Here is a 115343-nt window from a genome sequence, read left to right as displayed (position 1 = left end):
GCTGGGCCTGGTCGCAGTCAGTGATGCGGTAGACGTTTTTGACCCCGTCGGTGAACATGAGCACCACGTCGCCGTTTTCATCAATATGTCCCTTGCGGATGTAATCGGTGGACAGCCAGGGTTCCAGGGCCTCGAGAAACTGGGTTAAAGAGCAGGTGTTCATGGAAAAAATATCTCCTTGGGTTTGTTTAAATATGATGGCACCGCAAAAAGTCCAATATCTGCGTTACACGTAATTTTTCAGAATTTCACGTACAATTAAGTACGCTGCATTCTTCAAAATTGCGCAAGCCTTGATCTTGAACTTTTACGAATCCATCTGAAAATCGACTTTTTACGAATCCATCAAATATTGTCAGACAGAATTTTTTCGGCTGCAGGGATGTCTTCAGTGACGAAAAAAAGTTCATCAAGCCGTAAAATTTCAAACATCTGCCGCACCTGGGGGCTGAGGCCGCAGAAAATGCAGGTGCGGCCGTTTCTTGCCGCATGTCGTTGAATTTGAATAAACAGATGCATGCCCGCGCTGTCAATAAATTTTAAGCCGGCCAGATTGAATATGGCGTTTCGATCTCCTATGGTTTCGATGACCGATTCCATATCCATGCCAGCGGCACTGGGGGCGTCGAGCTGGCCGTAGAGATGAAAGACCGTAGCTCTGCCCCGGATTACGGCAAGATAATAAAACGAGGAGCCCCGGGAGTTGCGGGACAAAATTTCAATGGCCGCATCCTGGTCCGGCAGGATGCTTTTTTCGAAAAAATCCAGGGTGCGGCTGACTTTGAAAAACCGGTAAACCGGAGGACGGACGCCCACAAGGAAAATCTGCCGGTTTCCGGCCGCAGCCGTGCGCCACAAGGCAAGCAGCAGGCCGAGTCCGGAGGAGTCCATGAAATAAACATCGGAAAGATCAAGGACAATCTTGGGCGCCTGGCGGATCATGCTTTTGAGCTCATCCTTGATCTCCCCGATAACAGATGCGTCCAGGGGATCGGGCAGGACAATGATTTTTAAAATGGTTCCCTGAGGGGAGCGGGACATGCTGGCTTTTACCGAGGCCGTTGGCGGGCGGGCATGAAACAGCTTGTGGACCAGGTGCTGGTACTGCTGGTAGACGACAATGGGCAGCACTTTGAATCCAAATACCACGGGTGTATGAAGAAACTGGCGCCAGATACTGTAAAAAAACAGGGAGAAATTTCCGCCCCTGCCCTGCAGGTGTCTGGCAATGCCTGATGTGATCTGCCGCGAACCGGTAAACGCAAGAGTGACGGGAATGTTTAGCCGATGCCGATGCCGGGCCAGCCAGGACCCAACCCGCGGGTCCTGCAGGTCAATAAGAAGAAAGTCTGCGTAAGAGCTGTTGATTTCATCCTGCAACCCGGTGTCAGAGCTGTTCTCCGGCTTTGGGTTATGGCGGCGGCCAAACGCCACCCAGCCCGCCAGCCGGATATCCGGATAGGCCGGTCGGAGCAGATCGGCTGCAGTATTTACCTCCCGGGAGCTGTGGCCTACCAGAAACAGGCTTTTTTGTTTTTTTTCAGCAAGCCTGAGAAACTTGTCAAACCATTGATCCCCGGAAAAGGGCGGCTTGAGACGAGTGCCCATACTGCGGGCTGCCCAGGCAGTGGCCCGGCCCATGGGCATCATCAGATCCGAATGGCGCATGGCGTTGATCCAGTCCCGGCTATGCCCGGTGCGGGCATTTGGTTTCGCATTCATTCTGATGATGGTATCGGCATCCACAGCCACGGCAAGGCGGGGCCGGCCGTCTCTTGCATAGGCGTCCGCCATGGAAAAGATCCGGTCCACGGCTTCATCCAGTCCCAGGTTGTCAATGGGAACGCCCAGAAGAACTGTGGTTTCAAAAAGTGCAGGTTTCATGTTCACCATGCCAGAAAGACAATCACACCCCCTACAATCCAGCAATAGGGAGCAAAAAAAGACAGTTTTCCTTTTTTTACCAGGTATACCAGCAGCGACAGGGCGGCATATCCCATGATCCCGGCAGCAGCCGTTCCTGCCAGGATTACCGGCAAATGGGCGGTTCCGGTGATGGGTGCGTCTATTGCGTTGAGCAGTGCGGCCCCGGCAATGGCCGGAATGGAGAGCAGAAACGAAAACCGGGCTGCAGTGGTCCGGTCAATGCCCAGATAAAGGGCCGCGGCAATGGTGGCCCCGGAGCGTGAAATGCCCGGAATAATGGCCATGCCCTGGGCAACGCCAATCAGAAGGGCATCCCCGGTGCCGGGAACGGAATTTCGCAGGTCCGGCTGCTGTTTACATCGGGTAAACCACATCCAAAAGCCCATGACAATCAGCATGAATCCCACAAGCAGCACTGATGAAAAAAGCGTATCCGCAATACCGTGGAATCCTATGCCAATGATTGCCGTTGGGATCGATCCGGCAAAGATCAGGCCTGCCATGCACACTTCAGAAGGCGTTGGCTGCCGGCTGCGCCATTGGCTGTAAAAGAGCCATTTTCCGGTTTGCAACGCAATGGCGGCAATGTCTTTGCGAAAATAGATGCACACGGCCGCCAGGGTGCCCATGTGCACAGCCACATCAAAGGCCAGTTCCGGGTCTTTAAGGCCCAGCAGATTTTGAAACAATACAAGGTGGCCGGAACTGCTTACCGGCAGAAATTCGGTCACTCCCTGGATGATTCCCAAAGCAATGGCCTGGAGAAACGTCATGTCAATCCTTTGCAAACAGCAGGATTTGGATGCGGGCCGAATTGATGCCGGCCGCTTCATCCCGGTGGTAAGAGATGTGATCCACAAACTGGGAAATCAGGTAGCAGCCCATGCCGTTTTCACGGGACCCGTCAAGCACCGGGGGTGCTATGGATGTGGGATCGAAGGGTTTTCCGGGATCACGGAACTCCATTTCAATGCGGTCTGTATAAACCGTTGCAATAATATGGATTTTGTGGCCGGCAACCTGGTCCAGGCCATGTTTGATGATATTGGCCACCAGCTCTGTTGCTGCCACTTCCAACTGGGAAATGCGAAGTTCATCCAGGCTGCCGGCCCCGTATTCCCGACAGAAACCCCGGATAAAGAATCGCACTTTTTTGAGGTTTTCCAGGTCGCTGTCAATGCTCAAAGACCTGGAAGACAAGACCCGGTCCGACCGGTTCCGGGGTTGGATTTTTGCGCACACGCAGGTAAAATCATCTGAAAACACTTCTGTTCCCGTAAAATCCACCACGTCGTTATAAATGGCAGCAATCATGGCATTTCCATCCATTTCTGCGTTTTTCTCCACCAGGGCCGCAAGCCGGTCCTCTCCGTATAAATTTCCATCCGGATCGGCCGCTTCGGTCACCCCGTCGGAATAGAACACAAACATGTCGCCCGGGGCAAAGGAAACGGTCATCTGCTGAAACGGTGCGGTTTCCGGAAAACCCAGGGGCATGTTCACCCCGCTGAGCAAATGGATGCGGCTTTCGGCTCTTTGCCAGTGAATGGTCCGGACATGGCCGCAATCCACGAAAACAAACCGGTGCCGCACAAAATCAAACCGTCCGTAGCAAAAGGTGACAAAGGTTTCCAGTTCATTCATCTGTTCGATCATATGGCGGTGAACCCCGGCCACAATCTGTTCCGGATTGGGTTGGCCGTTTTGTTCCGGCAGGGAACGGGTTTCGTTGATCACCCGCAAAAAAGCGCTTTTCAAGGCAGCGGCCATGAATGCGGCCATGATCCCCTTGCCCATGATATCGGCCACCACCACATCAAGGCTGTCCGGGCTCAGCTGGATGAAATCGTAGAAATCCCCGTCAATCTGCTGGGAAGGAATGGTCATGCGGGCAATCTGCATGCCGGACAGATCCTCGGGGGGCCGGCCCAAAAGCAGGGAGTGCTGGATCTGAGTGGCCACGAAAAGCTGGTGCTGCCGGGCCTGCTCCAGCTTTTTTTCCGCTGTTTTCAGACGCCTGGTCTGGCGACAGGTTTCCACGGACTTGTCCACCAGGGCGGCCACCTGTCCGGGATTAAAGGGCTTGGTCACATAATCAAGCGCTCCCTGTTTCATGGCCTCCACAGCATTGGCAATGTTTTCGCTGGCCGTGAGCATCAGCGGGGCCATGTCCGGATAGTGCTGCCGGATGTAGCGGAGGCAGTACAGCCCGTCGCCCTCGGGCATTTTCAAATCCAGCACCGCTGAGGCAATGTTGTCGGAGAGTTGTTCCACCGCCTCTTTGCCGGTTTTGGCACAGACCACATGATAGCCGCTTTTTTCCAGTTTTTTGCGCAGCAGCAGGCGCGTGGCAGGGTCGTCATCTGCCACCAGCACCCACGGCGCCCCGGTGCCGGTATGTTGTGATTTTTCAAAATCGGTCATGGCGGCAATCTGGCACTAGGCGGAAAAAGAGTCAATGGGTTTGTGTGCCGGCGGGTGTTCCATGACCTGGTCAACCAGCCAGTCAAAGATGGCTGTGTCTTCAAGATCGGCCTTGCCGCCTTTTGCCAGCATGTCTTCAATGGCCTTTTTTGACGTTCGGCCGGTGCCGGCCACGGCTGTGTGAAACAGATTCAGCCGGTTTTCTGAGGGGAAAAACAGAATCAGGGGATTGCCGAAAACCTGGGCGTTGTTTCTGTCCACGCCCCGTTGTCCCCAGATCCAGGTTTCCGGCAGTTTTGCAGAAGCAGGGGCCGGGCGCAGATCCAGCAGTTCCGCAAAAAGTTCCAGGGATTCCACAACGTCGCCGGATGCCGCTTCCTCCAGGCCCGCTGCCCCCTGACGGCCAAGGGCGGAAATATCTTTGCGGCTGTAATCCAGGTCAAGCTTATGGACGCACTGGCCGTGAACCATCATGACGGTATCGGTTTTTCTGGATACCACCACGTCCTTGTCATTTAATATGCGCATGGCGTTTCGAATGGAAAGCATTTCTTTTAAGACAGGGTTTTTGCGCATCACCACGTCGGCCGGATTTGTTCGGTACAGCGGCAGCTCTGCGTCAAGCACGATAATTTCCGGCAACTGCGCATTAAAATCCCGGCTCAGCATTTCCGTGCCCCGCTCAATCCGTTTCTGATACCCGGCTTTGTCCAGCAGTTGGCGCATTGCGGTCTTGTCTATGTGCGTGCCGCTTTCCGTGGGTGTCAGCGAGGCCAGCACCTGCCGGGTCAGCCGGTCGATTTCAATTTTCTGCTTTAAGTTCTGCTTAAATGACATGGCTGTTTTCCCGCTAATCCTGCATCCGCGACGGGTCACCCCCGGGCAGTCCAAGTTCCCGGGCCCGCAGCACCCTTCGCAGAAGTTTGCCGCTGATGGTTTTGGGCAGTTTGTCAAGAAAGACCAGTTCCCGCACCAGCAATTCAGATGAAAGGTTGCCCTTTAAAAATGCCCGGATTTCATAGTTGAGCCGATTGGACGGCGTATTGCCCTGTTTTAAGGTAACATAAGCCTTTAGATGCGAGATGCCACGGCCCGGCTCCCGGCCCTTGGAGATGACTGCGGCTTCGGCCACGGCTGGATGCATGCACAGCACCTGCTCGATTTCAAACGGGCCGATGACCTTGTCGTCTCCTGCTTTGATCAGGTCATCGTTTCTGCCCTGATGATAAAAATAACCCTCTTCGTCTTCCACGGCAATGTCTCCGGTGACAAACCAGCCGTTTTTAAAATATCCGGCAAACCGGTCCGGCTCCTTCCAGATCTGCGACATCTGGCCCGGCCACCCGGGCCGCAGGGCCAGTTCCCCCAGGGAAAGCGCCGGCAGGGGTTCGCCGTTGTCATCTAAGATTGCCGCTTCAATGCCCGGCAGGGGCTGGCCCATGGATCCGGGCTTGATATCTGTGCCCGGCAGGTTGGCAATGCAGATCATCCCGGTTTCTGTCATCCACCAGGTGTCATGGGGCGTGGCCCCGATATGCTGCCGGGTCCAGTACAGCATTGCCGGCGGCAGGGGGGCGCCCACGGTGCAGATGTGGGTTAGGGCAGACAGGTCGTATCGGGTGGGCAGATCATCGCCGGCTTCCATGAGATCCCGCAGCACCCGCGGGGTGGTGTACCAGGTGCTGACCCCCAGATTTTCCAGGGCCCGATACCAGTTGGCCGCGGTAAACGGCTGGCGGATGACCACGCTGGTGACCCCGCAGAGCCAGGGGGCAAAGGCGCCGTAAACCGTACCCGTGACCCAGGCCGGGTCTGCATCGGTCCATAATACCGTGTCGTCCTTGAGATTCAGAACCCACCTGGCCGTCGTCTGCATCCCGGTCATGTCCGAGTGCGTGTGCACAATGCCTTTTGGCGGCCGGGTGGAACCCGAGGTGTAGATCAGGTACAAAGGCGTGTCAGGCGGCAGCAGGGCTGTGGGAAATTCAGCTGACATGGTTTTTGCCATGTTTTCGATGATGGTTTCCTGTTCAAACAGCTCGGGCGCCGGGCCGCATACCAGCAGGATATGGGCGAGCCGGGAACTCAGGTCCACCGGGATCTGTTCGGCCAGATCCGGATGGGTGAGCACGCCCCGGGGCGAAATATTGTCTAAGCGCACTTCCAGTTCGTAGAAGCCGGAAGTGGAAAACACCGGGCAGAACATCACGCCCATGCGGGCAGCCCCGGCCATGGCAAAATAGGCTTCCGGGCAGGGAGGCAGAAACAAAAGCAGGCGGTCGCCTTCGGCAAATCCGAACCGGGTCAGCAGGTTGGCCCATCTGGCTGACATATCGCGCATCTGCCGGTAGGAAAGGCTTTCCCGCCGGCTGTTTGCCTCAAATATCAGGGCCGGCTGATCGGCCCTTTGGGGATCATCAGCCCAAAAATCCAGGGAATCGGCAATAATGTTGACCATGCTGCCGCTTTGCCGGCGCAGTTGTTTTTCCGCCTCTTTCCAGGAAAAGGTTTGCCGGGCCCGGCTGTAGTCCCGAAGGTTTGCAGCCTCCGGGGCGACCGCAGGAATGCGGGCTTTGATCATTCCATGACTCCAAAGGGTTGATGGATTTCCAAAATCCGGCCGACCCGGTCAAGGGCTTCCGGGGAGGCCGAATCCGGGATCTGCGGGATTTGATCCGTATCTGCCGTTAATTCCGATATCACATTGCCCACGCACCTGACAAGGGCCGGAGGCTCGTATCCGCCTTCCAGGGCAAAAAGCAGCGGGGTTTTGCCCCGGGCGGTTTCTGCGGCATCGAGGATCAGCCGGGTCAGGCGGGCATAGATGTTTTCGGAAAAAAAGCATCTTCCCACAGGATCATCGCAATGGGCGTCAAATCCGGCTGCCACCATGATCAGTTCCGGTGCAAAACCCCGGATAACCGGCACCAGGGTTCGGGAATACAAATACACCATGTCCTGGTCCGTAAATTCCCGGGACAATTCTATGTTCATGGTGTATCCCCGTCCCGGTCCGGCCCCGGTCTCCTGTATGGCGCCGGTATAGGGATAAAGCATCCGGTCATGGGTGGAGAAATAATAAATCCGGTCGTTTTCGTAGAAAATGTCGTTGATGCCGTTTCCGTGGTGCACGTCCCAGTCCACCACCAGAATCCGGCGGGCATTGTGGCGGGCCCGGGCATATTCGGCTGCCACGGCAATGTTGTTGAAAACGCAGAAGCCCCCGGAGCGGTCCGGCAGGGCGTGGTGGCCCGGCGGCCGGATAAGGGCGAAAAAGGCCTGGCACTGTTTTTCCATGAGCAGGTCAACGCCCTGGAGGCAGGCGCCTGCCGCCAGCCAGGCGGCCATGTGGGACATGGCGCTCACCGGGGTGTCCGGGGCCAGGTTGGTCATCGGCAGTTCTGCGGTTTTCAGAATCCGGCGGACATGGGCCGGCGTATGCACCCGCTCCACGTCCTCCAGGGCTGCGGGCTGCGGCTGGAATTCCATGACCCGGCCCGAAAAATCCCGGTCCAGCATCCGGTAGAGTTCACGGATCCGTCTGGGGTGTTCGGGGTGGAAATGACCGGTTTTGTGCTCCACAAACCGATCATCCCTTGTCACCCCGACGGTTAACCCCATTTTCGGCTTTCTTCGGTTTTTTTCAGCACGTGATCACTTGAGGTTTTCAATGTTCACCCGGTTTTCCACGAGCTTGTCAATGACGCTTTCATCGGCAATCGTGGAAGTGTCGCCCAGTTCGTCGAGCTTTCCTGCAGATATCTTTTTGAGGATGCGCCGCATGATCTTGCCGGAGCGGGTCTTGGGCAGCCCGTCTGTGAACTGGACAATGTCAAGGGTGGCAATGGGGCCGATCTCGTTTCTCACCTGGCCCACAAGTTCCTTTTTAAGCGCGTCAGAGGCCGTGGCATTGGCCTTGAGGATGACAAAGGCGTAGATGCCCTGTCCCTTGATGGGATGGGGAAAGCCCACCACCGCGGCCTCGGCCACGCTGGGATGAAGCACCAGTGCGGATTCGAGCTCTGCGGTGCCCAGGCGATGGCCCGAGACATTGATCACATCGTCAATGCGGCCGATAATCCAGTAGTAACCGTCTGCATCCTTTTTGGCGGCATCGCCGGTGAAATACATTCCCGGCACCTGGCTGAAATAGGTTTCCCGGAACCGCTCGTGATCGCCGTATACGGTTCTGGCCATTGCCGGCCACGGTTTGCGGATACAAAGCAGGCCTTCTTCATCCGGGAATTTCACCGGCTCGCCGGTGTCATCGAGGATCACCGGGTCCACGCCAAAGAAGGGAAACGAGCAGGAGCCCGGCTTGACCGGGGCCACCCCGGGAAGGGGGGTGAGCATGTGGCCGCCGGTTTCGGTCTGCCACCAGGTGTCAATAATCGGACACCGGCTTTTGCCCACGTTTTTGTAATACCAGCGCCATGCCTCCGGGTTTATGGGTTCGCCCACCGTGCCCAGAAGGCTCAGTGATGACAGGTCATGTTTTTCCACATGCGACTCGCCTTCCCGGGCCAGGGCGCGGATGGCCGTGGGGGCCGTGTAGAACTTGTTGATCCGGTATTTCTCCACAATGGCCCAGAACCGGTCAAAGTCCGGATAGTTGGGCACGCCTTCAAACATCACTCCGGTCAGTCCGCAGCACAGGGGGCCGTAGACAATGTAGCTGTGGCCGGTAATCCAGCCGATATCCGCCGTGCACCAAAACACCTCGTCGTCTTTTAGATCAAAGACCAGGCGGGTGGTTATGGCCGTGTAGAGCAGATAGCCGGCATGGGTGTGGACCACGCCCTTGGGCTTGCCGGTGCTGCCGCTGGTATACAGGATAAACAGCGGGTCTTCGGCGTCCATGGGCTCCGGGGCCACAAATGTGTCGGCTGCGGTTTTTTCCTCTTCCTCGTGCCACCACACCTCTTTGCCCGGTTTTAAGGGAATGCCCGAATCAGTGCGGTTGACCACGATGACCGTTTCCACGTCCGGACATTTTTCCATGGCCTTGTCCACGTTGTCTTTCAGGGATACGGGCTTTCCGCCCCGGTATCCGCCGTCAGCGGTGATCACAACTTTTGCGCCGCAGTCCTTTATCCGGTTGGCAATGGCGTCTGCGGAAAAACCGCCGAATACCACGCTGTGAATGGCCCCGATGCGCGCACATGCCAGCAGGGAAACCGGCAGTTCCACGATCATGGGCATATAAATAATCACCCGGTCGCCCTTTTTGACGCCGTTGTTTTTCAACACTGCGGCAAACCGGTTGACCCGGGTGTAAAGATCTTTGTAGGTGACCGCTTTTGTTTCCTCGGGATTATCGCCCTCCCAGTAATAGGCGATCTTATCGGCAATGGTGTCCAGATGGCGGTCCAGGCAGTTGTAGGACGCATTGAGCACACCGCCGGAAAACCAGCTGATTCTGGCTTCGGTAAAATCATAATCCAGTACCTGATCCCATTTTTTTTCCCAGGACAGGTATTTTTCCGCCTGCTGCGCCCAGAAACCCTCGGGATCCTCAACAGACTGCTTGTAGAGCTTCTGGTATTCGTCCATGCCCTTGATATAGGCGGTTTTTTGAAATTCTGCCAGGTGTTCACCGTAAACTTCCGTGCTTTCCGTCATAAAACCTCCTTGGGGTTTTGGATGGTTATTTGGTTTCTGCTTTCTGCTGCTCGTCGGGTTCGTCGAATCGACAGCTCAGAACAAGGATATCCTCCTCCCGGTTTTTGTGGATTTTATATGGCAGTTTTCCAAAAAGTTTTATCATTGCGCTGTTGGATGGTTCTGTATAGGCCACCAGCCCTTCGATATGATTGTCCCGTGCGGCTTCTGCGAGTTTGTGCAGCAGAATGCCGGCAATGCCAGTGCCCTGCCATTTCTTGCTCACGGAAAACGCCACCTCGGCCATGTTGTGACTGGGCTCAAGCATGTAGGCCCCGATGCCGATAACCGAGCCAAACCCGAACTCGCCGGTCAAAGCCACGATGGTGAGGTTGCGCACGTAATCGGTTTCAATGATGGATTTGACGTCATCGCGCAGAAACTGGGTCTTTTCATAAAAAAACCGGGCGATCACATCGCTTTTGTCCAGGTTGTAGAAATGTTCCTGGATCCTGCGGTCATCCACCGGCTTGGCCGGCCGGAAGGTCACGGCCTGTCCCCGGATTTTCCGGATTTCCTCGAGCCCCGCGGGGTAGACGCTTCTAAGCGACTCCGAGAGTTTGCGGTATTTGGTCATCAGCCCCAGATCCTTGGCTTTTTCAAAAAGCTCGTTTCTGAAATCCGGGTGTGCCAGGCTGATCATGGCCGTGGCCCGCTCCTGAAGGTTTTTGCCAAACAGGTTTACTGCACCGTATTCGCTGACCACATAGGAGACATCCGTGCGGGGCACCACCACTCCCCCGGACTTTATTTCCGGTAAGATGCGGCTGGTCTTGCCGTCCATGGAAGTGGAGGGAATCAGTAGTATGGATTTGCCTTCCGGGCAGGCCGCCGCCCCCCGGGTGAAATCCAGTATGCTGGAAACCCCGGCAAAATAGTTATGCGGAAGCGCATCCACTGCCGCCTGGCCGGTTAAATCCATTTCCATGACCATGTTGATCGACACCATCTTGTTGTGCTGGCCGATGATGGTGGGGTTGTTGACGTAATCAGACGGATAGAACTCAATGGAGGGATTGTCATGGACAAATTCATAGAGGTTTTGAGAGCCCACCGCGTTTGTGGCCACGATCTTGCCGTCGTTTAATCCCTTGTACTTGTTTGTAATCACTCCCATGGAAACCAGATCCATGATCCCGTCGATCACAAACTGGGTGTGCACGCCCAGATCATTTTTGCTTGAAAGCGCCAGCAGAATCGCTTTGGGCGTGGCCCCCAGGCCGAGCTGGAAGGTGGAGCCGTCCTCAATGAGGTTGGCCACCAGGCGCGCTATGCGATGGGCGGATTCAAACTCCGGAAGCTGGCCGATGGTCAGCAGATCCTCGTCTTGCTCCACCACCACGTCCACGTCATTTGCATGGATAAAGCTGTGGCCCAGCACCCGGGGCATGTTTTCGTTGACCTGGACGATGACCATGTCTGCGGCGCGCAGCGCCTCAAGGCCCACGTCCACGGAAATGCCCAGGCTCATCCAGCCGAAGTCGTCGGGCGGCGATGTCTGGACCAGGGCCGCATTGATGGGCAGATGGCGTTTTTTAAACAGGTTGGGCACCGCCGAAAGGTTCATGGGGGTGATATAGGGCCGGTTGGCCTCCATGTGCCGGGCCCCGGCAGAACCCTGGTAAATGCTGCGGATGCTGAACTGCTCAAAGGTGCCCTGGTTGGCCAGCCGGGTCAGGGGCGAGCTTTGCAGACTCATGAGCCGGACCACTTCAAGATCTGTTAAATGAGGGGCCTCGTTGACCAGGGTGTCGACCAGATGCTGGGGCTCGCCGCAGGAGGATCCCACAAACACGCGCTGGCCCGATTTGAGAAGCTGCATGGCCTGTTTTGCACTTCGGCGTTTTTTGATGTATTCATCCGGCCAGTATTTGACAGCCATGGTCACTCCTTTTTCCAGACTTTGAAAGGGGTTTTGGGAAAAAACAAGCCCCTGATTTGCCGGTGCATAAAATTGAACAAAACCGAATAATTGTAAACACTGTACCATATACAAAACATTGGTGCCAATACAAAATTGATGGCGCGGCAAAAGTCCAATATTTGCGTTACGCGCAATTTCTCAGAATTTCACGTACAGCTAACTATGCTGCATTCTTCGAAATTGCGCAAGTCTTGATCTTGAACTTTTTACGGCACCATCTGAGATCAGACTTTTTACGACTGCATCAAAATTGGAAACCTTGATTTTTCTGAGTGTCGGGGCCGGGATTTTGCGAAACCGGCTATTCCGGCGTTTCGGCTTGACACCGAAGGGGCAGGCGGTATAATTTGAACAAAATTAAAATCTTTAATTGATTGTCCTTTTTCTTTCTTTTTTGGCGAATTCGGAAACGCTCATGCACCAGAACCCGGTTTTTCGGCCGCGAATTGTTGTTTTTCTGTGTCTTTTGCTAATGGGCTCTGGATGGCTTGCGGCCCGGCCGGACGCACGGAATGAAGCCGATCGGCAGGTTTTTGTGATTCCGATTTCCGGCACCGTGGATCCGGGCATGGCGGCTTTCGTGGAACGGGCCCGCCAGGAAGTCTCCCAAAATCCGGGGGCCCCGGCTGTTTTTGAAATCAACACCTTTGGCGGCCGGGTGGATTCCGCCCTGGAAATTGTTGACACGCTTCTCAAAATCCCCGGGGATCAGACCATTGCCTATGTCTCGCCCAAGGCCATATCCGCCGGCGCCCTGATTGCCCTTGCCTGCGGAAACCTTGCCATGGCCCCGGGAAGCACCATCGGGGATGTGGCCCCGATCATGCAGTCCAGCGAAGGGCCCAGGGAACTGGGCGAAAAATTTCAATCCCCCATCCGGGCCAAGTTTCGGGCCCTGGCTGAAAGAAACGGCTATCCCGCGGCATTGGTCGAGGCCATGGTGACCAAGGAAAAGCATGTCCTGGAAGTCACCATGACCGACGGCACAACTGTTTACATGGATGCTCAGCAGTTTGAGGACCTGAGCGAAAACGAAAAAAAGGCCGTGACATCGAAAAAAACCATAGTGGAGGCCGGTGAACTGCTGACCCTCCACGATGCCGAGGCACTTTCCTACGGCCTGTCCATGATGACTGTGGACTCCATCGATGCCCTGCTCAGCAATCTGGATATGGCGGCATACGAACGCATCCGCATCGAGGAGACCTGGTCCGAGGCCCTGGTGCGTTTCATCGACGGCATTGCCCCGATTCTGATGATGATCGGGCTGGCCGGGCTTTATATTGAAATCAAGTCTCCGGGCTTTGGCGTGCCCGGAGCTGTGGGAGTTTTCTGTCTGGCGCTGGTGTTTTTGAGCCAGTACCTGGTGGGCCTGGCCCATTACACGGAATTTTTCCTTTTGCTGGCCGGCCTGATTCTGATGGGCGTTGAGATGTTTGTGCTGCCCGGATTCGGCATTGCCGGATTTGCCGGCATTGTTTTTATCGTCATCGGCATGGTGCTGGCCATGCAGGATTTTGTGTTGCCCGACCCTTCCCTTCCCTGGCAGAAGGATCTTCTCATTGAAAACGGGGTGCGGGTGCTGGGCGCCTATCTTGTGGCCATGGTCGCCGGGCTGATGTTTATTCGCTATGTCATGCCAAAAATCCCCTCCAGCCGGGAAGGGCCTTACCTGGCCGCATCGCTGAAAGATGCCCATGCAGACGCCAAAGACACACAGGTGGTGCATCCGGGCGATACCGGCGTGGCCCTGACCTATCTGCGGCCTTCGGGCAAGGCGGAAATCAATGATGAAAGGGTGGACGTGATCACGGAAAATCAGTTTCTGGAAAAGGGGACCTTGGTAAAAGTCATTGATATCCGGGGCAACCGGATTATCGTGGACAGAAAGGATCCGGCATGATCCAGCCCTACATTGTTCCGGTGATCTTTCAGGCGGCCGGCATTGCCGTCCTCCTGGCCGAAGTCATGCTGCCTTCAGGAGGCCTGCTGACCATCGTGGCCCTGGGCTGCTTCGGCTATTCCCTCTATCTTGTGTTTACCGCCGTGTCCGCTTTTGCGGGCATGGTGTTTGTGCTGGCCGATATTATTTTGATTCCCGTGGTGCTCATTGCCGGGCTCAAGCTGCTGGCCCGCTCTCCCCTGGCTTTGAAGACAAGTCTTTCGAGCAAAAGCGGATTTTCTTCTTATGATCAGGAAAAAGATGAGGATTATGTGGGCCGGCATGGCAAGGCGGCAACCGATCTGCGTCCTGCGGGAACGGCTGTCATTGACGGAAAACGCGTGGATGTGGTCACGAGGGGCGACTATATTGAAAAGGGATCGGCTGTGACGGTTACTGCCGTTGAAGGCAGCCGCATCGTGGTACGAAAAGATCAATAGTTGATGGTGGTGTAAAAAGTTCAATATCTGCGTTATGCGCGATTCCTCAGAATTTCACGTACGGATAAGTACACTGCATTCTTCGGAATCGCGCAAGCCTTGATCTTAAACTTTTTACGGCACCATCTGAAATCAGACTTCCAAGGAAGTCCAAGGGCGGGGTCAGTTTCTGAAGCGACATTGAGCGTTTACGGAAAAATTCAGCAAATGCCGAAGCTAAAAAATTTCAAACTGTTTGAGGCCGACAGGCCGAGTTTGTAAATTTTAAGCGAAGGCATTGGCTGAATCCGTAAACGGTCAGGAGCGAAAAAACTGACCCCGGCCGCAGGGCTTCCTTCCTGCAACAACAGCGGACGCGGTAAAAAGCTTTTTACGGTGCCATCAATAGTTCAGGGTCCGGGGCTTTGTGCCTGCCGGCCCTGAACAACAGCAACCTTTTGAAGGAGGATTTATGCCGGTCGAATTTATCATTCTCGTTATTCTTGTCATTGCCTTAATTGTTTTGCTCTACTTTATCGGATCGGCCATTTCCCTGTGGGTCCAGGCCTTGGTTTCCGGTGCGAGCATCGGGCTTTTCAACATCATTTTCATGCGGCTGCGCAAGATTTCCCCAAAGCTTATCGTCAATGGCAAAATTATGGCGGTCAAGGCCGGGCTGGAAGTCTCCACCAATGATCTGGAATCGCATTTTCTGGCCGGCGGTGATGTCATGCGCGTAATCCAGGCCCTGATCGCCGCTGACAAGGCCAACATTGACCTGAAATTCAACCGGGCGGCCGCCATTGATCTCGCGGGTCGAAATGTGCTGGAAGCCGTTCAGATGAGTGTTAATCCCAAGGTGATTGAAACGCCCATGGTGGCGGCCATGGCCAAGGACGGTATCCAGTTAAAGGCCATCTCCCGGGTGACGGTGCGGGCCAACATTGACCGGCTGGTGGGCGGTGCCGGCGAGGAAACCATCCTGGCCCGGGTGGGCGAAGGCATTGTCACCACCATCGGATCCTCGGACAGTCATAAAAACGTGCTGGAAAATCCGGACTCCATTTCCAAGCGGGTTCTGGAAAAGGGCCTGGACGCGGGCACGGCCTATGAGATTCTCTCCATTGATATTGCGGACGTGGATGTGGGCAAAAACATCGGTGCAGAGCTGGAAACCGACCGGGCCGAAGCCGATAAGAAGATCGCCCAGGCCAAGGCCGAAGAGCGCCGGGCCATGGCCTATGCCGCCGAGCAGGAAATGAAGGCCAAAGTTCAGGAGATGCGCGCCAAGGTTGTGGAAAACGAGGCCCAGGTGCCCATTGCCATGGCAGAGGCCCTGCGCGCCGGCAACATCGGAATAATGGACTATTACCGGTTTAAAAACATCCAGGCCGACACCCAGATGCGCGACAGCATCGGCGGAAAAGAAGACGACGGCAGCGGCCAGGAAACAGAAACCGAGGAATAAAAAAGGCCGATACCCATGGAACCCCTGATCTTTTTTCTGGTGGTGGCTTTCATTATCATTACCAATATTGTCAAGGCCAAAAAAAAGTTTGATAAAGGCGCTTCTGGCCCGCCGGAACAATCCCTTGCTGAAGAAGAGCCGAAATCTGCGGCTGAGGACAAGGCCCCGGCCGGGTGGAAGCGAAATATCCGGGATTTGCTGGCCGAACTCCGGCAGGAGGTTGTTGAGCAGCCGCAAAGGCAGACCCCGGAGCCGGCCCGGCAGCCGGGCCGGGGCACCGCCTGGGAGGATCTGGTCCGTACCGCGCCCGGGGCGGACAAACCGGATTTAAAGAAACCATCCGGGGCCGGAGCCGGGAAACAGCCCGCTGGTCCCCGGCCGGAACGGGGACAAACCCTGATTGAGTCGCGCAGCCGGCAGGGCTGGACTCCGGAGGCGCGCATCGGAGAGACAACAAGAAGGCCGCCGGCACCGGCACTCGAGCAAATGGGAAAAAAGGAGTTAAAAACCCTTCGGTCGCATCAGTTTTCAAGGCATGAGCTTCGCCGGGCCGTTATCTGGTATGAAGTGCTGGGCCCGCCCATGTCCCTGCGGGATCCGGAACGGGAAATGTGGCTGTAGCTCCGGGTTTTTGAGTTTCTTTCTTGAAAGGTGCTGCAAAATCGGCTATCTAATATATTTTGAGACTTTTAAGATTCGTTTGTGCGCCATTGGGCGCAAAAATATGAAAATCCAAAAAGTTGCAGAGATTCAGCCATGACAGAAAATCAAGTGACCATTAATGGAAACCGGTTTTCCTTTGAAACCGGGGAAACGATTTTGGATGTGGCCAGGAAAAACAGCATTGATATCCCCACACTGTGCCATCTTAAGGGCGCCACGCCTACCGGGGCGTGCCGGATCTGCGTGGTGGAAGTGGAAAACGCCCGCAATCTGCTGCCGGCATGCAGCACCCCGGCACAGGCCGGCATGGTGATCCACTCCGAGTCGCCCGATGTGGTGAAATCGCGCAAGAAAACCATCGAGCTGCTGCTGGCCTCCGGCAACCACAACTGCGCCGTGCGCAATGTGGACGCATCCGGCAGTTTCGCCGACTTTCAGCTCCAGGTGCAGGACTATGATCACAGCAACCGGCTTTGCCCTGTCTGGGGTGACTGTCAGCTTCAGGACCTTGCCTACAGGTACCAGGTTTCCGGGGATGCTTTTTCCGCCACGCAAACCCCGTATCCCATGGAAACCGTCAACCCGTTTATCGTGCGCGACTTTTCCCGCTGCATCCTGTGCGGCCGCTGCGTGCAGGCCTGCAACGAAGTCCAGGTCAACCGCGCCATCAGCTTTGGATACCGCGGCAAGGACGGCAAAATCGTGGCCGCCGGCGATCGGCCCCTGAAGGACTCGGACTGCGTTTTTTGCGGGGAATGCGTCCAGGCATGCCCGGTCGGCGCTTTGGTGGAAAAGGAGGCCAGGTACCGGTGGCGGCCCTGGGAGGCGGAAAAAGTGCGCACCACCTGCAGCTACTGCGGTGTGGGCTGCCAGATGGATTTGCATGTCAAGGACAATACCGTGCTCAAGGTCACCGGTGCAGCGGACGTAGCGCCCAATTACGGCAGCCTGTGCGTCAAGGGCCGGTTTGGATACAAGTTCATTGATTCTCCGGAGCGGATCACAAGCCCCCTGATCAAGGAAAACGGTGAGTTCCGTAAAGCCACCTGGGACGAGGCCCTGGACCTGGTGGCCCGGCGGTTCACCGAAACCCGGGACGCCCACGGGCCCGACAGCATCGGGGTGCTGACTTCGGCGCGGATCACAAACGAGGACAATTACATTGCCCAGAAATTTACCCGGGCCGTGCTGAAAACCAATAATATTGACCATTGCGCCCGTCTCTGACATAGCTCCACAGTGGCCGGTCTGGCCGCAGCATTCGGAAGCGGGGCAATGACAAACACCATCGCAGACGTCGAGCAAGCCGATGTCATTTTGATCACAGGTTCCAACACAACGGAAAACCATCCGGTGATATCCGCCTTTGTCAAGCGGGCCGCAGCCTTTAAGGGTGCGAAACTGCTTCTTGTGGATCCCCGCCGGATAAAGATTGCCGAGTTTGCCGACAAGTGGCTCCGGCCCAACCTGGGCACGGACGTGGCCTGGATCAACGGCCTGATCCACGTGATTATCAAGGAAGATCTCTATGACAGGGAATTTGTGGAAAACCGTACCCAGGGTTTTGAGGCCCTCAAAGAGGCGGTTGCCAAATTCACCCCTGAATATGTCTCTGAGATAACGGGCATTCCGCCCGGACAGATCATCGATGCCGCCCGCCTGTATGCCGGCGCGGAAAATGCGGCTATCCTTTACTGCATGGGCATTACCCAGCACATCTCGGGCACCGACAATGTCAAATCCCTGGCCAACCTGGCCATGATCACCGGGAATCTGGGCCGGCCCGGCACCGGGGTCAATCCCCTGCGGGGCCAGAACAATGTCCAGGGTGCCTGTGACATGGGCGGGCTGCCCAACGTGTTTTCCGCCTACCAGCCTGTGACAGTGGCCGACAATGTCTCAAAAATGGAAAAAGCCTGGGGGGTTTCCGGGATGTCAGACAAGGCCGGCCTGCCGGTGACGGAAATGATACCCAAAGCCCATTCCGGAGAGTTAAAGACCCTTTATATCATCGGCGAAAATCCGCTGGTATCGGATCCGGATCTCAACCACGCCGAGGCAAGTCTGGATCATCTGGATTTAATGGTAGTGCAGGACATCTTCATGACCGAAACCGCGCAGAAAGCCCACGTGGTGCTGCCGGCCACATGCTTTGCGGAAAAAGACGGCACGTTTTCCAACACCGAACGCCGGGTTCAGCGGGTGCGCAAGGCGGTCGACCCCCCGGAGGGGGCCCGGGAAGACTGGTGGATTATCACGGCTATATCCAAGCGTATGGGCTATGCCATGGATTATGAAAACGCCGGGGAAATTTTTGATGAAATCGCATCGGTGACCCCTTCCTATGCCGGTCTCAGTTATGCCCGCATCGAACATGAAGGGATTCACTGGCCGTGTCCCAGCCCTGATCATCCGGGAACGCCGATTCTCCACACCCAGTCCTTTCCCATCGGCAAGGGGGTTTTGCATGCCATTGACTATATCCCGCCGGCTGAGCAGGTGGACGAGGAATATCCCTTGTACCTGACCACCGGCCGGGTCCTGTACCAGTATCATACCGGCAGCATGACCCGGAAAACCGAGGGCTTAAACGAGCGGGCACCGGAGAGCTTTGTGGAAATATCGCCTGCGGATGCCGAGAAATACGGCCTGGAAGACGGGGACAAGATTCGCATTGCCTCCAGGCGCGGCGAGATCGTGGCAAAAATGACTGTATCGCCAAAGGCGGTGGATGGAACCGTGTTTATACCGTTCCATTATGCAGAGGCGGCAGCCAACCGGCTGACCAATTCCGCCCTGGATCCGGTATCTAAAATCCCGGAATACAAAGTCTGTGCGGTCAGGCTCTCCCGGGCGGCATGAAGTCACTAAGTTACCAGTTGCTCAGGATTTCCTGGCCCTGCCGCCGGGCCAGTTCATCCTGAAGCTCCTGGAACTGGGTGCCGATGGCCCGAAGGGTGTAGTTCATCACGGAATAGCCGATTTCCGGGTATTTTTCAAACATTTGCTCCAGATCCTGTTTTTTGAGCCGGATGAGCCGGCAGTGACGGGATGCGCAGTATCCGGACAGACGGTACTCAAAGGGCGGGACAAAGCAGTGCCATCCATAGGTCTGGGCCGAGGAAATAAAGGTCAAAGGCTCGCATACATCCTTTTGTCTGGACTGTTCTGACTCGCAGATCAGCTGAATTTCGCCGTCCAGCACGATCCAGAGGTTTTCGGCTGTTTCTCCGTGCTTGAAGATGGGATCGGATTTTCTGTATTCCACCACTTCGGCTGTATTTTGTATGGCTTCCAGCTGCTGGTCTGTTAAGCCTGTAAACATTTCCACCTGGTCCATGAAATCAAGACTGGTCATTATTTATCTCCCTTGGTCTGGGGTTTTTCGCTAAACAAGGCTGCCTGCGCAAGTCCTATGAATTGCTCAGGGGTGCGGCATCGGCTGTTGCCTGCAGGTGTTCAAACCGGGTGCCCACAACCTGGATCATGGCCCTTAGAACCCGGTATCCGGTTTCAGGATTGTCCTTTAAAAAGGCCAGCAATTGTTCACCGCTGATTTTTATCACTTCACAGGATTGAGATGAGCAGTAGGCAGACAGTTTGTATTTATAAGGCGGCAGCAGGCTGGACCACCCGATGATGCCGGTAGACGAAAGCGTGGAAATGGTCTGGATTTCTGTTGTTTCCCGGGCCGGCATTTCAAAGCGAAGATCCACCTGCCCGCCGGCAATGGCCCATAAGTGAGCGGCGGCTTCGCCTTCCGTAAACAGGCGCGAGCCTTTTTCAAATCTGGCAATGCTGCTGAAACCGGCAATTTTTTCCAGCTCTGCATCCTCTATGGCGGAAAACGCCTCGGTCTGCCGCAAAACGTTTTGAATCTGGTCTGCCATTTATTATGCCTCCTTGCTGGTCTGCGTGCTGTTGTCCGGCTCCGGGACTTCCACCGTATGTTCGGTTAACACCTCGTTGTTTAAAACATGGCGCTCAAATACCTGCCGGATCTTTTCGGCATTCATTTTCTGGTATACCACCGGGTTCTGTCCGGCCACCGCCACCGTAATGTTGGGTTCGGTCTCGCAGATCCCCAGGCAGTCAGAGGCCAGCACATGAATATCATGGCGCCCGCTTTTGCCGAGTTCTTCGATTACGGCGTTCATCACCTCTCTGGCGCCGGCGGAAATGCCGCAGTCTCCCATGTGAACCGTGACCCGGACATTGGGCTGTTGATGGCGCAGCGCGGTTTCATGCAGGGTCTTTTCCTTGATCCGTTGTAAATCCTCGATGGTAATCTTGCCCATTGGCTGTTTCTCCCGGTAATGTATGATGGTGCCGTAAAAAGTTCAATATCTGCGTTACGCGCAATTTCTCAGAATTTCACATACGGATAACTATGCTGCATTCTTCGAAATTACGCAAGCCTTGATCTTGAACTTTTTACGGCACCATCTGAAATCAGAGTTTTTACGGTGCCATCAATGTATGGTCTTTAAAACAAGGCACAGGCTTTTTGTGAAATTATTTTTTTCTTAATTCAATTAAAATAGATTAAAATCCCCGGGATGTCAAACAGATCAACGGTGTTGGTTATGCGTAAAAAAACGCCTCAACGCCCATCCAGGCAAGAAATCCGGCATACAGGACCAGCAGAAGGATGCATTCAAATTGGGTAAGGCGCAGCTGGGTGCGCAGCATGACAAACAGGGCAATGGTGGCCACGGCCAGAAGCCCCATGGCCGGGGCGGCCACGGAAAAGTCAATGATGCAGGTGCCGGCAATGAGCACACCGACGGGAATGGCGATTAGCAAGTCAAAGGTGTTGCTGCCCAAAACATTGGCCATGCTCACGACACCGTCTTTCCGGCGGGCTGCCTGGATGCTGACAAAGGCATCCGGAAGGCTTGTGGCAGCGGCAATTACGCTCAGCCCCCAGAAAAAATGCGGAGTGTTGAAAACATCTCCAAGGATGATCACCGATCGCACCAGTCCTTCCACGCCGATTCCGATAAAAGCCAGGCCCAGTACCAGGCGCAGCCAAAGTCTGCCCGCCCCGCCCTGGATCTTTTGGGCATGAAGGCCGTTTTCCCGCTGCTGTATCCGATATTCCATCGTGTCCTGGTGCTGGAGGAAAATGTAGAGCCCGTAAAATCCCACGGGCAGAAGGGCAAGGGGGCGGGTGATGCTTCCTTCCCACTGGCTGCCGGCCACCGGATAATAGATCAGGGCCAGGGCAAAGCTTAGCATGAGCACGGCCACACTGATCATGTAAAACAACGCTTCTTTGTAAATCATTTCCCGGTCTGCTTCCAGTCCCCTGCCCACAAGCCCGGAAATTCCGGGTATGACCAGGATGTTAAACACCGCCGATCCCACCACCGCAGCCACGCCAAGTTCAAACTTGCCGTGAACCAAAGTGGCAATCACAGTGCTGGAAAGCTCGGGGAAACTGGAGCCCACGGCCATGATAATCGATCCCTGGACCACGGCCGGCAGGTGGTAATGGGCGGCCAGACGGCCGGCGGCGTTTTCCAGCAGAAAACTGCCATGCCATACAGCCGCAGTTGCAGCAAGGATGACAAAAATGCAGACAATAACGATCATCAGAAGTGTTTTCCGTTCCCGGCAATATGTTTTTTATGCCGCCGGAACGCCTTTTCGAAATTGGTTCGGAACATCAGCTGTGCCATGCAGGCCCGGATTTCCTCCATTTTTAAGAACTATCCGGAAGGCGGCTTTCCGTTTCTATGCTCTGGTCATCTTCTGCGGCAATCAGGCCGTGGGACCGGGCCCTTTCATACCATTGCTTTCTGGCCCACTTGCGCATGTTGGGAATGGTGTCGGTTTCATCAATGATTTCCGTGCCCAGAAGGGTCTCCAGGATGTCTTCCATGGACACCAGCCCGGCAATACCGCCGTATTCATCCACGACCAGGGCAATATGCTCCCGCCGATCCAGAAGCTGTTCAAACAGGCGAAACAGGTTGACCGTTTCAGGTACGGCCAGCATGTCCCGCCCCAGCCCGGAAACCGTCCGGGTGGCATCCCCGGTGGCCAGGGCCAGCAGCAGATCGTCTTTTAAAATGTATCGGGCAATGGACTTGTTGTCCGGTTCATACAGGGGAATCCGGGAAACATGAATGCTGGGATAAACCTTGTAGACCTCGTCTATGCGCATGCTTTCGGGCAGGGAAAACATGACCTTGCGCGGGGTCATGATATCAGCGGCCCGGATGGAGCTCAGGCGCATCAGGTTTTTGAGAATCCGGGATTCCTTTTCCAGAAACAGGCCTTCTTCAAATCCCAGATCCGCCAGGGCCCGGATTTCATCCCGGGTCACCGGCGTGATTTTTTTCCCCCTGGAAAACAGGTAGGTAATCACCTGAGACATCTGCACCAGGGGGTATAGAACAATGATAAGGCTGCGGAGCAAAAGCACTGTGGGCCGGGTCAGGCTCCTCCAGAAAAGCGCGCCGATGGTCTTGGGAATGATTTCGGACAAAACCAGGATCAGAAATGTGAGCACCGCGGATGTAATCCCCACGTATTGGCTGCCGAACACCGCAACCGCCTGGGCGCCCACACCGGCGGCGCCTACTGTATGGGCGATGGTGTTTAAGCTCAAAATGGCGGCCAGGGGGCGGTCAATATCGGTTTTCAGTGTGCGCAGCAGTTTGCCGGTTTTGGGATGAACCTCCTCAAAGGCTGCGGTAAAGCTCGGGGTGATCGACAGCAGGACAGACTCCATGATGGAGCACAGAAATGAGACCCCCAGGGCGATAAACAGGTAAATGAACAGAAGCGTCATTGATTTTCAGTTTTTTCAAGGATAAACAAATGGACAAATCTGGGATCCAGGTCCGCTGGGGAAACATGGCCGTATTCTTCGGCAATCCGGGAAAACAGGTTTTCCAGGGCGGCCTCCATGCGATCAGATATGTCATGGTCGGAAATCCCGCTTTGGGCTGAAAGCCATTGGAGAAAATCGGATTTGGCCGAATGCCGAATCCGGGGTGTTTTTGTGCCTTGTTCCCACAATTGGCTGAAAAAGGGCAGAAACGCATTTGCCGGAATCGGCAGCGGTATCCTGGGCTGGCCCAGGCGGTCTTTTGCCCACAGGGTCAGCAGCAGGTTCTCATGCGTGATAAAATACCGCTTTGGCAGGTAATGGGTATTGATTTCCATGCACGAAAGCAGGTGGTCAAAGGCCGTGATTTCGTTTAAGGCGGCTTCGGCCGTCTCAATGTCTTGCATGGTTTCAAACTCCCGGTACATCCGGCCGGTTTGGTAATTGTCAAAAAACTTGGGCCGGGTCAGCAGAAGTCCGCCCACAAAACCCACGAGCCGCTCTCCCCAGAAACTCAGGGCCAGCCGACGATGTGCATACCAGGCATCGGCCTTCCATTTCCGGGCCCGGTTTCGCAGATCTACAGCCAGGGCGTAACCGGTTCGAAAGATGTCTGCCAGACTGTAGTTGCTTAAGACCTCTGCACTTTGTCCGGGTGCCGGCGGTTTTTGCGTCCCGGCCAGCCGGTGCAGGCCCAGGCCCAGGTATGCGGAAACCTTTTCCACCACGTGCCCAAGCTCTTCTCGTTGACGCACGGGCTGCTGGTCTGCTGCAATTACCTGATTGCACAGAGCGGCAAATTCCACCTGAAGCTCATAGACAAGCTGGCCTGATTTGATTTGCCAGAGCGCTGTTCCGAAAATCCCGCTGTCTGAGAGCATGGAACTGTGCTGAACAGGCACCGGCAGGTTAAAGTCCCCATCAGATGCCGTATCCGGTGTCCGTGCCGGGCGCTTGCGAACCGATTCCGGCCGCATGGGGGCATATACACCAACGGCTTCCTCAAACGGCAGAAATCCTTTTTCAGCCAGACGAACATTGCGAAACCGCAGGGCTTCTTCCTGGCTTTCTGCCTCCATGACGTTGACGCTGCGAAGCAGGGTGGCCTGGTAGGTCTGCAGGTCCTCGTCTGCAAGGTGGCGAAGAAGCTGGTGAATGAGCTGCTGGCGCTCTTCCCGGTCGTCTTCGTCTTCAATGGCGTTTAAAAATCCTTCCTGGATGCTGATGTAAAAAACCCCGTCATGCGTGAAAAAACCGTCCGGAAAATCGCCCGGGTCTTCGTTTTCCTCCGGGATTCGGATCTCAAGGGCCTCATGGAGATAGTATTCCAACAGGTCATATTTCTCTGACGCGGCCCACTGGTGAAACCGCGGGAGATCGGCCCGGGACAGCAGGCTCATCCAGTGGCCCAGGGCCTGGGGGTTGATCCGGTCCCGGTTCCAGATTTCCAGGTCCAGCAGGTATTCCCATTGCCGGTTGGAAGCCAGGGACAGCAGTTCCATGGCGTCTTCCGCCCCGATTTCATGGACCAGAAAATACATATCCTCTTCTGCCATGGAGTGAACCAGGGCAGTGGCCTGGGGGTGATCCAGGATTTCATCTAAGGCCTTTTCCGGTGGCTGCTTTAAAATGCGCTGTTTGTCTGCAGCCAGACGGGCCATGCGCTGCTGGTGGGCCGAGCGGATCTGTGTATCTTCGGGTTCTGAACTTGTCATTTTCAAAAATCAATTCTGTTTGCGGATAAATAAACTCAGGAGGCCTTACTTACCCGGGCACTGGACCCGAACCGCAGGATCAATATCTGCGTTTGAATAGGCCTGGTCAAAATAATCCGAAAATTCCCGGGCCAGTGCTTCGGCCCGCTGCTCAAAGGCGTTTTTGTCAGACCAGGTGTTTTCCGGATGCAGGATCTCCGCATTCACACCCGGGCAGGAGTCGGGCACGCTCAGGTGGAAGCGTTTGTTTTCCGTGTAAGACACATTGTCCAGTTGGCCTTCCATGGCCGCATCCAGCATGGCGCGCGTCTGGGTGATGTCAATGCGCGAACCGGTCCCATAGGGCCCGCCGCTCCAGCCGGTATTGACCAGAAACACCCGGGTCTTGTGCTGCTTCATTTTCCGGCCGAGCAGGTTGGCGTAATATGAAGGCTTGTTGGCCATAAACGGCTGGCCGAAAAACCTGGAAAACGTGGTTTGGGGTTCCTTGATGCCGGTTTCCGTTCCGGCCAGCTTGCTGGTGTATCCCATGAGAAACCAGAGCATGGTCTGCTCGGCATTGAGCCTGGAAATGGGGGGCAGCACCCCGTTGGCATCAGCGGTTAAAAAAATGATGGTGGACGGATGCCGGCCCGTGCCCTTGATCTTGACGTTGCTCAGATACCGCAGCGGATAGGACACCCGGCTGTTTTGGGTCAGGCGGGCGTCAAACTGGTCCACGGTCCCGTTGGGATAGGTCATGCAGTTTTCAATGATCACCCCGTTTTCCTCTATTTCCCGGTGGGAAAACACGGCTTTGTAGATTTCAGGTTCTTTTTCCGGCTCCAGGTCAATAAGCTTTGCATAACAGCCGTGCTCAAAATTGGCGATCCCGTTTTCATCCCATCCGTGCTCGTCATCGCCGATCAAAGACCGGTTTTTGTCCGCCGACAGGGTGGTTTTGCCGGTCCCGGAAAGGCCCAGAAACAAAGAGACGTTGCCCTGGTGGTCCTCATTGGCTGAGCAGTGCAGGGGCAGAATGTTTTCATGGGGCAGGTAATAGTTCATGGCTGTAAACATGAGCTTTTTGGCGCTGCCGCAGTAGGCTGATCCGTATACCAGTCCAAGCCGGTTTTTGAAATCCATGGCAATGATCATGTCCGATGTGGTGCCGTCTTCGCGTTTTCTGAGCCGGCCTTCATACCTGGAGGTGTCGATTTTGTCATAAGGGGCCACCAGCAGGGTAAAGGGCTTGTCTGCAAACAGGCTTTTATCGATTTTTGAAGGCACGGGCCGGAACATGTTCATGGTAAACAGACTGGTTAAGGCAAAATCCGTAACCGTCTGCACCGGCATGGCATACTGGGGATCCGCCCCGATGACCCGGTCGGTGACATAAACCCGGGGTTTTTTCCACAGCACGGTGAGCGCATCAATCCAGAGGCGGTGAAAGGTTTCCGGATCAATGGACAAATTGTTGGGAGAGGTCCAGTCAATATGCTCTTCCAGCTCCGGATAGCGCACGATCACTGTGTCTTTCGGAGAACGGCCCGTTGATTCCGGCGGGGTCCATGTGGACAGCGCTCCGCAGGGCAACACCAGCCCTTCCCGCTGGTCCACGGCATAACGGGTAATCTGGGCCCGTTTTAAATTGCGCAAAACCTCGGGATGGGTGGCGATCATCTGGTTTAAGGTTTCAATGGCCATGGAGTTACCTGCCCTGTTTAAGTGATTGTGGACTCATCCGCAGGCCCGCAGGTAAACTTTTCCGGCACCGGCATCTGCAGATCGATCCATTTGAGTATCTTGTCCATTTCCGCGCAAATTTCGGCAAGAGCCCGGCCCCTGTGGCTGACCCGGTTTTTCTCCGCAGCCGGAAGCCGGGCAAAGGATTTGTCCAAAGGCGGGTAATAAAATACCGGATCATAGCCAAATCCGTTTTGCCCGGCCGGCTCCCGGAGGATCTGCCCCTCGCAACGGCCTTCGTAGGTAAGGGCTGCACCCGTGGGCACGGCAATGGAGATCACGCAAACAAACGCCGCGCTCCGGTCCTGCTGGTTTTCCATCATTTCCAGCAATTTCCGGCATTTTTCCGCGTCCGTGGCATCAGCGCCGGCAAACCGGGCCGAGTGCACTCCCGGCTGCCCGCCCAGGGCATTGACGCACAGGCCTGAATCATCTGCCAGGGTTGGCAGTCCCAGCACCCGGGAGGCAAAGGAGGCCTTTTTATAGGCGTTGTCGTCAAAGGTTTCGCCATCTTCATCGATTTCCGGAATCGGGCCGAAATCGTCGAGATTTTTTACGGTCACCGGATATCCGGCCAGCAGTTCTCGTATTTCACGGGTTTTTCCCGAATTCCGGGTGGCTATCACCAGGGTGGTTCGTTCGTCCATATGCGCCTCAGATTTTGTAATAAAAAACTGTAAAACAGGATGATCCAGTCAGATTTCCAAATGTTCCGGCGGCTGGAAGTGTCAGGAAATAAACCTTTTTTATACTGGATCTGTTTTTGATTGTAAACCCCTTTGATAAAGCGACCGCCACCGGCCTTCACAAGTCAACGAAAAATGTTTTACACCGGGTTTTTCCATGTTATAGAACTTTCTACAATTTAACCCGGAACGTGAAAAAATCAAACCCAGTATAGTAAAGGAATACGGCTTATGCACAAGCTGCTGCAGGACAATGCCGGAGAAACGCTGATGCTTCTGGGCAACGAGGCCATCGCCCGGGGTGCAGTGGAAGCGGGGCTGGCCTTTGCCGCCACATACCCGGGAACGCCCTCCTCGGAAATTTCGGCCAATTTTTTCCAGATGGCAAAGCAAAGCGACCTGTATTTCGAATACAGCACCAATGAGAAAGTGGCCCTGGAAGTCACCGCAGCGGCTGCCAATTCAGGGGTCCGGAGCATGTGCATCATGAAGCATGTGGGCATGAACGTGGCAGCAGATGCCATGATGACCCTGGCCTACGTGGGGGTAAAGGCGGGCCTGGTGATTCTTTGCGCAGATGACCCCTACATGTTTTCCTCCCAGAACGAGCAGGACAACCGGTATTACGGCAAGCTCTCGGGTCTTCCCATCCTGGAGCCCTCCAGCGTGGATGAGGTCCGGCAGATCATGCCATATGCATTTGAATTGTCCGAAACCCTACAGGAGCCGGTGATCGTGCGCACCACCACCCGGATCAACCACTCCACCGGACCGGTGTTGCTCGGTGAGATCATCCCGCCCAAAACAAAGGGAAACTTTGTCAAGGATCCGTTTCATTTGGTGACCGTGCCGGCCGTGTCGCGCAACCTGCACGTGCGGCTGCTAAAGCGCCTGGATCAGGCAGAGGTCTTGTCCTGTGAGTCCAAATACAATTTTATCCATGGAAAGGGCCCCTGGGGAATTGTGGTCAACGGGGTGAGTTACAATTACGTGGCCGATGCGGTCAGGGACCTGGGCATTGAAGACCAAACCCGGATTTTCCGCGTGGGCTTTTCCCATCCCATGCCCGGTGAAAAGCTAAAGGCGTTTCTCCAGGGGTGTGAAAAAGTCCTTGTGGTGGAAGAAGGCGAGCCCTACATGGAAGAGACCATCCGCGCCCTGGCCCAGGAAGCGGGCCTGATCCTGCCCATCGGCGGTAAGGCCCCGCAACTGTTTTCCCGGCTTTTTGAATATGATCCGGCCATGGTGCGCGAAAAAATTGCCGCCTGGTTTGATGTGGCCCTGGAGCCGGCCGTGCCCCTGGATCTCTCCGACGTGCCGGAAATCCCTCAGCGGCCGCCCAACCTGTGTGCGGGCTGCTCGCACCGGGCCACCTTTTATGCGGTCAACAAGGCCACCGAAGGCATGGCCACGGTCAAGCCCAATGATATCGGCTGCTACACCCTGGGGTTTATGCCCCCGCTGTCAGCCGGCGATTTTCTCATTTGCATGGGCTCGTCTGTGGGCACGGGATGCGGGTTTTCCCAGGTTCTCGATGATAAGGTCATCTCCTATATCGGTGATTCCACGTTTTTCCACTCCGGTATTCCGGGTCTGATCAACGCGGTTTTCAACAACCATGATATGACCCTGGTAATTTTGGATAATCACACCACGGCCATGACCGGCCATCAGCCCCATCCGGGCGTGGACATGAGCAACCTGGGCCAGGAGGGTTACGGCCGGGTCTCCATTGAGTCACTGGTCAAGGGAATCGGCGTGCCCCATGTCAGCGTGATCCGTCCCTATAATGTCAAAAAAAGCGTGGCCGCCCTTAAAGAAGCCATTGCATTTGAGGGGGTCTCGGTTGTCATTGCCCAACAGGACTGCGTTTTGCAGGCCCGGAGCCTGAAGAAGGAAACCGGACGCCCCTTTCGGGTGGATCCGCAGAAATGCGCCAATCACCGCAATTGTATAAATGACCTGGCCTGCCCGGCCTTTTATATGGAAAACGACCGGGTCTGCATTGATGCGTCCATATGCACGGGTTGTTCGGTCTGCGCCCAGGTATGCCCGGAAAATGCCATTGTGCCCGTCAAGGAGAAAAAATAATGGATGTAACCCGACTGATCATCGTGGCCGTGGGCGGTCAGGGCAATTTGCTGGCTTCCCGCGTGCTTGGGGAAGCCGCCCGGCGCTCGCAGGTGCCCGTGCGCATGAGTGAAATCCACGGTATGGCCCAGCGCGGCGGGGTGGTGGAATCCGCCCTGGTTTTCGGAGATGCGCAAAGCCCTATTATTTCCGACGGTGAGGCCGATATCCTGGTGGGCTTTGAGCCGGCTGAATCCCTGCGCGCGCTGAAAAAATGCAACGCCGACACCACGGTGATCATCAACACAGCCGCCCTGCAGCCCTTTACCGCAGCCATTGGAAAAGGCGTTTATCCGGATCTCGATGATATCCAGCGCCTGATCGCTTCCAAGTGCGCCCGGCTGATTTCCCTGGATGCCGCCGCCCTGGCCCGGAAGGCCGGAAACGTGCTTTCGGTGAACATGGTGCTGCTCGGGGCGCTTAGCGCAACAAACCTGATTCCGCTAAACGAGCAGAGCCTCAAAGATGCCATCGGGGCGGTGACCCGGCAGGCGTTTGCAGAAACCAACCTGAAAGCCTTTGAATTGGGGCGCAAGGCAGCCACAGCCTGAAACCGGCCGGTTGTCTGATCCGTTTTTATACCGCCGGCAGGTCCGGGGCACAGAAGCGGGCGGCAATGTTTTGCTGCTCGTCTAATATTTCCCGGAGAATTTTCATGTCGGTCATGGGGTTCATGATCACCGCCCGCAGGACCACCAGGTTCTCACCGCATGCCGGATCTCCCTGTAGGGTGGTGCGCGAGACAAAACTGTATCCTGCCTCCCGCTGCAGCCGCTGCAGGTCCCGGTTGACCCGGTTGATCTCACTGTTGAGGCTGCACCTGCGGTCCTGGTTTTCGCGCTTGAGGGCTTGCTGGATTTTTTGCGGGCAGTACCGGTAGGTGAGAATGTTTAATACCGGGCGGGTGACCAGTTCAAAATCCGGCCGGCTTTTAATTTCGTCTGCAAATGCTGCAGCGGTTTGGATTCCGTGGTCAATGAGCAGGGCATAACCCTGGGATCCCATGATTTTTAAGGCTGAATCCAGAATCAGGCTGTTGGCCTCCCTGGAGCCGGAAAGCGACTTGATGCCCAGATCCACCGATCCCCGGCGGTTGACGTAATTGGCATGGTACTCAATAACATCGAGCAGTTCCGGATCTCTGAAATAAACCATCCCGCAGCTCATGGGCATGTAAAACTGCTTGTGCCCGTCAATGGTCACGGAATCGCTTTTTTCAATGCCGGCCAGCAGGTGCTTGTATTTTTCCGACAGCAGGGTGGGCCCACCCCAGGCGGCATCCACGTGAAAATGAATATTGTGGCGCCGGCACACGTCTGCCATGGGACCCAGGGGATCCACGGTGCCGGTCTCGGTTGCCCCGGCAATGCCCACGGCTGCAAGAATGCAGGTTTTGGGCGACTCGGAGCGGATGCGTGAAATGGTCTGCTCCAGGGCGTTGATGTCGATCCGGTGGTTTTTGTCCGTGTCCACGGGAATGACGTTGTTGTTGCCAATGCCCAGGATGCCGGCGGATTTTCTCAGGGAATAGTGCACCAGACGGGATGCCAGGATCACGCACCGGTCCACCCCGTAGGCCTGGTAGGCCGCAGCGATCCCTTGGTTTTCTATGCCGGAAAATTCGTTTTTGGCGGCAAACTTTGCGTTTCTGGCCACCCACAGGGCCGTGAGATTGGCCGTGGTGCCCCCTTCGGTAAACACCCCCAGGGTGGTTTCCGTGTTCTGCACGTGGGCCAGGTAGAAGTCTTCCTCAAAATCATAGATTAACCGGTGGATTTTTGCGATGACCTGTTTCTCAATCACCGAAACCACCTTGGAGGTCTCGAGCTTGACCACGTTCTGGTTTAATGCCGCCACAATGGTTTTTAAATGGACCATGAAAAACGGAATTGCCGAGGTCATGTGGCCCACGAAATAAGGCGATGCCACGTTGACCGCATGGGGTGCGGTCTCATTGATCAGGCAGGCAATGACATCGGCGAGTTTTTTTTCCGGTTCCTCGCTGATATCGGTGCGCATGTAGTTCTGTGAAAGCTCCCGCAGGCTTCTGGCCTCTGTGATGCCCACGTGGCGCTTTAAAAAATCGTGGAGCCCGAAAAGAATCCGCTCCATGTACTTGATCAAAGTGGCCCGGGAATCATCGTCTTCCGGGCGGATAAAGACCCTGGCCAGACGCTGCCAGTCAGCGACCAGGTCCTTTTTCGGAGGTGGTGGTGGGGCGTTTGCAGCCATTGAAGTTACAATGCTTTTGGTTTATGCTGTCATCCGACAGCCTGTTGTCCTGTTTGGAAAAATCTGGCAAAAATATCCCTTTAAAAAAGTTTTTTACCATAACCGCAACCAGACAACAGGTCAACCCCAATTCCGGCGTTTGCCGGAAAAATCCAAGTTCCGGCAAATGCACCGTGCGGTCTGTAAATGAAAAACATGCTTGATTTGCAGAAAACATGCGATTTTCAACAAGCCCTGATCAACTGGTATCAGGCAAATGGCAGGGATCTTCCCTGGCGCCGCACCAGTGATGCCTACCGCATCTGGGTCTCAGAGGTGATGCTGCAGCAGACCCGTGTGGACACGGCCATTAGCTATTATCACCGCTTTCTTGAAAATTTTCCGGCAATTGAAAACCTGGCTGCAGCCCCGCTCCAGCAGGTACTCAAGCGTTGGGAAGGCCTGGGATATTATGCCCGGGCCCGGAACCTGCACCGGGCGGCCGGGATTGTGGCTGCAGAGTATAACGGGAAGGTGCCTGATTCCCTTGAGGCCTTTACAGCCCTGCCCGGGGTAGGGCCATATATTGGTGCAGCCGTGTTGAGCATTGCCTTTGGCCGGCCCCTTGCGGTGGCGGACGGCAATGTCAAGCGGGTGCTTGCCAGGGTTTTTGCCGACTCCTCCCCGGTCAATGTCCCGTCCGCCCATAAAACCTATCAGTCCATGGCTTCAGATCTGCTGGATTGCCGGCGGCCCGGCACCTTTAACCAGGCGCTCATGGAGCTTGGCGCCCTGGTTTGCCGGCCCGGGAAGGCCCTTTGCCGAAATTGTCCGGTTTTATCCCATTGCCGGGCATATCGCCGCAAAGAAACGGATCTGTTTCCTGTGCGGCGCCAAACACGGCCTGTTCCTTTGCACCGGCTGGTTGCGGCCGTGATTCAAAAGGGACCGAAGGTTTTGATCGTATGCCGGCCGGAAAACGGTCTGCTCGGCGGTCTCTGGGAATTTCCCGGCGGGCGGCTCAGCGACGGGGAGTCGGCCATTGATGCCTGCCACCGCATTGTGGGCCAGACCGTGAATCTGCGGGTGCAAAACGTCTATGAATGGACGCAGGTCCGCCATGCCTACACCCATTTCCGGGTTGAAGCCCGGGTGGTGATCTGCGATTATGCCGCAGGGCGCATCCGGCCAAACGGACCGGCTGATTTTCAGTGGGCAGGGGTGCGCGCTTTGCAGAAACACCCGTTTACCGGCATGACGCGCAGGTTTCTGCCGGCCCTCATGGAAAAACGCCAGGCAGTTGAACCGGTTACAGGGGCCCTGAATTGAAGATCCGGCAAATTTCCCTTGAGCAATGTTTTGAGCAGATCCAGGCCGGCGACGTCCTGGTATGTGTCAACCGCCGTCTGGCCAGAAGCCTTTCCGGGCAATACGCCAGCTACCGCCAGGCCCGGGGGGACCGGGCATGGGAAAGTCCCGATATTCTGCCGTACGGGGCCTGGCTGGCCCGTTTGTATGCGGATCTGGCAGAAGATTTGTGGCACAAGCAGTCCGGTGATCTGCCGGGGCTTTTGTTGGATGAATTCCAGGAGCAGTTGATCTGGGAAAAAATCATCTCTGAGTCCGGGGCCGGCGCCGGGCTTCTCGATACCCGCGCAACCGCCCGGCGCGTGCAGGAGGCCTGGGCCCTGTGCCGTCAGTGGAAGGTTGCCACGGGCGAGGGACAACACTGGCAGGCCCCGGATCCGGCGGTTTTTGCCACATGGGCCCGGAGCTTTGAACACTTGTGCAAAGACGCCGGGTTCATGGATCGCGCCGGGTTGGCGGATTGTCTGGCAAAAGCGGCTGATGAGGGGAAGTTGACCAATGTTTCCGGCCTGATTCTGGCCGGGTTTGACGAGATCGCCCCTGCGGACCGGGACCTGTTTGAGGCCCTCTTTCGCCGCGGTATTCGGGTGGCGGCACTGGCTGCGGCCCAAAAACGCCCAGATGCCTGCCATGTGGGATTTGAAGACGATGTCGCCGAAATGCGGGCTGCGGCCATATGGGCCAGAAACCGGGTGGAGAGTGATCCGGACGCGCGCATCGGGGTGGTGTGCATGAATCTGGCTGAAGAAAGAAGCCGGGTGCTGCGCGTTTTTGAACAGGTGTTTTACCCGTCTGTGCCCGGTTTTGCCGATCCTGTCGAGCATCCGGTGTTCAACATTTCAGCGCCTCCCATGCTCGTGCAATACCCGGCGGCTGCAGCCGCGTGCGCAATCCTGGAGCTGGCACGGGAGCAGAAGGCTGATGTGGCCGCCTGGAGCAGGCTCCTGCAAAGTCCCTTTCTGGCAGGGAGCCAGAACGAATATCATTTCAGGGCCGTTGTGGATGCCGCCCTTCGGGAACAGGGTGATTTTGTGGTATCCGTCCCTCGTGTGGCATCCCTGGCCCGCTCGCTGGCGGGCTCCGAAGCCCTCCCTGTATTGAGTGATTTGCTGCAGGGTTTGCAGCAGCAGGCCCGGGATCTTGCAGAAAACAATGTCCCGGAGCAGTGGGCAAAAATCTTTGTTCAAATTTTGGATGCTGCGGGCTGGCCCGGCCAGCGAAGCCTGACAAGTGCGGAGTATCAGTCCGTGGCCGCATTCAGGCAGGCTTTGGAGCGGTTTGCAAAGCTGTATCCGGCAGCCAGGAGTCTAAGCTTTGCCCGGGCCCGGCAGATTTTTGTTTCCATGCTGCATCAGATTCCGTTTGCGCCCGAACAGCCCGAGGTGCCCGTACAGATCCTGGGACTGCTCGAGGCTGCGGGTCAGGAGTTTGCGTATTTGTGGATCATGGGCATGGATCATGAGGCCTGGCCGCCTTTGGCCCGGCCCAATGCCTTTATTCCCTCAGCAGTGTCCCGCGCCCTGGGTCTTCCCCATTGCAGCCCGGAGCGGGAACTGGTTCGGGCCCGGCAGATAACCGCCCGGCTGCTGGGCGGGGCAGACCGGGTGGTTTGCTCCTGGGCACAGAGCGACGGGGACAGCCCGCGCCTGCCAAGTCCCTTGATCGCCCATCTGCCCGAAGCCGGCCAACAGGAGTTTGAATCCGAGAACAAATTCGGTACATGGATCAGCCTGGCGGGCCCGGCTGAAATGGAAAAATTTTGGGATATCTCCGGCGCCCCGGTTCCCGCGGGTGCCGAGGTCTCCGGGGGTACCGGGATTTTCAGATCCCAGGCCGCCTGCCCGTTTCAGGCCTACGGCCGGTACCGCCTCGGCGCGCGGGGCCTGGAAATGCCGGCACCGGGCTTAAACGCCCGGGACCGCGGCAATCTGATCCATTCTGCCCTGGAGGGGCTGTGGCGCCGGATTGCAGATTCTCAGACCCTGGCGGATATGGATGAAGCCCGGTTTGCCGTCTACATCCAAGAGGCAGTAACCGGGGCCGTTGACAAAATGGCCGCGCACATGCCGGAAACCTTTACCCCCGGGTTTTGCCGGGTGGAGACCGACCGGCTGGCCGGCCTGCTGGCCGAGTGGATCAACCAGGAAAAAAACCGGACCCGGTTTTTTGTCCACGCCCTGGAAAACCGGATTCATGTGTCTGTCGGGGATATGTCCATCCGAACGTTTGCCGACCGCATTGACCGCCTGGAAGACGGCCGGCAAATCATCATTGATTACAAAACCGGCTCGCCCTCGGCCAATGACTGGTTTACAGACCGCATTGCCGAGCCCCAGCTGCCCCTCTACAGCCTGGCCATCGGCAGTGAAAAACTGGCCGGGGTGCTTTTTGCCCGGGTAAAAAAGGCAAAATGCGCCTATTTGGGCATTGTCGCCTCAGAGGGCCTTGTGGACGGCATCGGCTGTGTGGCAGACGACAACAAACTGGCGCCGGATGCCGGCAGCATGGCCGAAGTGCTAAGTGGCTGGGAGCAGGGACTTTTGGAACTGGCCAAAGAAATTGCCTCCGGCCATGCGCCTGTATCCCCGCAATCGGTGAACAAAACCTGCCGGTATTGCGATTTGCAGGGTCTTTGCCGGATACTGGAGGCTGGCCGGGAAAATCAGGCTGGCCCGGAAGGTGTGCAATGAACGATATTGCCGATAAACACCAGCGCCAGCGCGCCCTGGATCCGGAAACCGCCTTTATTGTCCAGGCCCCGGCAGGATCGGGCAAAACCGGGCTGCTCATCCAGCGGTACCTGAAACTGCTCTGCAGGGTCAATCACCCCGAGGAAATCCTGGCCATCACCTTTACCCGCAAGGCGGCAGCCGAGATGCGCAACCGGGTGCTCGGCGCCATAGACGGGGCGCAATCCGGGACCCGGCCCGAAAAGGAGCACGAGGCCGTCACATGGGAACTTGCCCGGGATGTCTGCCAGCGGGACGCGGATTTGAACTGGAAGATCCGGGAAGATCCTTCCAGGATGCGGATTATGACCATCGATGCCTTGTGCGCGGGCCTGACCCGCCAGATGCCGGTGCTTTCCGGATTCGGTGCGCCGGGCCGTATTGCAGATGACCCGACGGATCTCTATGTCCGGGCTGCCAGAAACACGGTGGCCGAACTGGAAGCAGCCGGGCCCGAAGCTGCAGCCATGGAGACCCTGGTGCGCCACCTGGACAACCGGCTGGATTTGGTGGAAAATCTCGTTGCCCTGATGCTGCCCCGCCGGGAGCAGTGGATGCGCCATGTGGCCGATATCCGGGATGCAGACGGCCTGCGCAAGATGCTGGAGGCGGCCATGGCAGATGTGATCAAAAACACCCTGGAGCAGATCCGGAGCCGGTTTCCGGTTTTCTGTATCATGGACCTGGCGGATTTGTGCGGGTTTGCCGCGCAAAACCTCGAACACGTGGACCCGGAGTCCCCTGTTTGTGTGGTTCGGGAGCTTTCCGGCCTGCCGGGTACGGACGGCGGCGATCTGCCTCTTTGGGAGGGCATTGCGCATCTGCTTTTGACCAAAGACGGCCAGTGGCGCAAGACCGTAAACAAGAGCACCGGGTTTCCGGCCCCGTCTTCGGTGCGCGATTCCGGGCAAAAGGCCTTTTTTGAAGGCAAGAAACGCCAGTTTAAAAACCTTGTGGCCGCCCTGGACACAGACCCTGAGCTGGCCGGGACCCTAGACGGCGTGCGCCGGCTGCCGGCGGCCGGCTACACTGACGGCCAGTGGCGGCTTCTCCAGGCGCTGTTTGTGATTTTAAAGCGGGCGGCCGGGCATCTGGCGGCCATTTTCGAACAAACCGGGCAGGTGGATTTCTCCGAAATCGCCATCCGGGCCAAGGCCGCCCTGGGCGATGCCCAGGAACCAACCGATCTTGCCCTGTCTCTGGATTACCGGATATCCCACATTCTCATGGACGAGTTCCAGGACACCTCCATTAGCCAGTTTGCCCTCATGCAACAGCTCACCGCCGGGTGGGTCCCGGGCGACGGCAGAAGCTTTTTTGCCGTGGGCGATCCCATGCAGTCCATCTACGGATTCCGGGAGGCAGAGGTGGGGCTGTTTTTAACCGCCTGGGAGCAGGGACTGGATGCCCACCTGCCCTTAGAGCCCCTGCTGCTGGAGACCAATTTTCGTTCCAGGCCCGGCATTGTCCGGTGGGTCAATGCCGCCTTTTCACAGGTCTTGCCGGAAATCGCTGATGCCGACTCCGGGGCCGTGCCCTACATGCCCGCTACTGCAGCGGCATCCGGGGGGCGGGAAGAGGCTGTGTTTGTCCATGCGGGTCTTTATGCAAAAGAAAATAAGGACGACGTGAATGTCCGGGAAGCAAGGGATGTGGTTTGCTGCGTGCAACAGGCCCTGGAGCAGGACAGCCGGGGAACGGTTGCCGTGCTGGTGCGCAGCCGCCCGCATCTGCAGGCCATTGTCCCGGAGCTGCGGGCTGCGGGATTGCGTTTTTCCGCAGTGGAAATCGATGCCCTGGGCAACCGGCCGGTGATCCGGGATCTGGTGTCTCTGACCCGGGCAATAAACCATCCGGCAGACCGCATTGCCTGGCTGTCTGTGCTGCGGGCGCCCTGGTGCGGGTTGACCCTGTTGGATCTGCACGCGATTGCCGGCGATGATTTCAAAACCCCGGTCCCGGAACTCATCCATGATCCGGACCGGGTGGCTGCTTTAAGCAATGACGGCCGCATCCGGCTCGAGCGCATCCGGCCGGTGCTGGCCGCGGCAGTGGAGCGCAGGGCAAGACAAAGCCTGCGGCAGCGGGTGGAAGGTGCATGGACGGCAATGGGCGGTCGGGCTGTCGCAGATCCGGCTGATTTGCCGGATGTGGACGTGTATCTCGATTACGTGGAGGCCCGGGCCGGTGCAGAGCCCCTCGCGGATATGGACGCTTTTGAACAGGGGGTCATGAAGCTGTTTGCCCAGCCTGACCCGGGCGCGGACACCCGGCTGCAGGTCATGACCATTCACAAGGCCAAGGGCCTGGAGTTTGATACGGTGGTTCTGCCCGGGCTGCACAAGGCCCCGCGCAGCCAGGATCCGGCCCTTTTGCTCTGGAAGGAGCGCGCAGGCGTGTCTTTTGAAAAGTCGCTTTTGATGGCTCCGATTTCCGGGGCTGGAGAGAACACGGATCCCACCTACCAGTATATCCAGGGCCTTGAACAGCAAAGAACAAACCATGAATCCGGCCGGCTTTTGTATGTGGCCGCCACCCGGGCCAAAAAGCGGCTTCACATTTTTGCCGCAGCGTTTCTCGACCGGCAGGGAAATCTCATGAGACCCGCTTCCCGCTCCCTGCTGGCAGTGCTCTGGCCGGCTGTTTCTGAAAAATTTGAACAGGCCGCAGCCCGAAAAAAATCCCCTTCAGCAGATGTGCCGGTAAAAGACCGGGAAACTTCCCATCCCTGCATTTACCGGCTGGCCGCCAACTGGCGCCCCCCTGCCCCGCCTGCGGACATATCCGTGAAAGTCCGGGGGGTTTTCCCGGATTTGCAGATACCGGATGTTTCAGGGGACGAATCGTTTTTGCCCCGATTTGACTGGGCCGGGATGACCGTGCGCCATGTGGGGTCTGTGGTGCACAGATGGCTGAAAAAAATTTGCGAGCAGGATCCGGAAAACTGGAGCGCTGCGAAAATTGCGGCACTCCGGCCGGCTTTGCAAAAACAGCTGGAATTTGAAGGAGTGGGGCAGGCAGAGATCAGCAAAGCCGTGACCCATGCGGAAACCGCACTGTGCAATGCCATTTCCCACGAAATCGGAAGATGGATTTTATCGGCCCATCATCGGGGTGCCTGCGAATACGGGATCAGTGGTTTTTACGGCCGGGAACTCATTCACAGCATTATTGACCGCACCTTTGTGGATGAAAGCGGCGTACGATGGATCATTGACTATAAAACCGGCACCCACAGCGGCGGCGGCATCGAGGCCTTTCTGGACCGCGAACAGCTGCGCTATCAGGCTCAGATGGCCCGGTATGCCGCCTTGATGCGCAAGATGGCGCCCGGCGGCCTTGTGCGCATAGGGCTGTATTTCCCCATGATTCCGGCCTGGCGCCATTGGGCGGATTTGCAGGAATAAAACAAACAGAGCAAGGAGGCCAAATGAAATCTTATCGCAAGGAATTGGTTTTTGATGTTCCCACCCGCCGCGCTTTTATCAATATCACACCCCGGGTGGAACAATGCCTGGCTGAAAGCGGAATCAAAGAAGGCATCGCGCTGGTCAATCCCATGCACATCACAGCCTCGGTATTTATCAATGATGATGAATTCGGGCTGCACCAGGACTATGACGAGTGGCTGGAGCGGCTGGCTCCCCATGAGCCGGTGTCCCAGTACCGGCACAATGTGGGCGAGGACAACGCTGATGCCCACATGAAACGCCAGGTCATGGGCCGGGAAGCCGTGGTGGCCGTAACAGACGGGCGGCTGGATTTTGGTACATGGGAGCGGATTTTCTACGGCGAGTTTGACGGGCGCCGCAAAAAACGGGTTCTGGTTAAAATCATCGGGGAATAACAAAGATGGCGCCGTAAAAAGCCCAATATCTGCGTTACGCGCGATTTCTCAGAATTTCACGTACGGATCAGTACGCTGCATTCTTCAAAATCGCGCAAGCCTTGATCTTGAACTGTTTACGGCGCCATCTGAAATCAGACTTCTTATAGGTAACATCAAAAAAGTTGCTGTTCGTGCCTGGTCCTATAATTTTCGCATGATGCCGACCCGGTGGCGGTTTGCTCCCTGCTGACCGCTTGCGCGCTCAATGCGACTCGCAAACCACCCCCGGGCCGGCATCATGGCCGGCTGTGTGCAAACTTTCACGCCAAGGGAGTCGGAAGCAACACATTTACGTCTTAAAAAGCGTTGTTTTCATGTCTGGTCCCGTTGACTGGCTTGGCAAGAACCCTTCCAAGGAAGCCCGGGGGCGGGGTCGGTTTGTGAAGCGACATTGAGCGTTTCCGGGATAAATTCAGCCAATGCCGGAGCGAGTAAAATTTCAAATTGCCCGGGGCTGGATGGAAGAAACCCGGAAACGGTCAGGAGCGAAAAAACCGGCGCCGGCCCCGGGGCTTCCTTCCTGTAAAAACAGCGGACGCGGGAAAACGCTTTTTACGGTGCCATCAACAAAAGGCCGGATCATTGGGGTTTATTTCAGCCTTGGGGCGATGATACGGTCCATGTGAACGGCCTGGTCGCGTTCGCTCCAGGCAAAATCGGCCAGGGAGGCGTTTTCGACCTCCCCCACTTCCCGGCGGATTTGTTCCACCTGGTCGATATGGCTGATAAAGACCGCCACCAGGTCCGGGTCAAGCTTGACCCCTTGTTCTGACCGGATGATTTCCACGGCCACTTCCAGAGGATAGGGGTCCTTGTAAGGGCGCCTGGAGGTAAGGGCGTCAAAAATATCGGCAATGCCCACGATGCGCCCGCTGATGGGAATTTCTTCTTTTTTCAGGCCCCTGGGATAGCCTGAGCCGTCCCATTTTTCGTGGTGGTTCAACGCGATTTCATGGGCCGTTTTCAGCACATCCGCCCTGGATTCGGCCAGGATGCTGGCCCCGATGGTGGTATGGGTCTTGATGGTTTCAAATTCATCCGCGGTCAGCCGCCCGGGCTTGAGCAGGATCTGGTCGGGAATGCCGATCTTGCCGATGTCATGCATGGGAGAGGCATACTGGATGAGTTTGACGGTCTCGTCTGTAAGGCCGATTTTTTCAGCCATCAGGGTGCAGTAGCCGCTCATGCGCACGATATGATCGCCGGTTTCCTCGTCCTTGTATTCCGCTGCACTGACCAGACGGTTGATCGTATCCAGGTAAGCGTACTGCAGTTCCTCATGCGCGTCTTCCACCTCGATTAAGGCATTTTTGAGTTCAACAGAGTATTTTTTCAGTTTTTTGACGGAATTCTGGAGCTCCGTATTGATCTGATCCCGTTCCACGAGCAGATAGCGCATACGCAGCACGCGTTTGAGCCGGATCGTCAGCTCCTTGAAGCTGATGGGCTTCTGGATGAAATCGCTTGCCCCGGCCGTGACAATGGATTCGTAATTATAGTCCTCGGTAAATCCGGTCATGACCATGACATCGCTGTCATAGGCGGCCTTGATTTTTTTCAGCAGATCCACTCCGTTCATTCCCGGCATGCGGATGTCAGTGAGCACAACATCGAAATGGTTTTCAGCCATAACTGAAAGGGCCTGTTCCCCGTTTGCGGCTGTGCGGCATGTGTAGCCGGCCTTGGACAGGGCCTGAAAAAGCATTTCCGTGATGGGCGTCTCATCATCGACCACCAGTACGGGGATCTCGGATGGTATTTTTACATTCTGCAGATTCATCAATTTATTGCTTTCCTGCTTTTTTTTGTCACTTTTGTTCTTTTACAGGTATTTGTTTGATGGAATCAAGAGTTTTTCGAATGACCCCGGCCATTTCCTGCCTGGCGATGGGCTTGAGCAAAACAGCCTGGATGTCGTCTTCCAGGGTGGTTTCCCGCGTGATCTTTTCACTGTACCCGGAACACAGGATAACCGGGACATGACTGCGGATCTGCCGGATTTTCCGTGCCAGCTCAATGCCGCTGATCTGCGGCATGCTCTGGTCGGTGATGACCAGGTCAAAACGATCAGGGTTGGCTTTAAAGGCATTAAACGCCTCTGGACTGTCAGAAAATGCAGTGACCTGGTAACCCAGTTTTTCCAGGGTCATTTGTTCGACTTCAAGAACCCGTTTTTCATCATCGACCAGCAAAATTCGTTCACTGCCTTCAGGCAGGGAAGTGCCGGGTTTCGGGTCGGGCTGCCGGTCCTGGCGGCTTTTGGCTGCGGGCAGGTAAACATGAAAGCGGCTTCCTTTCCCGGGCGTACTGTTTGTGATAATGATTCCCCCGGCGTTTTGGGCGATTCCGTAGCTCACTGACAGGCCCAGGCCGGTGCCTTTGTCCTGGGATTTGGTGGTAAAATAAGGATCGAAAATCTTTTCCATCACCTCGGCGGACATGCCGCATCCTGTGTCGGCTACGGTCATGCAGATATATGTGCCGGCTTCAAGCTGGGCATGGAATCCGGTGTTTTCAGCCGTGACCTGTACCCGCCTGAGATGGACTTCAAGTTTTCCGGTTGGCTGGTTTTCCATGGCATGATAGGCGTTGGTGCAAAGGTTCATGATCACCTGGTGGAACTGGGCCGGGTGAATGGTCACAGCACCTACATCCTGCGGGATGTCTGAGTGGATTTCAATGGATGCGGGGATGGTGTTGCGAAGCAGTTTCAGGGTTTCCTTGATGATGGGCTCAACCTGCACAGGTTCCGGGTCCTGCTCGGTGCTTTGGCGGCTGAAGGCCAGAATCTGGCGCACCAGCCCCTTGGCCCGGTCAGCAGCCTGGAGTACTTTTTCCAGATTTGCAGCAGCCGAGGTTTGCGAAGGGAGGTCCTGGAGGGCCAGTTCCGTATATCCGATGATGGGAAACAGCACATTGTTGAAATCATGGGCGATACCCCCGGCCAGGGTGCCGATGGATTCCATTTTCTGGGCCTGCTGAAGCCGCGCTTCGAGCTGCCGGGTTTTTCTCCGGGCCTGGATGCGTTCTGAAATATCCCGGGTGATTCCCCGAAAACCCGCGGGTTTTCCTTTATTGTCGTAGAGCAGGGAAACCGAGGCTTCCAGGTGCAGGATGCTGCCGTCTTTTCTGCGGGTTTTCCAGTTAAATGCCTTGACCGGATTTCCGGTTCGGTAGACGTAGTTGAAAGTTTCGAATACGGACTGGACATCTTCTTCGTCAATGATTTTTTTATAACTCTGACCCTTGAGCTCCTCCCATGTGCAATTGTGCATGCGGAGTATTGCTCGGTTTAACAGCCGGTAATGACCGGCCAGGTCCACTTCGTAATAACCGTCTTCAATGGTGTTTAAAATGGTCCGGTATTTTTTTTCGCTTTTTTTCAGGGCTTTGCGCGTTTTGTGCTGTTTGGTGACGTTCCTGGCAATGCCGCGCACGCCCGCAACCTTGCCTCCGTGTTTGTGGATCAGGGTACTGGTGTATTCCAGGATCAGGTCTTTTCCGTCCTTGTTGACCAGCCGCATGTAGCCATGGTCCTTTCCGTTTTTTCGGACCCGCTGGAGATATTCGTCCACCTCGGGGGTGTAGAAGTCGCGCACCAGGTTTTTGAGGTTCATCTGCTTTAACTCTGTGGCTGAATAGTCCGAATCCCGTCTTACGGCGCTGTTGAATTCAGAGAAATTGCCGGCAAGATCGTGGAAGAACACATAATCATTAAGATGGTTAAGGATGTCTTCCATTGACTGCTGCTGCCGGATGGCTTTGTCCGCGGTTTTTCGCTGCCGGTTGATTTCGGCTTTCATCTTTCGGATTCTGCTTTGCTGGCGCAGCAGAAGAATCAGAAAGCAGGCCAGCACAAAGACCAGCAGTGCTGCGCCCGCGCCAGCCCATCCGGCATAGCCGGTCTGGCAGAGCCATGTACCGGTTTGTGTGACAAAAGGGGTGGTTTCTGCTCTTGCAGCTGCAGGCAGAAAGCACGCAAGAAAACAGACCGGAAAAATCCGGCGGTCAAAATGCTTGATCATTGTGCGTATCCGAATTGGCGATTATGCAGGAGTGCCTTTTCTGTGCTCCATCCGTTTATCATATTTTACAGGTGCATAAAAGTGGAAAAAATCTATTTTTATTTTGAAATTTTTGGTGTTCCTTGATTTTGCCCCAAAGTATCGCTATGTTGCCTTTTCATGCCGCAGGCAGGCCGCTTTTTGGCGGTTTGCCCGGAAAAAGCGGCTTGCATGTTTTTTTTGGATACAACTCAACCATTGAATAATTGCCGTATGAGCACGAGTCAAGAAATCCGGAAACAAATCTTTCGGCTTCGGTCAAAAATGGATCGCGCCCTTCACTGTGACCGGCATGCCGTGGAGTGGGAAATCCGTCGTATCGAAAAGGGCACTGCCGGCAAAAAAAAGCCCAAAGATCCGGCAGAAATCCTTCAGCGCGCAGAAAAGCGAATTGATGCCTCCATTGCCGTGCGAAAACAGCGGATGGACAATCTTCCGGAGATATCCGCCAACCCGGATCTGCCTGTATGGGAAAAGCAGGATGAAATAACAGCGGCCATCGCCGCCCACCAGGTGGTGATCATATCCGGGGAGACCGGTTCGGGCAAAACCACCCAGCTGCCCAAGTTCTGCCTGCAGGCCGGCCGGGGTCTTGACGGACGCATCGGTTGCACCCAGCCCCGGCGCATTGCCGCGGTCACCGTGGCAGACCGCATCGCAGAAGAACTCGGCCAGCAGACCGGGGCCGGCGTTGGCTGCAAAATCCGGTTCTCCGACCGGGTCAGCGACCAGACTGTTATCAAGATGATGACCGACGGGGTTTTGCTCGCAGAGACCCAGGGGGACAAGTATTTAAATGAATATGACACCCTGATCGTGGACGAGGCCCATGAACGAAGCCTCAACATTGATTTTCTCCTGGGACTGCTTCGGGGTTTGGTCCGCACCCGTCCGGATTTGAAGGTGATTGTCACTTCTGCCACCATTGATACGGAAAAATTTTCCAAGGCCTTTGGTGATGCGCCCATAATTGAGGTTTCCGGCCGCATGTATCCGGTGGAGGTCCGCTGGATGCCCCCGGAGGAAACCGGCGCCGAGGCAGGGGACTATTCATACGTGGACGCGGCTGCCGCGGCCATGGACCGCATCGAAAGGGAGTCGGCCTTTGGTGATGTTTTGATTTTCATGCCCACCGAGCGCGATATCCGCGAGACATGCGAGGCCCTTGAGGGCAGGAAATATAAAAACGCCGTGATTCTTCCCCTGTATGCAAGGCTTGCCGCAGCCGATCAGGTAAGGGTCTTTCAGCCGGCCCGGGGAAGAAAAATCGTTGTGGCCACCAACGTGGCCGAAACCTCCATTACCATCCCGGGCATCAAGTATGTCATTGACACGGGCCTGGCCCGGGTCTCTTACTATCATCCCGGCACCCGCACCACCGCCCTTCCGGTTTCCCCGATATCGCAGAGCAGCGCAGACCAGCGCATGGGCAGATGCGGCCGGGTGCAAAACGGGGTCTGCATCAGGCTTTATTCCGAGCAGGACTACCTGTCCCGACCTGTTTACACCTTGCCCGAAATCCTGCGGGCCAACCTGGCAGAGGTGATTTTGCGGATGATTTCCCTGCGCCTGGGTGCGATCCGGGATTTTCCCTTTGTGGACGCACCGCCGCAGAAACAGATCAGAGACGGCTTTGATATCCTCGACGAACTCGGCGCGGTTGAAAAGCCGGGCAAGGGCAAAAAGAGGCCCGCCAAAATGCCCCGCCTGACCCAAAAGGGCCGGATCATGGCCAAAATGCCCCTGGATCCAAGGCTTTCGCGGATGCTTATCGAGGCGGACCAAAACCGGTGTCTGGGCCCGGTCACGGTGGTGGCCGCAGCCCTTTCCGTGATCGATCCCAGGGAGCGGCCCGAGGGCAAGGAGGCCCAGGCTGATCAGGCGCGGGCGGCTTTCGTGGATCGGGCCTCGGATTTTATCACCCTCTACAACCTGTTTTGCGCCTGTACCCAAAACAGTTCAACCATCCGGCCCAAGGTCCGGGCCGGCGAACTCAAGCGCTTCTGCCGGGACTATTATCTTTCATTTAAACGCATGCGCGAATGGTTTGATGTCTATGACCAGATGGTGGACCTGCTGGCCGAATCCGGGCTCGAAATTCATCCTCTGCCCGGTTCCGGGCCCGAAAACCAGGAAAAAAAGACTGGGGCCAAAAAGGGAAAACCGGATTTTTCCGATTTGTACACCGCGGTTCACAAGTCCGTGACCAGCGGGTTTTTGTCCAATATCGCCCGGCGCAGGGAAAAAAACCTTTACTGGGCCGCCCGGCAGCAGGAGGTGATGATTTTTCCGGGCTCAGGGCTGTTTAACAGGGCCGGTGAGTGGATCGTGGCCGCAGAGATCGTGGAAACTACCCGGAAATTTGCCAGAACCTGTGCCAATATCGATCCGGCCTGGCTCGAAGCCCTGGGCGGGGCCAGGTGCAAATACACCCATCTCAGCCCCAGGTGGGAGAAAAAGCGCGAGACCGTGGTGGCTGATGAGCAGGTCAGCCTCTACGGGCTGATCATTGTTTCTGCCAGGCCGGTGTTATACGGCAGAATCGATCCGGATGCGGCAGAAGAGATCTTTATCCGAAACGCCCTGATCGAGGGGGATGTGCAAACGGTTTTGCCCTTTATGACCCATAACTGGTCTTTGGCCGAGCAGATCCGGGACAGGGAAAACCGCATCCGCCGCCGGGAGTTGCTGGCCGGTGAGGCCGATATGATGGCATTTTACAAAGATCGGCTTTCAGGGGTTTATGACATGCGCACCCTGAAAAAAAAGATTCAGGATGCGGGTTCGGACGATTTTTTAAAAATGTCTGAACAGGATCTTATGGCCGCTGATGCAGACACAGACGAGCTGTCCCTGTACCCGGACCAGATCCGGCTGGGAGGGCAGCGGTTTTTTTGTGAATATGCGTTTAATCCAGGGGGTGATGATGACGGGGTCACCATCCGGGTGCCGGCCTCGGCCGCCGGCCGGCTGCCGAAACAAAGCACGGACTGGGTGGTGCCGGGCCTGCTGGAGGAAAAAATCACCGCCCTGATCCGCAACCTGCCCAAAAAATGGCGCAGGCAGCTGGTGCCGGTTTCTGAGACGGTTTCGCGGATCATGAGCGAGATGCCCATGTATCGCGATTCTCTTGCCGGCAGTCTGAGCCGGTTTATATATGATACATTTCATGTGGATATTCCGGCAAATGCATGGAGCGAGGCGGATCTGCCCGATCATCTCCGGCTCCGGTTTTCCCTTGTGGATCCGGAGGGAAAGGAACTGGTCGCCGGCCGGGACAGGTCTGTTTTGACCCGGGGGGCGGCAAAAGAGGGGCTTTCCGATGACCTGCAGGAGGAAAGGAAAAAATGGGAAAAACAGGGGATCACGGACTGGGATCTGCCGGATTTGCCGGAAACCGTTTCCGTGTCCGGGGCCGGCGGGCAGGCATGGCCCGTGTATCCGGCCCTGGTACCCGGGAGAAACGGGGCGGATCTGCGGCTGCTCGACAACCGTATCCAGGCCGAACAAACCCATAAAAACGGGGTGGCCTGCCTGTATGCCCATTATTTTGCCAAATCCTTCAAACACCTTCGTCGCAGCCTGAGCCTGCCGGCTTCGGCAAAACCCATGGCAGTGTATTTCGGGGGTGCTGACGCGGTTGCTGACCAGATGGTGCAAAGGGTTCAAACCGAGCTGTTTGCCGTCAATATCCGGACCCGGGCGCAATTTTACACCCACGGAGAGAAAAACATCAACCGGATAATGGAAAGGGGCATGGAGATTCAAAAGGCCGTACTCCGGGTGCTTGAGGCCCATCACAAAACCCGGCAGCAGACCCACGGCTTTGAAGCACGGTATTCCAAGGCCGGCCAGGCCCCCGGGCTTCTGGCCCAGATCCGCACCCGGATTTCGCAATTGGTGCCGGAAAATTTCATTGAACTCTATGATACAGAGACCATGGCCCATCTTCCAAGATACCTGGAGGCGTTGGGCCTAAGGGCCGAGCGGGGAATCAATGATCCGGACAAGGAAAAGGCAAAGGCTGCGCGCCTGGCCGGGGTTGAAAATTTTCTCACCGAGCTGATCCGGTCTTTGGATGAGTCGGCCTCCGCGGAAAAACGCCAACAGGTGGAATCCTTTTTCTGGATGATCCAGGAATTTGCGGTATCTTTGTTTGCCCAGGAATTAAAAACCGCAGTCCCGGTCTCAGAAAAGCGGCTAAAGCAGATGTATCAGGAAATCAGGAGAATGACCTAGGAACTGACCCCCGCAGACGGGTCCTGGATCAGGTTCCGGTACCAGGCGGCTTGTTTGCGTTTTCCCCGTTTTTCGCATCCCTGGGCATAAATCCGGCATTTTTCGGCAAGCGCGGCTGCCGCGGCCCGGTACTGCCCGGGGCTGAGCCGGCCTGAGGCCATGACATGGCAGATGGCGGCAATCCGGTAGCGGTCCAGCCCGGGCCGGGCCGACAGTTGATCGGCGTGGCCGCCCTGCTTGACGATCAAGGGCGTGGAAATCAGACCCACGGGTTCGGTGCAGGTGATTTTGAGCCACAGATCATAGTCCTCGCATGCGGGCAGGGCCTCGTTAAATCCCCCGTGCTGCTCAAACAGGGATCGGTGCAGCATGACCGCAGAGGGGCTGATCAGGCAGAGCCAAAGGCATGGCTTGAAAATATGGCCTTGCTGCTTTTGATGACGCCGGCCCGGGTTCACGCGTTTTTTTTTGCGGATCCAGTATTCTTCTGTCTGACAGATGCGCATCTGCGGGTTTGCGGCAAACCAGGCCATCTGCCGGGTCAGTTTTCCGGAAAGCCAGTAGTCATCCGAGTCCAGAAACGCGATCCATTCGGCTGCGGCCGCCCGCACACCCCGGTTTCGCGCGGCACTCACCCCGGCGTTTTCCTGGTGGATGACACAAATGCGCTCTTTATAGGCCGAAAGAATCCGGGCCGTGTCATCAGTTGAGCCGTCATCAACCACAATGAGCTCAAAGGGCGCATACTTTTGTGCCAGCACCGAGTCCACGGCATCGGCGATAAAGTCCTGTCGGTTGTAAACCGGTATGATCACTGAAACAAGGGGGTTTTGCATGCTGCCGGCCGCCATTGCCAATTAAGGGAAAAAATTATTCGTGAAACCGGATGGTCAGACGGTATATGCCGGATTCCAGGGCGGCTTTCACCTCTGCATCGCCTTTTTCAAACACCCGCATCATGGATTTGTTGGCCGGCATCACGTCTGCGGTAAATCCCTGCAGGCCGCGTTCTTTGGCCAGGCGCATGAGCTTTTGGTACATGTAGGTGGCAATTCCGTAGCCCTGGTAGTGCTCATCCACGATAAAGGCCACATCCCCGTACGGGCTGTGCGGGTCTTTGATGTAACGGGCCTCTGCAATGATCCGGCCCTGGCCGGGCTCGCCTACCACGCCCACAATGGATATGTCTTTGGAGTAGTCCACGTTTACGTAAGACTGCATCCGGGAGTGGGGCATGGTTTTCAGCGGGGTGAAATACCGGTAATAGACCGATTCGTCGGAAAACCGGTAAAACAGCCGGCGCATTTCCTCCTCGTCAGACGGCCGCAAAGGACGGAAACGGACCTTGAGATCATTTTTAAACACCTGCACGGTTTCAATGTCTGCGGGATACAGATGAGCGCTTTCAGCCAGAAAGATCTGATCCGGGTAGATCAGGTTCTGGGCCTTTGCTTCCTCCACCAGTTTGAACCGGTCATCGGGGTGGGCGATTTCTATCATGGCCATGGCCCGCTCCCGCACGGTGCGGCCGTTTAAATTGGCCACCCCGTATTCGGTGGCCACGAAATCAATGGATTCGCGAACATTGAGCTGGTTTGGCATCTCCTCGATGGAAAACAGGATATTGGACTGGCCCTTGAGATTGCGCGACGGCAGGGCAAATATGGAAAATCCTTCTTCTGAGATTTCAGCACCGTTGAAAAAATCAATCACTTCGGCCGGGTCCGTAATCACGTTGCCTTTGGACACGTGCAAGGCGATCCGGCCGGTGAGATCGGCCCTGCGGCACTGGACAATGGCAATAAAGCGCCTGTCCCGGCCGATGCGCATGGGGTTGAAAACCTTGTCCAGCCCCTGGAATTCCACCAGGGGATTGCAGTCGAGCCATTGCCAGAGCTCCCTTGTGCCCATGGCATAGGAGGCCACGGATTTTCCGGGAAAATGCTCTTTGTTGCGGTTGGTCACGGCCCCGCTTTTGACCAGGTCCATGGCCGCGTCCGTGAATATGGGCGTGTGGATGGAAAGGTTTTTTTTGTTTTGCAGATGGCGGCCCAGGGCCTCGTAGAGCGGGCCGATGGAAAAGGCGATGCAGCTGCCGTCCTCCACCAGGGAGGCGGCATTCTGGGCTACCTTGTCGAAATTTTCATCCACGGCCGCCCTTGAAAAGTAAATAGGCGCCTCATCGGATTTAACCAGCATGTCAAAGGCATCCATGGGTACAAACGAATCTCCCATGGTCTGGGGCATGTCCGGATTGATTTCCCCTGCCACAAACCCCGCCTGGCTGATAGCCATGTGGGCGATGTCAACCGATACGCCCAGACTGCAGTAGCCCAGCCGGTTTGGCGGCGAGATCTGAACAAAAGCGGCATCAAAAGGAATGCGCCTGGAGGCCACCAGGCGGGTGAGCCGGGAAAACCGGCTGGGAATCAGATCCACCCGTCCCTCGGTGATGGCCTCCCTGGCCACCCAGCCTGAGAAAAACGTTTTGAGCCGGTATTTCTGGCTCTGGAGCCGCTTCAGGCAAAGGGCGTCTCCGAAGCTCAGGAGCTGAAACAGCTCCAGATCCTGGAGATTTGCCATGTCCGAGTCCATGAGATGCCGCACCAGGGTACGCGGCTCGGCCGTTCCCGTGCTCAGAAAAATGCACATGCCTGGCTCGATCCGTGCAAGGACCTTTTCCGGGGAAACCGTATGCTTCTCCCAGTTTTCCATCACATTGTCCATCATCGGGTATACACAATGCCTCCGTATCCCACAAAAGTGCTTCCGGGATTTTTTTCATAACTGGAGCTGTAGCCCACCAGGTGCCCGGTGGTGGCCCCAAGGGTTTTTGACGCGGCAATGGCCGCGGCCGCTGCTCCGGCACAGCAGGCGTTCTGGTTGGAAAGCCCTTCTTGTATCACTGCCGGGCCTTCCATTTCCAGCATTTTGTCAATGACCCGTCGGTCGTTTTGGGTCTTCACCCATTGATAGGCATCCGGTCCCGTGCCGGCAGGGGTGAAGTTGAAATCGGGTCCGTAATGGGTCAGATCCGTTGATCCGATTACTTTGGCGGAAAGATTGAATTCTGCGGCCTTTTTTGCCGCAAACCGGCCAAGCTCCAGGGCGGTTTGGGAAGGGGGTACCCCAATGGTGACAACTCTGGAATCCGGGAAAAAGTGTTTCACAAAGGGCAGTTGGAGTTCAATGGTGTTTTCCGGCACAAAATTGTCCGGGGTTTCAATGGCACAGGAAAATTGACCGGCCACGGCTTCTGCCAGCTGCTCCTGGATTTCAATATCGCCCAGGGGCGTCTGCCAGGCACCCTGGGTCATCATGACCGGCTGGGTCCCGGGCGGCAGGTGCATGCCGAAAACGATGACCACGTCCGGGTCCGGTTTTGCCGTATCGCCCCGCACATGGGCGATGACCCGGCAGGCCAACTCGCCGGAAAAAGCCCAGCCGGCATGGGGCACGATGCCGCCGGCTGCGGTTTTGGAAATTTTTGCGGCAAAACGGTTTTGTTCCAGAAACGAGCGGATCATGCGCTTGCATCCATCAGCATCCCCGGGATACCAGGAGCCGGCAAATGCGGGTTTTCGCGTATGCATAATGTGTTCACCTCCTTATAAGGCTGATTTTTTTCTCTGTGGATCAGGGCGCTTTGATTGTGTCTGTCTCTTGCCCGTATTCTGAAAATGGTTATATTATTTTGGAAATGCAACCTGTTTGAAAAATACAGCCAAAAATTTAGTTCTGACTCAGGAGTTTTTTGATGCCCATTTACGAATATCAGTGCAAAAAATGCAGCCGTGTTTTTGAAGCCCTTGTACTGGGAAATGACAATGAGGTTCCCGCATGTGACAAATGCGGCAGTTGCGAGGTGCAGCGGCGCATCAGTGCCGCCAATACCATCGGGGCGACGGTGAAGGATTTCTCCGGCGGATGCAGTCCGAATCGTTCTTCGGGATTTTCCTGAGCTTAATGCCGAACGGGCGGCCGGGCGCCGCCCTTATTGAAATTGTGCAATGGTTTTTTCAAAACCCGGCATGGCATCGGTGATGGTCTGATCGGCCACGCAGAAGCTGAGGCGAAAATAGCCGGGTGCGCCGAATCCGCTGCCCGGAACCGCTAAGATGCGCTCCTGCTGCAGGGCGCCCACAAATTCCACATCATCTTTGATCGGGCTTTGGGGAAACAGGTAAAATGCGCCCCCGGGTCGGATAAATTTGTATCCCAGCCGATCCAGGCCGTTGCACAAAAGGTTGCGCTTGCGGTCGTATTCGGCGATATCCACGCTGGTACCCTGCACCAGTGCAACCAGCCGTTGCATCAGGGCCGGGGCGTTGACAAATCCCAGAATCCGGTTGGCCAGGGCCATGGCGGCAAGCAATTGCTGTTTTTCGCCTGCCGCCGGGTTGATTGCTGCAAACCCGATGCGTTCGCCCGGAAGCGAAAGGTCCTTGGAATAGGAAGTGGCCATGACACTGTCTGCATAACAGTCAAACACCCCGGGCACCTCGATGTTGTCATAAACAATCTTTCGGTAGGGTTCATCCGAGACCAGGTAGATGCGCCGGTTGATCTCCCGGCTTTTTTTCTCCAGGCACTGGCCCAGTTCCGCAAGGTTCTGTGCGGAATAAACCTGTCCGGTGGGATTGTTTGGGGAATTGATAACAACCGCTCGGGTCTTTGGGGTGATGGCGGCTTCAATGGCAGCCACGTCTATGGTGAAATCCGGCCGGGTGGGCACGGCCACGAGCCTTCCTCCGTGGTTGTCGGCATAAAAGCCGTATTCCACGAAATAGGGCGCCGGGGTGATGACTTCATCGTCTGCGTCCAGAATGGCCTTTAAAACAATGTTGAGCCCCCCTGCCGCCCCGCAGGTCATGATGATTTCGTTTTCCGTGATCGCAACTCCCTGTTCCCGGCCCAGAAAATCGGCCACTGCCTTTCGCACATGGGGGTAACCCGTGTTGGGCATGTAGGCGTGCAGGCCCGGTGCGGGATCTGCAGCGACCTGCTCCAGATGGTCTCTGACCTCTTCCGGCGGCTCCATATTGGGATTTCCCAGGGAGAAGTCAAACACGTTGTCTGCGCCGTGGATGGCCTTTAAGCGCGCACCCTCTTCAAACATTTTCCGGATCCAGGAGGATTTTTCAATAAAATCCGCCATCTTTCTGGCAATTGGCATAAGTCGTTTTTCTGTGATCCCTTCGGGTTGTGTCAAGTGTGGCCTTACTGCACGGATTCAACAGACTTGATATCCGGCAGTTCCTTTTTTACCAGCCGCTCGATTCCGTTTTTCAGCGTCATCTGGCTCATGGGGCATCCGGCGCATGCGCCCTGAAGCCTGACCTTGACCACGCCGTCCTCTACATCCACCAGTTCCACGTCCCCGCCGTCTGCCTGCAACGATGGACGGATTTTATCAATTACTGCCTGTACCTGTTCTTTCATCTCTTGTCTCCTTATGCGTTTGTCAGTGTTGGATTAACCACTTGTTTTTTCAAGGGTTAAATTATGATGGCGCCGTAAAAAGTCCAATATCTGCGTTACGCGCAATTTCTCAGAATTTCACGTACGGCTAAGTACGCTGCATTCTTTGAAATTGCGCAAGCCTTGATCTTGAACTGTTTACGGCGCCATCTGAAAGCAGACTTTTTACGATGCCATTAAAGTATAAGCCAGATTCCATTGATTTGCAAATGATATTTTTCAGACAGGCCTTTGGGGTACAATTGCCAATGTATGCCGATTTCTGGCAAAGCCATGGAATCTGTTTTTACGGGTGTCTTTTGCGGTAAAAGTCGTCCCTGAAGGTTAAAAACCGATCTTTTTCAATGGCCGAACGCATTTGCCCCATCAGGGCGGTGTAGTAATGGATGTTGTGGATGGTGTTTAAGCGGTAGGCCAGTATTTCCCGGGTGCGGTACAGGTGCTGCAGGTAGGCCCGGGAAAAGTTTTGGCAGGTGTAGCAGGTGCAGCCGGGTTCGATGGGGCCGGTGTCGGTGCGGAATTTTGCATTGCTGATGTTGATTTTGCCAAAGGCGGTGAAAAGCTGGCCGTTTCTGGCGTTTCGGGTGGGCATGACACAGTCAAACATATCCACCCCAAACCCGGTCATTTCCACAAGATCCTCGGGCCGGCCCACGCCCATGACATAGCGGGGCTTGTTTTCGGGCAGAAGCGGCAGGGTGGATCGGGCCATTTCATGCATGAGGGCCACAGGCTCGCCCACGCTCAATCCGCCCACGGCATAGCCGGGAAAATCCAGCTCCGCCAGGCCCCGGGCCGAGAGCCGGCGCAGGTGCGGATACATCCCACCCTGGACAATGCCGAACAAGAGGTTCTGCCCCGGGTTTCTTGCCTGTATCTGCTTTTGGCAGCGGGAGGCCCAGTCCAGGGTGAGTTCGTGGGCGCCTTGTGCCTCTTTTTCCTCTGCCGGATAGGAAATGCACTGATCCAGGCACATGAGAATATCGGAGTTGAGCCTGAGCTGGATGTCCACGGCATCTTCCGGGGAGATCAAATGCCGGGAGCCGTCAATATGGGACTGGAAGGCATAACCGTCTGTGGTGATTTTGGCCATTTTGGCTAGGGAAAAGATCTGAAATCCGCCCGAGTCGGTCAGAATCGGGGCGTTCCAGTTCATAAACCCGTGCAGACCCGCAAAAATATCAATGACATCGCAGCCGGGCCGCAGATAAAGATGATAGGTGTTGCCCAGGATGATTTGCGCCCCACAGGCCGAAATTTCTTCCGGGGACAGGGCTTTGACCGTGCCCAGAGTGCCCACGGGCATGAATACCGGGGTTTTCACAATGCCATGCGCGGTGGCAAGGGATCCGGTACGCGCCCGGGTATCCGAGCTTTGGGTTTCAATGGCAAAAACAGACATAAGCTAGTTTTTTCCAGGTGCAGGTTTTGGTCTATTGGATCAACATGGCATCGCCATAGCTGAAAAACCGGTATTTTTCGGCAATGGCTTCGCGGTAGGCCGTCATGACAGGGTCTTTTCCGGCAAATGCCGATACCAGCATCAACAGGGTGGACCGGGGCAAGTGGAAATTGGTGATCATGGCATCAACGATCTTAAACCGGTATCCCGGGTAAATAAACAGATCGCATTGCCCGGCACCGCTTTGGATCCGTCCGAAATCGTCTGCCGCGTATTCAAGGGTGCGCACAGATGTGGTGCCCACGGCCACGATCCTGCGGCCGCAGGCCCGGGCCGCGTTGATCCGGTCTGCTGCCGGCGCGTTGATTTCATAGTGCTCTGTGTGCATCTGATGTTCGCGGATGTCTGTGACGCGCACCGGCATGAAGGTGCCGTAGCTCACATGCAGGGTGATTTCAGCAATTTCCACCCCCTTTCGCCGGATCTGCTCCAGCAGGTCGGCAGAAAAATGCAGGCCTGCGGTGGGGGCGGCCACAGCCCCGTTTTCCGCGGCATACACGGTCTGATAGGCATGCCTGTCGTGTTTCTGCCCGTTTCTGCGGATATAGGGCGGAAGCGGGACATGGCCGATTTTGTGCAGGATTTCTTCAAACAGGGCCGAGCAGGTAAATTCCACCAGAAAGGTGCCGTTTTCAGCTGAGATTACCTCTGCGTGCAGGTGGTCATCAAACACAAGCCGGGTGCCGGGCCGCGGGGCCTTTGAGGCCCGGATCAGGCACCGGCATTCAAACCGGTCCGGGCGGGTGCCGGTCTGTTTTCTGCCGGCGTAATCAATGAGCAGCACTTCGACTTTGCCCCCTGAGGTCTTGTGCCCGAACAGCCGCGCCGGAATCACTTTTGTGTTGTTGACCACCAGCACATCACCGGCACAAAGAAGATCCGTGAGCTGGCAGAAGCGCCGGTGTGCTGTAGTTCCGTCCGCCCTGGAAAGCACCAGCAAGCGCGAATCCTGGCGGCTGTCTGCCGGGTGCTGGGCGATTAAGGCCTCGGGCAGATCATAATCATAGGCGTCAATGTCATAGGGGTTCTGCTCCGGCGTGACATTGTTTGGGGTCATTTGAAATAACTCCGGCCGATATAGGTCAGAATCAGGCCCAGGAACATGAGCACGAATCCGAAAATGCGCAGGGTCTGATCCGGCAGTTCCAGCACCCGGGCCATCATTTCCTTCATCCGGTCAGGAAAGGCGAAATAGGGCAAGCCTTCAATAATCATGACCATGCCGATGACACACAGAAAAAAATCCATAGATAGTATCCTTGATGGTTGTCAGGAAGGAAGCCCAAGGGCTGGGTCAGTTTTTTCGCTCCTGACCGTTTACGGATTCAGCAAATGCCTTCGCTAAAATTTCAAAAACTCGGCCTGTTGGCCTCAAACAATTTGAAATTTTTACGCTTCGGCATTTGCTGAATTTTTCCGTAAACGCTCAATGTCGCTTCAAAAACCGACCCAGCCCTTGGGCTTCCTTGAAAGCGTTTCCCCTGGGCCGCCGCCCGGGACCGAACACTGCAAATAACTTTTTGCCGCATGCTTAAAAGCTTTGGTTTTATTTTTTTGAACCGTGAACGAAGTTACTTAAAAACCGATTTGGTCATCTTTGAGTTGCTGTATTATTTAAATTGTTTATTATATCTGCCGGGTTTATGGATTGTCAAAAATAAAACCGTCCGGGACTTGAAAAAGATTTGCAGCCATGGCAGATAAGGGGTTTGGAACCACTCAAACTTAACGCTGCCTGTAACATAGACTTCCTTCCTGCAAAAACAGCGGGCGCGGTAAAAAGCTTTTTACAGGCTCATTAAATTTTATGCAAACAGGTTAAGGATCTGCCACATGCGCTATGAACCCGTCATCGGCCTTGAAGTCCATGCCCAGCTCAAAACCCGGACAAAAATATTCTGCGGATGCTCCACTGCATTCGGCGCCCCGCCCAATACCCATGTCTGCCCGGTATGCCTGGGCATGCCCGGTGTTTTGCCGGTTTTAAACCGCTCTGTTGTGGAATATGCCATGAAAATGGCCCTTGCCACGGGCTGCCAGGTGGAGGGCACCAGCCGGTTTGCCCGGAAGAATTATTTTTATCCGGACCTGCCCAAGGGATATCAGATTTCCCAGTACGAGCTGCCCATTGCCAGAAACGGCTGCGTGGACATTTCCCTGGAAGACGGCACCACCCGGCGCATCGGCATCACCCGCATTCACATGGAAGAAGATGCGGGAAAACTCATCCATGATCCGGCCCGGCCCGTTAGCTACGTGGATTACAACCGCACCGGCGTGCCCTTGATTGAAATCGTATCCGAGCCGGATCTGCGTTCTCCTGCAGAGGCCGGGGCCTATCTGCGGCAGCTGCGGGCGGTTTTGCGTTATCTGGATATTTCAGACGGCAACATGGAGGAAGGCAGTTTTCGCTGTGATGCCAATGTATCGGTCCGGCCGCAGGGACAGGAGCCATTCGGCACCCGAACGGAGTTAAAAAATCTCAACTCATTTAAGTTTGTGGAAAAAGCTCTGGCCTGGGAAATCGACCGCCAGATCGAGGTCCTGGAACAAGGCGGGGAAATTGTCCAGGAAACCCGGCTTTGGGATACGGACAAGGGGCGCACCATATCCATGCGGGGCAAGGAAGAAGCCCACGACTACCGCTATTTTCCCGATCCCGATCTGGTGCCGTTGGTCATTGACAGCACCTGGATTGACCAGGTCCAAAAAGACCTGCCCGAGCTGCCGGACCAGCGGCGGGCCCGGTTTATCGCTGATTTCGGCCTGCCGGAATACGACGCCGGGGTCCTGACCGCATCCCGGGAGTTTGCCGATTATTTCGAGCAGTGCCTGGGGCTTGTCAACCGGCCCAAGCTGGTGAGCAACTGGATGATGGGCGAGCTTACGGGCCTGTTAAACGCCCGGGGTATCAATATTACTGAATCGCCCATATCCGCAAGCCGGTTTTCCGGTCTTATCGAGCTGCTCGACACCGGGGTGATCAGCGGCAAGATCGCCAAGACAGTGTTTGATGAAATGGCGGACTCTGAAGATGAGGCCAAAACCATTGTTGAAAAAAAGGGCCTGGTGCAGGTCAGCGACCATGGGGAAATCGAGGCGATCGTGGACCGGGTGGTGGCTGATCATCCGGATGAGGCTGAAAAATACCGACAGGGCAGGAAAAAGCTCATGGGATTTTTCGTCGGCCAGGTCATGAAGGAGAGCAGGGGCAAGGCCAATCCTCAGGTGGTCAACGAGGTCTTAAAAAAGCGCCTTGGCTGACCCCGGCTGCGGGAAAGCCAATTTCCGCGCTTCAGGAGCCTCCCAAAGGCTTGATTTCCGCTTGGAAACCCCTTTTGCGCGCCGCCTCCTTCGGATGATGCCGGCCCGGTGGCGGTTTGCTCCCTGCTGACCGCCTGCGCGCTCAATGCGACTCGCAAATCACCCCCGGGCCGGCATCATGGCCGGCTGTGTGCAAAGTTTCACACCAAGGGAGTCGGAAGGAACACATCCAAGTCTTGATGGCACCGTAAAAGTCCAATATCTGCGTTATGCGCAATTTCTCAGAATTTCACGTACGGATAACTACGCTGCATTCTTCGAAATTGCGCAAGCCTTGATCTTGAACTTTTTACGCCACCATCTAAAATCAGACTTTTACGAGAGCATCAAGTCTTAAAAAGCGTTGTTTTCATGCCCGGTCCCGTGGGCTGGCCCGACAGAAACCCTTCCAAGGAAGTCCAGGGGCGAAAAAACCGGCGCCGACCCTGGACTTCCTTCCTGACAAATGACGGATTTTCATACGATCCGGTGAAACCGCTTTTCCAGGTGCGAAACCGGCCACCGGATTACCGTGGGCCGGCCGTGGGGGCAGTGAAAGGGGTTTTGGCAGGCATCGAGATCTTTGAGCAGGGCGGCCATCTGTTCGGGCGCAAGTCTCTGGTTGGCCCGGATGGCGCCGTGGCAGGCCATGACAATGAGGCATTTGTCTTTGAGCCGGGAAAGCTCCGGGGCTGCCCCCGTGGTTTCCGCGGCTTCGGCCATGTCGGCCACAAGCCGGCCGATGCCCTCACCTCCGAGCATTTCCGGCACGGCCTGGACCACAAAGGTTCGGTCCCCGAAAGGTTCGATTTCAAAGCCCATGGCGTTAAATTCTCCAAGTAGCTGCTCGATGACCGGGGCCTGCCGGTAGGTGAGCTCCACGGTTTCGGGCATCAGCAACCGCTGGACCGGGGGTCTTGCGTGATTTTTGCCCGCAGCGGCCAGCTGCTCGTATACGATGCGCTCATGGGCGGCGTGCTGGTCCACCAGCAGCAGTTCATCGGGCCTTTCGCAGATAATGTAAGTGTTTCGGAACTGGCCGATGATGGCCGCATCTGCAAAAAAACCGAATTCATGCGGCACCGGGGCGGCCTCGGGAGAAGTTTCAGCCGGGGATTGTAAAGAAATCGGGTCGTGAACCCGGGTTTGCGGTTCAGGAGAAGGTGCGGGGGCGGATTCAGGTCTCTGTGAAAGGGGTTGGTATGCGGTTTTTGGCTCAAACAGGCTTGTCTGTTCCCACGGCAATCCCTTTTTTTCCATGCGGGCCGCAGGGCGTGTCTGCGGGCGCTGCCAGGTGTTTTCAACAGCCCTGCGCACGGCCCCAAGCACGTCTTTTTGATGCAAAAACCGCACTTCCTGCTTGGCCGGGTGCACGTTGACATCCACTTCTTCTGCCGGCAGATCCAGAAATACCACCGCCACCGGAAAACGCCCCTTCATGAGCCGCCCCCGAAAGCCTTCGCAAAGGGCGTAGATAATGCCCCGGTCCCGGATAAACCGGCCATTGACAAACACGTAGATCCGGGCCGTGGAACTCCGGGTGGCAGAGGCATCGGCCACCCAGCCGGAGATCCGGGCGCGGCTGTCTTTGTATTCCAGGGGATAGAGCAGGGGTAAAAACTGGCTTCCCAGGACATCGGCCACCCGTTCGGCCGGCTCTGCAGTTTTGGGCCAGTCCCGGACCGGCTTTTTGTTGTGCAAAAGCTGGAATCCGATATCGGGCCGGGAAAGGGCAATGCAGGCAATGGTTTCGGAAATATGGCCCATTTCCGTGTTCACGGTTTTTAAAAACTTGCGCCGGGCCGGGGTGTTGAAAAAAAGCTGGCTGACACTGATCAGGGTGCCGGCCGGGGCCCCGGTCTGGTTGACGGCCTTGATTTTTCCGCCGTCGACGATGATCTCGGTGGCGGTATCGGCCTGCCGGCTGCGGGTGACCATGCGGAAGCGGGAAACCGCGGCAATGCTGGGCAGGGCCTCGCCCCTGAATCCCAGGCTGGAAATGGCGTGCAGGTCTTCGGCGTGCCGGATCTTGCTGGTGGCATAACGCTCAATGGAGAGCAGGGCATTGTCCTGGTCCATCCCTGCGCCGTTGTCAGAGACCCGGATCAGGGACCGGCCGCCCTGCTCGATTTCCACCCGGATCCGGCCGCTTTGGGCGTCAATGGCGTTTTCCATCAGTTCCTTGACCACGGAGGCCGGCCGCTCCACCACCTCGCCGGCAGCGATCTGGTTGGACAAAATTTCCGGCAAAATGCGGATGGCTGTCATTTCCATAGACCCCCGGGCGGGTTACTGGCCGGGGGCATCGACTTCGCCCCGCAGGAAACGATACAGAAATTCGGTGTCAGTGGGCGAAAGATCAAAGTTTCTGGATGCCTCCTCCACCAGGTCCTGGTTGGGCGCATCCGGGCGTTCGTATTTTTTGACCTGGCTGATCCATTTTACCGCTTTTCGTAAATCTTCCTTTTTGGGCTGCATCAGGATTTTCCCCCTTTTCGGGTTTGCTTCTGGTGTTAAGCGCTGTTTTTAAGCCGTCGGCAGATCCGGTTTTTGACCGCAGACCCCGGCGGCCTGCTCAAAGGCGTATGCCGCCTGCAACAGTCTGGCTTCGGCAAAGTGCGGGGCCATCATCTGCAGGCCGATGGGCAGTCCGCTTTCGGAAAACCCGCACGGAAGCGATAGGCCGGGAATGCCGGCCAGGTTGGCTGACAGGGTGAAAATGTCAGACAGATACATCTGCAGCGGGTCATCGGTTTTCTCTCCCAGCCCGAACGCCGGCGTGGGGGCCGTGGGGGAGACAATGACGTCGCAGGTTTCAAATGCAGCGGCAAAATCGTTTCGGATCAGGGTCCTGACCTGGGAGGCCTTTTTGTAATAGGCATCGTAATAACCGGCTGAAAGGGCATAGGTGCCCAGCAGAATCCGCCGCTTGACCTCCGGGCCAAAACCCCTGGAGCGGGTTTGTTCATACATCTGCTTCAAACCCCCGGCCTCCTTGTGCCGGTATCCGTACTTGACCCCGTCATAGCGGGCCAGGTTGGAGCTTGCCTCTGCGGGGGCGATCAAATAATAGGCGGCCACGGCATGCTCGGTTTGGGGAAGGGAGATCTCCACGCATTTGGCACCGGCATCGGTGAGCTGGGCAACCGCCTTTTCCACCGCCGCTTTGACCCCGGGGTCCATGCCCCCGGCGTTTTGGTATTCAACCGGAATGCCGAAGGTCAGGCCCTTGACCCCGGCATCCAGCCCGGCTGTGTAGTCGGGCACGTCATTTTTGGCGCAGGTGGAATCTTTGGGATCATGGCCGGAAATGGCCCCGAGCAGAATGGCTGCGTCCGTGACATCCTTGGCAAGGGGGCCGATCTGATCCAGAGACGAGGCAAAGGCCACCAGCCCGTAGCGCGAGACCCGGCCGTAGGTGGGTTTTAACCCCACCACCCCGCAATGGGCCGCAGGCTGTCGGATGGAGCCGCCGGTGTCCGATCCCAGAGCGCCCAGGCACATGTCGGCTGCCACGGCCGCAGCAGAGCCCCCGCTGGAGCCACCCGGGGTTCGGGATCGGTCCCAGGGATTGCGGGTGATCTGAAACGCGGAATTTTCCGTGGACGAGCCCATGGCAAATTCGTCCATGTTGAGTTTGCCCGTCATGACCGCGCCCGCGGAAAAAAGTTTCTCCATGACCGTGGCGTTGTACGGGGGCACAAAATCGGCCAGCATCCGGGAGGCGCATGTGGTGGCAATCCCTTTTGTGCAGATCAGGTCCTTGATGCCCAGCGGGATTCCCGTAAGCGGGCCGGCGCTTCCCGCCCGGATATGGGCATCGGCCTGTTTGGCCTGCTGTCTGGCCGCATCTTTGGCCACCGTGATATAAGCGCCGATTTCCGTGTCCAGCTGCCGGATGCGGTCGAAAACCGCATCACTTAATTCCCGGGCGCTGATTTGCCTTTTGGCCAGAAGCCCTCCGGCTTCATGGATGGTCAGTTCATATAGTTTGGTTGATGTCATGGTCCGCTCTTTTCTGTTGCTGGATGACTATTCAATGACCTTTGGGACCACAAAGCTGCCGTCTTCGGATTCCGGGGCGTTGGCCATGGTGTTTTGGGCATCGAGATGGCCGGCCACTTCATCTTGTCTGAAGGCATTGCAGATTTCCACGGCATGGGCCGTGGGGGACACACCCGTGGTGTCGGCCCGGCTTACACTTTCGGCATAGGCCAGGATATCTCCCAGGTTTCGGGCAAAGCTGTCCACATCGCCTTCATCGATGGTCAGCCGGGCCAGTGCGGCCACGTGCGCCACTTCTTCTCTGGAAATTTTCATGGATTTTCCTTTCGGGCCCCTATTGCCGCTTTTCCCTTAAACGCCGGCCCCCCGCCTGAAAGCCTTTCAAAATCCGGGCTCATGGGGCAGAAGCATGGCATCCACGCCGGCTTTCTGGAGTCGGATCAGGTCGTTTTCCGCCTGGCTTCGGTTCGTGTAGGGGCCGATGCGCACCCTGTGCCAACGGCCCTGGCCTTCCACTGCGGCTTTCTGGGTAAAAGCGGGATAGCCCTTGTCCTTGTATTTGTTTTTTACGGTTTCGGCTTTTTGCCTGTCGCGCAGGGATGCCACCTGGATGGCGAATAATTTCCTGGAATCCGGCTCGGTCACTTCCGTTGAAGCAGGCTGGGCCGGCACCGGCTCGGCGGCCGGTTTGGCACGGGGCGGCTGGAGCCTGCTTTCTGCCAGATCCGGTTTTGGGTATTTTGGTGCCAGCACCCTGGGCCGTCCCTGGGCATGCTCATCGATCTCTGATTTTTCCCTGAGCCGGTCGTAAAATTCAAAGGAAATGTCATCCGGAAGCCCGCCGTCAGTGCCCTGCTGTTCTCCGGGCTCGGAGAGCACGCTGCTTTGCAGCTGGGACAGTTTTTCATCCAGGTGCTGCATGTCAAAATGCAGCGGCGCGGAATTGCGCCCAACCAGGACCCCCAGGATAAACATGCATCCAGAGGCAATAAAGATCATCAGCACCCAGCCGGAAGTACTGCCGCAGCTGCTGAAGGAATCGGTTTTGGGAAAACTGCCGCCCATGATTTTTTTTCAATCCCTGCTACATGATTTCCGGAGTGCTGACCCCGAGAAGTTTCAGGCCGTTTCGGATCACCTTCTGCACGGCCACCACAAGATGCAGGCGGGCCGTGCTCAGCTTTGTGTCATCGGTAAGGACCCGGTGCTTATTATAATAGGCATGAAACAATGCCGCAAGGTCCATGAGATAGTAGGCGATCCGGTGGGGCTCCATGAGGGCGGCGGCACCGGAGATAACCTCCGGGTATTTTCCCATCTTTTTGATCAAAGCGATTTCCTCGGCTTCGCTCAGCCGCTGCAGATCCGCGGATTCCGGGGTATTTTGCACACCCGGGCTTTCGTCTGCGGCCTTTTTGCATATGCTTGATATCCGGGCATGTACATACTGCACGTAATACACCGGGTTGTCATTGGTTTTGGCCTTGGCCACCTCCAGGTCAAAATCCAGGGGGCTTTCATGGTGCCGGGTCAGAAAAATAAACCGGGCTGCATCCCGGCCCACTTCGTTGATAACGTCGCTAAGGGTGACAAACTGACCGGCCCGGGTGGACATGGAAACCGGCCGGCCGTTTCGCAGCAGATTGACCAGCTGGGTCAGAATGACGGTAAACTGGCTGCTCTGCCTGCCCATGGCCGCGATGGCCGCTGTCAGCCGGGGCACGTACCCGTGATGATCCGCGCCCCATACATCAATGACCCGATCATATCCCCGCTCGTATTTTTCCAGGTGATAGGCAATGTCTGAGGCGAAATAGGTGGTCTGGCCGTTTTGGCGCACCACAACCCGGTCTTTTTCGTCTCCGAACGAGGTGGCGCAAAACCACAGGGCCCCTTCGTGCTCATAAATCAGGTCCTTTTGTTTCAAAAACGCGATGGCCGCTTCCACCTTGCCGGTATCATAGAGGGTTTGCTCACTGTACCAGCGGTCAAAACAAACGCCCAGATTTTCAAGATCCTGCCGGATGCCGGCCAGGATTTGTTCTGCGGCCAGTCCGGCAAGCTCTTTTTCAGCCCTGTCCCGGGGCAGGTCAAAAAGGCTTTGTTCTTTTTCCGCTATCGCGGATCGGGCAATGTCTTTGATATAATCGCCCTGGTAGGCATCTTCGGGAAATTCCACGTTCTGCCCGGCAAGCTGGCAGCAGCGCAGATACACGGATCCGCCCAAAGTCAGGATCTGGCGGCCGGCATCATTGATGTAGTATTCCCGCTCCACTCGGTATCCGCAAAAATCCAGCAGCGCGGCTATGCTGTCGCCCACCACCGCTCCCCGGCCGTGGCCGATGTGCAGGGGGCCGGTGGGATTGGCGCTGACAAATTCCACCTGGACCTTTTGTCCGCCGCCAAGGTCTGCGGCCCCATAGGCCGTGTCCTGCTGATGGATTTCATGGATCACCGGCAGCCAGGCCGACGGGCGGATGAAAAAATTGATAAACCCGGGCCCTGCGATTTCGGTTTTTTCGATCAGGTCATCCGGGTCGGTGATATGGTCCACAACAGCTTCAGCGATTTTGCGCGAGGCCATTTTCTGGGCTGCGGCCCCGGCCATGGCGAAATTGGTCGCCAGATCGCCGTGAGCACCGATCTTGGGTTCTTCCAGGGTGATATCCGGAAAATCGTCTGATGCCAGGACCCCGGCCGCATGGGCGGTGCGGGCGGCGTCAAGTACCATGTGTTTTACGCGTTGTTTGATCATGGGCCTGCAACTGTCCTTGCAATGAGTTTAAGCAATGGTAAAATCTAAACTTTTAAGTGTTTTTTCAGGCCAAGTCAAGGAGTCATTGCAGGGCGTTACCCTTGGACGGTGCGCGAGAGGATGTGGTTTAGGGTGTCGAGCAGAGGCTGGATTTTTTCCCGATGTTCCGGGGGGATCATCAGTTGGGTGACGGGCCGGTTGGGTATGGTGACGCATTTTTTGGTCATATGCGCGGGATCAGGCTCCAGGCAGAGCATTACGTCAATGAGACTGCCAAAAAAACCGGATTGGTCCAGGTGCTCGATGACCTGTAGAAACAGGGTGTTGACAGTCAATGTCAGCTCATCGATATGTGCGCTGCCGGTTTTCCGGCATTTGGAGAAAGAAACCATGCACCGGCATCCAAACGGGCGGATCGAATAAATGGCGCACAGGTCGTTTTCCAGCAAAGGACAGGGCAAAGACGGTTCCGGCGGGGCTTTTTCGGCCGGGGTTTTGTTCTCCAGACACGTTTGGGCATAGCCGTTGGTGGTCAGGGCCGGCTGATACCGGGGGGTATGGACATGGCCGCGCATCTGCTGGTATAAGACCGCCTTTTTCTGCCTGTCTAAGAAATGATCAATGAACCGTCCTTCCAGGCTGGTCAGGGTCATGGCAGTGGTGCAGCACTCGGCGCAGAATTTTTCGCAGGCAAAAGATAAGCTGTTCATGTAGTCGTCATACAGCCGATAGATTTTGCCCAGGGCTTCAATGTCGCTCAGATGTGTGGGGTGGTTTTTGGGCATCATCGAATTGGCTTATTTTTCCATTCTTCGGTATTGCTTGTAGCAGGAAAGCACCTTTTGCACGTACTGCCGGGTCTCAGGGTAAGGCGGGATGCCGTTGTAGTGATCCACCCTCGAGGGTCCGGCGTTGTAGGCCGCCAGGCTCATATTCAAATTTCCGTTGTAGCGCTTGAGCAGATCGCTTAAATAGCGGGTCCCGGCCGTGATGTTCTGTCTGGGGTCAAAAGGGTCTGAGATCCGGTGCTTTTGAATGTGCACCGGCATGATCTGCATCAGCCCCCGTGCTCCGGCCCGGGAAACCGCCGTGGGGTTGAATCCGGACTCCACCCGGATTACGGCCTGCACCAGTTCCGGCCGCACCCCGTAAGTAGTTGCAATGCTTTTGATTATTTCAGTATACCGCATCCCTGACTGCACCGGCGGCCGGGGCGCTTCAAGATGCGGGGTTGGTATGTAATCTGCGGATTTGGGGGTATCCGTGAAATGATATCCGCCTTTGTCGTCAATATACATATACATTTCCGCCCGGGCGGGGGTTGGCGTCAGGCAGGCAATGGCCAGGCACGCAAGGCCGACGGTCAGAAAACAAAAAAAATTTGCGGATAGGGTCCGGGTTCTGGCAGTCATGGGCCGTGTCAATGGCAAAAAAACCGTTTGGGTACTGCTGGCCGAAAGGGCCGCTTTTCCGATAGTTACGCCCGATGTTTGTTATATTGTATACATGAAATCCCTATGCGGGGTCAAGTAAAAGGTGGGTGCGCCCACAATCCGGTTCAATCCTCTTCTGGCACAAAGGCGGATACTTCATCGATGGTTTCAGCGTTGGAAAGCAGCATGGCCAGCCGGTCAATGCCTAAGGCATTGCCTGCGGCCGGCGGCATTCGGCCCAGGGCGGCAAGAAAGGCCTCGGGCATCGGGCGGGCGTCAAGGCCCTGTTTTTCACGCCGCTTCAGTTCCATCTCAAATCGCCGGCGCTGCTGATCAGGATCAATGAGTTCGGAAAATCCGTTGCAGATTTCCAGTCCGCCGATATAGGCTTCAAAGCGTTCGGCCACATGCGGGTTATCATTTCTGAGACGGGCCAGAGCGGCCTTTTCCGCCGGGTAATCATATAAAAATATGGGTCTTGCGGGATCCAAAGCAGGTTCAATTTCCATGGCCATGCGCTCGTCAAAGCTCTGATCAGCCAGGGCCGCGTTCATGGTGGAGTGGGCAAAGCGCTGAAAGGCCTTTTCAACCGTGATTTTCGGCCATGGCCGGTCCAGGCGGATGGCCGTGCCGTGGCGTCTGAGATGCCGTGTTCCCAGGACCTTTTCACAGGTCTCGCAGATCAGGCTTTCGGTCTGGTTCATCATCTCCTGATAGGTAAAATCGGCCGCATACCATTCCAGCATGGTGAACTCCGGCAGGTGCCGGCTTCCGCGCTCCTTTGCGCGGAAGGTCCTGCAGATCTGAAAAATCCGGGGATACCCGGCGGCCAGCAGGCGTTTCATGTAGAGTTCAGGAGATGTCTGCAGAAAGGCGCCGTCAGCTGAAATGGCCTCGATGTGGGCTTCGGGCGCAGGTGCAGGGGTGCGCACCGGGGTTTCCACCTCCAGAAAATCGTGGCGGCAGAAAAAGGCGCGCACCGCATTTAACAGCCGGTGACGGATCTGCAGGCAGTGGCGGATCCCCTGTTGACGAAACACGGTCATATCAGCCGGGCAGTCCTATTTTTTTCGCACCCGGTACTGGTCTTCGGGCCGGTCCTGGAGCAGAATCATGTCATAGGAGCCCATGTCGGTTTTTTCAAACCACTGGTACCCGGTTTTGCGGCAGTTTTCACAGGCCTTGCGGGGAATGTGGACAGCCAGCACCCGCATTTTTCTTTCCACGGAAGAGTCGATTTTCAAAACACCGCTGCACTGCCGGCACACCTGCAGGGTTTCATGCTGGGTTTCATAAAATCCGTCCGTGTCGTAAAAAACGGTATTATTGCGCTCGGCATAAATCACATTTTCCTGCATGCGGATGCGGATGTTTTGCCGGTCGTTCCAGGTATCTATGACCTGCTGGCAGGTTCTTTCAATGGTGGCGGTGATGCTGGGGCCCTGGCGGAGACGTTCGGCCGAGTACTCGGGTTCCACCACGTGGCTGTAATCCATGCCGGCCATGGCCAGAATGAGGCCGACATTGACGTAGGGAAGTGCGCTTTCGATGGAATATCCGCCTTCGAGCACGGCAATGTCGGGTTTGAGCCGGGAGGTGAGATCGGCGTACCCTTTGGCGGAAAAATTCATGTTGGTCAGCGGGTCTGTGAAATGATTGTCCTGGCCGGCGGAATTGATGATCAGATCCGGCTTGAATTCCTGGAGTATGGGCAGCACGGCTTTTTCCAGAACGGTGAGAAACCCTTCCTCCGAGGTATAGGGCGGAAGCGGGATGTTTAAGGTTGTGCCTGCAGCCGTGGGACCGCCGGTTTCATTGTTAAAGCCCGTGCCCGGAAACAGGGTCCGGCCGTCTTGGTGCATGGAGATAAACAATGTGTCCGGATCATGCCAGTAAATGTCCTGGGTGCCGTCGCCGTGGTGGCAGTCCGTGTCAATGATGGCCACCCGGTCAATGCCATAGGCATGGCGGAGGTATTCGATCATGATGGCTTCGTTGTTGACGTTGCAAAAGCCCCTTCCGCCATGGACCACGCGCATGGCATGGTGCCCCGGGGGCCGGACCAGGGCAAATCCGCGGTCCACAAGACCGTCCATTTTGGCCTTGCCGATGGTTTTGGCACCGCCGGCGCTGATGAAATGCGATTCGGTCATAACGCTTCTGGCGTCGGGAACGCAGAAATGAACCCGCTGTACATCCTCGATATCCACCACACCGGCTTTGAATTCGTCAATGCCTTCCACGTCAAGCAGGCCCTCCTCGGAGATCTGGTCCTGGGTGTAGAGAAGGCGCTCTTCGCGCTCCGGGTGGGTGGCGCTGATGGCCCAGTCGTATGCCGGGAAAAAAACCAGGCCCGTATGGGTCTTGGCCTTTAGCATGGGTTTTCTCCGTTTCGGGATTGTTTTTTGATTTGCGCGATGATCTTTTCATACTGGCCAATGAGTCCGGGCCGGACCTGGACCTTGATGCGGATGTTTTTGCCGATCATCCGGAAATCGCGCACCATGTTAAATTCCAGCGCCTCGGTGACATCGGTGACAAGGTCGCCTGAGCTGGCCCCTTCCCTGAGGGCTTTTTTCTCCAGCAGCTCCGTGGCCATTTCCTTGGCATCGGCCATTGTAAAACCCGGCTTCAGCGCCTGGACAAACATTTCCTCAGGGGCCGAGGCCTCAAGCTTGTAGGTGTCTGCAAACAGGGTTACTTCGCAAGTGGTGCGCGAAAGGGCCGTGCCCACGGCGTTGGCCACGTCCCAGTGGGGTACCACGCTGACCTGGTAATCAGAAACAGCCGTAAAATTTTCTGCAAACATGGGTGCCGGACCGCCGAGTACCAGAAGCCGGGCGGGTTTGATGCGGTGGCCGTGAAGGGCCTCGCGGACCGTGTAAACAGGTCTGCTGTTGATCAGGCTCACCATTTGCCGGGCGGAATCCAGAATTTCCCGGCAGGTCTGGTCAAATATTCGCCGGGCGGTTTCAGCAGTGGAAATTCCCAGAAGCTGTGCAATGGCCTCAATGCCTTTTTCCGCCTTTTCCCGGTCGCCGTTTTGGGCCTTGCCCAGGACAAAAAGAGCGTCTGTGGGGGTGGGTTCCGGGCCGCCATAGGCCATGGCCGGACCGGTTCTGTCCGGTCCGATAAACAGGTGCCCGTGTTCCACCCGCACCGTGCTGTCACCGCCCAGGCCCACAGAATAGGAGTGCAGGGCCCGGATCAGGGTTTTGTGTTCAGCGATTTCGATCCCATAGGGCGCCAGCACAGGCACGCCGTTGATGAGTACGGCCATGTCCGTGGTTGTGCCGCCGATATCGAGCACGATGGTCTCTTGGTCACCTGTGGCAAAACCGATGGAGCCCATTACGCTTGCCGCCGGTCCGGAGAGAATCGACTGGCCGGGAAAATCAATGGAGGTTTCAAAATCCATGGTCCCGCCGTCGGCCTTGAGGATATAGATGGGTATCTGGATGCCTTTTTTGTCCAGAGATTGCCGGACGGCCTCAAAGAAGCGTTTGTGCAGCGGGTACACAGATGCGTTTAAAAAAGCTGTGGTGATGCGCCTGGGAAAGCTGAAATTGCCCGAGACGTTGTGGCCGAGAAATACCTTTTGAAACATGGGGGAAATGATTTCCCGGATGCGGATTTCATGGGCCGGATTGCGGATGGAAAATTTGCCCACCACACCCACGTACTCGATGCCCGCGTCCCGCATGCGGGCTGCTGCATCTTCCACCGCCTTTTCATCGAGCTTGACAATTTCCCTGCCGCTGTGGTCCATTGCTCCGGCCACGCGATAGTAGTGTTCGCAGGTGCGGAAATATTCCGGGTCAATGCCGGGTCCGCAGGTTACGATGATACCCACGGCCGGAAGTTTGTCCTGTACAATGGCATTTGTTGTCAGGGTGGTGCTCAAAACCGCGTGGGAGATTTGGCTGATGTCAATATCGCGGGTGATGTGTTCCAGGCCGGAGAAGACCGCATCAAAAAGCGCCGATGTGTCGGTTGGCACCTTGATCCGCCTTTCCAGGCCGTTTTCGCCCACAAGAACAACGTCGGTATGGGTTCCGCCAACATCTAATCCGATGATCATGGTCTGCCCCTGGTCTATGGGATCGTTTCGGCGTATCCGGCGTCTGGCCGGACAATGCGTGTCTCTAACATTGCTAACCGATATGATCATCGTTGTCAACCGAATCATCGGGCCCCGGGCAGCGGCGGCGGATTTTGGTTTGCTTTGTGAAGGGGCTTACCGGCTGTCTTTTAGGGGTTTTCGCATGATGCGGCCGGGGGCGGTTTGCTCCCTGCTGATTGCTTGCGCACTCAATGCGACTCGCAAACAGCCCACCGGCCCGCATCATGGCCAGCGCTTGTTAAGTTTGTAAGCCTTCTCTGTTGAAAGCTTTTACCTCGACCGGTGTTTGTCAGGAAGGAAGCCCTGCGTCCGGGGTCAGTTTTTTCGCTCCTGAGCCTCTTACGGATTCATTAAATGCTCAATATCATATCAAAAGCTGGTTCCGTTGTTGGGCTTCCTCTGAGGGTTTTTCCGTGAGCCCGTGAGCCGGCAGGGCCCTGTATGACACATTGCACGTTGGGCCGGCAAGCAGTTTTTGGCGAAGCGAAGCGTCCGCGGCCGGCACCATTACTTGGCCTGTGAATTCGATAAGCTTTTGTCTTTTGCCGGCCGCAGTGCAGCGAGCCTTAAAACTGCCCGGCCCGAGTGCCTGTCATACAGGGCCCTGCCGGCTCACGGGCTCATGCGACGAAGACAGGCGGGCCAGCGTTTACAATTTGCATTTTTCGTGTAAAAATGCCACTGCTTGAAGAAACTTATTTTGTCCGGATAAAAAAGAGGTGAAAACACGTGCATGAATCATCAGAAAGCCGATGAAATCTATATGCAGGCGGCTCTGGACCAGGCGCAGCAGGCCCTGGATGCCGGGGAGTTTCCCGTGGGATGCGTGATTGCCGGGCCCGGCGGGGTGATTGCCGGCGGGGGGCGCAGCCGCAGCCGCCAACAGAGACCCAGTGAGATTGATCATGCGGAGATCAATACATTAAAACAATTCTATGAATTGCCGTATACGGGCGATCCCCGGCAGTTGAGCATTTACGCCACCCTGGAGCCCTGCCTGATGTGTTTTGCCGCAATTCTGATCGCGGGCATCGGCAGAATCGTTTATGCCTATGAGGATGTCATGGGCGGGGGCACGGCCTGCAAAATCGATAATCTGCCGCCCCTTTACAGAGACGCCGGAGTCCGGGTGGTGTCCAACATGATGCGCCGGCAGAGCCTGGATCTGTTTTCCCGGTTTTTTTCCGATCCGGAAAACACCTATTTGTGTCACTCCATGCTGGCGGCCTATACCCTGGCCCAGAAGCCCGGAGGACGGCCATCCCTGTTTCCCCGGGAGTGAAACGGACTTTTATGCCTCACACTTCGCCAATAACCAGGATATCGATGCCCGATGACCTGAAGGCTGCGGCCCGGCAAAAGGTGTCAGACTGCAGCAAGGCGGTCGAGAGCGCAGGCCGTCAATCGCTTTTTTACATGGTGGATGAGGACGATCTCTGCCGGGTGTTTGCCTTCAGCGAATACGCGGCCCGGCAGTGTCTGCGCAACCCGGGGATGATCCGCGAACTTTTGGAAAGCGGGGATCTGGAAAGGCTTTATCCCACGGATCAGTACCAGCAATACGTGGCCCGGGCAGCCGGCCAGGCCGCTGATGAGGACGGTCTGGCCGTGGCGTTGCGGCGGCTTCGGCACCGGGAAATGGTGCGTATTGCATGGCGGGATTTGACCGGCCGGGCGGATCTGTTTGAAACCATGGCCGAGTTGTCCGCCCTTGCAGATGCCTGTGTTCAACAGGGGCTGGATTTCCTGTATCCCTTGTTGTGCAGCAAATACGGCCAGCCCGAGGACGCAGGCGGCAATGCCCAGCAGATGGTGGTCTTTGCCATGGGAAAGCTCGGCGGGAGGGAGCTGAATTTTTCCTCTGACATTGATCTGATGTTTGCTTTTCCCGAGGCCGGACATACCCGATCAGAAGAAAAGTCGATTTCAAATGAGGAGTTTTTCACCCGCCTTGTGCGCCGGCTCATTGATGTGATCGGTAAATCCACTCCCGAGGGGTTTGTCTTCCGGGTCGACACCCGCCTGCGGCCCTATGGCGATTCCGGGCCCCTGGTCATGAGCTTTGATTCCATGGAAAATTACTACCAGATGTTTGGCCGGGAGTGGGAACGCTACGCACTTGTCAAGGCCCGCCTGATAGCCGGGGACAAACAGCGGGGAGAGGCCTTTTTCGACCGGCTCCGGCCCTTTGTGTTCCGTCGGTACCTGGATTACGGAACATTTGAGTCCATTCGGGAGATGAAGCAGAAAATTGTGCGGGAAGTGGTCCGCAAGGGGCTTGCCGACAATATCAAGCACGGCTACGGCGGCATACGGGAAATTGAGTTTTTCGGCCAGGTCTTCCAGCTCATCCGGGGCGGCATTGACCCGGCTTACCAGGAGCGAAGCATTTTAAAGGTCCTGCAGGTGATGAGAAAGGACAGGGGTATCACGGGCAAGGTATACGAGGAACTGACCTCTGCCTACGTGTTTTTGCGAAACACTGAAAATCGCCTTCAGATGTATGAGGACATGCAGACCCACAGCCTGCCCGCAGATCCGCGCGCCCGCACCCGACTTGCGCTGAGCATGGGATTTGACAGCGAAAAAGACTTTATCCGGGCCCTGGACGCGCACATGTCCCGGGTGCATTTTCATTTCAATCAGCTGCTGGGCCAGGAAAGCACGGAAGCCGAAGCCCAAAGCGAAACAGGACTCGGCAGTGTCTGGCTGACACCCGGACAAACCGATCAGAACAGGCAGAACCTGGAGGCGGCGGGCTTTGAGGAGCCTGATACGGTTCTTCGTCTGCTGGGTGAGTTCCGGGACAAAACCGGATATGGTGAGGACGGTCATATTGCCACGGCCCGGATCAACCGGCTGATGCCCCGGGTCCTGGGGGCGGTGGCGGAAACCGACCGTCCCCTGCTGGTGTTAAAGCGGATCATGACCCTGCTGGATGCGATTTTGAACCGAAGCTGCTATATCTCCCTGCTTCTTGAAAACCCGGGGGCTCTTGAACACCTTGTCCGGCTGGCGCGCATCAGCCCCTGGATTGTGTCTTTTTTAAGCCAGCACCCCCTGCTTCTCGATGAGCTGCTGGATGTGCGTTCCATGTATGCTCCTCTGGACCGGGCTGCTCTGGCCGGGGATCTGCGGCAGCGCCTGGAAAAATCCGGCGGGGATGACCCGGAGTTACAGATGGATGCCATCCGGGTTTTCAAGCAGGTCAACATGTTTCGCATCGTGGCAGCCGACGTGACCGGTCATCTGCCCCTGATGCAGGTTTCAGACCGGCTGACCTATCTGGCTGAAACCATACTGGATGCCGCCCTGGATCTGACCTGGCACCAGATGGTGGAACGCTACGGTAAACCTTTGGCGATTGACGGTGATCCGGGCAATACAGGATTTGCAGTGATCGCCTACGGCAAGCTGGGCGGATATGAACTGGGATACCGCTCGGATCTGGATCTGGTTTTTCTGCACACCGCCCAACCCGGGCAGACCACGGGCGGCCGGCTGCGGCCCATTGACAACAGTGAGTTTTTCGGCCGGCTGGGCCAGCGAATCATCCATTTTCTGTCTGCGCCCACGTCCACGGGAAAGCTTTATGAAATCGACATGCGGCTGCGTCCCTCGGGCAATGCCGGGATTCTTGTCAGCCATATGGACGCCTTTGAGGAATATCAGTCCAGACACGCCTGGACCTGGGAGCATCAGGCCCTGATCAAGGCCCGGCCGATTATCGGGGATTTCCAGGTGGCCCGCCGTTTTGCCGATGTGCGCACGCGGGTGATTGCCGCCCGGCGCAATACAGAACAGCTGGCCGGGGCGGTGCTGGAAATGCGGGAACGGATGCGCAGTGCCCGTGAATTTTCACACAATGGCTTGTTTGACTTAAAGCAGGATCCCGGCGGAATCGTGGATATCGAGTTTTTGGTCCAGTTTTTGATTCTGTGCCATGGCAGCCGGCACGAACAACTGGGTCAGTGGACCGATGTGGTGCGCCAGTTAAATGCCCTGGCCCTTTGCCGCATTATTGCCGATCTCGACGCCCATGCCTTAAAACAGGCTTATTTGATTTACCGCTATTTTGTCCATCGCATGAATCTCCAGGAAAAAAAGGCGGTGCTGCCGGAAAATCGGTTTGCCGAATTGCGCAGAAGGGTTGTGCGTATATGGCGGAAAGTCTTTGGGCAGTAAACAGAAAATCAAGGGTTATCTGAGCAGGTAAAACCCGATGATATTGTCGTAGGAATGGGCTCTGGCGTAAGTGGCCCCCACGTCCAGGCCCTTGATATGCTGAACAATCACCTCCCGCTTGATCAGGGAGTTGTTGGCATCATCGAGCCGGAATTCCACCGTGATTCGCTCCCCGACCTGGAAGCGGGGCTGGACGTTTAATTTCATGCGGATACCGGTTCTGGAAATATCGGTGACAACCATGCTGCCCCAGTGCTGGGCGCTTTTGGAGGCACTGTGGGCAGGGGCATAGAGATATGTGCCCCGCAGTTGCGTGGATTTGCGGTACTGTCTTCTTCTTTCGAGAAACACCGTAAAGGAATGGCCGCAGGAGCATTTGGCCTTGAGCTTGATCATGTTGTCGGCTTCGGCGTATCTCGACACATCCTTGATAATGGTTTTCTGGCATTCCGGGCAGGTAATGGCTGCGGTGTTGTCGCTGGCAATAAAGCTTTTGACGATCACATCTGGTATCCCCGTTGCTGTAGCCCCATGGATTTTCTCCTGAAACGGGTTTATTTTTGCCGGATTTTCATGGTAGGCATTGACTTGTAATGATTCATATATTAAATAAAAGAACTTTGTCAAGCCAAAATAAGGCTTTGGGATTATTCAGGGTTTGGTTTTTTGCAGACAGCAGGGGCCCGAGGTCGCAATATTCGGGGCTTCAGCCAATGGGAGATGAAAATGAAAAAAATTGAAGTAATTATAAAGCCTTTTAAACTCGATGATGTCAAGGAAGCCCTCACCGACATGGGCATTCAGGGCATGACCGTATCCGAGGTCAAGGGCTATGGTCGTCAGAAAGGGCACAAGGAAGTCTACAGGGGTGCGGAATACGCCGTGGACTTTGTTCCCAAGCTCAGGATTGAAATTGCAGTGGATGAAGACATGGCCGAGCAGGTCATCGAGACCGTTCAAAAATCCGCCTATACCGGCAAAATCGGTGATGGCAAGATATTTGTATTCTCAATGGAGGAAGCTGTTCGTATCCGCACCGGAGAGCGCGGCAGAAACGCCCTTTAGCCCGCTAATGGTATTGACGGGGATTTATGCCGTATTTGTGCACCTTGTAAGAGATTTTACGCAGGGTGGTGCCCAGGGTTTGGGCGGCCTGGCTCATGTTGCCCCGGGTATGTTTTAGGGCATCCACAATCATTTCCATTTCCAGTTTTTCCACGGCTTCCTCCATGGTCTGGGACGGAAGCGTGCCCGACTCCTTGCCGGTCTGCAGTGTGGGCGGCAGATGATAGCCGTGGATCACCTTTCCTTCGCAAAGCAGTACGGCCCGCTCGATACAGTTTTCCAGTTCCCGGACGTTGCCGGGCCAGTGGTAGGCCATGAGCATGTCAATGGCCGGGGTGGAAAAGCGGACAATCTCCTTTGCGTTTTCCCGGGTGTATTTGTCCAGGAAAAAATCGGCCAGGGCCAGGATATCGGTTTTTCTCTCCCGCAGCGGGGGCATGTAGATGGGAAACACGTTGATCCGGTAATACAGGTCGCTTCGGAAATCGCCTTCAGCCACGGCTTCTTCGAGGTTTTTGTTGGTGGCCGCAACAATGCGCACGTCCACCCGGATGGTCTTGTTTCCCCCCACCCGTTCGATTTCCCGTTCCTGTAGCACGCGCAGCAGCTTGGCCTGGACCTCGCCGGTAATGGATCCGATTTCATCGAGAAACAGGGTCCCCTTGTGGGCCAGTTCGAATTTGCCCGCCTTTTGCTGAATGGCCCCGGTAAAGGCGCCTTTTTCATGGCCGAACAGTTCGCTTTCAATGAGGTTGGCGGGCAGGGCGGCACAGTTGACCTTCACAAAGGGATGGCTGGAGCGGCTGCTGTTGTAGTGGATGGCATTGGCCACCAGTTCCTTTCCGGTACCCGATTCTCCGCGGATGAGCACGGTGGCGTTGCTTCTGGCCACCTGGGAGATCATCTGGTAGACCTCGCGCATTTTGTTGCTGTTGCCCACGATGTTTTTGATCCGGTATTTTTTTTCCAGTTCCATCTGGAGCCGTTCGTTTTCGGCTTTCAGCTTTTCCTTTTCCCTGCGGATGCGCTCTAGATGAATGACCTGGGTGGCAATCATGGCCGCCACCACGGTGAGGATTTTTTCCCCCTCTGCCAGGGGGTATTCCGGATCATAGGGCAGATCCACACCCAGGGCGCCGATGACCTGCTGTTCTTTTTTAATGGGAACGCAGATAAAGGAAAGTTCCCGCGCGCCGGGCCCGCTTCTGGATTGGGTGCGGTTTAAAAAATCCGGGGATTCGCTGATTTTGGCGATGCTCACCGGCCGGCCGGATTCAATCACCTGGCCGGTCACCCCTTCTCCGAGTTTATAGATGCCCTTCTGCATGGCGGACCGGGAAATGCCGTGGGCCACCTCGATGCTGATTTCATCGCTTAAGGGGTTTAGGATGGTGATCATACCCCGGGACATGTGCATGTTGCCCGAAAGGATGTCCAAAACCGTGTACAGGGCTTTTTTAAGGTCCGTATGGCGGTTTAGGGACTGGCTGATGTCGTAGAGCAGGGTGATTTCATCAATTTTTTTCATGATCAGCATGCAGCGGTTTTTGGGGTTTGGGTGTTTTGTTGATGGCGCAGGAACCGGTTAATCATTCATGAAATCCGATACAGCGGTTTTTAGCTCCGCCATACCGCTGGAAAAGAAGTGATCCGCTCCGGAAATCACCCGCAGTTCGGCCGCCGGGTTGATCCGGGGCAGCAGTTTTTCCACCAGTGCCGGAGGTGCGATTTCATCCTCGCTGCCGGTGATCGCCAGTTTCAGCCGGGAACATGGCCGAAGTCCGTCAAAATTCATCATGGCCGCAGGCATGGAAATCATGAGCATTCTGCCCGGCGGCAGTTTTTCCGTGTTGGCATGGGCCAGCACCCATGCGCCAAAGGAATATCCGATCAAATCGATTGTGCGGGCGCCCCGGGTCCGCACATAATCGGCTGCGGCCATCAGGTCTTTTTGCTCGCCCTCGCCCTGGTCATAGGCGCCCCGGCTTTGTCCTGCACCGCGGAAGTTGAACCGAAGCGTGGTCAGGCCCCGGGCCCGGCATGCAGCAGCGATTTCGCAGATAACCAGGTTGTCCATGTTGCCGCCGTACAACGGATGAGGGTGGGCAAGAATGGCCGCCTTGTCATTTCCGGGAAAAAGGGCGCCTTCCAACTCAATTCCATCTGAGGCCGGAAAAAAGATTTTTTGTTCCATGTTCGCTCACATCCGAATCCACTCATGGCCGAACATATCCTTTTGCCACGGCTTGAGATCTGCAATGGCATCCAGGTCCTGCAAAGTGCGGGGCTGATCTTCGGCGATTTGTTTCAGGGCGTTTTTGTTGACAATCAGGTACGGATCAATTTCCAGGGCTTCGGCTTTTTGCTGCCGCCACTGCTTTAGCTGTTTGATCCGGCGGGTCACGGCTGCAGAAACAGGCTTTGACTTCTGCTTCGGGTACCTGGGCCACTGCTCCGGGGAAAGTGCCATGGCGGAATCAATCGCCTGCAAAATGGCGGTGCCGTACATCTGGATCTGTTTGCGGCTCAGCAGGCCGCTTTTTGTGAGCTGAGCGCTGTTTTTGGGTTTCTCCCGGGCCAGGGAAAGAAGGGTCTGATTGCCCAGGATTTTAAAAGCAGGGCGGTCTTTTTTCCGGGCGAGTTCCATCCGGAAAGCCAGCAGGGCTTCAAGCACGGCCAGGCTTTTGGGGTCCAGGCGGCCGGCGCCCTTGATCCGGACAAAAAGCGGGGTGTCGGCATCCGGGGTTTCCGGCCGCACCCCGGCGATTTCTTCGCAATGCTGGCGCACCCATTCCATCCGGCCCCGGTTTTTGAGCTCGGCTTTCATTTCCTGGTACAGGGTGACCAGGTAACGCACGTCATTTGCGGCATAGGCGATCATTTCATCGGGCAGGGGCCGCACGGACCAGTCCTTTTTCTGGAATTTCTTGTCCAGTTCCACATTAAAATGACGGGCCAGCACCGCTTCCAGGCTGGTGGCCCCGTAGCCCAGAAACCGGGCAGCCAGCTCGGTGTCAAACAGGTTTGCCACGCTTATGCCGAAGTCCCGGTACAGGCATCGCATGTCATAATCGGCCCCGTGAAAAACCTTGACAATGCCGGGATCGGCAAACAAGGGGGCCATGGCTGAAAGGTCCCTGACCGCCAGGGGATCGATAATATAGCAGGCACCCGGGGTGCCCATCTGGATTAAGCAGACCTTTTCCTCGAAATGATGCATGCTGTCGGCTTCCAGGTCCACGGCCACAGCCGGCTCTGATGCCAGTCGCCCGGCCAGGGCGGATATCCGGTCTGCTGTATTAATATATGTAACCGGTGAAGATTCCATTTTGAACTGCAATGTACGGACTTGCCGATCCTTTCCGTGTGCTGACTTTTTCCTTGACCCTGTTTTGCAGATTCATTACATAGGGCCTTAACGCGCGTGATCCCGAAGTTCCATCCCCTATATGAATGACCAAATGGACAGAGTCAATGATCAATATCACATTTCCGGATAAAACACAGCGGCAGTTTGAACCACCCGTGGACGGATATACAGTGGCTGCAAGCATTTCCGAAGGATTTGCCAGAAATTGCGTGGCCATGGAAGCAAACGGCCGGCTCATGGATATTTACAGTCAGTTGCAAGAAGATGCCGGCATCCGCTTTATCACGCCAAAGGATCCGGAAGCCTTGGATATCCTCCGGCACACAGCCGCTCACATCATGGCCCAGGCCGTGCTCCGGCTTTACCCGGATGCCCAGCCCACCATCGGCCCTGTGGTGGAAGACGGGTTTTATTATGATTTTGACATGGAGCCCATCTCAGAAGAGGATTTCCCCAAAATCGAAGCTGAGATGAAACAGATCGTCAAGGAAAAGCTTCCGGTTCGCCGGCAGGAGGTCACCCGGGACCAGGCCATTGAGCACTACCGCCATGAGCCCTATAAGCGCGAGCTGATCTGCGAGTTGGAAGACGGCACCATTTCCTTTTACGTTCAGGGCGAGTTCACGGATCTGTGCCGGGGGCCGCATCTTCCGCATACCGGATTTGTCAAAGCCTTTAAACTGCTGCGGGTATCCGGGGCCTACTGGCGGGGAGATTCTGACCGCCCGCAGCTCCAGCGGATTTATGGAACCGCGTTTTTTGACAAAAAGGATTTAAAGCAGTACTTGACGTTTCTTGAAGAGGCCAGAAAACGGGATCACCGCAAAATCGGCGCAGCCTTGGACCTGTTTTCCTTCCACGAAGAGGCTCCTGGAATGCCTTTTTTTCACGCAAACGGCATGGAGCTGTGGAATGCGCTGCTCGATTACTGGCGCCGGGAGCACCGGGCAGCCGGATACGTGGAAACCAAGACCCCGATTATCCTTCACCGGAGCCTGTGGGAGCAAAGCGGGCACTGGGAAAATTACCGGGAAAACATGTATACCCTGGTGGTGGATGAAACAGAGTCTGCCATCAAGCCCATGAATTGTCCCGGGGGCATGCTGTTGTTCAAACAAAAGCGCCATTCCTACCGGGATCTGCCCATCCGGTCCGCAGAAATCGGCCTGGTGCACCGCCACGAGCTCTCCGGCGTGCTCTCCGGCCTGTTCCGGGTGCGGGCCTTTCACCAGGATGATGCCCACATTTTCATGACCCCGGAGATGATCGAGCCGGAAATTCTCGGGATTTTACAACTGGTCCGGCGCATGTATGCCACCTTTGGACTCGGCTTTCACCTGGAGCTTTCCACCCGGCCGGAAAAATCCATTGGCACCGATGCCCAATGGGAGCAGGCCACCGGCGGACTGACCGCCGCGCTGGATGCATACGGGGCTGATTATAAGATCAATGAGGGCGACGGTGCCTTTTACGGGCCCAAGATCGATATCCATATCAAGGACGCCATCGGCCGGACCTGGCAGTGCGGCACCATCCAGCTGGATATGTCTTTGCCCGAGCGCTTTGATCTGGCCTATGTGGGCCGGGACAATGAAAAACACCGGCCTGTGATGATCCACCGGGTTGTTTTCGGATCAATTGAGCGGTTTCTGGGAATTTTGATCGAGCATTTTGCCGGAAAGTTTCCCCTGTGGCTGGCCCCGGTCCAGGCAGTGGTTCTGCCGATCAATGACACCCTTGCCCCGTTTGCCAAAGAGATCTGCCAGCGGCTTTTTGCCGCAGGCCTCCGGGCATATGTGGATCACCGGACCGAAAGCCTCAATAAAAAGGTCCGGGAAGCGCAGCTGGCCAAAATTCCCCTGATCCTCACTGTTGGCGACAAGGAAAAAAGCGCGGGCACCCTGGCGGTACGCACATTGGACGGGGCCGTGCATCACGGCGCGCCGGTGGATGGTTTTATTTCAGCGGTTTGCGACAATGTCGCCCGGCGCAGGCTGGACATGGAGGAACTGCTGTCGGGCCTGTAGAATTTTTGCAGGAAGAAAGTCCGGGTGCGGCGCCGGTTTTTTCGCTCCTGACCGTTTTTGCGGATTGATCAAATGCCTTTGCCTAAAATTTACAAATCCGCCCTGCCTTGCTCAAACAGTTTGAAATCTTAATGCAAAAACGCTCAATGTCGCTTCAAAAGCCGACCCCGCCCTTGGGCTTCCTTGGAAGTGTTCCTGTCGGGCCAACCCACGTGACCGGGCATGAAAACAACGTTTTTAAGGCTTGAATGTGTTGCTTCGGACCCCCTTGGTGAAACTTTGCCCAGCGTCGGCCATGATGCCGGCCCGGGGGTGGTTTGCGAGTCGCATTGAGCGCGCAGGCGATCAGCAGGGAGCAAACCGCCACCGGGCCGGCATCATGCGAAAATTATAGAACATAGCACTAACAGCAACTTTTTTGAAGTTGCTTGGAAGTTGAAGATCAAGGCTTGCACAAGATTTAAAAACAGCAAACCGGGAGCCTTTATTTGAAAAAAACTCCCGGTTTGATATTTGTGCTGATATTTTTTTGGTTTTTACGCGCCGTACATGGCCACGTTTTTCAGATCCTCTCCAAGATATTCCCGTTCATTTTCCCCGAGAACGCCCAGAGAAAGGCAGATCAGGGTCCACAGGTGAACTGTCTGCCAGGGATGTTCCCGGATTTCGCTTAAATCATGGACCTGGGCGTGGCAGTTGTGGCACGGGGTGATGCAGTAGCCCGCTCCGGTGGCCAGGATCTGGTTGGCTTTTGCCTCGCCGTACTTGCGGCGTTCCTCGGGATACCCGGACTGCAGAAATCCGCCGCCGCCGCCGCAGCAGTAGTTGTTGGAACGGTTGGGGCTCATGTCGATGAAGTTTTTCTCGCCCACCACGCTTTTGACCACGTAGCGCAGGTCTTCGGCCACCGGGTCGCCAAAGGACTTGCGCACCAGCTGACACGGGTCCTGAACCGTGAATTTGACCCCCAGGTCCTTGTTCCAGTCGGGGGTCACTTTGAGCTTGCCCTCCCGGATCCACCGGGCGTAGAGCTGGATGATGCTCTGGATCTCAAAGTTGTGGGGAATGTTGAATTTGTTCAGTCCGGCCCGGACTGCGAAAAGTTCGTGCCCTCATTCGGTGTTGAGCCAGACTTTGCAGCCAAGGTCCTCCACAGCTTTGGCCTTGACCTCCACAATATGTTTCCACGCCTCGTCATCGGCCATGAACATGCAGTAGTTCTCAGCCGCCCAGCCCTTGGTGCCATAGGTCCAGTCTGCGCCCACCAGGTGCAGGATCTTCCACAGGGGCACCATTTCATCGGGTTCGGTTACGGGCTCGCGGGAATTCTGATTGAGAAAGTAATAGGCGCCCTGCTTGTTTACCGGCGCTTCCATGTCTTTGAATTCGGGCTGGGCTTCCCGGTATTCCTCGAGCACGTCTTCAACCACGAATTCAAAATCCTCCTCTGTGGCGCCCATGGCACTGCAGGTGTCATTTCGCAGGGCCATGTCGCAGGAGCCAAGAATTCCTTTTGGCCGCTGGTCCCGGGGCCAGCTCTGCCGGGCGTAAAACACCAGCTGCGGGATGTTGATCTGCATAGGGCAAACATAGATGCAGCGCTGGCACATGGTGCAGTGCCAGACCCAGGGAGTCTGCTGGATCTCTTCATCCATTCCAAGAGCTGCCATGCGTAGAAACTTGCGTGCATCCATGCCGCCGATGCCCGTTGCCGGACATCCAGAGGCGCATGCGCCGCAGGTCAGACACAGATCCAGGTTGCCGCCTTCGGGCAGCAGGTCCTTGACTTTGTCGATAAAATTGCTTGAGCGTTTTGTGCCAAGCTTGATTGCTGGTTCTCCCATACAATAGCCTCCGTTGATGCCCCGTGCGGGTGCGGCTTTTGCCGGCCGGCCCGGGCATTGATTGATGATGATATGACATGCCGTACGCCGGCAGTTGAAGGTTGATTTCAATTGAAGATAATCATTTGCAACCCAAAACAAAAGCCTTGGGTTGCAAAAATGAAACGAAATTTTTTCCTGCCACAAACAACCCACTAAAGTCAAGCACAATCGCAGGGTTGCATCCGGTAATGGAAATCCGGCTTTCTCACATTGACATGGATGCATCTGTGGCTTATGATATGCGCTTTTAAAGGGGGGTGAAATGGGATTGAACCGATGGTGCCGGCAGTTGCCGTGTTTGTGCCTGGTTTTTTGGTTTGTTTTTGCCGGGGCCGCTGCCGGCGCCCGTAACACGGCCTCAGAGCGGCATCCGGAGGGCGAAATATTTTTATATTTTGTTGATCCGGAGGCCGGATATCTTGCAGGCGAACCCCGCAATATTGATTTTTCCAATGAGCGCAAGGATCCGGGCCAATTTTATACCCGCATTGTAGAAGAACTCATCAGCGGGCCGAAAACCAGGCTTGAGGCTCCTTTGTCGGCGCAAACCGATGTGCGGGGGGTGTATGCCGGTACTGCAGGCGTGGCTTATGTGGATTTGTCCGCAGAAGCCGCGGACCTGCACACAAAAGGTGTGCGCAGCGAATTGCTGAGCGTCTATAGCATTGTTAATACACTAATACTGAACTCCAACGGCATCCAGGCCGTCCAGATCCTGATTGAGGGCAGTCCGGTCCAAACCCTGGCCGGGCACGTGGATATCCGTTTGCCGCTAAACGCGCAGATGTTGCTGGTGAGATGAAAAAAATCGGACAAATAAGAAATATCGGCATTATCGCCCACATTGATGCCGGCAAAACCACGGTCACCGAGCGGGTGCTGTTTTACACGGGCCGGTCCCACAAAATCGGCGAAGTCCACGACGGCGAAGCCGTGATGGATTGGATGCCCGATGAACAGGAGCGGGGCATCACCATTACCTCAGCGGTGACCACCTGCCAGTGGGACAAATGCGACATTCAGATTATTGACACCCCGGGGCATGTGGATTTCACCATTGAGGTGGAGCGCTCATTGCGCGTGCTCGACGGGGCGGTTGGCGTGTTTTGCGCCGTGGGCGGCGTGGAACCCCAATCTGAAACCGTGTGGCATCAGGCTGACGATTATCTGGTGCCCAAAATCGCCTTTGTCAATAAGATGGACCGGGTGGGGGCGGATTATTTTCGCACTATCGAGATGATGAAACAACGCCTGCATGCCCGGCCCCTTGTGCTTCAACTTCCCGTGGGCAGCGAGGACGGGTTCCGTGGTGTTATTGATTTATTGCACATGCGTCAGATGGTCTGGGAGGCCGGCGGGCCGGAAATGCCGTTTGTCACAGGCGAAATCGACCCGGATCTGCTGGAAACAGCCCAACAATACCGGGAAAAACTCATCGAGACCGTGGCTGAAACCGACGATGCCATCATGGAGGCTTACCTGGAAGAAGCCGATATATCGGTTGAACACCTGGTTGCCGCCATCCGGAAGGCTACCATCGGTCTGCAGCTGGTGCCGGTGCTCTGCGGATCGGCTTTGAAAAACAAGGGAATCCAGCCATTGCTCGATGCGGTGGTCAACTACCTGCCCAGTCCCCTGGAGGCTCCGCCCATTCAGGGCACAATGCCCGACACCGGGGAAAAAGTTGCCTTTGAGGCAAAGCCCAAGGGGCCCACTGTAGCCCTTATTTTCAAGGTTTCCATGATTGAGGGCCGAAAGCTGTCTTATGTGCGGGTTTATTCCGGCAGCATTAAGGCCGGCGCAGAGATCTACAATTCCATCCGGCAGAAATCGGAAAAAATTTCCCGGATTTTAAAGATGCATGCCAACAAGCGCGAGCGCTTAGACGAGGCCGGCCCGGGTGCCATTGTGGGTGTGGTGGGGCTAAAGGATTCCTCCACCGGTGAGACGCTCTGCGACAAGAACAATCCGGTGCTGCTGGAACAAATGAAATTCACCAAGCCGGTGATCTCCATTTCCATTGAGCCCAAAACCCATGATGATCAGGAAAAACTGCCCCAGGTACTTGAAAAGCTAATGGCCGAAGATCCCACCCTGCATGTGAAACAGGACGAGGATACGGGCCAGACCCTTTTGTCCGGCATGGGCGAACTGCATCTGGATGTGATTATCAGCCGGATGCGGCGTGAGTACAAAACAAACGTCAATGTGGGCAAACCCCAGGTGGTCTACCGGGAAACCATTGCAAAGCAAGCCTCCGGCCACGGGGCGTTTGACCGGGAGGTAGCCGGCCAGCGGCATTTTGCCGAAGTGGCCCTCATGGCCCGGCCCCTTTCCCGCGGCAGCGGGGTGAGTTTTGCCGCAGAGGTCTCAGAGGAGCTCATTCCGGCCCAGTTTATCCCGGCGGTTGAAAAGGGCGCTCGAGAAGCCATGGAATACGGAGAACTGATGGGGTATCCGGTGGTGGATATAGAAGTTGTCATCACCGGCGGGGCGTTTCGCGAATCACTGGGATCTTCTTTGGCCTATTCCGTTGCCGCTTCCATGGCCTGCCGGGAAATGTTTGCCGCAGCTGATCCTTACCTGCTCGAACCCATTATGAACGTGGAAGTCTACGTACCGGAATCGTTTATGGGCGAGGTGATCGGGGACTTAAATTCCCGGGGAGGCAAGATCGAATCCATTGCCGCAAAGGGCGACAACCAGATCATCACCGCCATCGCCCCCCTTTCAAAGATGTTTGGTTATACCACGGCCCTGCGTTCGGCCTCCCAGGGCAGAGGTACCTTTACCATGAAATTTTCCCATTTTGACCGGATGTAGGCCGGGTTTCAAATACGCCGGCGCCGGCCTGCCCGGAAAAGTAAAAATCCCGGTAAGGGCTGTTTTCCTCTGAGGCTTCCGCTTTTTCCGGCATTTTTTTTGTTTCTGCCAGTTCCTTGTGAATTTTTTCCGCAAGGGTTTCGCTTCCGGTTTTGTCCAGGGCCCGGTTAAAATGGAATCGTGCATTCTCCGCATCCCCGGTTTTCCGGTAATAACGGCCCAGGTAATAATGGGCCTGATCCAGACGGTTTTGTTCCCCGTAGCAATTGCCCAGAAAGTAAAGTGTGCGTTCATGATCCGGAAAATTCCGGTTGGTTTCCTTGAAGACGGCAATGGCTTTATCAAAATCGCCCTGGCTCATGTGGCTGCGGCCCAGGTAAAACAGCCCGTCAGGCCCGTAGCGGGAAATGTTATCAATGCCGGAAAGGGTTTGGATGGCTTTTTCATGTTTTCCGGAAAGAAAATAGATTCTTCCCAGGTCAATGGCCATGAAAGGATCATCCGGCCGCCGGGCGATTGTTTCTTTTATGGCCTCCAGGGCGGATTCGGGCTGGCCGCTTTCGGCCAGCGCCAGGGCCAGGCCGTATAGGGCGGCCTGATCTTCAGGATCCTTTTCAAGCTGCTGGCGGAAGTGGTTGACCGCACGGCCGGACTGGCCGTAAAGGGCTTTGAGCCGGGCGCGGGTGCGCTGGAATGCAAAGCTGTCAGAGGGTTTTTTCTCCGGGTGGTGCATCAGCATGTTTTCCAGGTTGGTCAGCCGCTGACGGGTAGCGGGATGGGTTTTGAGATAAGTGGGGACCTGCTCTTCTCCATACCATTCCCGATCACGGATTTTGCGCAGGGCGTCCCGGAGTCCGTAGAGGTCATAATCGGCTTCGAGCAGATACCGGCGACCCAGAAAATCGGCTTCCAGTTCGTTTTCCCGGGTATAGGCCAGAATCATGCTCTGGCCGGCGGCCAGCGAACCCATGGAAAGGGCACTGCCCACCGCCGAAGCCCCGCCCAGGCCAACGAGGATGCCGGCAATCATTCCGGCCATGGACAGGATCTGGCTTTTTTTGGATTTTTCAATCATGTCGGATATGTGCCGGGCCGAGACATGGGCGATTTCATGGGCCACGATTCCGGCCAGTTCACTTTCGGTGTCCATGGTTTCAAACAGCCCGGAAAATATAAAGATATTTCCGGCCGGGCCGGCAAATGCATTGACTGTGTCCTGGCTGATCACATGGAACTTGTAGTCAAAGGGCTGGGGCGGCAGGTTTTCGAGAATGCGCCCACCCAGGTCATTGATATACTCGTGGATGATAAAATCATCGATTACAAGGTAATGCTTGTGGATCGTTTCAAGGAATTCTTCCGCCAGTTCCTTTTCCTCCTTGACGGTCATGGCATCGGCTGTGGCCCCTGCGGGCCACAGCAGCAGGCATAATGTCAGCAATAAGGCGATGGCTTGCTCGATTCGTTTCACGACTGGTTCTCCGGACATGTATTCTTGATGGTTTCGTAAAAAGTAAGTTTTCAGATGGCGCCGGAAAAAGTTCAAGATCAAGGCTTGCGCGATTGCCGAAGAATGCAGCGTAGTTATGCGTACGTGAAATTCCGAGGAATCGCGCGTAACGCAGATATTGGACTTTTTACCGCGCCATCATTCTTGAATTTGCAAACAATTATTTTTATGGTACAGAGGTTTTATTATGGCACATATGATCTGCATTGCAAATCAAAAGGGAGGGGTGGGCAAAACCACCACTGCCATCAATCTGGCCGCCGCCCTGGCCCATGCCGGCAAAACCACTCTTCTTGTGGACTGTGATCCCCAGGCCAATGCCACCACTGGCCTGGGAATTGACAAAAGTGGACTGGAAAAGACCCTGTATCACGGTTTGATCGGCCATGCTGATGCCGAAGACATCATTGTTGAAAGCGGTGTGCCCCGGCTCTGGCTGATGCCCTCCCGGGTGGAGCTAATCGGTTTTGAGGTGGAAATGTTAGGCGATGCCTCACGGGAGCGTTTGCTTCAGCAGTTGCTTTCCCCGTGCAGTCAGGCATATGATTATATCCTGCTGGATTGTCCGCCTTCCCTGAGTCTGCTGACCGTTAACGCCATGACAGCCGCTCACGGGGTGCTGATTCCCCTGCAGAGCGAGTTTTACGCATTGGAGGGCCTTGGCCAGCTTTTGCAGACGGTCAAGCGGATCAAGCAGCGAATGAACCCGTCTTTGAAAATCGAGGGGATCCTGTTGACCCTTTTTGATAAGCGGACCAATCTTTCCGGGCAGGTGGCCGAGGATGCGGAAAAATATTTCAAAGACATGGTCTATGATACGCGGATTCCCAGGGCCGTGCGCCTGGCCGAGGCTCCCAGCTACGGCAAACCCATTCTTTCCTATGACCCGGCCTCGCCGGGGGCGGTGAGCTACAGTGCTCTGGCAAGGGAGATGCTCCGGAAGCACAATGCACCCGGAGCCCCGGGACTGCAAAAGACCGCCAGCTGAAAAATGCTCATGAAAAGGGGGGGACCATGAAAGCCGATGATGCCGGCGCAACCGATAAGAAACGCAAGCGCGGCCTTGGAAAAGGCCTGGATGCGCTGTTTCCGGATATTGAAATCGGGGACCAGAATCAACAGCCGGATTATTTTCCATGTGATATCAATCGGATCTGTCCCAATCCCTTTCAGCCCCGCAGACAGTTTCCCCGGGAAGAAATGGCTGAACTGGCCGAATCCGTCAAAATCCATGGCGTGCTTCAGCCTCTGCTAGTTCGGGAAGCCAAAAACGGCTATGAACTCATCGCCGGCGAACGCCGGCTTCGGGCAGCCAAGATGGCAGGCCTGTTTACCGTGCCGGTGCTGGTTCGGGGCATTGGTGATCAGCAGCTGCTGGCCCTGTCCATTATTGAAAACATCCAGCGGGCCGATCTCAATGCCATGGATGAAGCCGAAGCCTATCAACGGCTGCTTGATGAGTTTGGTTTAACCCAGGAACAGGTGGCCGGACAGGTGGGAAAAAGCCGCTCGGCAGTGGCCAATTTTCTGCGGTTGAACCAGTTGGCCGATACGGTCAAGGAGCATGTGCGCACAGGGGATCTGAGCATGGGTCATGCACGGGCCCTTCTGGGCGCGAACAATGCGTCTTTGCAGCAAACCGCCTGCCGGACGGTGGTTTCGCGCAAGCTTTCCGTCCGGGAAACCGAAAAACTGGTTGGCCGTTTAAATACCCAGAGCAGTGATCAACCGCAGCCTGCGGCGTCCAGCGAGGAAATTCATTTTGCCGGTCTTGAAGAGGACCTGGGGCGCAGGTTCGGCACCCGGGTAAAAATCAAGCGACAGGGCAAGAAAGGCCGGGTGGAGATCGAGTTCTATGATGACAATGATCTGGACCGCCTTCTGGCTTTGCTCAAAACCGACTAGATCATGGCCCTGCATCTGATCATAGACGGTTATAACCTGATCCGCAGGTCTGACCGATTGCGCCGCGCTGAAGATAAAAGCCTCGAACTCGGGCGCCGGGCCCTGATTGATGAACTGGCCGCTTATAAGCGGATCAAGGGGTACAAGATTACCGTGGTATTTGACGGCGGCCAAAACAATGAGCCTTTTGAGGCCAGGTCTGCTGAAAAAGGAATACGGATCCGGTTTTCACGGCACGGGCAGACGGCGGATTCGGTGATCGAAAATATGGCCCGCCGCGATGCGCAAAAGGCCATGGTGGTTACTGCGGATCGGGAACTGGCGGCCAAAGTGGCTGCAAAAGATGCAGTGCCCGTGGATCCGGGCGAATTTGAGGAAAAAATGGAAATGGCAAAGCTGATGGAAGTCAAGGGGACCGGCGAGGAAGACGGGGACCGGCAGGGCTGGGTGCCGACCACCCGGAAAAAAGGGCCGGCCAGGCGCCTGCCCAAAAGCCGCCGCCGGCAGCTTCGAAAGGTGAAAAAATTATAGAATGAAAACCATTTGTGTCATAGACGGCCAGGGAGGCGGCATTGGGGCGGCCATCATCAAGCGGCTGCGGACGTTGTTTGAAGAGGACCTCGAGATTGTGGCCCTTGGTACCAACGCCATTGCCACCGCCCAGATGCTCAAGGCCCGGGCCAATCGTGGCGCATCCGGAGAAAATGCCATTGTGCAGACAGTGGCCCGCATGGATGTGCTTATCGGGCCCCTGGGCATTGTCATGGCCAATGCCATGATGGGCGAGGTAACACCGGAAATCGCCGGGGCCGTTGCATCCAGCCCTGCACGAAAGATGCTGGTGCCCCTTTCCCAGGAAAACGTGGCGGTGGTGGGCGCATCCAGCATGCCCCTGCCCCATTTGCTGGATGTGCTTATTGCCGAGCATCTGCAGCCCTGGTTGGACGAATTTAACTGAAACAGGAGTATATTGAAAAATGTGCGAAGCCAATGCATATCTGATAAAAGATCAGGAACCGGAACTGATCATGGAGGCCGTGGATACCATCGAACCTGAAGACGGAGGGTTTAAGCTGGTCAATATTTTCGGGGAGCAGAAATTCGTCCGGGCGGCCATCCATTCCCTTTCCCTGGTGGATCACAAGGTGTTTTTCAAAAAGGATGAATCCTGAATCCGGTGCCTGGCCAACAGTCCCCGGGAGATGCATGAAGATTACAATCGCAACAACGGCCGGGTTCTGCATGGGCGTGCGCCGGGCAGTGGAACTGGCTCTGGATGCCGCCAACCAGGATGGCGGGCCCATTTACACCTATGGTCCCCTGATTCACAATCCCCAGGTTTTGGCCATTCTCGGGCAAAAGCAGATCTCCGTGCTGGAAAAGATCCCGGAAACCGGACGGGGCACGGTGATTATCCGGGCCCACGGGGTGCCGCCGGAAGATAAGCACGCTTTAAAAAATGCCGGTTTCAAGGTCATAGATGCCACCTGCCCCCGGGTTATCCGGGTTCAATCCATTATTGCCCGGCACGCAAAGCAGGGTTTTGCCGTGATTATCGCCGGAGACCGGGAGCATCCCGAGGTGCGGGGATTGCTTGGATATGCCGGCAGCCGGGGCCATGTGGTCAATTCCTTTGAAGAAATAGAGGCCCTGCCGGCCTTTGAAAATGCCATCATCGTTGCCCAGACAACCCAGAACACAGCATTTTTCGAAAAGGTTAAGCAATGGGCCGGAGACAACCGGCCCCATTACCGGGTCTTTGAAACCATTTGCGACTCCACGGAAAAACGTCAGGCAGAAGTTCAGGCCCTGGCCCGGCAGGTGGATGCCGTGGTGGTGGTGGGCGGTTACAACTCCGGCAATACCCGGCGGTTGGCTGATATCGCGGGCCGGTCCGGGAAAAAGGCCTTTCATGTGGAAACCGCAGAGGAGCTTCCGGTTGAAGAGCTCGCGGAATGCCGGAACATTGGCATTACCGCCGGGGCGTCAACGCCCAACTGGACCATGCGCCAGGTCGTGCAGCACTTGGATCGGCGGCTGACCGGAAAAGGCGGCCGATGCAGGCGATTTGTGCATATGCTGATGCGGTGTCTGATGCTTTCCAACCTGTATTTGGCCGCGGGGGCCGCGGGTCTGGCCGCAGCAGGCGCCTGGCTGCAGGGTGTGCCTTTAAGACCCCATTATTTGGCTATTGCGGCATTATACACCCTTTCCATGCATACCTTGCACCATATGCTCGACCGGATGGCAGACCGGTACAATGACCCGGACCGGGCACGGTTTTATCAGGAAAATCGGTATGCCCTCACAATCCTGGCCGGTGCCGCCGGTCTCGGGGGCCTGGGGGTGGCCTGGGCAATGGGGCCGTTGTTTTTCTGGCTGCTGCTGTGCATGAGCCTGCTCGGGGTGGTCTATAACCTGGAAATCGAGGGAAAAGGATCGGGTGTGGAGAAAATTTCCATGTTCAAGCGTATTCCCGGCTCCAAGACCCTGCTGGTGACCCTGGCCTGGGGGATGGCCGCCGCCCTGTTTCCGGCCCTGGATGCCCACGGCTACTTTACCCCGGCCAGTATTGCGGCCTTTGTCTGGATTTCCGCCCTGGTGTTTGTACGAACAGCGTTTTTTGACATCAGTGACATGCAGGGAAGCCGGATTGTGGGCCGGGAAACCATTCCCATCCTTTTGGGCGAGCGCCGGACCCTGTTGCTGCTCAAAGGTGTTCTGGCGGGGCTGATTGTGTTGCCGCCCCTGGCTGCAGCCGCAGGGGTTCTGTCCTTCTTATCGTCCGTGTTCAGTCTTTGCCCGGCAGCCATGCTCGCATTTTTGGTGAACCATGAACGCACCGGGCATTTCCCGGGCGTTTTCCAGGGGTTTATAATGGAAAGCCATTTTGTGTTTGCAGGCCTCCTGGCCTTTATCTGCACAGCCCTGGCCGGATAAAAATTCGCAAACCAACCCGGCCAGGAAAAATTTGGACAAAAGACATGGATGAATTTGTTGAAATTCCCATCACCGGGGAACTGGACCTGCACACCTTCAGGCCTTCGGAAGCCGGCGACTTAATCGATGATTATCTGGAGGCGTGCCTGGAAAAAGACATTACCGTGGTGCGCATCATTCACGGAAAAGGCACGGGCAAACTCCGGCAGCGCGTGCATGCGGCCCTTGAGCGTCACCGCCTGGTGGCCCGTTTTGAACTGGCCTCCCCGGACGCCGGCGGCTGGGGGGCCACCCGGGTGTGGCTCAAATCCCCGGACGCCCGTGAACCCTGACAGGCATTGATGGAAAAATTTCCCAGAAAAGTTTTTGCCACCCTTTTTTTTGCCATTTTTGTCTCGGTTACCGGGGTGGGCATCGTGGTGCCCCTTCTGCCGGTATATGCTCATGAGCTTGGTGCCAGCGGTTTTTCCATCGCCCTGATTTTCGGCGGTTTTTCCCTTTCGCGCACGTTTTTTCTTCCCTGGTTCGGCCGGCTCTCTGATGCGCACGGCAGAAAGCCCTTCCTGGTAATGGGGCTGTTTTCCTATTTTGTTATTTCCGTTGCATTTGTCCTGGCCCATCAAATCCACAGCCTGATTGCCATCCGGCTCATCCAGGGGGTGGCCTCGGCCATGATCATGCCCGTGGCCCAGGCGTATGTAGGGGATATCACCCCGGAGGGAAAAGAGGGCATCACCATGGGCGGATTTAACATGTCCATTTTTGCGGGCTTAAGCATTGGCCCCCTCATGGGCGGTGTGATCCAGGATGTTTTTGGTTTGAACATGGCCTTTGCCTGCATGGGAGGGCTGGCGTTTTTTGGCTTTTTCCTGGCCGCGGTTCTTCTTCCCCCGGCGGCTGCAGAGCGGATTTATTCCGTGGGCCGGGCACCGGTAAAGTGGGGCCTGCTTGTGCGCGATCCCATGCTGGTTGCCCTGTTTTCCTTCCGCATGGTGTATACCACCTGCATCGGCATTATCTGGGGGTTTTTGCCCGTGTATGCAAATGATGCCTTTGCACTATCAAGTTCGGCGGTGGGGGTTTTGGTGATGCTGGGGGTTTCAGTGAGCGGATTGATCCACATTCCCATGGGGATGCTGGCAGATCGATGCGACAAGCGCTTTATGGTGTTGGCCGGCGGAACTGCCGTGATTGTGGCAATGCTGTTGATGGGCACGGCCGGGGGGTTTGTCGGGTTGTTTGCGGCAAACGTGGTTTTTGGAATCGGCGGCGGCTTGTCCATGCCTGCAGTCATGGCTCTGGCCGTGATTCGGGGCCAGAAGATCGAGGCCATGGGGTCGGTGATGTCGATGATTACCGTCGCCCATAGTTTGGGTATGCTCATGGGATCGATTTTTGCCGGGCTGATCATGGACTGGTTTGAACTCAGGTTTGCATTTTTTCTGGGCGTTCTGATTATGGCCGCGGGCATGGCCCAGTTTTTTGCCGGCACCCGGCATTCAGGGGCGGCCACCATGCCCGGGCGGGAAAAAACATTATAAAAAGCTTTTTTACCGAGTCCGCTGCTTGTCAGGAAGGAAGCCCGGGGTCGGCGCCGGTTTTTTCGCTCCTGACCGTTTCCGGGTTTTTTCCGTCCAGCCCCGGGCAATTTGAAATTTTACTCGCCCCGGCATTGGCTGAATTTATCCCGGAAACGCTCAATGTCGCTTACAAACCGACCCCGCCCCCGGGCTTCCTTGGAAGGGTTCTTGCCGGGCCAGCCCACGGGACCGGGCATGAAAACAACCCTTTTTTACTTGAATGTGTTGTTTCCGACTCCCTTGGTGTGAAAGTTTGCACACAGTCGGCCATGATGCCGGCCCGGGGGTGGTTTGCGAGCCGCATTGAGCGCGCAAGCGGTCAGCAGGGAGCAGACCGCCACCGGGCCGGCATCATGCGAAAATTATAGAACCAAGCACGAACAGCAGCTTTTTTGAAGTTATCTTAGAAGGCCTTTTCAGATAACCGGGGCTGAAAAATAGCCCCGAAGAGGAAATCTATGCGGACTGCAGGTCAATATGCCGTGATAACAGGTGATTTTACGGGATTTTCGGCAATGGCTGCCCGGGTGCGCCAGTCCATGCCCGGGCTCATGGACAAAGCCGGCCGGGCGTTTTGCCGGATGATGCCCGGGGTCATGCCCTATCCCATCTCAGTGTACCGGGGCGACAGCTGGCAGGCCCTGTTTTCCGATCCGTGCTGCGCACTGCGGGCGGCCGTGTTTATCCGGGCTTACATCCGGGCCTTTGGGGACCATCCGGACTTTGACACCCGCATGGCCATCGGCATCGGGGAGGTGGATTATGTGCCGGAAAAACAGGTGACAGCCGGAGACGGCACGGCCTTCCGGCGCTCCGGAAAGATGCTGGAAAAAATGGGCGCGCCCAAGGCCGGGGATCTGCGCTATGCCTTTGACAATGCACCGTTTGAAGCGGTAATCGATGCCCTGGTGCGCGCCACCGGGGCCCTGATGGCAACCTGGCGGCCGCTTCAGGCCAGGGCGGTGATCGGACGCCTGGAGGGGTTAAAGGTTGCCGAAATTGCCGCCCGATGGCCCGGTCCGGTTTCGCCCCAGGCCGTGTCCCGACACTTGAAAAAAGCCCGCTGGAATGCAATCAGCCACGCCATTGTCGTGTTTGAGCAAACCCATAAATAAATCATAATGGGTTTAAAGTTTATTTGAAAGTTTATAAGGTTTATTTTATTTTTTGGATTTAATGGCCGGGTGCGTATCAATTGCCAGGACTGATCCGAACCAAACTCTCTGCAAAAAAACGATCTTCACGGGTTTTCGCACGCGGGGCGGGCGGGTGACGGTTTGCTCCCTGCTGACCGCTTGCGCGCTCAAAAGCGACTCGCAACCCGTCCCCCGCCCGCCCCGCGAGGCCACTGGCTATTTTTTGATGGGAGGGGTAAAAACAGGTGATGCATGTTTGTGCGGTATCTCCGTGAGCCTGGGCCACGCGAAGAAATACGAACAAGATCGGGCTGGCTCAGGATTTTCTTTTTTGGCTCACAGGGGTCATGACAACGCGGAATCCCAGGTAGTTGCCCTTGAAATCCGCATTCACGCTGGCCCTGTAGGTACAGCGAAGTTCGGTCGGGAAATTGCACCAACTGCCGCCCCGGATCACTCTTCGGGAACCTTCCCCGGAATAAATGGGGTTTTTGTAGCCGTGACGCCCGTAGGCCTCTTCATGGTAGGTATCCTCACACCACTCATAGACGTTTCCGGCCATGTCATGCAAGTCCAGGCCATTGGGCTCCAGCCCGCCAACCGGATGCGTGCTCATGCCGCTGTTGGCCGAATACCAGGCGATCTTGTCCAGGGGTTTGTTTCCCGGGTATTTTTCCTGGCCGCCGCCGCTTCTGCAGGCGTATTCCCATTCCGCCTCCGTGGGTAGACGGAAATGATACCGTCCCTTGTTCATGGCGGTTAATTTTTGGATAAAATCCCGGGCATCATGCCAGGAAACCTGTTCCACGGGGTAAAGGCCGCTGCGTTTAAACCATGCCGGATTTTTGCCCCGCATCTTTTGCCAGAGGGTGCTGGATGCGACTTTTTTCCATTGTTCCTGGGTTACGGTGTATTTCGCCAGCCAGAATCCGTCGATAAAAACCTCGTGCACAGGCATTTCATCACGGTTGCCCTTGCCGTCCCAGGTTCCGCAGCCCATTTGAAAGACTCCTGTGGGAACCCAGGTAAAAACCATGCCGATGGTGGGCTCCACCCAGTTGTCCCCTGGCTGGTGCGGGCCGGACGCAGCCGGCAGGACCTGGGGCTTGTCTTTGGCCGCCTGTTGCTCTGACCCGGTTTTTTTCCGGTATCGAGGCCCGGGCGCCGGGGCGATAGAAGAAAGTTGCTCTGCAATATCTGTCATGGCGGGCCCGGGGAGTTGAGGCTCTGCAATTCTGCTGGCGCCGCCTGTGCCGGTTTCCACAAAAGAAGCACTGCCCCGCAGGTGAGCGAGGATGGCTTCAAAATCCCGGGGACGGTCCTGGGGACGAAAATTCAGACACTGGCTGATTAAAATCTGGATACCAAACGGCAGATCCGAGCGGGTAAATTCCAGGTCATGTTCCTTGATCCGCCGCAGTCTTTCACTGAAGGTTTCCTGTTCATACGGAAGCGCACCGGCCCAGATGAAGTAGCTGACAAACCCGTAGGAAAATACCAGGCTGGAGATGCCCGCCTGGCTGCTGTGGGCCAGTAGCTCCGGGGCGGACCAGTTGGGGGTGAACTGGGCGCTGGAGGAAACCGAGGTGCTGCTGATGCGTTCCAGCCCTCCGAGATCTCCGATAATTAACCGGTTGTGCTGGTTGATCAGCAGGTTTGAGGGCTTGAGATCCTTGACGATAAATGATTCACTGGTCCTGTCGGAAAGCCGGTTTAAGATTTCAGCCAGCTCCAGCATGAGGTTTTCCGCTTCTTCCGGGGGCAGGGGAAAATGGTCCAGCACACGGTCAAGCAGGTTATATGGGCAGAATTCCATCAAGATTACCAGGTGAGCCCTGGCCTCCTGTTTGGACACCTGTTTGTCCACCAGGTGAAAATCATAGATCTCAATGACACCCTCGCCCTTGATCTTGTCGTAATATTCCTGGATGGCATAAAAATCATGGGAAATCTTGGAGTCCAGGTCCCCCGGGGTGAGGTGGGACAGGGAGCGCTCCACCATGATGGGCACCACCTTGACCGCCCGTTCCTTGAGATTGTCCTTTACATGGTAAACCACCCCGTAAACACCGGATCCGATTTTCCGGACAACCTCGTAGGTGGGAAGGCATTTTTTAATGATGTCCTTCAATTTTATTCCTCGAGCCGGGCAATAATGAAACTGGTATTGTCGGTCAGTCCTTTCCTTCTGGCAGCGTTTGCAAGCCTGGCCCCGTTTTTTACCGGTTCCGGGCCAAGTATCTCATGGATTTGCGAATCCGGAAAAATATCCGTGAGTCCGTCAGAGCAGATCAGGTAGGTGGCTGAACCGTTGACGGGATGCACGTCGGTATAAATGTTGCGCTGGGGCCACACCTGGGCAAATACCGGTCCGATCCCGAATTCGATTAAATGTTTGTAAGGATGGGTGGCGGCTTTTTCCGCATTGACCATTTTCTGGTCCACCAGGTCCTGGACCAGGGAATGGTCATGAGAGACGTATTCGATAAAATCCGAATGGAAGCGGTAAACCCGGCTGTCTCCGGCATTAAAGACAATGGCCGTCATTCCGTCGCAAAGCAGCCCGGCAATAGTGGTGCCGCAGTGCAGCGGCAGATCTTTTTCAGCCCGGGCCTGAATGGTGTTTAAGGCATCGTGTACTGCCTGCCGGGAGATGTCGTTGGTCCAGTTGTGGCTTTCAATCTGTCTGCAGGTAAACTGGCTGGCTTCCGCCCCGCCCTGGTGCCCCCCCATGCCGTCGCAGACGGCGAGGAGCAATGTGTCTGTGGAGAAGCTGTGTCTGCGGCTCAAAAGATCGGCCTGAAACAAACACTGTCCGTCGACTATGCAGTCTTCCTGCCGGTGGCGGGGTCCGATCATCATGGCTGAAAATATCTGGCATTGCATAAAAATGGCCGCAAAAGTATGGTTTCAGATCATGAACATCATGGCAAAACCGTTTGGAATTTGCAAGACTGTTTTTCTTCGGGGTTGCAGCAGGCAAGGTGTTTTGCACAGGTTGGCTACCTAAGCATGCCTGTTTGCCGGAGCCGGTAAATATAAATGCATACAGCGATCAGGATGCCGTAGCCCAGGACATATCCGCCGATCATATCCGCTGTGGTGCCGCTAAACCCGGGCGGAGAAGACGGGCCCGGAAATAAGGGCAATGCCAGACGGGCAATGAGCAGGCCCGTGAAAATCGGAAAAGCGATGCGCCGCATCAGGAAAAGACTGACAGCGCCTGCGATGTTGGCCGCGGGCAAAATCCCCCACAAGGAAGCCTGCAGAAGCGTCTTCATGCTGTTGGCTTCTTCCGGGCCGGCCCCGCCCCGGTAAAGAAGAATCAGGACCATGGCCACGGTCATCATCCCGGATACGCCGAATCCCAGATAAAAAATCGAGATCAGCCATACCCAGATGGAACGGCGGGTTTTGGGTTGTGCCGGGCTCATTTCAAGGCCTTCAAAACAGAGGGTGTCAGGAACATGGGCGCCACAATGGCAGGGCACCCAAAAAACTCTTTACGCCTTGATCTTTTGGGCACCCTGCTGATAAATGCCGGTTATCGGACAAATTGTGATTAATGGGCCGCGCCCTCGGCAGCCTTGGATAGGTCCGCGGCGCCGCTTTCAAATACTTGCGTGGCCGTCTCCAGGACATCGGGGGGAAAGCCAACGACCTTGAACATTACCCCAAAGGCCAGCACCCAGACCACCACCAGACAGATGACCCAGAGGGCAAAGCCGTATTTCACAAAATCGATGGGAGCAATGGCGCGCTCGCCGGTGTCCGGATAAGTGCCAAGCCCGTAGACAATGGCGTTGTTGGGCGTGCCCACAATGAGAAAATGGGCAAACGAGGTGGCAAACGCCACGGCCATGCCGGATGCCCAGGGTTCGCCGGCAACTTCGGACATAATGCCCATGGGGATAACAATGGGGCCGAGAAGGGCTGTGGTCCCGGCATCGGACATGAAGTTGGTCATAAGGCCGGAAAATGCGGACAATCCCACCCACAGGCCGAATCCCTGGCTCATGCCCGCATAGCTCAAAATGCCCATAACGCTTTGGGCCAGCCAAAGGGCGGCACCGGTTTCCTTGAGCAGGGCGCCCAGGGTCAGGGCGCCGCAGTACATAAACCAGGCATCCCAGGAAATGCCGCCCAGAATTTTGTTCCAGGCTGTGGTACGGAATATCACCGGGATGATCAGGGCCAGCAGCGCAGGGCCGCCCAGGCCGAGATCAGCGAAAATCCAGAGCCCCAGGATAACAATGAGCATGGCAAAGGTGACATATTCCGCGTATTTCATTTTGCCCATTTTCCGGGTTTCTTCCTTCATGGCCACAAGGCCTGGGGTCAGGTCCTTGTGCTTGATTTTGCCGGAAAACAAAACAATCATGTATACGGCCACGATCAGGCCGAGAACCGGCACCATGGGAAATCCGTAGGTCATCCAAGTAAAAAAGTCCATGGGCACATCATAACCCTGCCAGAAACCCATCATGATCACGTTTCGCCCGCCGGCAGCCGGCGAGCCCACGCCGCCCACGTTTAAGGCAAAACATAAGGCAAAAAGCAGAAATTTGGCCAGGTTGGGGTCGTGCTCGATTCTGCCGCCGGTGCTTTTTTCAGATACCACCCCGAAATAAACCGCCATCATCACCGGGGTCATGAATGCACACATGGCATGGGCGGAGATAAAAGAGCCGATAATGGCCATGCTAATGCACAAAACAAAAATGGGGGTGTAAAATCCCTTGGTCCATCCCAGAATCCATGTGGCCAAACGCTTGTGCAGGCCCACATCCACGACGGCCACCCCCATGGCCAAAACGCCAAGCAAAAAAAGCGGGGCATCACCGGCAAAGGTTTTTCCGATCATGCCCCGGGGAAGAAGTCCGAGAAAATAAGCCAGAAGCGGCATGAGAATGCCGGTCAGGCCGATGGGAATGGCTTCTGTGGCAAAAAAGATAATGGCCATGGGAATGATGCCCAGCACGGTCATGGCCTTGTCTGCGGCCTGGTCCAGGTTTTCGGCAATGCCCCAGTCAATCATTTTGCTTGCAATGCCGTGTTTGTCAATGGTTTCCACCAGGCTTTCCGGGGTGGGTAAAATAAAGCCGACCACAACAAAAAATGCAATACCGACAATCAGCCAAAGGGTCTTGTTGGCCAGAATCCCGCCCTGGCCGCCGGTGTCTATTTCATGGCTCATATGTGCAATCTCCTCGGGTTGTAAACGGTTTGAACTCAGATTAGAGGCTGCATTCCTTCATTGCGTCCACGACCTGCTTAAATACATCGGTCAATCGCAAAATGCCAACAATGCTGTCCCGGTTGTCGGTCACCAGCAGGGATTGGTGCTGCCCCATGACCAGCTGGTTGATGGCCACATCCAGAGAATCTGTATTTTTAACAAATTCACCTTCTTCAGGAACGTGCATGCAGTCTTTTGCCTGCATGCCGGCCGCCTTTTTGCAGATATCCATCAGAGGCTTGTCCCACAGGGAAAACTGCTTGACCATGGAGCGCAGAAATTCCTGGCTGAATCCGCTGGCCATCATCCGCCCGGCATTTCCGCCGGCGGCCTGTTTGTATTTTGGCTCCAGGCTGCGCAGGATGTCGAGCTGGCTGAGTTTTCCCACAACCCTTTTTTGTTGGTCGTAGACCAGAATGGCCCTATGGGGGTATTGGGCGCCAGGGCGCTTGTATTGCTCCTGGGCTTTTTCCAGCGCCATGACCGCATCAAAAAGGCTGGCGTTCTGGTCGATGGTGGCGTATTCTTCAAGCGGCACCATCATGTCCTGGACAGTAATTTTTTTCATGGCAGCACTCCTCTTGTTTTCCGGTGCTGTCACCGGGTTTTGGCCATATCTTCCTGAATTTTTATCAAATTGACTTAAGTTCCGTTCAGCTTTTTGGGTATGGGTCGCTATCTCTTCATTCCGGACAATCTCCCATGGATTAAAGATTGTGGACTTACTAAATTTTCTTTTTTGTGTCCAGTTTTTTGTTTCAAGTTGTTTATGTTCCAAAATGTTTCGAAGTGCGTGTTTGTTGGATTTTTCCAGGGGCCGGGAAGAATTAAAAAAACAGCCAAATCCCCAATGAGCACAATGTTTGAACAAAAAATGGATTATAATCTTTCTGGCAGGTTGCAGGCAACCCTGAAATTTTGTATACTCGGCCTGAATTTTTGTTGAACTTTTACGGCGCCATCTGAAATCAGACTTTTACGGTGCCATCTTCGTTGGAGTCTATCATCTTTTTTTGTTTTTGACAGGAGAACCAATGATTCTGCAAACCACCGGTTCTGTGACGCCTTTGCTGCATGTGCTCGGCCCGTCTGATCTGCCGGCATTCCTGATTCAATCTGATCCGCCGGTTCTCATTGATGCGGGAATGAGCGCCGTGGCCCCGCAATATATCCGTGAGGCAAAGGCCTTATTAAACGGCCGGGGTCCTGCTGACTTGTTTTTGACCCATGTGCATTATGACCATTGCGGGGCTGCGGCATTGCTGAAAAAGGCTTTTCCGGAAATGCGCATCTGCTGCTCAGAAGCCGGAAAAGATCTGCTCATGCGTCCCAATGCGGTTGCCACCATCGGAGAGTTAAACCATGCCGGTGCCGGCTATCTCCAACAGATGGGCCAGGCGGACAAGGAGGCCCCGGAATTTGAGGTCTTTGAAGTAGACCGTGTCATAGAAGACGACCAGAGCATTGCCCTGGCACCGGACCTGAGCTTGCAGGCGTTTGCCACCCCGGGCCATACCCGGGATTCCATGAGTTTTTACGTCCCGGAACAAAAAATCCTGTTTACCGGAGAAGCTGCCGGCATCATGGCGCCGGATGGCTATATTTTTTCCGAGTGGCTCACGGATTACACCGATTATATGAACTCCCTGGAAAAACTGGCCGACCTGGAAGTCGAGATTCTGTGCCCCGGCCACGGGTTTGTACTCACCGGAAAAGATGCCGCCGATTACATGCCCAGGGCCATTGAAAGCGGCCACAGGTTCCGGGAACTGATTGAAACCACCCTTGCGCAAACCGACTGGGATGTGGAGCAAACCAAGCAGCACATCAAGCAAATCGAGTATGACCCGCTTGCCGATCCCAAGCAGCCGGAGTTTGCCTATCTGTTAAACCTGGATGCAAAGATCCGCGCGGTTATGCGCGTTTGTACCCAGTGATCCGGGGAATGCCGGCCACGATGTCCATGCCTGAATTCAGGAATCATCCGGCTGCTGCCAGGAGTTGCTTTTCAGCTCAATGATCAGGCGGTTGTCTGCCGGGGGCAGATCGGTCCACCATCCTTCCACCAGGTCTTTTTGAAAAAATACAACCACTCTGCCCATTATCCCGGTGCCCTTTGCGCTGATAACTGTATCAGGTTTGTGCTCGTCGCCTGCCAGATGGGCCAGGTAGGCCTCTGCGATTTGCGGGGCAAGCAGATCCATGCCCTTTTCTGAAACATGGTATTGTTCCAGTGCGTCCCTGGCCAGACCCACAGTGCCTTCCAGGGCAAAGTTGCGGGCGTAACCTGCAAAGCCTTCGGGAATGGAATCAATGGCCTTTGTGAACCGGCTTTCAATGGTGCAGGTCTGCCCGGCTGAAATGGTGATTTCGCGCCACGGGCAGGGCCAGGTCACCAGGGAGCCGGTTTCAATGTCAAATATCGGGTTTGGAAAATCTTCAAACTGTTTTACCGTTATGTCCTGGGCGTGGAAATGGCCGGTAAACACCAGGCGCACCCCGTAGGTCGCCAGCAGCCGGGCAATTGCTTCACTGTGATCCACCACATATTCGCCGTAGTATTTTTCATTTCCGGGGTAATGCGCCACCAGTCCGTGATGCATCATGGCAATGGCGGACTTGTTGTTTTTCCGGGCCTGTATCAGCATGTCTTCGAGCCACTCAAGGGTCTGCTCAGAAAAACGGCCGTTGACCACCGGGTGGCCGCCGGGTTCATTTTCACGCCACAGGCATGAATCCAGGGCAAAAAGCCAGAGCCCGTCCACTGGTTCGGCCACATAGCTCAAAGATGCGGGGTCACGGGCGATGGCATCATCGTATCCGTATGCGCCGTAAATTTCACTGAACCCTTCGGGCTCCACGGTTTCCACGCCCTTGCTGCCTTCATGGGTATAGCGCACCGCTTCGGGGTTGCGGACGTCATGGTTTCCCGGAACCACGTAAATGTCTGCCGTCGGGTGCAGATTGCTTATTTTTTCAGCCACCTGCAGATGGTTGATTCGCTCGCCGTCCTTGGTCATGTCCCCGCATATGAGGATGAAATCCGCAGGCTGCTTTTGTATCTCAGAAGCGGCGGCCTCCAGGATTTCATCGCTGAGGGCCAGCATTTTCCTGTCTTCGCGGATGTAGCGGGCAAAATCCGGCCCCGAGGTGCCAAGGCCGGGATGGTAATAATGCGGATCAGTGAGAACAATAAAGCGGGCAGCAGGATAATCGGCCGGCTGTGACAATGTATCGAAAAGCTGCGGGTCCTGCTGATACCGGAAGGAAGCCGGATCCGGTCCGGATTTGCCGCAGCCGGCAAAGCAGATGCATGCCAGCAGCGAGGCGATCAAGGCAATTGGCCGGGTGCGCATGGGGCGGCTCCTTTCTGCGGGGTTTGAGTGATTTTATATCATAACGGCCGGGTTGTTTCACGTCAAATGCTGCCCGCCGGCAAAAAAATTGTGAACAGGGATTGAATTTGGCATTGTCTGCATGTACAAACAAAGCCATGAAAAAGGACGGGATGAGCCATTTTTTTTCGGCCTTTCCCGGTTGGCGCCGGCCTGTTTTCATGGCTATTTTTAGTTAATTAAAGGAAAAGATTCACCCCATTTCCCAGGGAGGCCTGTCCATGTTTAAAGAAATTGAATCCATATTGTTTGCCACCAATCTTTCGGAAAACTGCCGGCCGGCACTGGATGCCGCCATTGCCATGGCCACCCGCCATCAGGCGGAACTGGTGCTGCTCCATGTCATTGACCGGGAGGTGCCCGGCCAGATTGAGGAGCATTTCAAGGGGGTTCTGGGAGAGGAAAAATGGGCGGCAATCAAACTGGAGCACGAACAGGATGCCCGCAATGCCCTGATCGGGAAGATGTCCACGGATAAACTCAGCCGCAGGGTGATTGAGCGCTACTGCCGGGATGCGGGCATGGATCCGGCCACCTGTGAATTTCCCTGGCGCGAGATTGTGGCCGTAAACAGCGACCTTGCCGGCACCATTGTTTCCCGGTGCGTTGAAAACCACTGCGACATGATTGTCATGGGCAGCCGAAAAGGATTTTTGGGCGGCAATTCAGTAGGTTCAGCCATCAAGGGGGTTTTGCGCAAATCCAAAATTCCGGTGCTGGTGGTGCCGGCTCAATAAGGGCGGTTTGCGGCCTCTGCCTGTTCTTTGAGCCGTTTTTTTGCGAGCTTGACTGGAAACTCCGGATGCATCAAATAAGGACGCATGTTTTTGTCAAAATCCGCCCGCAGGCTTTCAAACACCCCGGTTTTTTCCTGCTGGTCAATAAACCGGCGCTGACGTGTATGCTCCCAGACAAGCGGATCATTGATGCGGCTTTTGATCTCGGCTGCCGGGGGCAGATCATTGTCCTGGTTTTTCCCATAAAGGCTGTGGACGGAAACAAGGAGCCGGGCCCGAAGGGTCACCAGCATCCGGTCGCCGATCTGGGTGACAGATGCATCATAAATTTCCAGCACCCCCTGGTTGTCCAGAACCGTTTTTTCAATCAGTGTCTCTTCCATCAGATCTGTCTGCCTTATCATAATGATTGTTTCTTGCTCAATTATTTTGAAAACAGCTGCAACTGTACCTGCCGGGATTTTCGGGCGAAATTTGGCCCAGCCTGTTTTTTGAGATCCGCTGCGATTTCGGCCACAAACGGCGAAGGTTGCTGCTGTCGGGTTTGACCGTGGACTTTCCGGGTCCGGGCCGAGCACAAAAACAGCTCGGACATGGCCCGGGTCATGCCCACGTAAAAAAGCCGGCGCTCCTCTTCAATGTCTGCCGGGTTGATCTCCGCCCTGTGATAGGGAATCAATCCGTTTTCGCATCCAGCCACAAAAACCACCGGAAACTCAAGGCCCTTGGCGGCGTGCAGGGTTAAAAGCGAGACCTTTTCGCTGCCATCTTTGCAGAAATCGGCATCCGAGCAAAGGGCCAGCGTCTCTGTAAATCCCCGGATATCTGTGCCAAAGGCCCCGGCCATCCGGCGCAGTTCCGCTATGGTTTCTTTTGTTTGTTCACTGGCTTGGGGCAGAAAAGGCCCGAGCCATTGGAAGATTTTTTCCAGTTTTTCGGGTGCCGGATCCGTTCGGGTACTTGTTTCCAGGTCTGTCAACTGGTGGACAAATCGGGCCAGGCTTTGAGATGCCCCTGAACTCAGGCTTTCCACCCCGGTCCGGTGGGCTTCTGCCAGCAGGCCGTTGACCGAAAGCCCGCGTCTGCGGCCCCATGCCCTGAGATCGGCCATGTCTTTTTGGGGAAAATCAGGGAAAAGCACCCCCAGGACCCGGAGCAGGTCCCGGCTGGCCGCGCATCCCTCCAGGATCTTGAGGGCTGAAACCGGTTCTGCAATCCCTGCGGCCTCCCAGGCATGGGCCTTGCTGACCAGCCGGCACGGTATGCCGGCGTCCTGAAAAACCCCGGCAAAGACTTCGGCCTGGGCACGGGTGCGAAACAGCACGGCAAAATCGGCAAAGGAGCGATGGGCCCCGTCCCCGGAAAATCGGGCCGCCTTGTCAAAATCATGGAAATCAAATCCCATGCCGCCCACCATTTGCTCGATGGTCTTGCCCACGGCCACGGCTTCGCCCCGTTGATCCGCAGCCCGGATCAGATGAAGATAAGGGGTGCCGGAAATGCCGGAAAAGACGGGTTCGGAATGCCGGGTGCCGTTTTTTGGGCCCAGTACCTGGCCGGCGGCTGAAAGAATGGTTTGCGTGGACCGGTAATTTTGCCGGAGACAGATGGTTTCGGCACCCGGAAAATCTGTTTCAAAACATTGGAAATAGGCCGGATCCGATCCCCGGAATCCGTAAATGGACTGGTCCGGATCCCCGATGACGCAGATTTTTCCGTCTGCTGGGCAAAGCTGTCTGACCAGCCGGTACTGGGCGTAATTGAGATCCTGGTATTCATCAATAAATACAAAAGGCAGCCGTTTGCATAGGGTCTCACACAGTACCGAATCCGATTCCAGGTGCATGACGGTTTGGCAGATCAGGTCCTCGTAATCCCACAGGCGTTCGATATCCAGAAGATCCTGGTACGCGCTGTAAATCCGGGAAAACAACGGGGCCGACTCCCCGGCAATGGGCTCCAGGTCGTCATCCGGGCCAAGAATGCGCTGTTTTGCATTCGCCACCCGGTCCATAAGGGTTTCAATCCGGTCGCTGACCTTGGTGCCGCCTGCCCTGACTCTGTCTGCAGCTTCGGCCAGCAGTGCCCGCCGGTCCTGTTCATCAGCTATACCGTGATCCGCCGCGTTTTTGATTTCCCGGAGCAGGGAAAAACAAAAGGAATGAAAGGTTCGGGCTTCGGGCAAAACCGCATCCGGCCCCATCAGGCCCGCTAAGCGCTGTTTCATCTGGTCTGCGGCCTTGTGGGTGAAAGTGACCGCCAGGATCTGTTCCGGGACGGCGGCTTCGCTCTGCAGAAGCCAGGCAATCCGGCAGGTCAGGGTCCGGGTTTTGCCTGTGCCCGGTCCGGCCGATATCAGCAGGGGGCCGCCGGAATGGGTCACGGCCCGGTACTGGTCCGGGTTAAGGCCGGCAAGAACCGGGTTTTCATGATTGTTTGCCAAAGGGGGTTGCGGGCCCGGGGTTTTTTCTGCGGGTTCGGGATCCGCGGGAGCTGTTTTGGCCTTTCCGGATTTTGGCTTTTTTTTTTTTGGTGCGGCCGGCAGGTCAAATAAAACCTGCTGGCCGGTTAAATGCTCGCGCTGCTCCGGGGTGAAAATGGTGACCCGGCCGTACTGACCGTCAAATCCGGGCTGGCGGTGGACCCGGCCCGCCTGCATACGTTCGATGGCCTCGGCCAGAAGGCCGTTTCCAGAAGCGCGGATTTCTTCTGCGGGCATATCGTGCAGCACCCTTAATTCCGGACCCAGGCGGCTGATGACCGTCTGCCAGGCGGAAATCACTTTTTTGCTTTTGGGCCCGACGCTCAGCAGCTCGGACAAAATTTCAGCCAGGGGAATGAGGCTGTAGAAGGGATGGGTTTTTTCAGGTTTTTCGCCATCTTTGCGGCCGGCGAGCTGCTCGACCCGGTAGAGCACCCCCACGGTGACCGGGTTTCCGCAAACCGGGCAGATGCTGCTGTTTTCAATGGTTTGTTTGGGATGCAGGTTGACCCCGCATTTGCGGTGGCCGTCCTGGTGGTATTTGCCTTCCTCCGGGAAAAATTCCAGGGTGCCGAGAAATTTTTCCGGGTCCCCGGTTTCGATGGCACCGCGCATGGCATCATAGCAAAGTTCGGTGTCAAACAAATTGGCCTCCCGGCCCAGGTTGGCCGGTGAGTGGGCGTCGGAGTTGGATACCAGGGTGCGGTTGTCCAAATCCTTTATCCGCCAGTTCATGGGCGGATCAGAGGATAGGCCGGTTTCCACGGCAAATATGTGATCAGAAAGCTCTTCGAAACATTCGGCCACCGAGTCAAACCCGGATTTGGACCCGAACAGGGAAAACCAGGGGGTCCAGATATGAGCCGGGATCAGAAAACCCGATTCATGGGTTTCAAGCACGATTTCCAGCAGGCGCTTGGAATCCAGGCCAAGGATGGGCCGGCCGTCTGCCTTGAGATTGCCGATCTGCGAAAGCCGGGCGTTGAATTTTTCCACGTGGGACAGTTCGGGGAAAAACACCACATGGTGAAGTTTTCGCGTAACCCCGCCCTTTTTGTAAATGTTGCTGATCTCGGTGCTCAAAACAAAGCGCACCGGATAACCGCCGGCCACGGAAATCTGTTTTTCGCACTCCTGTGCAATCTCGTCTTTGAGCTTAAACAGTCCCTGTTCAGCGGGTTCCAGGTATTGCCGGATTTCATCAAGCCATTGGGGATGGGTGAAGTCCCCTGTGGCCACCACGGTGATGCCTTTTTGCCGGGCGGCCATGTACAAATGGGGGAAATCCAGGTTTTTGGCCGTGGCCCTGGAAAAGCGGGAATGAATGTGCAGATCAGCGATATATTTCATGGCTTGATTTTTTATCACACTGCCCAAAAGACTTCAAGGCAGGGTTGGCCGTAGACAACCATGCCGGCCCGAAACAATTCGCTTCGACTACATAATACCGTCGCAGCCGGATAAACAGCTTCCAAGGAAGTCCAAGGGCGGGGTCAGTTTTTGAAGCGACATTGAGCGTTTACGGAAAAATTCAGCAAATGCCGAAGCTCAAAAATTTCAAACTGTTTGAGGCCGGCAGGCCGAGTTTGTAAATTTTAAGCGAAGGCATTGGCTGAATCCGTAAACGGTCAGGAGCGAAAAAACTGACCCCGGCGGCAGGGCTTCCTTCCTGCAACAACAGCGGACGCGGTAAAAAGCTTTTTACGGTTTTCGCATGAGGAGGCCCGGGTGGCAGCTTGCTCCCTGCTGACCGCTTTCGCGCTCAATGCGACTCGCAACCTGCCCCCTGGTCCTCCTCATGGCCAACCGCCGTGTCAAGTGCGGGGTCCGGGAAAAGCTTTGTTGTCTGGTCCGGGAAATTTTTACAGACAGCCGGTGCAGGCGGCGGTTTACGAGTCGCATTGAGCGCGTCAGCGGTCAGCAGGGAGTAAATCGCCGCCCGCCCCGCCCCATGCGAAAATCCCGCGAAGCTTCCGGCAGGGCCGGTGCAGGGAGCAGGCAGTGCGGCTGATTATCAAAGGCAGAGTGCGGCCGGAAAAAAGACTTGCCTGGAAAACCGGCAGCGGGTTATGAAGGAAACTTTGATACAAATTCCCCACTCAAATGAAATGGATGAATTTATGCAGCTTTTGGCTTCCACCCTCTCCGTGACCCGCTACCGGGTTCAGGGAAAACTCGCCGAGCCGGTGATGGACACGGTCCGAAACGGGCTCAAAGATCAGATGATTCGGGAGATCGACAATGATCCGGCCCAGAAAAGCATCGGATGGACTGAATCGGCCCGGCCCTTTGCCCCGGATTTTGAATCCGCCCAGTTCATATTCGGCAACAATTTGGTGTTTTCTCTGCGCATGGACAAAAAATCGGTCCCCGCAAAGATCGTTGCCAAGCATGTGAACATGGCAACAGCCAAACGCCTGGCGGATAACGGCCAGAGCCATTTGTCAAAAAACGAAAAGCGCCAGATCAAGGAAGAGGTCCTGCACCGGCTCTATACCCGGGTTCCGGCCACGCCCAATGTCTATGACCTGGTCTGGGATATGGAAGCCGGGGTTTTGTGGTTTTTCTCCAATTTGAAAGAGGCCAACGAAGAGCTGGAAACCCTGTTTTCAAAGTCGTTCCGGATTTCGCTGATCCGGATGTTTCCCTATACAGAGGCCGATTTGGCCGCCGGGCTTTCAGATGATCAGCGCGATGCCTTAAAGCAGTCCGGACCCGCCCTGTTTTCCGGAGGTGGCCATGCTTGATGTCTCTGTTGCCTACAACCGGTACAAGTTTCTGGGCCACGAGTTTCTGACCTGGCTGTGGTACATGATTGACACGGATTTTGAGGCCCTACAAAAAGCGGATCCGGAAATGGACGCCCTTGCCATCGGCAACCGGATCGTGCTGGAAAACCATCGGCACAACCGGGATGAGACCATTACCATCCGGGGCGACGGCGCGGGCCTTGAAGAAGGGGTCATGGCCCTGACCAAGGGGGCCAAGGTCACGGAAATGCACCTGCTTTTCAGGGCCGGGGAACTGGAGTGGCGGTTTTCCGTCAAGGGCGAAAGCCTGAGCATCAGCAGCCTGAAAACTCCGCAGACGGCAAAGCTGGAATCTGCGGAGGATATCGAGGGCGCGGTCCTGGAAAAAATCTATCTGGTGGAGCGTGTGGTCAAGCTGGTGGAGCAGTTGTATGCACAGTTTGCAAGGCATCGGCTTGATCCGGACTGGGATAAAAAAACCGTGCACCGGATCATGGCCTGGATACGGCAGGGCCCGGCAGCGGATTAGCATAGTGCCCTGATCCGGGGTGTTGAATCGGTTTCAGAAAAACAGATCCGCAATCAAGATCCGCGTGCCGATTGCCACGAGGATGATGCCGCCGGTCATTTCCATGCGCGGGCCGAATCTGCGGCCGAAAACACGGCCCAGACGGATGCCGGCAAGGGACATGGCCGAAGTAATCACCCCGATCATGATGCTTGGATACCAGATGCCGACATTCATCATGGCAAGGGAAAAACCCACGGCCAGCGCATCAATGCTGGTGGCCACAGACAGCACCACCAGGGTCAGCCCGCGGGAGGGATCTTTTTTGATTTGCTCAGATGGGTTTTCAAGGCTGCCGCGGATCATGCGCAGGCCCACAAACATCAGCAGGCCAAAGGCCACCCAGTGGTCCACCGCCGATACCAGGTGGGCAACCCGGGATCCGGCATACCAGCCGAGCACCGGCATCATGAACTGGAACAGGCCGAAATGAAAGGACAGCCGGAACACGGCCCTGGGATGCAGCCGGCCGGCGGTGCCGGCGGCCACGGACACGGCAAAGGCGTCCATGGCCAGGGAAAGGGCAATGAGTATGATTTCAGCAATATTCATTTGCGCGCAGACGATGACCAGTGTTCGGATTCATGGGCTTTGATGATTGTCTGGATTCGTAACGTATCAATATAAATTGGAAATATCAACCAGGAAAGGAGCAGGATGTATGAAAGATGTGGTGATTGTATCTGCATGCCGAACCCCGATCGGCACCTTTGGCGGAACGCTCAAGAGCCTTACCGGTGCGCATCTGGCCTCGGTGACAATGAAGGAAGCTGTTGAGCGGGCGGGAATTTCGCCTGAAATCATTGATGATGTGCGTTACGGGTGCTGTATGGAGCCGGTGGACGCATTAAACGTAACCCGGGTGGCCTGGCTTCTGGCCGGCTTTCCCGATAGTGTACCCGCGGTAACCCTTAATCGCGTCTGCATTTCCGGCATGGAAGCGGTGCTCTCCGGTGCGGCCATGATTCAGGCGGAAATGGCGGATGTGATCCTGGCCGGCGGCGTGGAGCACATGTCCGGCGTACCCTATGTGGTCGAAGAAGCCCGTTGGGGCTGCCGGCTCCAGGACCAGACATTTAAGGATGCGCTCATTCACGGGCTGCACTGCGGCTCCCATATTCTCCCGCACCCGGAAGACGGGCCGGTTAACGCAGATGAGCCGCCCCTGTCGTATTTCAAGGGCAAGCCCTATATCATGGGCCATACTGCGGAATTCATTGCCCAGCACATGGGCATTTCCCGGGAAGAAATGGACGAGGTGGCCCTGCGCAGCCACAACAACGCCGAACGGGCCAACCAGGACGGCTCCTTTACCGGGGAAACCGTGCCCGTGTCTGTGCCCCGGCGTAAAAAAGATCCCCTGATTTTTGCCCATGACGAGCATTTCCGACCGGGCCTGACAATGGACGATCTCCGGAAACTGCCCCCGGCGTTTGTGCCCAAGACCGGCACGGTCACGGCCGGCAATTCCAGCGGCATCAATGACGGCTCTGCGGCCATGGTGATCATGAGCGCAGACAAGGCCAAAGAACTGGGCTTAACCCCGCTGGCAAAAATCCGGGCCACCGGCAGGGGCGCCTGTCATCCCTCGGTGATGGGGCTGTCTCCGGTTCCGGCCGTCAAGGACCTGGTGGCCAAAAGCGGTATTCAGACAGATGATTTCGAGTTGATCGAGGTCAATGAAGCCTTTGCCGCCCAGTATCTGGGCTGCGAAAAAGACCTGGGATTGAATCGGGAAATCACCAACATCAACGGCTCGGGCATTGGGCTGGGCCATCCCGTGGGCGCCACCGGCGCCCGGATCATGGTTACCCTGATCCATGCCCTGCGCAACCAGGGCAAAACTCTTGGACTTGCCACTCTGTGCGGCGGCGGCGGGGTTTCCATGGCAACAGCGATAGAGATCCTGTAACAGGAAAGGCCGGACAAAAGCGATGTAACGCATTTTCCGCAAATGGCGGAGTTGTTTTTTTGCCCCGCCATTTGCGGATTTTTACGTGTATTCGGGCGATTGCTGCTGCGCGGAGTCGATCAGGTCTTTTACCACATTGAGCAGCGGCGGCTGCAGGTGCCGCCATTTGGGATGTATGGCCCGTCCCTGGTCCCAGACAAAATCCACGGCCACGTATTGCTCCGGGATCTCGTATTCGTTTCGCATGCCGTAGCGCACCGGCGGGTAATATTCCACATACAGCATCCGGTTAAAATCAATGGAGAAATCCTGGATTACCCTTGTGGCAATATGGCCGGCACAGGACCGCACCGACATTTTGCTGTCGGCCACATCTGACACCACCACCACTTTGGGCCGCAACACCGTCACCCGGTTTTCCATACCCGCCTGCCTGCGGTCAAAAATCCAAAGCCGGCATTTGCCGCTGGCCAGGCGCAGCTTGCCGCCCCAGCCCTCCCATTCGTAAATGTCGTTGTAAATCAGCATACCGCTGGTGATTATCTCCTTGACAACAATGTGGTGATGCAGGCACTTACTATACGTTTCATCCAGGATGCTTTTCTGGAAATCTTTTTATTTCTATAGAAAATAAGGATGCAAGTGCCGGATGGCAAATGAATCACACCAACAAACCCGGGGTGTCACCCGCCTGACGATTGACGGCAAAGAAATCGTGCTGGTGGGCACCGCTCATGTCTCCCGGGAAAGCGCGGAACTGGCCGAATCGGTCATTGGTGAGGAACGCCCGGATACAGTGTGCGTGGAACTTTGCGCCTCCCGGCACCAGTCCATCCGCAACAGCGCCCAGTGGCGGCAGATGGATATCGTCAAGGTCGTCCGGGAAAAAAAGGCATTTGTGCTTCTGGTCAACATGATGCTCACCGCGTTTCAGCGCCGCATCGGCAAAAAACTCGGGGTTCGGCCCGGCGAGGAAATGATCCGGGCCCTGGATGCGGCCGAGGCCGCCGGCGCCGGGGTCTGCCTGGCAGACCGGGATATCACGGTAACCCTTTCCCGCACCTGGCGGAGCACGAGCTTCTGGAACAAGATCAAGCTGTTTTTTCAGCTTCTGATGTCCATGGGCGGCATTGATGATATTGACGAGCAGGCCATTGAAGAGATGAAGCAGGAAGACATCCTCCAGAGCCTGCTCTCGGAACTGGAAAAATCCCATCCCTCCATCCGGCAGATTTTAATCGACGAGCGGGACCGGTACCTGGCCCACAGGATACGGCATGCAGAAGGCCAAAAGATCGTGGCCGTGGTGGGTGCCGGTCATGTGCCGGGCATCAGCAAATATCTTTTTGACGACATTGATCCTGCCCCCCTGGAAACGGTGCCGCCCCGGGGCAAAAGTCTGGGGGTCCTCAAATGGATACTGCCCCTGGCCATTTTACTGGCCATCATTGCCGGGTTTTTTTTTGGCGGCGCCCAGACGGGCAAATCCATGGTTTTCTGGTGGGTGGCGGCCAATGCGGTTTTTGCCGGCATCGGCACTGCCGCGGCATTCGGACATCCCCTGACCATACTGTCTGCCATTGGTGCGGCCCCTCTTACCTCATTGAATCCCATGATTGCCGCAGGCTGGGTGGCCGGTCTTGTGGAGGCGGGCTTGCGCAAGCCCAAGGTGGGGGACCTGGAAGATCTGTCCTCGGATATTTTGTCCATCCGGGGTTTTTGGCGCAACAAGGTCACCCGGATTCTTTTGGTCGTGGTGTTTGCCAATATCGGCAGCATGGTGGGTACCTTTGTGGCTCTGCCGCTGATGGCCCGGGTGCTTGGGGCCTGACACGTCCGGCCCGTTACGGCTGCAGAATCTTTACCACCCGTCTTTGATAAACTTTTCCGCCGGGCAGGGTGTGGGTGGTGTTGACCACCTCCAGCCGGTTTTGGGCAAACAGCCCGATGCATTCGGGATAAAGGGCCCATTCCCGGGCCAGTCCTTTTTTTTTCACATCCGCAAGGGTGTCGGTTTCTTCGATGGCAAAGCAGCGCTGGCCGATAATGGGTCCCGAATCCTCGCCGTAGTCGATGAAATGCACGGTGCAGCCGCCCACCTTGCAGCCGTAGCGGAAGGTGTCGCCATACCCGTCAGTGCCGGCAAAAGCTGGCAGAAGTGCGGGGTGAATATTCATGATCCGGGGCCGGGCGGGGTCCGTATTGATCCGGTCGATGAAATAGGGGGAAAGATTGCGCATAAACCCGGCAAGCACCAGCAAATCAAAGGAGTAGGGACGTATCTGTTGAATCAGGGCGGCTTCGGCAATGGCTCTTGTGCGCAAAAAAGTCCGGACCTTTTGCGCCTCTGCATCTGCGCTGAAAAATGATTGTTTGGCCAGTATTTCCGCTTCGTTGAAGTCCGCCGGCAGGGTTTGGGGCCGGGGATCGGCGCGGTAATCCCGGATGATTTTTTTGTAGTCCACCACAAACGTGGCAATGCCGCGTTTGCCGGCTTTTGCCAGGCCGCCGGATCCGGGGTTGTCCGAGCCGGTAAATACCACCTGTCCGTTGATTTGTTCGGTTTCACAGGCTTTTAAAATGGCTTCCAGATTGGTGCCTGATCCGCTGATCAGTGCCCCGATACGAAGGCGGGATGCTGTTTGCACGGTTTTTTTTCTTTCCCTGATTGTCTCGCTGCTTGACACGGTTATGGCGATACATTAAAGAATGTGACTTCTTAGGCGATGATGCGGATATTATCCATGCTGAAATGCTATAAAAAAAAACTTTTTTTGTAAACAAGGAATCCGGGCGTACCAACCGGTTCAGGCGGCGTGCCCGGTTAAGGAAATCAATATGAAGGAAATCGACCGGCTGGTTGGCATCATGGAAACGCTGCGCGCCCCGGGGGGGTGTCCCTGGGATGCTGCGCAAGACCATGAAAGTCTAGTGCCCGCCTTAATCGAGGAGGCTTATGAACTGGCTGAGGCCATTGAGTCCCGGGATACGGCATCCATGGTTGAAGAACTCGGCGATGTTTTGCTGCAGGTGGTGTTCCACAGCATCATTGGCCGGGAGCAAGGCGCATTCAGTCTTTCCGATGTCATCGAGCAGCTCTGCCAGAAACTGATTTATCGCCACCCCCACGTGTTTGGCCAAACCCGGGTTGCCGATGCCCGGGAAGTGGTCCGCAACTGGGATCAGCTGAAAAACGGGGAAAAGGGTAAAAGAGACAGAACAAGTATTGCCGATGGCATTCCCGTGC

92 protein-coding genes (2 of these 92 running past the window's edge) are annotated in these 115343 nt (G+C 55.9%); 36 read left to right on the top strand and 56 right to left on the bottom strand.

Annotated features, from left to right (window positions below; genetic code table 11):
* From HNR65_RS00995 to HNR65_RS00955, 9 genes are all read right to left on the bottom strand, one after another.
* Positions 1 to 163: the 5' portion of a hypothetical protein gene (locus HNR65_RS00995; RefSeq protein WP_181549583.1), read on the bottom strand. The gene continues 53 nt to the left of window position 1, outside the view; the window shows 163 of its 216 coding nt (coding positions 1–163); the start codon lies at positions 161 to 163; its stop codon lies off the left edge, out of view.
* 182 nt (positions 164 to 345) lie between these two features.
* A complete protein-coding gene (locus HNR65_RS00990) occupies positions 346 to 1884 on the bottom strand; it encodes an STAS domain-containing protein (RefSeq protein WP_181549582.1) in 1539 nt (512 codons plus the stop codon).
* A gap of 2 nt (positions 1885 to 1886) precedes the next feature.
* The gene (locus tag HNR65_RS00985; protein ID WP_181549581.1) at positions 1887 to 2699 is read right to left on the bottom strand and encodes an undecaprenyl-diphosphate phosphatase; all 813 of its coding nucleotides are present in this window, start codon (positions 2697 to 2699) and stop codon (positions 1887 to 1889) included.
* A gap of 1 nt (position 2700) precedes the next feature.
* Positions 2701 to 4350 (bottom strand): SpoIIE family protein phosphatase, encoded by a 1650-nt coding sequence (locus tag HNR65_RS00980; RefSeq protein ID WP_181549580.1) that lies wholly within the window; start codon positions 4348 to 4350, stop codon positions 2701 to 2703.
* A 15-nt stretch (positions 4351 to 4365) separates the two neighbouring features.
* The gene (locus tag HNR65_RS00975) at positions 4366 to 5187 is read right to left on the bottom strand and encodes a hypothetical protein (RefSeq protein WP_181549579.1); all 822 of its coding nucleotides are present in this window, start codon (positions 5185 to 5187) and stop codon (positions 4366 to 4368) included.
* Between the two features lie 13 nt (positions 5188 to 5200).
* On the bottom strand, positions 5201 to 6931 hold the full coding sequence (locus tag HNR65_RS00970; RefSeq protein ID WP_181549578.1) for an AMP-binding protein: 1731 nt from the start codon (positions 6929 to 6931) through the stop codon (positions 5201 to 5203).
* A complete protein-coding gene (locus tag HNR65_RS00965; protein WP_181549577.1) occupies positions 6928 to 7971 on the bottom strand; it encodes a histone deacetylase family protein in 1044 nt (347 codons plus the stop codon). The genes HNR65_RS00970 and HNR65_RS00965 overlap by 4 nt, the downstream gene beginning before the upstream one ends.
* 33 nt (positions 7972 to 8004) lie before the next feature.
* Complete coding sequence (acs, locus tag HNR65_RS00960) at positions 8005 to 9972, bottom strand: acetate--CoA ligase (protein ID WP_181549576.1); 1968 nt, start codon at positions 9970 to 9972, stop codon at positions 8005 to 8007.
* A 25-nt stretch (positions 9973 to 9997) separates the two neighbouring features.
* A complete protein-coding gene (locus HNR65_RS00955; protein ID WP_181549575.1) occupies positions 9998 to 11893 on the bottom strand; it encodes a bifunctional acetyl-CoA hydrolase/transferase family protein/GNAT family N-acetyltransferase in 1896 nt (631 codons plus the stop codon).
* Positions 11894 to 12350: 457 nt separating this feature from the next.
* On the opposite strand from HNR65_RS00955, the gene HNR65_RS00950 reads away from it, so the two are divergent.
* The 5 genes from HNR65_RS00950 (at position 12351) to fdhF (ending at position 19289) form a co-directional block, all read left to right on the top strand.
* Positions 12351 to 13838 carry an NfeD family protein gene (locus HNR65_RS00950; RefSeq protein ID WP_181549574.1) on the top strand — a complete coding sequence of 496 codons (1488 nt, stop codon included), beginning with the start codon at positions 12351 to 12353 and terminating at the stop codon, positions 13836 to 13838.
* Positions 13835 to 14317 (top strand): NfeD family protein, encoded by a 483-nt coding sequence (locus HNR65_RS00945; protein ID WP_220128242.1) that lies wholly within the window; start codon positions 13835 to 13837, stop codon positions 14315 to 14317. Before HNR65_RS00950 ends, HNR65_RS00945 begins: the two co-directional genes overlap by 4 nt.
* A gap of 451 nt (positions 14318 to 14768) precedes the next feature.
* A complete protein-coding gene (floA, locus tag HNR65_RS00940) occupies positions 14769 to 15764 on the top strand; it encodes a flotillin-like protein FloA (protein WP_181549573.1) in 996 nt (331 codons plus the stop codon).
* Positions 15765 to 15779: 15 nt separating this feature from the next.
* On the top strand, positions 15780 to 16385 hold the full coding sequence (locus HNR65_RS00935; protein ID WP_181549572.1) for a hypothetical protein: 606 nt from the start codon (positions 15780 to 15782) through the stop codon (positions 16383 to 16385).
* A gap of 135 nt (positions 16386 to 16520) precedes the next feature.
* Positions 16521 to 19289 (top strand): formate dehydrogenase subunit alpha, encoded by a 2769-nt coding sequence (gene fdhF / locus HNR65_RS00930; RefSeq protein ID WP_181549571.1) that lies wholly within the window; start codon positions 16521 to 16523, stop codon positions 19287 to 19289.
* Positions 19290 to 19299: 10 nt separating this feature from the next.
* Here the strand turns inward: fdhF and HNR65_RS00925 are convergent, their stop codons facing one another.
* The 8 genes from HNR65_RS00925 to HNR65_RS00890 all read right to left on the bottom strand — a co-directional run bounded on the left by HNR65_RS00925 (position 19300) and on the right by HNR65_RS00890 (position 27355).
* Complete coding sequence (locus HNR65_RS00925) at positions 19300 to 19785, bottom strand: Crp/Fnr family transcriptional regulator (protein ID WP_181549570.1); 486 nt, start codon at positions 19783 to 19785, stop codon at positions 19300 to 19302.
* A gap of 55 nt (positions 19786 to 19840) precedes the next feature.
* Positions 19841 to 20317, bottom strand: coding sequence for a Crp/Fnr family transcriptional regulator (locus HNR65_RS00920; protein WP_181549569.1), 477 nt, complete (start codon positions 20315 to 20317; stop codon positions 19841 to 19843).
* A 3-nt stretch (positions 20318 to 20320) separates the two neighbouring features.
* Positions 20321 to 20725: a (2Fe-2S) ferredoxin domain-containing protein gene (locus tag HNR65_RS00915; RefSeq protein WP_181549568.1), complete on the bottom strand. Its 405-nt coding sequence runs from the start codon at positions 20723 to 20725 to the stop codon at positions 20321 to 20323.
* Between the two features lie 286 nt (positions 20726 to 21011).
* Complete coding sequence (locus tag HNR65_RS00910) at positions 21012 to 22025, bottom strand: sodium:calcium antiporter (RefSeq protein ID WP_181549567.1); 1014 nt, start codon at positions 22023 to 22025, stop codon at positions 21012 to 21014.
* 109 nt (positions 22026 to 22134) lie between these two features.
* Positions 22135 to 23229 carry a CNNM domain-containing protein gene (locus HNR65_RS00905; protein ID WP_181549566.1) on the bottom strand — a complete coding sequence of 365 codons (1095 nt, stop codon included), beginning with the start codon at positions 23227 to 23229 and terminating at the stop codon, positions 22135 to 22137.
* Positions 23226 to 24983, bottom strand: coding sequence for a DUF6178 family protein (locus HNR65_RS00900; RefSeq protein WP_181549565.1), 1758 nt, complete (start codon positions 24981 to 24983; stop codon positions 23226 to 23228). The genes HNR65_RS00905 and HNR65_RS00900 overlap by 4 nt, the downstream gene beginning before the upstream one ends.
* Before the next feature lie 45 nt (positions 24984 to 25028).
* Entirely contained in the window at positions 25029 to 26669 is a 1641-nt protein-coding gene (locus HNR65_RS00895; RefSeq protein ID WP_181549564.1) for a phosphoenolpyruvate carboxykinase (ATP), read from the bottom strand.
* Positions 26670 to 26686: 17 nt separating this feature from the next.
* Complete coding sequence (locus HNR65_RS00890; protein WP_181549563.1) at positions 26687 to 27355, bottom strand: XTP/dITP diphosphatase; 669 nt, start codon at positions 27353 to 27355, stop codon at positions 26687 to 26689.
* A 270-nt stretch (positions 27356 to 27625) separates the two neighbouring features.
* On the opposite strand from HNR65_RS00890, the gene iorA reads away from it, so the two are divergent.
* Together iorA and HNR65_RS00880 are read left to right on the top strand one after the other, a co-directional pair.
* Positions 27626 to 29485, top strand: a complete 1860-nt coding sequence (gene iorA, locus HNR65_RS00885) for an indolepyruvate ferredoxin oxidoreductase subunit alpha (protein ID WP_181549562.1) — start codon at positions 27626 to 27628, stop codon at positions 29483 to 29485.
* The gene (locus HNR65_RS00880; protein WP_181549561.1) at positions 29485 to 30075 is read left to right on the top strand and encodes an indolepyruvate oxidoreductase subunit beta; all 591 of its coding nucleotides are present in this window, start codon (positions 29485 to 29487) and stop codon (positions 30073 to 30075) included. Before iorA ends, HNR65_RS00880 begins: the two co-directional genes overlap by 1 nt.
* Before the next feature lie 25 nt (positions 30076 to 30100).
* On the opposite strand, the gene panP is transcribed toward HNR65_RS00880, so the two are convergent.
* On the bottom strand, positions 30101 to 31756 hold the full coding sequence (gene panP, locus HNR65_RS00875) for a pyridoxal-dependent aspartate 1-decarboxylase PanP (RefSeq protein WP_181549560.1): 1656 nt from the start codon (positions 31754 to 31756) through the stop codon (positions 30101 to 30103).
* A 186-nt stretch (positions 31757 to 31942) separates the two neighbouring features.
* Between panP and mutY the strand changes: the two genes are divergently transcribed.
* From mutY to HNR65_RS00855, 4 genes are read left to right on the top strand one after another with little or no spacing between them, the layout of a single operon-like run.
* A complete protein-coding gene (gene mutY / locus HNR65_RS00870; RefSeq protein ID WP_220128240.1) occupies positions 31943 to 33064 on the top strand; it encodes an A/G-specific adenine glycosylase in 1122 nt (373 codons plus the stop codon).
* Positions 33061 to 35793 (top strand): PD-(D/E)XK nuclease family protein, encoded by a 2733-nt coding sequence (locus tag HNR65_RS00865; RefSeq protein WP_181549559.1) that lies wholly within the window; start codon positions 33061 to 33063, stop codon positions 35791 to 35793. The genes mutY and HNR65_RS00865 overlap by 4 nt, the downstream gene beginning before the upstream one ends.
* Positions 35790 to 39239 carry a UvrD-helicase domain-containing protein gene (locus tag HNR65_RS00860; RefSeq protein WP_181549558.1) on the top strand — a complete coding sequence of 1150 codons (3450 nt, stop codon included), beginning with the start codon at positions 35790 to 35792 and terminating at the stop codon, positions 39237 to 39239. The genes HNR65_RS00865 and HNR65_RS00860 overlap by 4 nt, the downstream gene beginning before the upstream one ends.
* A gap of 23 nt (positions 39240 to 39262) precedes the next feature.
* Positions 39263 to 39679: a secondary thiamine-phosphate synthase enzyme YjbQ gene (locus tag HNR65_RS00855; RefSeq protein WP_181549557.1), complete on the top strand. Its 417-nt coding sequence runs from the start codon at positions 39263 to 39265 to the stop codon at positions 39677 to 39679.
* A 631-nt stretch (positions 39680 to 40310) separates the two neighbouring features.
* Here the strand turns inward: HNR65_RS00855 and HNR65_RS00850 are convergent.
* Both HNR65_RS00850 and HNR65_RS00845 read right to left on the bottom strand, forming a co-directional pair.
* Positions 40311 to 41501, bottom strand: a complete 1191-nt coding sequence (locus HNR65_RS00850) for an HD domain-containing phosphohydrolase (RefSeq protein WP_181549556.1) — start codon at positions 41499 to 41501, stop codon at positions 40311 to 40313.
* Between the two features lie 28 nt (positions 41502 to 41529).
* On the bottom strand, positions 41530 to 43746 hold the full coding sequence (locus tag HNR65_RS00845; RefSeq protein ID WP_181549555.1) for a hybrid sensor histidine kinase/response regulator: 2217 nt from the start codon (positions 43744 to 43746) through the stop codon (positions 41530 to 41532).
* Positions 43747 to 44049: 303 nt separating this feature from the next.
* Here HNR65_RS00845 and hrpA point away from each other — a divergent pair, with 303 nt between their 5' ends.
* The gene (gene hrpA / locus HNR65_RS00840) at positions 44050 to 48024 is read left to right on the top strand and encodes an ATP-dependent RNA helicase HrpA (RefSeq protein ID WP_181549554.1); all 3975 of its coding nucleotides are present in this window, start codon (positions 44050 to 44052) and stop codon (positions 48022 to 48024) included.
* Here hrpA and HNR65_RS00835 read toward each other — a convergent pair.
* Genes HNR65_RS00835 through amrB form a run of 3 tightly spaced genes read right to left on the bottom strand, consistent with a single transcriptional unit; the run spans position 48021 to position 51617 of the window.
* Positions 48021 to 48860 carry a glycosyltransferase family 2 protein gene (locus HNR65_RS00835; protein ID WP_181549553.1) on the bottom strand — a complete coding sequence of 280 codons (840 nt, stop codon included), beginning with the start codon at positions 48858 to 48860 and terminating at the stop codon, positions 48021 to 48023. The two genes, hrpA and HNR65_RS00835, sit on opposite strands and share 4 nt — an antisense overlap.
* A 34-nt stretch (positions 48861 to 48894) precedes the next feature.
* On the bottom strand, positions 48895 to 50739 hold the full coding sequence (locus tag HNR65_RS00830) for a bifunctional acetyl-CoA hydrolase/transferase family protein/GNAT family N-acetyltransferase (protein ID WP_232364599.1): 1845 nt from the start codon (positions 50737 to 50739) through the stop codon (positions 48895 to 48897).
* A gap of 11 nt (positions 50740 to 50750) precedes the next feature.
* Positions 50751 to 51617, bottom strand: a complete 867-nt coding sequence (gene amrB, locus HNR65_RS00825) for an AmmeMemoRadiSam system protein B (protein WP_181549551.1) — start codon at positions 51615 to 51617, stop codon at positions 50751 to 50753.
* Positions 51618 to 51781: 164 nt separating this feature from the next.
* On the opposite strand from amrB, the gene HNR65_RS00820 reads away from it, so the two are divergent.
* Positions 51782 to 51985 (top strand): FmdB family zinc ribbon protein, encoded by a 204-nt coding sequence (locus HNR65_RS00820; RefSeq protein WP_181549550.1) that lies wholly within the window; start codon positions 51782 to 51784, stop codon positions 51983 to 51985.
* 33 nt (positions 51986 to 52018) lie between these two features.
* On the opposite strand, the gene HNR65_RS00815 is transcribed toward HNR65_RS00820, so the two are convergent.
* The 5 genes from HNR65_RS00815 to HNR65_RS00795 all read right to left on the bottom strand — a co-directional run bounded on the left by HNR65_RS00815 (position 52019) and on the right by HNR65_RS00795 (position 56215).
* The gene (locus tag HNR65_RS00815) at positions 52019 to 53200 is read right to left on the bottom strand and encodes a pyridoxal phosphate-dependent aminotransferase (RefSeq protein ID WP_181549549.1); all 1182 of its coding nucleotides are present in this window, start codon (positions 53198 to 53200) and stop codon (positions 52019 to 52021) included.
* Between the two features lie 44 nt (positions 53201 to 53244).
* Positions 53245 to 53466, bottom strand: a complete 222-nt coding sequence (locus tag HNR65_RS00810) for a NifU family protein (RefSeq protein ID WP_181549548.1) — start codon at positions 53464 to 53466, stop codon at positions 53245 to 53247.
* A 325-nt stretch (positions 53467 to 53791) separates the two neighbouring features.
* Complete coding sequence (tgt, locus tag HNR65_RS00805; RefSeq protein ID WP_181549547.1) at positions 53792 to 54907, bottom strand: tRNA guanosine(34) transglycosylase Tgt; 1116 nt, start codon at positions 54905 to 54907, stop codon at positions 53792 to 53794.
* A gap of 31 nt (positions 54908 to 54938) precedes the next feature.
* Positions 54939 to 56024 (bottom strand): tRNA preQ1(34) S-adenosylmethionine ribosyltransferase-isomerase QueA, encoded by a 1086-nt coding sequence (queA, locus tag HNR65_RS00800; protein ID WP_181549546.1) that lies wholly within the window; start codon positions 56022 to 56024, stop codon positions 54939 to 54941.
* Positions 56021 to 56215 carry a DUF2065 domain-containing protein gene (locus tag HNR65_RS00795; protein WP_181549545.1) on the bottom strand — a complete coding sequence of 65 codons (195 nt, stop codon included), beginning with the start codon at positions 56213 to 56215 and terminating at the stop codon, positions 56021 to 56023. Before HNR65_RS00795 ends, queA begins: the two co-directional genes overlap by 4 nt.
* A gap of 585 nt (positions 56216 to 56800) precedes the next feature.
* Between HNR65_RS00795 and gatB the strand changes: the two genes are divergently transcribed.
* On the top strand, positions 56801 to 58231 hold the full coding sequence (gene gatB / locus HNR65_RS00790) for an Asp-tRNA(Asn)/Glu-tRNA(Gln) amidotransferase subunit GatB (protein ID WP_181549544.1): 1431 nt from the start codon (positions 56801 to 56803) through the stop codon (positions 58229 to 58231).
* Between the two features lie 516 nt (positions 58232 to 58747).
* On the opposite strand, the gene mutL is transcribed toward gatB, so the two are convergent.
* From mutL to HNR65_RS00735, 11 genes are all read right to left on the bottom strand, one after another.
* Complete coding sequence (mutL, locus tag HNR65_RS00785; RefSeq protein WP_181549543.1) at positions 58748 to 60538, bottom strand: DNA mismatch repair endonuclease MutL; 1791 nt, start codon at positions 60536 to 60538, stop codon at positions 58748 to 58750.
* Positions 60539 to 60559: 21 nt separating this feature from the next.
* Complete coding sequence (locus HNR65_RS00780) at positions 60560 to 60748, bottom strand: hypothetical protein (protein WP_181549542.1); 189 nt, start codon at positions 60746 to 60748, stop codon at positions 60560 to 60562.
* Between the two features lie 48 nt (positions 60749 to 60796).
* Positions 60797 to 62275 carry an Asp-tRNA(Asn)/Glu-tRNA(Gln) amidotransferase subunit GatA gene (gene gatA / locus HNR65_RS00775; RefSeq protein WP_181549541.1) on the bottom strand — a complete coding sequence of 493 codons (1479 nt, stop codon included), beginning with the start codon at positions 62273 to 62275 and terminating at the stop codon, positions 60797 to 60799.
* A 27-nt stretch (positions 62276 to 62302) separates the two neighbouring features.
* A complete protein-coding gene (gene gatC / locus HNR65_RS00770) occupies positions 62303 to 62590 on the bottom strand; it encodes an Asp-tRNA(Asn)/Glu-tRNA(Gln) amidotransferase subunit GatC (protein ID WP_181549540.1) in 288 nt (95 codons plus the stop codon).
* Between the two features lie 66 nt (positions 62591 to 62656).
* Complete coding sequence (locus HNR65_RS00765; RefSeq protein WP_181549539.1) at positions 62657 to 63340, bottom strand: SPOR domain-containing protein; 684 nt, start codon at positions 63338 to 63340, stop codon at positions 62657 to 62659.
* 19 nt (positions 63341 to 63359) lie between these two features.
* A complete protein-coding gene (argS, locus tag HNR65_RS00760; protein ID WP_220128239.1) occupies positions 63360 to 65030 on the bottom strand; it encodes an arginine--tRNA ligase in 1671 nt (556 codons plus the stop codon).
* Between the two features lie 95 nt (positions 65031 to 65125).
* Complete coding sequence (locus HNR65_RS00755; RefSeq protein WP_181549538.1) at positions 65126 to 65818, bottom strand: hypothetical protein; 693 nt, start codon at positions 65816 to 65818, stop codon at positions 65126 to 65128.
* A gap of 9 nt (positions 65819 to 65827) precedes the next feature.
* A complete protein-coding gene (locus HNR65_RS00750) occupies positions 65828 to 66442 on the bottom strand; it encodes a lytic transglycosylase domain-containing protein (RefSeq protein ID WP_269750838.1) in 615 nt (204 codons plus the stop codon).
* Positions 66443 to 66588: 146 nt separating this feature from the next.
* A complete protein-coding gene (gene epmA, locus HNR65_RS00745) occupies positions 66589 to 67509 on the bottom strand; it encodes an EF-P lysine aminoacylase EpmA (RefSeq protein WP_181549536.1) in 921 nt (306 codons plus the stop codon).
* 15 nt (positions 67510 to 67524) lie between these two features.
* Positions 67525 to 68841: a histone deacetylase family protein gene (locus HNR65_RS00740; protein ID WP_181549535.1), complete on the bottom strand. Its 1317-nt coding sequence runs from the start codon at positions 68839 to 68841 to the stop codon at positions 67525 to 67527.
* Positions 68835 to 70634 (bottom strand): hydantoinase/oxoprolinase family protein, encoded by a 1800-nt coding sequence (locus HNR65_RS00735; protein WP_332308993.1) that lies wholly within the window; start codon positions 70632 to 70634, stop codon positions 68835 to 68837. The genes HNR65_RS00740 and HNR65_RS00735 overlap by 7 nt, the downstream gene beginning before the upstream one ends.
* 685 nt (positions 70635 to 71319) lie before the next feature.
* Here HNR65_RS00735 and HNR65_RS00730 point away from each other — a divergent pair.
* Together HNR65_RS00730 and glnE are read left to right on the top strand one after the other, a co-directional pair.
* Entirely contained in the window at positions 71320 to 71868 is a 549-nt protein-coding gene (locus HNR65_RS00730; RefSeq protein WP_181549534.1) for a deaminase, read from the top strand.
* A gap of 44 nt (positions 71869 to 71912) precedes the next feature.
* Positions 71913 to 74771: a bifunctional [glutamate--ammonia ligase]-adenylyl-L-tyrosine phosphorylase/[glutamate--ammonia-ligase] adenylyltransferase gene (gene glnE, locus HNR65_RS00725; protein WP_181549533.1), complete on the top strand. Its 2859-nt coding sequence runs from the start codon at positions 71913 to 71915 to the stop codon at positions 74769 to 74771.
* 15 nt (positions 74772 to 74786) lie between these two features.
* On the opposite strand, the gene HNR65_RS00720 is transcribed toward glnE, so the two are convergent.
* Positions 74787 to 75275 (bottom strand): PilZ domain-containing protein, encoded by a 489-nt coding sequence (locus tag HNR65_RS00720; RefSeq protein ID WP_181549532.1) that lies wholly within the window; start codon positions 75273 to 75275, stop codon positions 74787 to 74789.
* A 222-nt stretch (positions 75276 to 75497) separates the two neighbouring features.
* On the opposite strand from HNR65_RS00720, the gene HNR65_RS00715 reads away from it, so the two are divergent.
* Positions 75498 to 75836, top strand: a complete 339-nt coding sequence (locus HNR65_RS00715) for a P-II family nitrogen regulator (protein ID WP_181549531.1) — start codon at positions 75498 to 75500, stop codon at positions 75834 to 75836.
* Between the two features lie 4 nt (positions 75837 to 75840).
* Here HNR65_RS00715 and nifA read toward each other — a convergent pair whose 3' ends face one another.
* Genes nifA through HNR65_RS00700 form a run of 3 tightly spaced genes read right to left on the bottom strand, consistent with a single transcriptional unit; the run spans position 75841 to position 79164 of the window.
* Complete coding sequence (gene nifA, locus HNR65_RS00710) at positions 75841 to 77364, bottom strand: nif-specific transcriptional activator NifA (RefSeq protein WP_181549530.1); 1524 nt, start codon at positions 77362 to 77364, stop codon at positions 75841 to 75843.
* A 57-nt stretch (positions 77365 to 77421) separates the two neighbouring features.
* On the bottom strand, positions 77422 to 78030 hold the full coding sequence (locus tag HNR65_RS00705; RefSeq protein ID WP_181549529.1) for an alpha/beta hydrolase: 609 nt from the start codon (positions 78028 to 78030) through the stop codon (positions 77422 to 77424).
* A 6-nt stretch (positions 78031 to 78036) separates the two neighbouring features.
* Complete coding sequence (locus HNR65_RS00700; protein ID WP_181549528.1) at positions 78037 to 79164, bottom strand: ribonuclease D; 1128 nt, start codon at positions 79162 to 79164, stop codon at positions 78037 to 78039.
* Between the two features lie 146 nt (positions 79165 to 79310).
* On the opposite strand from HNR65_RS00700, the gene thrS reads away from it, so the two are divergent.
* Complete coding sequence (gene thrS, locus HNR65_RS00695; RefSeq protein ID WP_181549527.1) at positions 79311 to 81233, top strand: threonine--tRNA ligase; 1923 nt, start codon at positions 79311 to 79313, stop codon at positions 81231 to 81233.
* 536 nt (positions 81234 to 81769) lie between these two features.
* On the opposite strand, the gene HNR65_RS00690 is transcribed toward thrS, so the two are convergent.
* Positions 81770 to 83077, bottom strand: coding sequence for a (Fe-S)-binding protein (locus tag HNR65_RS00690; protein WP_181549526.1), 1308 nt, complete (start codon positions 83075 to 83077; stop codon positions 81770 to 81772).
* Positions 83078 to 83381: 304 nt separating this feature from the next.
* Between HNR65_RS00690 and HNR65_RS00685 the strand changes: the two genes are divergently transcribed.
* Both HNR65_RS00685 and fusA read left to right on the top strand, forming a co-directional pair.
* Positions 83382 to 83921 (top strand): GerMN domain-containing protein, encoded by a 540-nt coding sequence (locus HNR65_RS00685; RefSeq protein ID WP_181549525.1) that lies wholly within the window; start codon positions 83382 to 83384, stop codon positions 83919 to 83921.
* Positions 83918 to 85942, top strand: a complete 2025-nt coding sequence (gene fusA / locus HNR65_RS00680; protein WP_181549524.1) for an elongation factor G — start codon at positions 83918 to 83920, stop codon at positions 85940 to 85942. Before HNR65_RS00685 ends, fusA begins: the two co-directional genes overlap by 4 nt.
* Here fusA and HNR65_RS00675 read toward each other — a convergent pair.
* The gene (locus HNR65_RS00675; protein WP_181549523.1) at positions 85908 to 87413 is read right to left on the bottom strand and encodes a M48 family metalloprotease; all 1506 of its coding nucleotides are present in this window, start codon (positions 87411 to 87413) and stop codon (positions 85908 to 85910) included. The genes fusA and HNR65_RS00675 overlap by 35 nt on opposite strands.
* Before the next feature lie 226 nt (positions 87414 to 87639).
* Here HNR65_RS00675 and HNR65_RS00670 point away from each other — a divergent pair, with 226 nt between their 5' ends.
* The 9 genes from HNR65_RS00670 (at position 87640) to HNR65_RS00630 (ending at position 94992) form a co-directional block, all read left to right on the top strand.
* Positions 87640 to 88440 carry a ParA family protein gene (locus tag HNR65_RS00670; RefSeq protein WP_181549522.1) on the top strand — a complete coding sequence of 267 codons (801 nt, stop codon included), beginning with the start codon at positions 87640 to 87642 and terminating at the stop codon, positions 88438 to 88440.
* 26 nt (positions 88441 to 88466) lie between these two features.
* Positions 88467 to 89357, top strand: coding sequence for a ParB/RepB/Spo0J family partition protein (locus tag HNR65_RS00665; RefSeq protein ID WP_181549521.1), 891 nt, complete (start codon positions 88467 to 88469; stop codon positions 89355 to 89357).
* A gap of 3 nt (positions 89358 to 89360) precedes the next feature.
* Positions 89361 to 89888: an NYN domain-containing protein gene (locus HNR65_RS00660; RefSeq protein ID WP_181549520.1), complete on the top strand. Its 528-nt coding sequence runs from the start codon at positions 89361 to 89363 to the stop codon at positions 89886 to 89888.
* Between the two features lies 1 nt (position 89889).
* Positions 89890 to 90315, top strand: coding sequence for a DUF3842 family protein (locus tag HNR65_RS00655; protein ID WP_181549519.1), 426 nt, complete (start codon positions 89890 to 89892; stop codon positions 90313 to 90315).
* A gap of 19 nt (positions 90316 to 90334) precedes the next feature.
* Complete coding sequence (locus HNR65_RS00650; protein WP_181549518.1) at positions 90335 to 90529, top strand: CooT family nickel-binding protein; 195 nt, start codon at positions 90335 to 90337, stop codon at positions 90527 to 90529.
* A 34-nt stretch (positions 90530 to 90563) separates the two neighbouring features.
* Positions 90564 to 92297, top strand: a complete 1734-nt coding sequence (gene ispH / locus HNR65_RS00645; RefSeq protein WP_181549517.1) for a 4-hydroxy-3-methylbut-2-enyl diphosphate reductase — start codon at positions 90564 to 90566, stop codon at positions 92295 to 92297.
* 44 nt (positions 92298 to 92341) lie between these two features.
* A complete protein-coding gene (locus HNR65_RS00640) occupies positions 92342 to 92629 on the top strand; it encodes a Smr/MutS family protein (RefSeq protein WP_181549516.1) in 288 nt (95 codons plus the stop codon).
* A 9-nt stretch (positions 92630 to 92638) separates the two neighbouring features.
* Positions 92639 to 93838: an MFS transporter gene (locus tag HNR65_RS00635; RefSeq protein WP_181549515.1), complete on the top strand. Its 1200-nt coding sequence runs from the start codon at positions 92639 to 92641 to the stop codon at positions 93836 to 93838.
* Between the two features lie 497 nt (positions 93839 to 94335).
* Positions 94336 to 94992, top strand: coding sequence for a hypothetical protein (locus HNR65_RS00630; protein WP_181549514.1), 657 nt, complete (start codon positions 94336 to 94338; stop codon positions 94990 to 94992).
* A gap of 337 nt (positions 94993 to 95329) precedes the next feature.
* Here HNR65_RS00630 and HNR65_RS00625 read toward each other — a convergent pair whose 3' ends face one another.
* The 5 genes from HNR65_RS00625 to HNR65_RS00605 all read right to left on the bottom strand — a co-directional run bounded on the left by HNR65_RS00625 (position 95330) and on the right by HNR65_RS00605 (position 100820).
* On the bottom strand, positions 95330 to 97144 hold the full coding sequence (locus tag HNR65_RS00625; RefSeq protein ID WP_181549513.1) for an SUMF1/EgtB/PvdO family nonheme iron enzyme: 1815 nt from the start codon (positions 97142 to 97144) through the stop codon (positions 95330 to 95332).
* 2 nt (positions 97145 to 97146) lie between these two features.
* The gene (locus tag HNR65_RS00620; protein WP_181549512.1) at positions 97147 to 97899 is read right to left on the bottom strand and encodes a PP2C family protein-serine/threonine phosphatase; all 753 of its coding nucleotides are present in this window, start codon (positions 97897 to 97899) and stop codon (positions 97147 to 97149) included.
* A gap of 116 nt (positions 97900 to 98015) precedes the next feature.
* Positions 98016 to 98447 carry a hypothetical protein gene (locus HNR65_RS00615; RefSeq protein WP_181549511.1) on the bottom strand — a complete coding sequence of 144 codons (432 nt, stop codon included), beginning with the start codon at positions 98445 to 98447 and terminating at the stop codon, positions 98016 to 98018.
* Positions 98448 to 98575: 128 nt separating this feature from the next.
* Positions 98576 to 100210 carry an SLC13 family permease gene (locus tag HNR65_RS00610; RefSeq protein ID WP_181549510.1) on the bottom strand — a complete coding sequence of 545 codons (1635 nt, stop codon included), beginning with the start codon at positions 100208 to 100210 and terminating at the stop codon, positions 98576 to 98578.
* A gap of 40 nt (positions 100211 to 100250) precedes the next feature.
* Complete coding sequence (locus tag HNR65_RS00605) at positions 100251 to 100820, bottom strand: CBS domain-containing protein (protein WP_181549509.1); 570 nt, start codon at positions 100818 to 100820, stop codon at positions 100251 to 100253.
* Between the two features lie 466 nt (positions 100821 to 101286).
* Here HNR65_RS00605 and HNR65_RS00600 point away from each other — a divergent pair, with 466 nt between their 5' ends.
* On the top strand, positions 101287 to 102189 hold the full coding sequence (locus HNR65_RS00600; protein WP_181549508.1) for an MBL fold metallo-hydrolase: 903 nt from the start codon (positions 101287 to 101289) through the stop codon (positions 102187 to 102189).
* A gap of 36 nt (positions 102190 to 102225) precedes the next feature.
* Here the strand turns inward: HNR65_RS00600 and HNR65_RS00595 are convergent, their stop codons facing one another.
* On the bottom strand, positions 102226 to 103608 hold the full coding sequence (locus HNR65_RS00595) for a metallophosphoesterase family protein (RefSeq protein WP_181549507.1): 1383 nt from the start codon (positions 103606 to 103608) through the stop codon (positions 102226 to 102228).
* 260 nt (positions 103609 to 103868) lie between these two features.
* On the opposite strand from HNR65_RS00595, the gene HNR65_RS00590 reads away from it, so the two are divergent.
* Positions 103869 to 104384 carry a universal stress protein gene (locus HNR65_RS00590; protein ID WP_181549506.1) on the top strand — a complete coding sequence of 172 codons (516 nt, stop codon included), beginning with the start codon at positions 103869 to 103871 and terminating at the stop codon, positions 104382 to 104384.
* On the opposite strand, the gene HNR65_RS00585 is transcribed toward HNR65_RS00590, so the two are convergent.
* On the bottom strand, positions 104378 to 104767 hold the full coding sequence (locus HNR65_RS00585) for a hypothetical protein (RefSeq protein WP_181549505.1): 390 nt from the start codon (positions 104765 to 104767) through the stop codon (positions 104378 to 104380). The two genes, HNR65_RS00590 and HNR65_RS00585, sit on opposite strands and share 7 nt — an antisense overlap.
* A 41-nt stretch (positions 104768 to 104808) precedes the next feature.
* Positions 104809 to 108216 carry a UvrD-helicase domain-containing protein gene (locus HNR65_RS17910; protein ID WP_232364598.1) on the bottom strand — a complete coding sequence of 1136 codons (3408 nt, stop codon included), beginning with the start codon at positions 108214 to 108216 and terminating at the stop codon, positions 104809 to 104811.
* A gap of 770 nt (positions 108217 to 108986) precedes the next feature.
* Here HNR65_RS17910 and rdgC point away from each other — a divergent pair.
* Together rdgC and HNR65_RS00570 are read left to right on the top strand one after the other, a co-directional pair.
* A complete protein-coding gene (gene rdgC, locus HNR65_RS00575; RefSeq protein WP_181549504.1) occupies positions 108987 to 109613 on the top strand; it encodes a recombination-associated protein RdgC in 627 nt (208 codons plus the stop codon).
* Positions 109606 to 110145: a hypothetical protein gene (locus tag HNR65_RS00570; RefSeq protein WP_181549503.1), complete on the top strand. Its 540-nt coding sequence runs from the start codon at positions 109606 to 109608 to the stop codon at positions 110143 to 110145. The genes rdgC and HNR65_RS00570 overlap by 8 nt, the downstream gene beginning before the upstream one ends.
* A gap of 33 nt (positions 110146 to 110178) precedes the next feature.
* Here the strand turns inward: HNR65_RS00570 and HNR65_RS00565 are convergent, their stop codons facing one another.
* Positions 110179 to 110736, bottom strand: a complete 558-nt coding sequence (locus tag HNR65_RS00565; protein ID WP_181549502.1) for a manganese efflux pump MntP — start codon at positions 110734 to 110736, stop codon at positions 110179 to 110181.
* Between the two features lie 109 nt (positions 110737 to 110845).
* On the opposite strand from HNR65_RS00565, the gene HNR65_RS00560 reads away from it, so the two are divergent.
* Positions 110846 to 112096 carry a thiolase family protein gene (locus HNR65_RS00560; protein ID WP_181549501.1) on the top strand — a complete coding sequence of 417 codons (1251 nt, stop codon included), beginning with the start codon at positions 110846 to 110848 and terminating at the stop codon, positions 112094 to 112096.
* Positions 112097 to 112177: 81 nt separating this feature from the next.
* Here HNR65_RS00560 and HNR65_RS00555 read toward each other — a convergent pair whose 3' ends face one another.
* Positions 112178 to 112624: a hypothetical protein gene (locus HNR65_RS00555; protein ID WP_181549500.1), complete on the bottom strand. Its 447-nt coding sequence runs from the start codon at positions 112622 to 112624 to the stop codon at positions 112178 to 112180.
* A gap of 121 nt (positions 112625 to 112745) precedes the next feature.
* Between HNR65_RS00555 and HNR65_RS00550 the strand changes: the two genes are divergently transcribed.
* A complete protein-coding gene (locus HNR65_RS00550; protein WP_181549499.1) occupies positions 112746 to 113927 on the top strand; it encodes a TraB/GumN family protein in 1182 nt (393 codons plus the stop codon).
* A 13-nt stretch (positions 113928 to 113940) separates the two neighbouring features.
* Here HNR65_RS00550 and purN read toward each other — a convergent pair whose 3' ends face one another.
* Positions 113941 to 114744: a phosphoribosylglycinamide formyltransferase gene (gene purN, locus HNR65_RS00545; RefSeq protein ID WP_181549498.1), complete on the bottom strand. Its 804-nt coding sequence runs from the start codon at positions 114742 to 114744 to the stop codon at positions 113941 to 113943.
* Between the two features lie 190 nt (positions 114745 to 114934).
* Here purN and mazG point away from each other — a divergent pair, with 190 nt between their 5' ends.
* Positions 114935 to 115343 carry the 5' portion of a nucleoside triphosphate pyrophosphohydrolase gene (mazG, locus tag HNR65_RS00540; protein WP_181549497.1) on the top strand. 356 nt of this gene lie beyond the right edge of the window, so only the first 409 of its 765 coding nucleotides appear in the window; it begins with the start codon at positions 114935 to 114937; its stop codon lies off the right edge, out of view.

This window comes from Desulfosalsimonas propionicica, assembly GCF_013761005.1.
Classification (GTDB): Bacteria; Desulfobacterota; Desulfobacteria; order Desulfobacterales; family Desulfosalsimonadaceae; genus Desulfosalsimonas; species Desulfosalsimonas propionicica.
The sequence above is the reverse complement of the archived record's forward strand: the minus strand, read 5'-3'. Positions and strand labels throughout refer to the sequence as shown.

Coding starts and splice junctions, on each gene's coding strand:
- HNR65_RS00990 (WP_181549582.1), bottom strand. CDS start 1,884: ATGAAACCTGCACTTTTTGAAACCACAGTTCTTCTGGGCGTTCCCATT.
- HNR65_RS00985 (WP_181549581.1), bottom strand. CDS start 2,699: ATGACGTTTCTCCAGGCCATTGCTTTGGGAATCATCCAGGGAGTGACC.
- HNR65_RS00980 (WP_181549580.1), bottom strand. CDS start 4,350: ATGACCGATTTTGAAAAATCACAACATACCGGCACCGGGGCGCCGTGG.
- HNR65_RS00975 (WP_181549579.1), bottom strand. CDS start 5,187: ATGTCATTTAAGCAGAACTTAAAGCAGAAAATTGAAATCGACCGGCTG.
- HNR65_RS00970 (WP_181549578.1), bottom strand. CDS start 6,931: ATGATCAAAGCCCGCATTCCTGCGGTCGCCCCGGAGGCTGCAAACCTT.
- HNR65_RS00965 (WP_181549577.1), bottom strand. CDS start 7,971: ATGGGGTTAACCGTCGGGGTGACAAGGGATGATCGGTTTGTGGAGCAC.
- acs (WP_181549576.1), bottom strand. CDS start 9,972: ATGACGGAAAGCACGGAAGTTTACGGTGAACACCTGGCAGAATTTCAA.
- HNR65_RS00955 (WP_181549575.1), bottom strand. CDS start 11,893: ATGGCTGTCAAATACTGGCCGGATGAATACATCAAAAAACGCCGAAGT.
- HNR65_RS00950 (WP_181549574.1), top strand. CDS start 12,351: ATGCACCAGAACCCGGTTTTTCGGCCGCGAATTGTTGTTTTTCTGTGT.
- HNR65_RS00945 (WP_220128242.1), top strand. CDS start 13,835: ATGATCCAGCCCTACATTGTTCCGGTGATCTTTCAGGCGGCCGGCATT.
- floA (WP_181549573.1), top strand. CDS start 14,769: ATGCCGGTCGAATTTATCATTCTCGTTATTCTTGTCATTGCCTTAATT.
- HNR65_RS00935 (WP_181549572.1), top strand. CDS start 15,780: ATGGAACCCCTGATCTTTTTTCTGGTGGTGGCTTTCATTATCATTACC.
- HNR65_RS00925 (WP_181549570.1), bottom strand. CDS start 19,785: ATGACCAGTCTTGATTTCATGGACCAGGTGGAAATGTTTACAGGCTTA.
- HNR65_RS00920 (WP_181549569.1), bottom strand. CDS start 20,317: ATGGCAGACCAGATTCAAAACGTTTTGCGGCAGACCGAGGCGTTTTCC.
- HNR65_RS00915 (WP_181549568.1), bottom strand. CDS start 20,725: ATGGGCAAGATTACCATCGAGGATTTACAACGGATCAAGGAAAAGACC.
- HNR65_RS00910 (WP_181549567.1), bottom strand. CDS start 22,025: ATGATCGTTATTGTCTGCATTTTTGTCATCCTTGCTGCAACTGCGGCT.
- HNR65_RS00905 (WP_181549566.1), bottom strand. CDS start 23,229: ATGACGCTTCTGTTCATTTACCTGTTTATCGCCCTGGGGGTCTCATTT.
- HNR65_RS00900 (WP_181549565.1), bottom strand. CDS start 24,983: ATGACAAGTTCAGAACCCGAAGATACACAGATCCGCTCGGCCCACCAG.
- HNR65_RS00895 (WP_181549564.1), bottom strand. CDS start 26,669: ATGGCCATTGAAACCTTAAACCAGATGATCGCCACCCATCCCGAGGTT.
- HNR65_RS00890 (WP_181549563.1), bottom strand. CDS start 27,355: ATGGACGAACGAACCACCCTGGTGATAGCCACCCGGAATTCGGGAAAA.
- iorA (WP_181549562.1), top strand. CDS start 27,626: ATGCACAAGCTGCTGCAGGACAATGCCGGAGAAACGCTGATGCTTCTG.
- HNR65_RS00880 (WP_181549561.1), top strand. CDS start 29,485: ATGGATGTAACCCGACTGATCATCGTGGCCGTGGGCGGTCAGGGCAAT.
- panP (WP_181549560.1), bottom strand. CDS start 31,756: ATGGCTGCAAACGCCCCACCACCACCTCCGAAAAAGGACCTGGTCGCT.
- mutY (WP_220128240.1), top strand. CDS start 31,943: ATGAAAAACATGCTTGATTTGCAGAAAACATGCGATTTTCAACAAGCC.
- HNR65_RS00860 (WP_181549558.1), top strand. CDS start 35,790: ATGAACGATATTGCCGATAAACACCAGCGCCAGCGCGCCCTGGATCCG.
- HNR65_RS00855 (WP_181549557.1), top strand. CDS start 39,263: ATGAAATCTTATCGCAAGGAATTGGTTTTTGATGTTCCCACCCGCCGC.
- HNR65_RS00850 (WP_181549556.1), bottom strand. CDS start 41,501: ATGAATCTGCAGAATGTAAAAATACCATCCGAGATCCCCGTACTGGTG.
- HNR65_RS00845 (WP_181549555.1), bottom strand. CDS start 43,746: ATGATCAAGCATTTTGACCGCCGGATTTTTCCGGTCTGTTTTCTTGCG.
- hrpA (WP_181549554.1), top strand. CDS start 44,050: ATGGATCGCGCCCTTCACTGTGACCGGCATGCCGTGGAGTGGGAAATC.
- HNR65_RS00835 (WP_181549553.1), bottom strand. CDS start 48,860: ATGCAAAACCCCCTTGTTTCAGTGATCATACCGGTTTACAACCGACAG.
- HNR65_RS00830 (WP_232364599.1), bottom strand. CDS start 50,739: ATGGAAAACTGGGAGAAGCATACGGTTTCCCCGGAAAAGGTCCTTGCA.
- amrB (WP_181549551.1), bottom strand. CDS start 51,617: ATGCATACGCGAAAACCCGCATTTGCCGGCTCCTGGTATCCCGGGGAT.
- HNR65_RS00820 (WP_181549550.1), top strand. CDS start 51,782: ATGCCCATTTACGAATATCAGTGCAAAAAATGCAGCCGTGTTTTTGAA.
- HNR65_RS00815 (WP_181549549.1), bottom strand. CDS start 53,200: ATGCCAATTGCCAGAAAGATGGCGGATTTTATTGAAAAATCCTCCTGG.
- HNR65_RS00810 (WP_181549548.1), bottom strand. CDS start 53,466: ATGAAAGAACAGGTACAGGCAGTAATTGATAAAATCCGTCCATCGTTG.
- tgt (WP_181549547.1), bottom strand. CDS start 54,907: ATGTCTGTTTTTGCCATTGAAACCCAAAGCTCGGATACCCGGGCGCGT.
- queA (WP_181549546.1), bottom strand. CDS start 56,024: ATGACCCCAAACAATGTCACGCCGGAGCAGAACCCCTATGACATTGAC.
- HNR65_RS00795 (WP_181549545.1), bottom strand. CDS start 56,215: ATGGATTTTTTTCTGTGTGTCATCGGCATGGTCATGATTATTGAAGGC.
- gatB (WP_181549544.1), top strand. CDS start 56,801: ATGCGCTATGAACCCGTCATCGGCCTTGAAGTCCATGCCCAGCTCAAA.
- mutL (WP_181549543.1), bottom strand. CDS start 60,538: ATGACAGCCATCCGCATTTTGCCGGAAATTTTGTCCAACCAGATCGCT.
- HNR65_RS00780 (WP_181549542.1), bottom strand. CDS start 60,748: ATGCAGCCCAAAAAGGAAGATTTACGAAAAGCGGTAAAATGGATCAGC.
- gatA (WP_181549541.1), bottom strand. CDS start 62,275: ATGACATCAACCAAACTATATGAACTGACCATCCATGAAGCCGGAGGG.
- gatC (WP_181549540.1), bottom strand. CDS start 62,590: ATGAAAATTTCCAGAGAAGAAGTGGCGCACGTGGCCGCACTGGCCCGG.
- HNR65_RS00765 (WP_181549539.1), bottom strand. CDS start 63,340: ATGGGCGGCAGTTTTCCCAAAACCGATTCCTTCAGCAGCTGCGGCAGT.
- argS (WP_220128239.1), bottom strand. CDS start 65,030: ATGATCAAACAACGCGTAAAACACATGGTACTTGACGCCGCCCGCACC.
- HNR65_RS00755 (WP_181549538.1), bottom strand. CDS start 65,818: ATGATGCCCAAAAACCACCCCACACATCTGAGCGACATTGAAGCCCTG.
- HNR65_RS00750 (WP_269750838.1), bottom strand. CDS start 66,442: ATGACTGCCAGAACCCGGACCCTATCCGCAAATTTTTTTTGTTTTCTG.
- epmA (WP_181549536.1), bottom strand. CDS start 67,509: ATGACCGTGTTTCGTCAACAGGGGATCCGCCACTGCCTGCAGATCCGT.
- HNR65_RS00740 (WP_181549535.1), bottom strand. CDS start 68,841: ATGCTAAAGGCCAAGACCCATACGGGCCTGGTTTTTTTCCCGGCATAC.
- HNR65_RS00735 (WP_332308993.1), bottom strand. CDS start 70,634: ATGATCATATCGGTTAGCAATGTTAGAGACACGCATTGTCCGGCCAGA.
- HNR65_RS00730 (WP_181549534.1), top strand. CDS start 71,320: ATGAATCATCAGAAAGCCGATGAAATCTATATGCAGGCGGCTCTGGAC.
- glnE (WP_181549533.1), top strand. CDS start 71,913: ATGCCCGATGACCTGAAGGCTGCGGCCCGGCAAAAGGTGTCAGACTGC.
- HNR65_RS00715 (WP_181549531.1), top strand. CDS start 75,498: ATGAAAAAAATTGAAGTAATTATAAAGCCTTTTAAACTCGATGATGTC.
- nifA (WP_181549530.1), bottom strand. CDS start 77,364: ATGAAAAAAATTGATGAAATCACCCTGCTCTACGACATCAGCCAGTCC.
- HNR65_RS00705 (WP_181549529.1), bottom strand. CDS start 78,030: ATGGAACAAAAAATCTTTTTTCCGGCCTCAGATGGAATTGAGTTGGAA.
- HNR65_RS00700 (WP_181549528.1), bottom strand. CDS start 79,164: ATGGAATCTTCACCGGTTACATATATTAATACAGCAGACCGGATATCC.
- thrS (WP_181549527.1), top strand. CDS start 79,311: ATGATCAATATCACATTTCCGGATAAAACACAGCGGCAGTTTGAACCA.
- HNR65_RS00685 (WP_181549525.1), top strand. CDS start 83,382: ATGGGATTGAACCGATGGTGCCGGCAGTTGCCGTGTTTGTGCCTGGTT.
- fusA (WP_181549524.1), top strand. CDS start 83,918: ATGAAAAAAATCGGACAAATAAGAAATATCGGCATTATCGCCCACATT.
- HNR65_RS00670 (WP_181549522.1), top strand. CDS start 87,640: ATGGCACATATGATCTGCATTGCAAATCAAAAGGGAGGGGTGGGCAAA.
- HNR65_RS00665 (WP_181549521.1), top strand. CDS start 88,467: ATGAAAGCCGATGATGCCGGCGCAACCGATAAGAAACGCAAGCGCGGC.
- HNR65_RS00660 (WP_181549520.1), top strand. CDS start 89,361: ATGGCCCTGCATCTGATCATAGACGGTTATAACCTGATCCGCAGGTCT.
- HNR65_RS00655 (WP_181549519.1), top strand. CDS start 89,890: ATGAAAACCATTTGTGTCATAGACGGCCAGGGAGGCGGCATTGGGGCG.
- HNR65_RS00650 (WP_181549518.1), top strand. CDS start 90,335: ATGTGCGAAGCCAATGCATATCTGATAAAAGATCAGGAACCGGAACTG.
- ispH (WP_181549517.1), top strand. CDS start 90,564: ATGAAGATTACAATCGCAACAACGGCCGGGTTCTGCATGGGCGTGCGC.
- HNR65_RS00640 (WP_181549516.1), top strand. CDS start 92,342: ATGGATGAATTTGTTGAAATTCCCATCACCGGGGAACTGGACCTGCAC.
- HNR65_RS00635 (WP_181549515.1), top strand. CDS start 92,639: ATGGAAAAATTTCCCAGAAAAGTTTTTGCCACCCTTTTTTTTGCCATT.
- HNR65_RS00630 (WP_181549514.1), top strand. CDS start 94,336: ATGCGGACTGCAGGTCAATATGCCGTGATAACAGGTGATTTTACGGGA.
- HNR65_RS00620 (WP_181549512.1), bottom strand. CDS start 97,899: ATGCAATGCCAGATATTTTCAGCCATGATGATCGGACCCCGCCACCGG.
- HNR65_RS00615 (WP_181549511.1), bottom strand. CDS start 98,447: ATGAGCCCGGCACAACCCAAAACCCGCCGTTCCATCTGGGTATGGCTG.
- HNR65_RS00610 (WP_181549510.1), bottom strand. CDS start 100,210: ATGAGCCATGAAATAGACACCGGCGGCCAGGGCGGGATTCTGGCCAAC.
- HNR65_RS00605 (WP_181549509.1), bottom strand. CDS start 100,820: ATGAAAAAAATTACTGTCCAGGACATGATGGTGCCGCTTGAAGAATAC.
- HNR65_RS00600 (WP_181549508.1), top strand. CDS start 101,287: ATGATTCTGCAAACCACCGGTTCTGTGACGCCTTTGCTGCATGTGCTC.
- HNR65_RS00595 (WP_181549507.1), bottom strand. CDS start 103,608: ATGCGCACCCGGCCAATTGCCTTGATCGCCTCGCTGCTGGCATGCATC.
- HNR65_RS00590 (WP_181549506.1), top strand. CDS start 103,869: ATGTTTAAAGAAATTGAATCCATATTGTTTGCCACCAATCTTTCGGAA.
- HNR65_RS00585 (WP_181549505.1), bottom strand. CDS start 104,767: ATGGAAGAGACACTGATTGAAAAAACGGTTCTGGACAACCAGGGGGTG.
- HNR65_RS17910 (WP_232364598.1), bottom strand. CDS start 108,216: ATGAAATATATCGCTGATCTGCACATTCATTCCCGCTTTTCCAGGGCC.
- rdgC (WP_181549504.1), top strand. CDS start 108,987: ATGCAGCTTTTGGCTTCCACCCTCTCCGTGACCCGCTACCGGGTTCAG.
- HNR65_RS00570 (WP_181549503.1), top strand. CDS start 109,606: ATGCTTGATGTCTCTGTTGCCTACAACCGGTACAAGTTTCTGGGCCAC.
- HNR65_RS00565 (WP_181549502.1), bottom strand. CDS start 110,736: ATGAATATTGCTGAAATCATACTCATTGCCCTTTCCCTGGCCATGGAC.
- HNR65_RS00560 (WP_181549501.1), top strand. CDS start 110,846: ATGAAAGATGTGGTGATTGTATCTGCATGCCGAACCCCGATCGGCACC.
- HNR65_RS00555 (WP_181549500.1), bottom strand. CDS start 112,624: ATGCTGATTTACAACGACATTTACGAATGGGAGGGCTGGGGCGGCAAG.
- HNR65_RS00550 (WP_181549499.1), top strand. CDS start 112,746: ATGGCAAATGAATCACACCAACAAACCCGGGGTGTCACCCGCCTGACG.